Consider the following 112362-nt stretch of genomic DNA (forward strand, 5'->3'; position numbering starts at 1 on the left):
GACCGACTTCAGCGAGTTGTTCTTGACCTGGGCGCTGCCGACCGAGTTGGAGGCCAGCGAGCCGGCGGCGTAGCTGGTGCCGCCGAGCGCGGCGAACAGCGCAACGCCGGCGAGCACGTGCGCCGAGCTGATGCGGCGGCGGCGCGGGACCTCGGTGACCTCGGTCGCCTCGGTGGTGGAGTTGGTGGTGCGGAACATGGTGGACCCCTTCGGTGCTTGGTGGCCGGCGACCCGATGTCGCCTGCTCGATGGATCCAGATTGGCGTCGTGGCGAGGCCGCTTCTCCGGCCTTGGTCACGACGCGAATGCGTCGCTCGTCACGTTCGCGCCGGGGGTGCGTCATCGGTCACGCTCGGGCCCCGCGGCCCGCTCCCCGGGGTCAGGCCCGCAGGCCCTCCACCAGCTGGCCGAGGACGGCCAGCATCTGCTCGCGCGCGCCGTCGGGGTCGTCGGCGTCGGCGACGTAGAGCGCCGCCTCGTCGAGCGCGCCCAGCAGCAGGTGGGCGAGCGGGCGGACCGGCGCCGGTCGCAGCAGGCCGGCGTCGATCGCTCCCTGGAGGACCGCCTCGACCAGGCCCAGCCCGTGGCGCAGGCCGATCGCCCGCCAGCGGGCCCAGCCGAGCACCGGGAGCGCGTCGACGAGCAGGATCTGGCGGACCTCGGGCGTCGTGACCACCCGCAGGAACGCCTCGGCGCCGGCCAGCAGGCCGCTGATCGGGTCGTGCGCGCGGGCGATCGCGCCCTCGGCGATCTGGCGGCTGACCTCGGTCTCCAGCTCCTCGACCACGGCGGCCAGCAGCTCGGCCTTGTCCTCGAACTGGTGGTAGAGCGCGCCGCGGGTGACGCCGGCCGCGCGGACGATCGCCTCGGTGCCGACCTCGGCGTAGCCGTGCTCGGCGAAGAGCGCGCGGCCGGCGGCGACGAGCTTGCGCCGGGTCTCGGCCGAGCGCTGGGCGTGACGGTTCTCACTGGACATTCATACTGCCTGTACGTATTTTACGTACCGCCTGTACGTAAACCATGGACGGTGACCGCATCATGCTCGACGCCACGGACCCGACGACCGGCCGCCCCGGCCCGGCCCCCACCAGCGAGCGGGGGTGGGCGATCCGCCGCCGCCTGCGCCGGTCGGGCGCGCCGCCGCTGCGGGCCGCCGACCTGGAGGCCGCCGGCCATGCGGTTCGCGAGCGCCAGGTCGAGCTGCCGCAGGGGGCGATCCGCGTGCGCGAGGTCGGCAGCGGGCCGACGCTGCTCTTCGTCCACGGGCTGCTCGTCGACGGGCGGCTGTGGAACGCCGTCGCGGCGCAGCTGGCCGACCGCTTCCACTGCGTCCTGCCCGACCTGCCGCTCGGCGCCCACCGGACGCCGCTGCGGTCCGACGCCGACCGCACGCCCGAGGGCCTGGCGCGGCTGCTGACCGCGCTGGTCGAGACGCTCGGGCTCGAGGACGTGACCGTCGTCGCCAACGACTCGGGCGGCGCCGTGACCCAGCTGTGGATGGACCAGGGCGGGCCGATCGCGCGGGTCGTGCTGACTCCCTGCGACATGTTCGACCGCTTCCTGCCGCCCGGCTTCAGCCTCTACCAGCCGCTGGCCCGGATCCCCGGCGGGCTCGGGCTGGTGGCGCTCTCGTCGCGGCTGCGGGCGGTCCGGCGGCTGCCGATCGCGCTCGGGGCGCTGACCCACCGCGAGATCGACGACGCGCTCGGCCGCTCGTGGCTGGCGCCGGTCCAGGGCGACCGGGCGATCCGCGACGACGTGGCGGCGTTCGTGCGCGGGATCTCGTCGCGGCGGCTGACCGCGGCGGCCGAGCGGCTGACCGCCTTCGATCGCCCGGTGCTGCTGCTGTGGGCGCCCGAGCAGCGCTGGTTCCCGCTGGCGTACGCCGAGCGGCTGCGGGCGATCCTGCCCGACGCGCGGCTGCGGCTGATCCACGACAGCGGGGTCTTCTCGCCGCTCGAGCAGCCGCGGGCGGTGGCCGACGCGATCGCCGCCTTCGCCGCGCGGGACGCGGAGGCCGATCAGTAGACGCCGGCGGCGAGCTTGCGGTGGTCCCAGGTCGACCGCCGCTGCTCGACGAACTCCAGCCCGACCCGCTTGACGGCCTGCTTGCGGACCATCGCCAGCAGCTCGTCGGGCAGGTCGCCGTCGCCGACCCCGGGCGTGTAGCGGCCGAAGATCTCGGCGCCGAGGGCGGTCACCGTGTCGACGTCGTGGTGGAGGACGACCTCCGTCTCCAGCATCACCCCGCGCAGCTCCTGGTACTGCTCGCCGGCCTCGACCTGGAGCGTCGCCCGCGGATCGCGCTCCAGGTTCTTGGTCTTCTGCGACTTGGCGAAGGTCCAGGCCCACAGGCGCCCGTCGCGGACGACGTACCAGAGCGGCATCAGGTGCGGCCAGCCGCGCGGCCCCTGGGTGGCGCAGACGACGGTCCGCTCCTCGGCGAGGAAGGCCTGGACCTCGTCCTCGCTCATCGTGATCTGGTCGCGGCGGCTCATGGCGGGCACGCTACCGCGCGCGAACGTGATCGACGACGCATTCCCGCCGTGATCGACGCCGTGGGTCGCGGTCGCGAGCGGCGGCAGGCTGCGGACACAACAGAACGCCACGGCGCGCCGTCGAAGACGGAGGGGGCCGAACCGACGACGCGGCCCTCCCGGTCCGAATCCAGAGCCTCGGCTCTCGGCGACCCGGGTCCGCCGCGCACCGCAGGACGGGGCGGGCCGACGGGCCCGCCCGTCTCCGTTCCGGGGCGAGGTCGGCGATCCGTGCGGGTCGCGGGTTCGGGGTCGGGTCGCTGATCTCGGGGTCGCTCCCGATTGTCGTGCCGCCCCCGGCCCGGTTGAGTGCCGGTCGTCCCGTCCCCGCCGCAGGCCCCGCCGCGACGCACCGGTGCGTCGCGGCGGCCCGGCCACCGATAGCCTGCCCCGCGATGTCGCAGCTCAAGGGCCTGATCCTCTCGGGCGGTCGGGGCACCCGCCTGCGCCCGATCACGCACACCTCGGCGAAGCAGCTGGTCCCGGTCGCCAACCAGCCGGTGCTGTTCTACGGCATCCGCTCGATGGTCGAGGCGGGGGTGACCGACATCGGGATCATCCTCAACCCGGAGACCGGCGGCGAGATCCGCGAGGCCTGCGGCGACGGCTCCCGCTTCGGCGCCCGCCTGACCTTCATCGAGCAGGCGTCGCCGGATGGGCTGGCCCACGCGGTCCTGACCGCCGAGCCGTTCCTCGGCGACTCGCCGTTCGTCATGTACTTGGGCGACAACCTGCTCCAGGGCGGCCTGACCGGGCTGGTCCAGCAGTTCCAGGACAACCGCCCGGACGCGATGATCCTGCTCCAGCCGGTCGACGATCCGCGCCAGTACGGCGTCGCCGAGCTGCACGACGGCCGGGTGACCCGGCTGGTCGAGAAGCCGGCCGAGCCGAAGAGCGACCTGGCGCTGGTCGGGGTCTACCTGTTCACCAAGCGGATCCTCGAGGCGGCGAAGGCGATCCAGCCCTCGGCCCGCGGCGAGCTGGAGATCACCGACGCGATCCAGTGGATCGTCGACCAGGGCGACCGGGTCGAGCCGCACGTCGTCCACGGCTGGTGGAAGGACACCGGCAAGCTGGCCGACATGCTCGAGGCCAACCGCCTGATCCTCGACGTGATCGAGCGTCGCGTCGACGGCGAGGTGGTCGACAGCCAGATCGACGGCCGGGTGGTGGTCGAGGCCGGCGCCCGGCTCGAGCGCGCCGTCGTCCGCGGCCCGGTCGTGATCGGTGCCGACGCGGTGATCACCGACTCCTACATCGGCCCCTACAGCTCGATCGCGGCCGGCGCCGTCGTCGAGCGGTCCGAGGTCGAGCACTCGATCCTGCTCGAACGGGCCCAGCTGATCGGGCTCGAGGGCCGGATCGAGTCCTCGCTGCTCGGCCGCGACGTGGTCGTCCGGCGCGGCGAGCGGACCCCGCGCGCCTTCCGCTTCATGGTCGGCGACAACTCCGAGATCGAGATCCTCTAGGCGGTCGGGGCGATGGGCTTCGTGCGCCAGGGCGAGATCGCCCGCCTGGGACCGAACACGATCATCCGCCCCAACCGCGGGCAGTTCGAGCGCGAGGACTCCGACGCGCCGGCCGCCTCGCCCCAGCGGCGGCGGCTGGTCGTGGTCGGGGCGGGCGGGATGCTCGGGCAGCGGGTGGTCGACGTCGCCCGCGTCCACGGCTGGGACGTGACCGCCGCGCCGCGGGCGGAGATCGACATCACCAACCTCGACCTGACCGTGCGGACGCTCGAGGCGCTGTCGCCGGCGGTGGTGATCAACTGCGCCGCCTTCACCGACGTCGACGGGGCCGAGGAGCGCGAGGCCGAGGCGCTGCGGGTCAACGGCGAGGGGGCCGGCAACCTGGCCAAGGCGACGGCGGCGCTGGGGGCGCGGCTGGTCCACGTCTCGACCGACTACGTCTTCGCCGGCGACGCCACCGCGCCCTACCCCGAGGACGCCCCGACCGCGCCCCAGGGGGCCTACGGCCGCACCAAGCTGGCCGGCGAGCAGCAGGTGGCCGAGCACAACCCGAACCACCTGATCTGCCGCACCGCCTGGGTCTTCGGCAGCGGCGGACGCAACTTCGTCGACACGATGGTCGGCCTGGCCCGCGACCGCGACGAGGTCCAGGTGGTCGACGACCAGATCGGCTCGCCGACCTGGACCGGGCACCTGGCGCCGGCGCTGGTGCGGCTGGCCGCCACCGACGCGACCGGCGTCGCCCACACCGCCGGCGGCGGCCAGGTCAGCTGGTGCGGGCTCGCGGCCGAGGTCTTCGCCGCGATCGGCGGCGGCACCCGCGCCGTGCCCGTCACCACCGACGCCTTCCCGCGGCCGGCGAAGCGACCGGCCTGGAGCGTCCTCGCCACCACCCGCGACGACGTGCCGCCGCTGCCCGACTGGCGCGAGGGCGTCCGCGCGCACCTGCTGGAGACCGGCGCCGCGGCCTGAGCGGCGCTCAGGCCGGCTGGTCGGCGGCCGCGGGCTCGGCCTTCGGGGCCTCCGGCGCGCGCGCATCCGCAGCTCGCCGGCCAGGTCCTGGATCCGGGCCCGCGAGGCGCCCCAGCCGCGCACCTGCTCCTCGCGCACCAGCGTCCAGCGACGGCGGACCTCGATCGTCCACGGCACCGGCGCGAACGCCCGCAGCAGCAGGAACAGCGGCAGCAGCACGACCAGCAGCAGCAGCTCGGCGAGCAGGATCGTCAGCACGATCAGGGCCGGGATCGCCAGGATCAGCAGGAAGATGCCGATGATCGCGCTGATCGGGTCGTCGCCGAGCCCGCCGACGTCGACCGGCATGTCCGGCACGTCGCGCACCCGCCGCCGCCACGGCAGCCATCGGCGGCGCACCCGCCACGTCGTTCCGTCGGGATCCTGGACCTTCATCCGGCCGCGGATTCAACCGCGAACGGCGCCCGATGTCACGTTCCGGTCGCTGACCGACCGGAACGTCACGTGGAGCGCTAGGCGGTGCGGACTAGTCGCGGGGCGCGTAGCGGTGGTGGATGCCCACCGAGTTGCCGTCCGGGTCCTCGAAGTAGGCCTGGAAGCAGACGCCGCTGTCGATCACGTCGGTCTTGAAGGTCACCCCGCGCGCCTCCAGCTCCGCCTTGGCGGCCTCGAAGTCGTCGACGTGGAGCGCGATCGGGTGGCCGTGGGGGCGGAACTCGATCCCGAACGCGGCCGACTCCATCACGGCGATGGTCAGGCTGCCGGTCTCGAACTCGCCGGCGGGCATCTGGCCCCAGCGGGCCGAGCACGGCAGGCCCAGGACCTCGGTGTAGAACTGGTGCGCGCGCTCGAAGTCCTGGGTCGGGATGGCGACGAAGTCGACGCCGTTGACGATCGGGGTGGTGGTGCTCATGGGGACCCTCCTGGTGGCTGACGGACCACGCAAGCAAGACGGCCGGCGCCGCCGCTGTCAAGGGCACGACGATACCCTCAGCGGCGATGCGGATCCTCGTTTGCGGTGGTGCCGGCTTCATCGGCTCGGCGTTCGTGCACCAGCGGGTCGCGGCCGGCGACGACGTGCGGGTGCTCGACGCCCTCACCTACGCCGGTCGCGAGGAGAACCTCGACGGCCTCGGCGTCGACCTGGTGATCGGCCGGATCGAGGACCCGAACGCGGTCGAGCAGGCCGCCGCCGACGTCGACGCGATCGTCAACTTCGCCGCCGAGACCCACGTCGACCGCTCGATCCTCGACGCCCAGGCGTTCGTCACCACCAACGCCGTCGGCACCTTCACGCTGCTGGAGGAGGCCCGCCGGCGCGGCGTCCGCTTCGTCCAGGTCTCGACCGACGAGGTCTACGGCTCGATCGACGACGGCGCCTTCACCGAGCAGCACCCGCTCGAGCCGTCGTCGCCCTACAGCGCCTCGAAGGCCGGCGCCGACCTGATGGTGCTGGCCGCGCACCACACCTACGGCCAGGACGTCGTGATCGCCCGCGGGTCGAACTGCTACGGACCGCGGCAGTTCCCCGAGAAGCTGATCCCGATCATGGTCCTGAACGCGATCCACGGCGGGCCGCTGCCGGTCTACGGCGACGGCCAGCAGGTCCGCACCTGGCTCCACGTCGACGACTTCGCCTCGGGGATCCACGCGGTGCTGGAGCACGGCGCCGCCGGCCAGGCCTACAACGTCGGCGGGGCGAAGGAGAAGGTCAACCTGGACGTCGTCGAGCGGATCGTCGGCCTGACCGAGGCGTCGCCGGCCCAGGTCAAGCACGTCGAGGACCGGCTCGGCCACGACCGCCGCTACGCGCTCGACTCCACGAAGCTCCAGCAGCTGGCCGGCTGGGCGCCGCGGGTCGACTTCGACGAGGGCGGCTTGGAGTCGACCGTCCACTGGTACCGCGACCACGAGTGGTGGTGGCGGCCGCTGGTCCAGACCGCCGAGTACCGCGCCTACTACCGGCGCGTCTACGACCGCGACCCGGACTTCTAGGCCGGAGCCGGCCGGGGCGAACCGCCCCGGCTACTGCTTCTTGGCGTCGCCGCCCTCGACGCGGCCGTGGACGGTGCTGTCGAGCTTCCAGCTGTTGCCGCCCTCGCGGACCAGCGTGATCGTGTCGGTCCGCTTGTCGTCGCCGGAGACCTTCAGCTCGACCGTCGCCTTCGCCTGGTCGCCCTCGATCGTGACGTCCTGGACGCTCATGTCGATCGGGTCGGCGTCGTCGAGCGCCTTGCGGGTGACCTTCTCGCAGCCGCCGCGGGCGTCGAGCTGGGCGACGAGCCGCTTGGACAGCAGCTGGCGGCAGACGGTCCGCGCGCCGTTGTTGTCCTTCTGCTCGTCGTCGTAGGCGTCGTCGAGCGCCTCGACGGTGTTGGCGACCTGCGCCTTGACCCCCGAGAAGTCCTTGCTCTTCGAGGTGTTCGTCGGCGCGCAGCCGACGGCGCCGAGGGCGAGCGAGCCTGCGGCGAGCAGCAGGGCCAGACGGGAGCGGCGGTCGGTCACGGCAGCGAACGGTACCGGAGGGCCTCGCCGCGGGTACCTTCCGGAGGTGGCCACGACCCTCAGCGAGCTCGAGCGGCGCGTCGTCGCCTGCCGGGCCTGCCCGCGACTGGTGGCCTGGCGCGAGGAGGTCGCCCGGACCAAGCGCGCCGCCTTCCGCGACGAGGTCTACTGGGGACGGCCGATCCCCGGCTTCGGCGACCCGGCGGCCTGCGTGCTGCTGCTCGGCCTGGCCCCGGCCGCCCACGGCGCCAACCGCACCGGCCGGATCTTCACCGGCGACCGCTCGGGCGACTTCCTGTTCGCGTCGCTGCACCGGACCGGCTTCGCCAACCAGCCGACCGCCGTCTCGCGCGACGACGGACTGGCGCTGCGCGACTGCTGGATCACCGCGATGGTCCGCTGCGCGCCGCCGGCCAACAAGCCGACGCCGGCCGAGCGCGACGCCTGCCGGCCGTGGACGGTGGCCGAGCTCGACCTGCTGCCGAACGTCCGCACGCTGGTCTGCCTGGGGCAGTTCGCCTGGGACGGGGCGCTGCGGCTGCTGGCCGCGCGCGGGATCGACGTCCCCCGTCCGCGGCCGCGGTTCGGCCACGGGGCGGAGGTGACGATCGGCCCCTACCGGCTGCTCGGCACCTTCCACCCCAGCCAGCAGAACACCTTCACCGGGCGGCTGACCCCGGCGATGCTCGACGCGGTGCTGGCCCGCGCCGCGGCCTGATCAGGCGTCGGGGCAGGTCTTCGGCAGCAGCGGCCAGCGCGACGGCGGCAGCGCCCGCTGCATCGCCCGCGCCATCGCGGTCAGCTTCGGCGTCACCGCCTCGAGCCCGCCGCGGGCGTCGGCGGCGACCGCCACCGCGACCCCCCGCGACCCGCGCCGCAGGACCCCGTACTGGACGGCGACGTAGCGGCCGCCGGCCTCCGGTCCCCAGCCGCCCTTGAAGCCGATCGTGGCGCCCCAGGCGGGAGTGCCGAGGCCCCACCGCTGGTCGCCGGAGACCTGCCGCATCAGCCCCAGCACGAAGCGCGTGTCCTCGGTCGAGAGCACGCAGCTGCCGGCCAGGCCGCCGTAGAAGCGGACGCCGTCGGTCAGCCGCAGGGTGGTCTGGCCGAAGGTGGTGAACGAGCCGCGGCGGCGGCGGTTGACGGCGATCGCGCGGCCGCTGCCGGCGCGCAGCGCCTCCTCGACCTGAGCCGAGGCGCCGTCGACGCCGCCGAACCGCCGCTCCAGCTCGGCGAAGAGCGCGAGCGCGGCGGCGTTGTCGGAGACGGTCAGGGCACGGGTGGCCAGCCGCCGCTCGTCGGCGGTCGGCGTGCGGCCGCCGGAGAGCTGGCCGGCGCGGCGGGCGCGCAGCACCGCGGCCAGCACCGGCACCTTGGCGCTGCTCCAGGCGTGGGTCGCCGCGCGGCCGGCGCGGACGACGACGCCGGGACCGATCGTGCCGACGGCGGCACCGGTCCCGGAACCGCCGGCGCGGACGGCAGCGTCGGCGGCCCGCTGCAGCGGGGCCCGCGGCGACGGGGTCGCGGCCGGCGCCTCGCTGGTGGCCGCGGTCCGGACGCTGGTCGGCTCCTGCTCGACCGGCGGCTCGCTGTCGTCGTGGGCGGTCGGCGGCTCGCCCGACGGGGTCACGGCGGGCGGCATCGCCGAGCTGGTCCGGGCCGCCGCCGGGTCGCGGTCGTCGCCGCCGCAGGCCGCCAGCGGCAGCCCGGCGGCGAGCGTGACGAGCAGGGCGAGCGGGACGGACCGGCCGGACGGGACGCGGCGACCAGGGGCGTCGGGGCGGCGCATGGGTGTCGACCCTACTCGCGGTGCCGCCCGCTCGCGACCACCGGCCGGGGGGTCGCGCTCCCCCGGCGTGATCAGGCCGAGACGACCCGCCGGACCAGGTCGGTCCAGCCGGCGGCGAGCCGCTCGCGCGGCATCCCCAGCACGTGCCGCTGGTGCCAGACCAGGCTGGCGTCGAGGGTGCCGAGGAGGGCGTCGGTCAGCAGCTGCAGGTCGCCGTCGGCGCCGGCGTCGCGGAGCAGCGCGGAGACGTGGGTCGCGTGGACGCCGCGGGTCGGGTGGCTGAAGCGCTTCTCGGCACAGGACTCGGCCGCGCGCAGGATCTCGCCGTGCCGCTCGGCCATCTCCAGCCGCGCGTGGCCGAAGGCGATCAGCCGCTCGACCGGGTCGCCGCCGGGACCGAGCGGGGCAGGCCCGAAGAGGAACGCCTCCTGGAGGTCGGTCTCGGTGTGGTTGATCAGCGCGTGCATCAGGCCCGTGCGGTCGCCGAAGCGGCGGAAGACGGTGCCCTTGCCGACCTCGGCGGCGGCCGCGACCGCCTCCATCGTCACGTTGGCCACGCCCAGCTCGTCGACCAGCCGCGCGGCGGCTTCGAGCAGCCGGCGGCGGTTGCGCGCGGCGTCGGCGCGCTCGTGCTCCGGCGCGTCGGCCATCGGCAGGGCCAGCGTCGGCAGCGAGGTGAGGGGAGCGGTGGGCGTGGCGGCCACCCACCGAGTGTAGCCGAGATCGACGAAGTGGACCACGGTCCGCTTTCTGCTACAACTTCTGGAGCGGACCGCGGTCCGTTTCCTTCCCTCCTCGTCCCGACCCACTCAGGGAGCCCCCATGACCCGCATCATCGGCATCTCCGGCAGCCTCCGTGCCGGCTCGCACAACACCCAGCTGCTGGAGACGGCGGCGCGCAACGCCCCCGAGGGCGTCGAGATCGAGCTCTACACCGGCCTCGCCGACCTGCCGCTCTACAGCGAGGACGTCGACGGCGAGGGCGTGCCGGCGGCCGCCGCGGCCCTCCGCGAGCTGGTCGCCGGCGCCGACGCCGTCCTGATCGCCACGCCCGAGTACAACGGCTCGACCCCCGGCGGGCTCAAGAACGCGATCGACTGGCTCTCGCGCCCCTACGCCGCCGGCGCGATCCAGGACAAGCCGGTCGCCGTCGTCGGCACCGCGCTTGGCCAGTACGGCGGCGTCTGGGCCCACGACGAGACCCGCAAGGCGCTCGGGATCGCCGGCGGTGCCGTGATCGAGGACGCCAAGGTCTCGGTCCCCAACTCGCTCGGCCGCTTCGCCGAGCTGCACCCGGCCGACGACGCCGAGGTCGTCGACCAGGTGGCCCAGGTCGTCCGCCAGCTGGTCGACGCGACCAAGCAGCCGGTCGCGGCCTGAGGGCGGCGCGTCAGGGGGCGGCGACGAAGCGGGCGGTGACGCTCTTGCAGACGAGCGGGTAGTAGCCGCGCCGCTCGACCCGCGAGCTGATCCGCACCGTTCCGCGGGCGAGGCCGTCGCTGCCGATCCGCCCGCGGATCGTGCCGTTGAACCGGTAGCGGTAGCGATTGCGGCCGCGGCCGCCCTGCTCGCGGAGCCGCTCGTTGCCGCGGAAGCTGCCGTCGGGCCGGACCGTGAACGGCGGCGCCAGGTTGCTGGTGTCGGCGTTCCACGCCTTGCGCCCCGACTGGCAGCGGATGCGCGTCGCCCAGACCGCGCCGAGTCGACCGTCGGGGCGGGTCACGATGGCGATCGGCGCGCGGAAGCCGCCGATCCGCTCGCTGGTGATGCCGAAGCGCGAACGGTTGCCGGCCGTTCCCGGTTGGGGGCCGGAGCCGTTCCGGCGCAGGGTGAGCGGGAGCGTCCCGCGGCAGCGCGTTCGGCGCTTGCCGTTGCGCAACGTGCCGACCATGGTCAGGGTGCCGTCCAGCTGATCCGGTCCGGTGCGCAGCAGCTGGACGGTGAGCCGGACGCGGGTCCGCAGCTTGCCACTCTTCCCGCGTACCGTCCGCACCGCATTGAGCGCCGGGAAGCTGGCCGGATCGGCGATCGTCGTCCGCAGCTCGCGCGTCCCGAGCGTGGTGCAGCGACGCGTGATGGCGTACACGTTGATCCGCACGCCGGTGCCGTTGACGTTGACCGTCATCAGCGAGTTGTTGCCGATGTCGTTGTTGCGCTTGTTCTTCGCGACCTGCGCGTAGCCCCCACCGTATATCTCGGCCGACGCGACGGCGGGCAGCGCGGCCGCTCCTCCGAGTCCGGCGACGGCGACGGCGGCCGCGCCCCACAGCGCTGGCCGCGACGGATGACGAGACATTCGGGGTTCCCCTCTGGTGCTGGACGGCGGATCGGCGCGGGGCCCTCGGCCCGGCGCCTCCGGCCACCGTATCGACGCCGTCCACCACCGCACACAGCGCGGGCTGCGAACGGTGGACGGACGTCCGTCCCGTGGTCCGGCGGGCGTGGACCGGCGGGCGGCGTAGTCTCGGACGTCCGTGGCCCTCGACGCCTTCACCCCCCGCGTGCGCGACTGGTTCGTGCGTGCGTTCGACGCCCCGACCGCCGTCCAGGAGCAGGCCTGGCCGCTGATCTCGGCCGGCGAGCACGTGCTGATCTCGGCCCCGACCGGGTCGGGCAAGACGCTGGCCGCCTTCCTCTGGGGCCTCGACCGGCTGGCCGCGGCGCCGCTCGCCGACGGGCAGCGGCGGGTGCGGCTGCTCTACGTCTCGCCGCTGAAGGCGCTCAGCCACGACGTCGAGCGCAACCTCCGCGCGCCGCTGAAGGGGATCGCCACCGCGGCCGGCGCGGACGCGCCCGACATCCGCGTCGGCCTGCGCACCGGCGACACCCCGCAGCGCGAGCGGGCGGCGATGCGGCGCCATCCGCCCGACGTCCTGATCACCACCCCCGAGTCGCTGTTCCTGATGCTGACCTCGGGCGCGCGCGAGATCCTGACCGGGGTCGAGACGGTGATCGTGGACGAGATCCACGCCGTCGCCGGTACCAAGCGCGGCACCCACCTGGCCCTGACCCTGGAGCGGCTGGCCGCCCTCCGCGAGCCCGGCCTGCCCGGGGCCTGGGCCGGCGACGACGTCCAGCGGATCGGCCTCTCCGCCACCCAGAACCCGCTCGAGGAGGTCGGCCGCTTCCTCGTCGGCCCCCAGCGCCGCTGCCGGATCGTCGACACCGGCGAGCGCAAGCGGATGGACCTCCGCATCCAGGTCCCGGTCGAGTCGCTGACCGAGCTCGACGGGGTCGGTGCGGCCCGCCCCTCGGCCGCCGACGACCGCGACGCGGCGGCGCCGGGCTCGGCCGCCTACGAGGACGCCCAGGCCGGGGTGGCGATCGACGACCCGCTCGCCGTGCTGCCGGCCGGCAACGAGGCGACCCGCAACTCGATCTGGCCGGCGATGTACCCGGAGATCCTCGACCTGGTCGAGCAGCACCGCTCGACGATCGTCTTCGTCAACAGCCGCCGCGCCGCCGAGCGGCTGGCGCTGCGGCTGAACGAGCTGGCCGAGCGGCGGGCGCTCGACGCCGAGGCCGCCGCCCTCGCCGGCGACGGCGATCCGAACCGCGATCCCGACGCCCGCTGGGAGCCGGAGCAGGACGGCACCCGTCCCGCGGGCGAGCTGCGGCGGCTGGCCCCCGACCTCGACGCGACCCTCCCCAGCCCCGAGCGTCACGCCCGGATCCATCCGCGCCCGGTCGCCCCGCTGCACGACGCCGCCCCGGCCGGCAGCCACACCGCGGTGGTCGGAACGGCGGGACAGCCTTCCGCCCGCCACCCCACCGGCCCGCACGCGGTCGAGATCGCCCGCGCCCACCACGGTTCGCTCTCGCGCGAGGAGCGCGAGCTGGTCGAGGAGCTGCTGAAGGCCGGCCAGCTGCCTTGCCTGGTCGCCACCAGCTCGCTGGAGCTGGGGATCGACATGGGCGCCGTCGACCTGGTGCTCCAGATCGAGTCGCCGAAGTCGGTCGCGGCCGGGATGCAGCGGATCGGCCGCGCCGGCCACGGCGTCGGCGAGGTCGCGAAGGGCCGGATCTTCCCGAAGTTCCGGGCCGACCTGCTGGAGTGCGCCGTCGTCGCTCGGCGGATGCGCGAGGGCCGGATCGAGCCGATCTCCGTCCCCCGCAACCCGCTCGACGTGCTGGCCCAGCAGATCGTGGCGATCACCGCCTCGACCGACGACGGCGGCGGCCGCTCGCGGGCCGGCGCCCCGCGGACGGTCGACCCGGCCGCTCGCGGGCAGCTGGCGCTGGCCGACGCGGACGCCGACGGCGACGAGCCGGCCGCAGTCGAGGATCCGGGCCTCGGCGACGGGATCGCCGTCGACGAGGTCTTCGCGCTCGTCACCCGCACCCACTCCTACGCCGAGCTGCCGCGCGAGCTGTTCGAGCGGGTCCTCGACATGCTCGACGGCCGCTACCCCTCGCAGGACTTCGCCGAGCTGCGGCCGCGGATCGTCTGGGACCGGATCGGCGGCACGATCCGGCCCCGCCGCGGCGCCGGCCGGCTGGCGATCGCCAACGCCGGCACGATCCCCGACCGCGGCCTCTACCGGGTGACGCTGCCCGACGGCCGCCGGGTCGGCGAGCTCGACGAGGAGATGGTCTACGAGGCCCGGGCCGGCCAGACCTTCCTGCTCGGCGCCTCGACCTGGCGGATCGAGGAGATCCAGCGCGACCGGGTCGTCGTCACCCCGGCCCCCGGGGTGCCCGGCGCCGTCCCCTTCTGGCGCGGCGACCAGCGCGGGCGGCCGAAGTCGCTCGGCCAGGCGATCGGCGCCTTCAGCCGCTGGGCCGTCGACCAGTCCGAGGCGACGCTGGTCGCCGACTACGACCTCGACGAGCGCGCCGCCCGCAACCTGCTCGACTTCCTGCGCGAGCAGCAGGACGCGACCCGCGTGATCCCCTCCGACACGGCGCTGGTCGTCGAGCGGTTCAAGGACGAGATCGGCGACTGGCGGCTGTGCCTGCTGTCGCCCTTCGGCGGCCGCGTCCACGCCGCCTGGGGGCTGGCCGCGTCGCGCCGGATCCGCGACGAGCTGGGGATCGAGGCCGACGCGATCTGGTCGGACGACGGGATCATCGTCCACCTGCCCGACAGCGACGAGCCGCCGGCCGCCGAGCTGCTGCTGCTCGACCCCGACGAGGTCGAGGACCTGATCGTCTCCGAGCTGGGGTCGAGCGCGCTCTTCGGCGCCCGCTTCCGCGAGAACGCCGGCCGCGCGCTGCTGATCCCGCGCGCCCGCCCGGGCCGGCGGACGCCGCTCTGGCAGCAGCGGCTGAAGGCTCAGTCGCTGCTCGAGGTGGCCGAGAAGTTCCCCGACTTCCCGGTGATCCTGGAGACCTACCGCGAGTGCCTGCGCGACGTGCTCGACGTGCCCGGCCTGGTCGAGCTGCTGCAGCAGGTCCAGCGGCGCGAGGTCTCGCTGGTCGAGGTCGAGACCGCGACCGCGTCGCCGATGGCCAGCTCGCTGCTGTTCGACTACGTCGCCACGTACATGTACGAGGGCGACGCGCCGAACGCCGAGCGGCGGGCCGCGGCGCTCTCGCTCGACCGCGACCTGCTGCGCGAGCTGCTGGGCCAGGACGAGCTGCGCGAGCTGCTCGACGAGGGCGCGCTGGCCCAGCTGGAGGCCGACCTCCAGCACCGCTCGGCGCGGACCGTCGCCCGCGCGCCCGACGCCCTGGCCGAGGTGCTGCGGCGGGTCGGCGACCTGACGCTGGAGGAGGTCGCCGCGCGGGTCGCCGCGCCCGACGCGGTGGTGCCCGAGACGGGCGCCCCGGCCGACGACGCCCGCCGCGCGCTGGCCGAGGACTGGCTGCTGGCGCTCGGCCACCAGCGGCGGGCGGTGCGGATGCGGATCGGCGCCGAGGAGCGGTGGATCGCCGCCGACGACGCCGGGCTCTACCGCGACGCGCTCGGCGCCGTCCCGCCCGGCGGCCTGCCCGAGGCGTTCCTGGCCGACGTCGCCGACCCCCAGCGGCGGCTGGTCGTTCGCTACGCCGCCACCCACGGGCCGTTCACCGACCACGAGCTGCGCGACCGCTACGGCCTCGACCTGCGGGCGCCGCTGCGCGAGCTGCTGCGCGAGGACGAGCTGGTCCGGGGCGAGATCCGGCCCGGCGGGACCGAGACCGAGTGGTGCGATCCGGAGGTGCTGCGGCGGCTGCGGCGGATGTCGCTGGCGGCGCTGCGGCAGGAGATCGAGCCCGCCGATCCACGCGCGCTGGTGCCGTTCGCGACCGGCTGGCAGGGGATCGACCGCCACCGGCCGAGCGGCGCCGGGGTCGACCGCCTGCGCGAGATCCTGGTCCCGCTCCAGGGCCTGGCGCTGCCGGTCGAGCTGTGGGAGCGCGACGTGCTGCCGCGGCGGCTGGGGGCCTACTCGCCGGCCTGGCTCGACGGGCTCTGCGCTTCGGGCGAGGTGGTCTGGGTCGGCGCCGGCGCGGTCGGGTCCGGCAGCCAGCCGTCGCGCGGACGGGTGGCGCTCTACTTCCGCGAGGACGCGGCGGCGATCGGGCCGCCGATGGGCCGCGAGCTGCCGCGGGCGTCCGGTCCGGCCGGCGGTCCGTCGGCGGGGCGCTCGGCGCGGGCGCCCGTCGAGAGCGGTCCGAGCGGGCCCCTGCACGACGCGCTGCGGGCCCAGCTCGACCTTCGCCCGGCCTTCTTCCACGAGCTGCTGACGGCGGGTGGGTGGGGCGTCGAGGTCACCCCCGAGGGGCTGCGCGACGCCCTCTGGGACCTGATCTGGGCCGGCGAGGTGACCTGCGACGTGTTCGCCCCGCTGCGGGCCGGGCGGGCGGGGATGAAGGTCCGCCCCGCGGCCCCGGCCGCGCGCCGGCCGACCGCCACCCGTCGCCGCTTCGGCCCCCGTCCGGGCGCCGACGCCCGCCAGGCGACCCAGGGCCGCTTCGCGCTGACCGCGCCGCTCTTCGCGCCGCCCGGGGCGGGGCCGGTCGACCCCGGCGAGCGGCGGCGGACGCTGGCCGAGCTGCTGCTGGAGCGGCACGGGATCGTCACCCGCGAGCACGTCCGGGCCGAGGGCATCAGCGGCGGCTTCTCGACCCTCTACGACAGCTTCGGGGCGCTGGAGACGCTCGGGGTCTGCCGCCGCGGGTACTTCGTCGAGGGCCTCGGCGGGGCCCAGTTCGCGCTGCCGGGGGCGGTCGAGCGGCTGCGGGCGCAGCAGATCGAGCCGCCCGGTCCCGCGCTGGCCCCCTCCGGCGAGCCGCTGCCGGTGCTGGTGCTCGACGCCGCCGATCCGGCCCAGCCCTACGGCACGCTGCTGAGCTGGCCCGACGACGACCACGACGATCGTCCGGCCGACGCCCAGCGGCCGCGGCCGCAGCGCGCCCACGGCGCGAAGGTGGTGCTGGTCGGGCCCGATCCGGTGCTGTTCGTCGACCGCTCGGCGAAGGGCCTGCAGGTGCTGGTGGGCTACGGCGACGAGCGGCTGCCCGGTGCGCTGGCCGCGGTCGCCGAGGCCGCGGCCGCCGGCCGGATCGGCCCCCCGCGCAAGGGCGTCCAGCTGGAGCGGATCGACGGGCTCGAGGTGATCGGCCACCCGCTCGAGCGGCTGCTGGAGCCGGCCGGCTTCCGCCCCGCGCCGACGAAGTACCTGGCGCGCTGACCACCGAACCGGTGCCCTCCCACCCCGGCGACCGCGGCGGGCCGAGCTATCTTGCGCTCGTGGCCGCCCGTGAGCTGCTCGACCACCCGAGCGACCGATGAGCGACCCGCGGCCGCTGGTGCTGGTGCTCGGCGGCACCGCCGAGGGCCGCGCGGCCGCGGCGCTGCTCGACGCCCGCGACGACGTCGCCGTGATCAGCTCGCTGGCCGGCCGGCTGCGCGACCCGTCGGCGGTCGCCGGCGATGTCCGTCACGGCGGCTTCGGCGGCCCCGACGAGCTGGCGGCGTGGCTCGGCGAGCGGCGGGTCGCGGCGGTGATCGACGCCACCCACCCGTTCGCGGCCCGGATCTCGCACGCGGCGGCCGAGGCCTGTCGCGCCGCCGCCGTGCCGCTGGTGGCGCTGCGGCGGCCGGGCTGGACGGCCGGGCCGGGCGACGACTGGCACTGGGTCGACGAGCTGGCGGCGGCCGCGGCGCTCACTCCCTCGCTCGGGCGTCGGGCGCTGCTGGCGATCGGGCGCCAGGAGGCCGCCGCCTTCGCCGCGGTCGCCGACGCCTGGTTCCTGATCCGCAGCATCGAGCCGCCGGACAGGCCGCTGCCGCCGCGGCACGAGCTGCTGCTGGCGCGCGGTCCGTTCGCGCTCGCCGACGAGCGGGCGCTGCTGGAGCGCCACCGGATCGACGTCGTGGTGACCAAGGACAGCGGCGGCGACGCCACCCGCGCGAAGCTCGACGCCGCGCGCGAGCGGGGGATCCCGGTGGTGATCGTCCGCCGGCCGCCGCTGCCGCCCGGCGACGCGACCGCGGCCGATCCGGCGGCGGCGGTCGCCGAGGCGGTCGCCCGGGCCGGCGGCTGAGCCGGACCGACCCGGGCGAGCGGCCGGGCGCTACTTCCGCGGCTCGACTTCGACCAGCGTCTCGCCCAGCCGCCGCGACGGATCGCGGTCGCTGCCGGCGTGCCAGGCGACCATCCCCAGCAGCGGCTCGTCGCCGCCGACGCCGTTCCAGCGCAGCGGGAAGGTCCGCTCGGCCGGGCCGTCGGAGTGCGCGGGGTCGCCGGCCACCGTCAGCCCCGGCTCGGGCTGGGGATCGTTCGGCCGCGGGTCGTGGACGATCCACGTCCGGCGGTCGAAGCGGACGTGCGAGCCGTCCTCCGGGATCGTCGTCTGGGCGATCACCACGTAGCGGCCCGGCGCCGGCCAGCGCAGCTCCGCGTCGTCGTCCAGGTAGACGCCGGCGACGGTCACGTCGGACGCGCTGGCCACCCCGTCGCCGTCGACGTCGCGCACGATCGTGTGCCAGGCCGCGCTCGGGCGGGGTCCGCGCAGGGTGGTGCGGACCCGTACGAAGGCCGTGCCCGGGGGCACCGTCAGCGTGCTCTGGTGCTCCTCGACGCCGGCGTCCGGCACCGAGTAGGTGACCTGGTCGGCGTCGACCTCCGGCGCCGTCAGGCCGTGGGCGACGCCGGCGACCGTGCCCGAGATCCGCGCCGTCAGCGGCCGCTCGCCGCTGCCCGCCGCGTCCTCGATCCGCAGCTGCTCCGGCGGGTCGACGATCCCGGGATTGCGGCCCGCGACCGGGATCCGCAGCTGGCGCCCGCCGTCGGCGTCGCGCAGCACGATCGTGCGGTCGCCGAACGCCCGCGACCCGAGCGGCGCCTCGGCGGCGATCGTCAGCCGCTGCCGCGCGCCCGGGGCGACCGTGAAGCGGCCCGGCGACACCCGCACCGCCGGCGCGCCCGGCCGGCCGTCCGCGACGGTCGCGGTCCAGGTCGTCTCGCGGTCGGCGACGCTGGTCACCGTCCGCGCGACGGTCACCGGCGCGACCAGCCCACCGAGGCTGACCGACGGCAGGTTCAGGTCGCGCGGGGCCAGCGGCGGCGGCTCGCCCTCGATCGCATCGGGATCGAGCGCCTCGCCGACCCGCCGGTACTCCTCGGCGGTCGGCGCCAGCACCAGCCCGGCGTCGACGGCCGCGGTCGGGTCGATCCGCCCGCCGCCGGCCGCGACGTGCGGCGCGGGCCCGTCACCGTCGCTGGCCGTCACCGGCGCCGCGGTGGTGACCAGCGCCGAGCGGATCGCGGCCGGCGACCAGGTCGGCCGGGCCTGCCGCAGCAGCGCGGCGGCGCCCGCCACCGCCGGCGTCGCCATCGAGGTCCCGGAGCGGGCCGCGAACCGCTCGTGCGGCTCCAGCCCGACCTGGGCGGCGTAGGTGTCCGGGGCGTAGGCCGACAGCACCCCGACCCCGGGCGCGGTGACGTCGGGCCGCAGCAGGTCGTCGGTCCCGGGGCTGGGGCCCCACGACGACAGCGCCGCGCTGCGATCGGTCGTCCAGGCGCTGGCACGGGCGGCGGCGAACGAGGCGCTGGCGCCGCCCCCGTGGACGGTCCGGCGCAGCGCGTCCAGGTCCCGCTCCCGCACGTGCAGCGACGGCACCCGGGTGGTGGTGGTCCGGTTCTCGGCGTCGCTCTGCGGCATCGCGAAGACGATTCCGGCGGCGCCGCGGGCGGCGAGCGCCTGGTCGATCTGCTGCGCTCCGTGGATCCGGCTGGTCTCGCAGATCACGATCCGGCCGGCGACGTCCTCGCGCTCGATGCCCTGGACGCAGTGGCGGGCCCGGAAGTACGGGGAATCGCCCGGTCGCTCCAGGTCGCGGGCGTCGACGATCGGCAGGTTGCGGGCCGCGCCGGCGACGCCGCTGGCCGCGGCCGAGGCCCGGCGGCCGTCGCGCCCGCGGACCTCGATCGTGGTCGTGAAGGTGCGCCCGCCGGTGCTGGCGCCGACGCCGATCGCCCACGGGTTCGAGGCCGGGCTCTCGACCCGCCCGTCGCGGCCGATCCCCTGGCTGTCGCCGTTGCCGGCCGCGGCCACCACCACGACGCCGGCCTCGTCGGCGCCGAGCAGCGCGACCGAGAGCGGGTCGATCGGGTGCTCCGGGTCGACGTCGCCGCCGAGCGAGAGGTTGATCACGTCGACCCCGTCGGCGACCGCGCGGTCGACGGCGGCCAGCAGGTCGACGTCGGAGCAGGCGATGTCGCCGAAGATCGGCCAACAGGCCTTGTAGGCGGCCAGATGGGCCGCCGGGGCGATCCCGCTGATCCGCCCGACGCCCAGGTCGTTGCCGGCGATCACCGGATCGACCCCGTGGTTGCCGACCGCGATCGCCGCGACGTGGGTGCCGTGGGCGATGTCGTCGCGGGGCGACTCGTAGGCCTCCTCCGGCAGGTACTTCGGGTAGTCGCCGTGGATGAACGAGCGCGCGCCGACCAGCTTGTTGTTGCAGAGCGACGCCGGGAACGCCTCACCGGATTCGCAGCCGCCGCGCCACGACGGCGGCGGGGCCTTGATGCCGTCGCCGGCGAACGAAGCCGACTCGGGCGTGACGCCGGTGTCGATCACGCCGACGACCGTGCCCGCACCGGCCCGCGACGGGCCGCCGAGCCGCGTCCACAGCCGGCCGGGCAGACCCAGGAAGTCCGGCTCCGAGCCGACCAGGTCGGCGCCGCCGAAGCCCGACCCGGCGGGCAGGGCGCTCGGCCGGAGGTAGCGCTCGCGGGTCACGCGGCGGACGCCGGGGGCGCGCCGCAGCGCGGTCGCCTGGTCGTCGCTGAGGCGGGCCGCGAAGCCGCTGAACGCCACCCGGTACTCGGCGGCCGGACGGACGCCGGGCGCGGCCGCGGCGAGCGCGCGCGACTGCTGGGCGTCGATCGTCGTCCGCTGGGCGTCGGCCGCGGCCGAGCGGATCCGGACGTGGCCGCCCGGCGGCGCCGCGGTCGCCGCGTGGCGGGCCAGCGGCGGCGCGTCGAGCTGGACGATCCAGTGGTCGGTCGGCGGCGGGCCGGCGGGCCGCTCGCCGGCCACCCGCGGCGTGGGCGGCGACGCCGCGTGGGCCGGGACGGCCAGGGCGGCGAGCGCCCCGGTCAACGCCACGGCGGCGACGACGTGCGCGGAACGCGCACGGAGCTGCGACATGAGCTGGTCTCCTGTCGGTGGGGGATCGAGCGGAGGCGCGCGGTCGCCCGCCTCCTGCCCTGCTCCTGCCGCCGAGCGGCCGCCGATTTCAGCGCCGCGGCAAGATCGCCCGCGGCACCTCCCCGACGACGGGGATCAGGTCGTCGCGATCCAGGACTGCGTGCCCGACCCGCAGCGGACGCCCGGCTGGCTGACCGAGAGCGACGCCTCGCCGGTGGCGCTGGGCGTCTCGCGGTCGTAGGCGCCGGCGACGCGGATGTCGTAGACGAAGCGCCCGCCCGTGACCTTCGCCGACTGCCGCTGGCGGCCGGAGAAGCCGCCGCTGCTGCGGAGCGTGAACGGGTAGACGAAGCCCATCGCCTCGGGGCCGGTGCGCGAGTTGCAGCGCAGGCGGCCGCTGGTCAGGGCCTGGACCCGGCCGTCGGGACGGCGGGCGACCACGACCGCGCCGGTCAGCGACCGCGCCAGCTTCTGGTCGGTGGTGCCGTAGACCGCCGGGACCGACTTCGGCTCGGTCGGCAGCACGTCCTGCGGCAGCGCCGCCAGCACGGCGCCCGGGTCGCGCAGCTCCAGGTGCTGGGTCATCCGGCAGTTGGCCTTCGCCTTGCCGACCTTCAGCGTGCCGGTGATCCGCAGCGAGCCGGCCAGCTTGCCGGCGCCGGTCGGCTCCAGCGAGACCGAGCCCTGGAGCCGGAAGCCCTGGCCGCGGAGGTTGCCGCGGAACGAGACCGCGCCGCCGTCGCGGAGGGTCGCCGGGCGGGCCTGGAACTGGATGTCGCGGCAGCGGGGCGAGATCGCGCCGATGCTGATCGAGGCCTTGGTGCCGCTGGTGTGGACCGCGACCGCGGCCCCCTGCACGATCGACTTCGCCTTGGCGTCCTTCGCGAACGTGATCCCTCCACCCCCGTACGAGGCCGCCGAGGCGGCGGTCGGGAGGACGAGCAGTCCGAAGCCGGCGAGGGCGAGGACGGTCGTGGGGGTCCGGGGCACGGGCCTTCCGATCACTGGCGAACGACGCAGAACGGCGCCGACTCTAGCCTCCCGCGGGATCGGTCGCCACCAGCAACCGTCGCGCGACCTGACAGGCTGCGGAGGACGACGATGCCGGAGGGCGACTCGATCCACCACGCGGCCCGCCGCCTGCGCGGCGCGCTGCTCGGCGGCCCGCTCGACCGGGTCCGGACGCCGAGCCCCCGTACACGTCCGCGCGGCTGGGAGCGGCGGCTGGCGGGACGGGCGCTGACGGCGATCGACGCTCGCGGCAAGCACCTGCTGCTGCGGTTCGAGGGCGACCTCGTCCTCCACAGCCACCTGCGGATGAGCGGCCGCTGGACCGTCCGCGACGCCGGCGGCCGCTACGGACCCGGGGCCTGGATCGTGCTCGGCCGCGGCGACCGCGACGGGATCCAGCTCGGCGGCCCGTTCCTGGAGCTGCGGACGGCGGCCCAGGTCGCGGCCGATCCGCGGCTGCGGGCGCTCGGCCCCGACCTCTGCGCCGACGGGCCGCTCGACGTCGACCGGATCCTGCTCCGGCTGCGGCAGGACGATCCGACCCGCGCCGTCGGCGACGCGCTGCTCGACCAGCGGACGGTGGCGGGGATCGGCAACGTCTGGAAGAGCGAGGGCTGCCACGCCGCCGGGATCGACCCCTGGCGACCGCTGGCGGCGGTCTCCGACGAGGAGCTGCGGGCGATCCTCGACGCGATCGTCCCCGGGATCCGCCGCTGCGCGCGCGAGGGCACCCACCTGCGCCCGCGGCGGATCTACGGCCAGGCGGGACGGCCCTGCCCGCGCTGCGGAACCACGATCATGGCCCGTGGCATGGGCGACGACAACCGCACCACCTGGTGGTGCCCGGGGTGCCAGCGGTGACCTGGCCGGGCGTCGCCGCGCGGCAGGAGGGGCGGACGCTGCGGATCGGCCACAAGGGCTGCGCCGCGCTCGTGCCCGGCAACACGATCGCCAGCCTCGAGCGGGCGGCGGCGCTCGGGGTCGACGCGGTCGAGTTCGACGCCCTGCCCGACGGCCGCGGCGGCCTGCGGCTGGCCCACGACCGCACCGACCTGGCCGCCCGGCCCGACGCGCCGACCCTGGAGCAGGCGCTCGACCGGCTCTGCGCGCCCGACCTGGCCCATCTCGGGATCGACCTCGACAGCAAGGTTCCGGGCGACGAGCGGCTGATCGTCGACGCGCTGCGCGAGCGCGAGCTGCTCGACCGGGTGCTCGTCTCGACGATGGAGCCGCCGACCCTCCACGCGCTGCGGCGGCTGGAGCCGCGGCTGCGGCTCGGCTGGTCGGTGCCGCGCGTCCGCCGCGACTACCTGGCCTCGCGCGCGACCCGGCCGCTGGCGGTGGCGGCGGTGCTGGCCGCCCGCCGGCTGCTGCCGCGGACGCTGGTGCCGACCCTGCGCGAGGGCCGGGTCGACGCGGTGATGGCCCACCACTCGCTGGTCACGCCGGGCTTCGCCCGCGCGATCCTGGCCCACGGCGAGCTGCACGTGTGGACGGTCGACGACCGCGAGCGGGCCGCCGCGCTGGTGGCGATCGGGGTCACGAGCGTGATCTCGAACGACCCCCGCGTGGTGCCCGTCGGCTGACCTTCGGACGAATTCCGTGACGGACCGCGGGGTGGCCCGTAGTGTCCCCATGAGCGAGACAGCCACCGCGACGCTCGCCGCACCCGTCACCCGCCCGAGAGCCATGGACGTCGAGGCGCTCTACCGCGCCTGCGCGGACGACCTGTACGCCTACGTGCGGACGGTCGTGCGCGATCCGGTCCTGGCCGAGGAGGTGGTCGCCGTCGCCTTCGAGCGCGCGGTCGCCCGCCAACGACGGTTCGACGCGCGCCGCGGTTCCCCCCGGGCCTGGATCTTCGGGATCGCCCGCAACGCCGCGATCGACGAGCTGCGGCGGAGCGGCCGGACCGCCGAGCTGACCCACGACCCGGTCGACGAGCGCCTGCCCGACCCGGCCGACCGACTGGCGGCCGAGGACGAGGCCGCCCGCCGCCAGGCCGCGGTCGCGCAGGCGATCGCCGCGCTGCCGGGCCGCGACCGCGAGCTGGTCGCCCTGAAGTTCCACGCCGGCCTCTCGAACGCCGAGATCGCGAAGGTCCTGGGGATCTCCGCCAGCAACGCCGGCAGCCGTTTGCACCGTGTCCTGACCCGCCTGAGGGAGGCCTGCCATGTGGGGTCGTGAGTCCCAGCTGGATCCCGAGATCCGCGACGAGCTCGAGGCGCTCGAGGCCGCCCTCGCCGGCGACCCCGACGCCGATCGTGAGCTGGCGGCGCTGGTCGCCGACGTCGCCGCCGCCAAGCCGGCGCTCGACCCGGCGGCCCGCGGTCGCCTCGACGAGCGCGTCGAGCGCGCGCTGCACCCGGCCCCGTCCTCCTCGGAGGGCGGGGCCGGGTCGTCGGCCGTCCGCCGCCGTCCGTCGCGGATGGCCTCCTGGCGGCCGGCGCTGGCCGTGATGGCGGCGACCGCGCTGGTGGTGCCGGTGGCCGTGGTCGCGCTCGGGGGCGGCGACGGCGGGTCGAGCGACACGACCGCGCTCAGCACCCAGGCGATGGATCGCGGCGCCGCGACGGTGCCTGCGCCCGCGCCCGGCAAGTCGCTCGACGGCGAGGGCGGCGCCGCCGGTTCCTCGTCGGCCGGCGAGACCGGCGACGACGCCGGCCGCGGCGGTGCGGCCACCACCGAGGCGAGCCCGACGATCGAGCGCCAGAGCGCGCCGACGACCGTCGCCCCCGACTCCGGCGCGACCAGCGGAGAGCTGGCTCGTGACCGCGTCGTCGTGCGTGACGTCGACCAGGTGGTCCGCGTCGGGCGCGACCAGGTCGGGCGGGCGACCAACCGCGTGACCTCGATCGTCGAGGGCGCGGGCGGCTACCTGGCCGACTCCCAGGTCCGCGAGCGCGGCAGCGACGCCGGCGCCAGCTTCCAGGTGGTGGTCCCGACCGCCCGGCTCGACGCGACGGTCGCCCAGCTGTCGCGGATCGGGCGGCTGGTGCGGCTCGACCGCTCGACCCAGGACGTCACCTCGCAGGCGGTCTCGCTGGCCGACCAGCTGGCCGACGTCCGCGCCGACCGGCAGTCGGTCCGCCGCCAGCTGGCGGCGGCCACGAGCCCGCAGCGGCGGGCGGCCCTGCGGCGCGAGCTGAACCTGCTCAGCTCGCGGATCGCGCGGCTGGAGGGCCGTCAGCGGGTGCTGCGGCGCCAGACCGACACCTCGCGGATCCGGCTGGCGCTGGTCACCAGCGGCGACGACGCGATCGCGCTGCCGGCGGCCGAGGACGGCCGCTGGGGGATCGGCGACGCGCTCGACGACGCCGGCCGGGTGGTCGAGGTCGCCGGCGGCGTGCTGCTGATCGCCGGCGTGATCCTGGTCCCGCTGGGGCTGGTCGCGGGCGCCGCGCTGGCCCTCCGCCGGCGCCGCCGGGCGGCGGCCGCCGACCAGCTGGTCGACGCCGCCTGAGCCGCGCCGCGAGCGTCCGCGGGACGGGGGCCGGGCCGCAGCGGCCCGGCCCCCGGCGCGTCGCGCGGCGGTCGTCCGCCGGCCCTGATCGTCCCCCGACCGACCGGCCGGTGTGGTATTTCCCTCTGGTGGGCGCGGCCGAGCAGGTACGAGATGCTGACCCGACGCTCGAGCTGCTCGCCCGGGTGCCGGTCTTCGAGACGATGGGCGCCGAGGAGCTGCGTCGCGTCGCCGAGGTCGCCGTGCCCCGTCGCTTCCAGCCGCAGCAGGTGATCTTCCGCGAGGGCGACCGCTCGGACACCTGCTACGTCGTCCGCGAGGGCCACTGCCGCGCCGTCCGCCACCACGCCGACGGCCGCGCGATCACGCTCGCCCACTTCGGCTCCGGCGACATCTTCGGCGAGCTGGCGATGTTCGACACCGAGACCCGCTCGGCGACCGTCGAGGCGCTCGACCGGGTCCAGGCGCTGGCGATCCTGGCCACCGACATGCGGCGGCTGATGCGCGAGCACCCGGAGATCTCCGCCAAGCTCGTGATCGCGCTCGGCCGGCGGCTGCGCGAGGCCAACGAGCGGCTCACCCGGCAGTCGTTCCAGACGGTCCAGTCGCGGGTCGCGGGAGTCCTGGCCGAGCTGGTCCGCCAGGCGCAGTCCGAGGGGGCCGGCGAGCAGGACGTCGAGGTGCGGATCACCCAGGCGGACATCGCGCAGCTGGCGGGCAGCTCGCGCGAGTCGGCCAGCCGCTTCCTCGCCGTGCTCGAGCGGGCTCACGTCCTGGCCCAGGGTCGTGGGCGGATCACCGTCCACGATCCGGCGGCGCTGAGCCGCTACGTCTACTAGATGAGCCGCGGACGCGGCCGGGGCAAGGGCAGCCCCGGGAAGCCCGGCGGCAAGGCCGGGTCCAGCCCCGGTGGCGGGTCGCGCTCGGCGCGCCGGCGGCGGCGGGGCCGCGGCGGCGGGCCGGCGGCGGCGCGCAGCCCGACCGAGCGCGAGTTCTCCTGCGGCGGCGTGGTCGTGCGCGACGGCCAGTGCATCGTGATCGAGCCGCTGCGGCCGGACAACCGGCGGGTGGTCGCGCTGCCGAAGGGCCATCCCGAGCTGGGCGAGGACCCACCGACCGCGGCCCTGCGCGAGATCTTCGAGGAGACCGGCGTCACGGCCCGGGTCCGCGAGCGGCTGGGCGAGATCGTCTACTGGTACCAGCGCGACGGCAAGCGGATCCGCAAGACCGTCCGGATCTACCTCTGCAGCCACGAGGACGGCGAGCCGACGCCGGACGGGGTCGAGGTCTCGGACGCCCGCTGGATGCCGCTGCGCGAGGCGCTGGAGGAGCTCAGCTTCCCCGGCGATCGCAAGATGGTGGCCGAGGCATTGGCCCGCACGACGGGCGGCCGTTAGGGTGCATGGGCCGATGCAGGTCTTGAACTTCTACTCCCGGATCTTCGCCGACCAGCTCAAGCGGGGGCGCAAGACGGCCACGATCCGCCTGGGGGACAAGTCGCACAAGTACCGCAAGAACCAGGCGGTGCTGGTGACGATCGGCTACCAGTTCTCCCCCCGCGAGAAGATCTTCGAGGCCGTGATCGACGCGGTCGACGTCAAGCGCGTCCGCGACCTCTCGCCGCGCGACATCGAGCACGACAACCCCGAGTTCCGCCGCCACGACGAGCTGATCCACTTCCTGGAGCAGATCTACGGCCGCACGGTCACCCAGGACGACATCGTCACCGTCGTCCGCTTCAGCCAGATCGTCAGCCAGCCGCCCGGCTACACCGACGCGCGGCTGGGCATCGGCGGGGCGCAGAACTAGCCGCCCGCCGACGGCGTCCACGGGCGCCGCCGCAACTCCAGGGAAGTCGTCGTGTTCTGAGGGCATCGGTCACGTGTGGTGGCCCCGTCGACGAGGAGCGTCGTGCGTTCACGAGCAGCGGGAGCGATCACCGTCATCGCGGCGATCGGGTGGTGCGGCGTCGCAGCGGGGGACGAGGTCGAGACGCCGTGGCGTGGGTGGACGGCGCTCGGCCGGCCGGCGGTCTCCGCCGCCGGCGCCGACCGGGCGCAGGGCTTGGCCGCTCGTGACGACCGCGTCCTGTTCGGCAGCGGGACCTCCTTCGCTGCGACCGATGGGCATCGGACCGTCGTCGGCCAGGCGCCCGTCGCGATCGAGTACGGCTCCTGGGCCCCGCCGCCGCGTCCGTTGATCCTCGCGTCGGGCCGGCTCGTCGTTACGGGAAGGTGCCAGGTCGCGACCTCCGACGACCTCGGCGGCCACTGGACGAGAGCGTCGATTCCGGCTTCCGCCTGCCCGGCCGGCAACACGGCCCCGGCCTTCGTCGACGATCGTCACGGCATCATGCTGACCAGCAGCGCGCCGGTCGCCTACGGGGTAGCGGTCCCGCTGGCCAAGCAGACCGGGCCCGGCGTGATCGCGACCTCCGACGGCGGCCGCACCTGGTCCGTCCTCCAGGCCCCGGAGGACGCGCCGTCATCCCGGACAGCGCCACGGACATCCGATCCGGGCCCGCCGCCGCCGCAGCCGCGTGTCGCTCCCCAGTGGGTGGCGGCAACCGGCGACGGTGCCTACGTCCGAGCGGTGCTGGCCCGCGTCGGAGAGTCGGCCTTCGGGGGCAACACCGTCCTGATCGAGCGGTCGGTCGACGGCGGCGCGACCTGGACGGCGGCGCGACTGCCGGTGACGTCCACCACGTCGTTCCCCCACGACGGTGCGATCACCCCGCCGGAGGAAGGCCCCGGCGGATCGCTGCTCTTCACCGTCGACAAGACACTGGTCATGGCCGACCCGGACCTCGCGAACGCCCGCCGCGTCACGACGCCGGGCAGCGCTCCCCGCGTGGTTTGCGATGCACGACGCCAGTGCCTTGTGGGGTACGACGATCCCGCGCGCGCCGGCGAGCGAGTCGCGGCGACGTTCGATGGGTCGACCTTCGGGGACCCGCGGCCCGGCCTGCCGCTGCAGGCCGTGGCGACCGGCGACGGCACGGTCGTTGGCCTGCGGACGAGCGGTCCAGGCGCCACGGTGCGGTCTCGGGACCTCGGCCGCAGCTACGACGACCTGCCGCTGCTCGACGACGGCGAGTGGCTGCGGGCGCCGCCTCCGCAGCTGGCGCGGCGAGTCGGGGAGCGGATCGACCTGACGGCCGACGGGTTGACGTGGCACAGCGTCTTGCGGCCGCCGTCCCCCAACCCCTTGGTCCTCATGCAGGCGGCACCGGGCGGTGCCATCGGCCTGACCAAGGACGGTCGCGTTTGGCGCCAGCGCGACGGTCGCTGGACCTCCTGGGACGCGTCGACGCTCGAGCCGACGGCGGTCGCGACGAGCGGACCGGCGGAGATCGTCGTCGGATACGGGGGGTTGCTGCGACGGACGCCGGAGGGGACGCGGCGAGTCGTCCGGGTGGGCGACGACGGGAGCGTCCACATCGGTGGGCGGCGAGTGGCGTCGGTGTCGGCGGGGGCGGAATGGTCGCTCGCTGCGCGTGGCCCCTTGGTGCTGGCCTGGGCACCGGTGCGCGATCGCGAGGGGAGCCGAACCAAGGACCTCGGCGGGCTGCTGCGATCGACCGACGGCGGGCGCAGCTTCCGACGGATCGCCAGCGCGCGGTCGACCGACGCGCTGCAGATCGTCGACGCGCGGACGGTCTATCGCACCGACCGTTCGGGGCTCTACGTCTCGCACGACGGCGGCCGCCGGTTCCGTCTGCGGAACCGCCTCGATCTGCTCCAGTCCGGATTCGACGAAGGCGGACTCGCCTTCTCGACGCCGCGGTCCGGGGTCGTCGGGCGGTCGGTGACGCGCGACGGCGGCAGGACGCTCACGCCGGTGCCGTTGGTGCCCGGCGGCGAGCGGCTTCTTGCCGCGCGCGGCGGTGCGGTCCTCGAGTCGGGACCATTCCAAGTGCCGATCGTGGCTCGTCGGCTGCTCGACAGCGCCGCCCGTCCGCGCGTGACGCTGCGGTTGCGGGGCGGAACGCGGTGGGCGCGCGGCGTCAGGTTCGCCGAGATCAGCGGGACCGTCAGCGACGTGCCCGCCGGGACGGTGGTCGACGTGGTCGCGGCGTCGACGCGATTGGGGATCCGCCGGCACCAGGCGGTCGACGCCTTGCGCACCGACGAGCGCGGCCGCTTCTCGGGCTCGATCCTGCTGCGGACCGCGCGCGATCGGCTGCTGCAGGCGCGGACTCCGGGGGTCGTGGGCGATGAGCGGACCGTGCTCGGAGCTCGCAGCCGCTGGCTGGTGGCGTCCCGATGACGGGCGGGTGGCGAACGCCGAGCGTCGTCGCGTTGCTGCTGGCGGCGCTCGCCCCGGCGTCCGTGTCCACGGCCGCGGTCCCGGCAGCAGAGTCGTGGTTTCGCGTCGGACCGCCTCCGGGGATCGGATCGCCGCTCGGGCTGGCGGCGGCGGGGGAGCGGGTCGTCGCGATCTACCGCGACCCGGAGCGGTTGGAGCCCGACCCGAACCGCGAGACCACCGCCGGATTCCTGACCCTCGGGCCGGAGGGGATGACGAGCGGGCGCTTCCCGACGGTGGCGGAAGTCGGTCCCGCGACCTTCTCGGGACCGACGACGGTCGTGGTCCCGATCGAGCCACGCAGGGGGTCGACCGGGGCGCTGCTGCGGTCGACCAACGGCGGTCGCAGCTGGCGTCGGGTCGACCCGACGCCGTGCGGCGACGATTGGGTGGCCGCGGCGCCGGTCGCCTTCGACGAGGACGGCGTCGGCTTGCGGGTGACGTCGACCGACGGCGGTTGCGTCTGGCGGTCGGAGGACCGCGGGCGCCGTTGGTCGGTCGTCGCCCGCGAGCAGCGGCTCGTCGCGCCGGTCGCGGTCGGCGGGCGGCAGTTCCTGGCGATCGGCGCGCAGTCCGGCGATGGAGGACCGCTGCGGCGCTCGGAGGACGCCGGCCAGACGTGGAGCACGATCCCGCTTCCTCCGGCACCGCCGCTCGGCAAGGTGCCGTCGGAGGTGGCGGTGGCGACGCGGGCGCGCGGTCCGGTCTTGGCCGCGCCAGGCGGACGCCACGTCGTCGCCGGGACGACCTCCGGCGCGGCGCTGGTCTCCGCCGATGGTGGGCGCTCGTTCACCCGGGTCCCCCTGGACGCGGCTGCTGGCCGGGACCTCAGCGGCAGCTTCGTCACGGCGATCCGCGCCCAGGCCGACGGCTCGGCGCTGTTCGCGATCGGTGGGACGGCCGAGGCGCAGTGCTTCCTGGTCCGCGACGTCGTCGCTACGCCGTATGCGTGCGGCCCGTCGGCCTTGCACGCAGGCACCGCGCCGGAGTTCCTCTTCGAGGCTGGTGGCGATCGGCCGGTGCTGGTTCGCCGCGACGGGGCGGGCGGCGCACGGCAAGAGCTGATCGGGGGGCGCACGGCGGCCGAGAATCGGGGCGACGGCCGGCTTGCTGCTTACGTGCGGGACGCGGTGCTGTGGGTCGCGCGCCGGCGGGGAGTCTGGACGCGGCTGCCGCTGCCTTCGGGGTTGAACCCACTGCGCGTCGCAGCGGTCGACGGCGCCCTGCTGGTGCTCGGCGACGACGGGCGCCTGTGGCGAGCCTCGCAGGGACGATGGCGGTTCCTCGTGCGCGTCCCCGGCCAGGTGTCGGCGATGGCGGTCGCCGATCGGGCTCCGTTGATCGCAGGAACGGCCGGGATCCGCCGCCTGTCCGGCGATCGGCTGCTTCGCGTCCGCGGGCCCCTCGCCGGGTTTCGACCGCGAGTGCTCGCGGCGAGCGGCCGGATCGCGCTGGCGGGCGACGGGGACGGTCGTCTGCGTCAGTCGCTCGACGGTGGCCGTCGCTGGAGCGCGGTCCGCGGACGCCTGGGCGGCCTCGAGTCGCTGACGGTCGCGGGAGCTCGTTCGGTCGTCGCCGTCGCCCGCCGACGCGTCTGGCGCTCGGCCGGCGCGGGAACGCGCTTCCGGCGAGGGCCGCGGCTGCCGATCTCGCCGAGCGTCGAAGCATCCGAACGGCCCGCGCTGTTGGCGTTCCAGGGCCGCCGGCGGGGCCTGATCGCGGCCTACGGGAACCTCTTCCTGACGACGGACGGCGGGGCCAGCGTGCGGCGGCTTCCCCTGCCCGACGGTGCGGGCCCGTCCGGGGTCTCCTGGTTGCGGGGCGGGCCGGTGGTCCAGGACGACCTGTCCCACGATCTGCTGGCGACGCGCGCCCTGCGCTGATCCGCCCGCCCTGAGCAGGCCCTTTTGGCACTCTTGTTGCGAGAGTGCCAACAACGGCTTGACGGCCGCCCGCCGTGAGCTACACTGCGGTTCCTCGTTGGCACTCTCGGCGTGAGAGTGCCGACAGCAGTCCGAATCGCAAGCAGCTCCCACGGAGGGAACGCATGTCCATCGATCTCAAGCCGCTCGGCGATCGCCTGATCGTCCGTGCCATCGAGGAGGAGCAGACCACCGCCAGCGGCCTGGTCCTGCCCGACACCGCCAAGGAGAAGCCCCAGAAGGGCGAGGTCCTCGCCGCCGGCGACGGCCGTTGGGACGAGGACGGCGAGAAGCGGATCCCGCTCGACGTCGCCGTGGGCGACAAGGTCCTGTACTCGAAGTACGGCGGCACCGAGATCAAGGTGGACGGCGAGGACCTCCTCGTCCTCCGCGAGAGCGACGTCCTGGCCAAGATCGCCGGCTGACGCCGCGAGCTTCCCGAGCTGAGAACAAGGAGCCACTGACATGGCACACAAGGAACTGAAGTTCGACAGCGACGCCCGCAAGGCGCTCGAGGCCGGCGTCGACGCGGTCGCCAACGCCGTCAAGGTCACGCTCGGCCCGAAGGGTCGCTACGTCGTCCTCGACAAGAAGTTCGGCGCTCCGACGATCACGAACGACGGCGTCACCATCGCCCGCGAGATCGAGGTCGAGGACGTCTTCGAGAACCAGGGCGCGCAGCTCGTCCGCGAGGTCGCCACCGCGACCAACGACGTCGCCGGCGACGGCACCACGACCGCCACGGTCCTGGCCCAGGCGATCGTCAAGCAGGGTCTGAAGAACGTCACGGCGGGCGCGAACCCGCTGGCGCTCAAGCGCGGCATCGAGAAGGCCGTCGAGCAGATCGTGGCCGCGATCGCCGACCAGTCGACCGAGATCGCCGGCAAGGACGAGATCGCCCGCGTGGCGACCATCTCCTCGCGCGACCCGGAGATCGGCGACGTCATCGCCGACGCGATCGACAAGGTCGGCAAGGACGGCGTCGTGAACGTCGAGGAGGGCCAGACCTTCGGCATCGACCTCGAGTTCACCGAGGGCATGCAGTTCGACAAGGGCTACGTCTCGCCCTACATGGTCACCGACCAGGACCGCATGGAGGCCGTGCTCGAGGATCCCTACATCCTCATCGCCAACTCCAAGATCGGCGCCGTCCGCGACGTGCTGCCCGTCCTGGAGCAGGTCATCCAGGCCGGCAAGCCGATCCTGATCATCGCCGAGGACGTCGAGGGCGAGGCCCTGGCGACCCTGGTCGTCAACAAGCTCCGCGGCACCTTCACCGGCGTCGCCGTCAAGGCCCCGGGCTTCGGCGACCGCCGCAAGCGGATCCTCGAGGACATCGCCATCCTGACCGGCGGCGAGGTCATCACCGAGGACCTCGGCCTGAAGATCGAGAACACCCAGATCAACCAGCTGGGTCGCGCCCGCCGCGTCGTCGTGGCCAAGGACAACACGACGATCGTCGACGGCGCCGGTGACGGCGAGGCCATCAAGGGCCGCATCAACCAGATCAAGACCGAGGTCGAGAACACCGACTCGGACTTCGACCGCGAGAAGCTCCAGGAGCGGCTGGCGAAGCTGTCCGGCGGCGTCGCCGTCGTCAAGGTCGGCGCCGCCACCGAGACGGAGCTGAAGGAGAAGAAGCACCGGGTCGAGGACGCCCTGCAGGCGACCCGCGCGGCGCTCGAGGAGGGCATCGTCCCGGGCGGCGGCGTGGCGCTGCTGCAGGCCGGCCTGAAGGTCGACGCCTCGGGCCTCGAGGACGATGAGGCGACCGGCGCGAAGATCGTGCTGCGCTCGCTGGAGGAGCCGCTCCGTCAGATCAGCTTCAACGCCGGTCTGGAGCCCTCGGTCGTCGTCAACGACGTCCGCAACGCCAACCCGGGGATCGGCCTCAACGCCGCCACGGGCGAGCTCGAGGACCTGGTCAAGGCCGGCGTCGTCGACCCGGCCAAGGTCACCCGCTCGGCGCTGCAGAACGCGGCCTCGATCGCCAAGAACATCCTCACCACCGAGGCGATCGTCGCCGAGGCCCCCGAGAAGGAGGCCGCCGGCGGTGGCATGCCCGACATGGGCGGCATGGGCGGCATGATGTGATCCAGCCTCACGGCTGAATCACGTCTGCTTCGCGCAGGCGAGAGTTCCACGGCGGCCGCCCCTCGGGGCGGCCGTTGTCGTTGGGGGGCCGGCCTGGTCCCCCGTCGATCCGCGCCAGCTCGTGCGCGGCCTCGCCCGGGATCAACGCGATCCGGAGCGCGCGGAGCAGCTCGCGCGCGAGCTGGCGTCCGGGGCCGTCGGCGGTCTGGACGCCGGTCGCTGCGGTGGTGAATGCGGTGGCTGTGGACATCTGGTTCTCCTCCCGTTGCCCGCGACCGCCGGTTGCGCAGTCGCCGTGAGGAGAGGCTGATCCGGCCCGCCGACGGAATGCAAGATGTCGACCAGAACGGGTGTTCGCCTCGGTGGCGCGCCGCTTGGTGTGCCGGCGGTACCAAACGGCGCGCGACCGCGCGGTCGGGCCGCCGCGACCGGTCCGGCTACCGCGACCCGACGCCGGCGGCCAGCGCGTCGATCGCCCGCTCCGGATCGGGGTAGGGCCGGACCGAGCCGTCGTGGGCCAGCAGCAGGAAGCGGTCGAGCCGGCGCAGGAACGCGCGATCGTGGGAGACGGCCACGATCGTGCCCTCGAACCCCTCCAGCGCCTGCTCCAGCGCCTCGCAGGAGTCGATGTCGAGGTTGTCGGTCGGCTCGTCGAGCAGCAGCAGGTTGCAGCCCTCCAGCTCCAGGCAGAGGATCTCCAGCCGCGCCTTCTGACCACCGGAGAGCGTGTCGTGGGTGCGGTCGGCGGCGTCGACCAGCCCGTAGCGAGCCAGCGAGGCCATCGCCTTCGCGCGGTCGGGCAGCCGCCGCATCACCACCTCGAGCAGCGACCCGTCGGCCAGCTCGGGCCGCACGTTGGTCTGGGTGAAGACGCCCGGGACGACCCGCGGGCCGACCACGATCCGGCCCTCGTAGGGCACCCGCGAACCGCCGTCGGTCGCGGGCTCCGCCGTCGGCGGCACGTCGGCCGGATCGCCGCCGGCCCCGGCGACGGTCGCCGCCGCCTGGCCGAGCAGCCGCAGCAGGTGGGTCTTGCCCGAGCCGTTGGGCCCGATCAGGCCGACCCGCTCGCCGGCGTGCAGCTCGTCGCTGATCGGCCGGGTCAGGTCGGGGATCCGGACCGCCCGCAGGTCGAGCACCCGCCGCGCCGAGTCGCCGCCCCGCAACCGGACCTTGATCGCGTGGTCGACCACCGGGGGCGGCGGCGGGCCGGCGGCCACGAACCGCTCCCAGCGGGCCTCGGCGACCTCGGCCTTGCGGGCCATCACCTCGCTGACGCGGGCCTTGACCTTCAGGTCCTTGAAGTAGCGGAACAGCCGCCGCTCCTCCTCCTGCCAGCGCTTGAGCGCGTCGCCGAGCCGTTCGTTGCGGGCCTCGCGCGCCTCCGGGTAGTCGGCGTAGGAGGAGCCGTGGACCCAGGCCCCGGAGCCCTCCAGCGTCACCACCATGTTCGACGCGCGGGCCAGCAGCTCGCGGTCGTGGCTGACGAAGAGGATCGTCTTGCGGCTGTCGCGGATCGCCTGCTCCAGCCGGTGCTTGGCCGGCAGGTCGAGGAAGTTGTCCGGCTCGTCGAGCAGCAGCGTCGGCGCGTCGCCGGCCAGCAGCAGCTCCAGCACCAGGCCCTTCCGCTCGCCGCCGGAGAGCGTCGCGGCCGACCGCTCGGCGACGTCGCGCAGGCCCAGGCCGAGCACCCGCCGGCAGGCCGCGTCCCAGTCGCCCTCCAGCTGGTAGCCGCCGCCCGACGACCAGGCCTCGATCTCCTCCGCGAACCGCATCCCCGCGGCGGCGGCGCGCTCGGGGTCGGGATCGGTGGTCTCCAGCTCGGCGGCGGCCATCCGCGCCCCGACCGCGGCCAGGGCCGGCGGCGCCACCGACAGCAGCAGCTGGCGGACGGACAGCTCCTCGCCGCGGTCGTCGGCGGTCGCCAGCCCGACGTCCTGCGGCATGTAGGCGATCTCGCCGGTCGCGCGGGCGTCGCCCTCGTCGGCCGGCAGCCGGCCGGCCAGGACCCGCAGCAGGGTGCTCTTGCCGACGCCGTTGGCCCCGACCAGCGCCGCGTGGCGGCCGGCGGGCACGCGGAAGTCGACCTGCGAGAACAGCAGGTCGCCGCCGGGGTGCGCGTAGGCCAGGTCGCTGACGACGATCGTGGACACGACCGTCGAGCCTGACAGAGGGCGGTCCGGCGGGGCCGGGCGCCGTCCCCGCCGTGCGGCGGGCGGGCCCGGTTCGAGCCCTCGGCCGCCGCTTCCTACGGAACAGTAGGCTGCGGCGATGACCGCGACCACGACCCGCCGTCCGGCCCGCGGCTGGCGGACCCCGCTGGTGAACGTCGCGACCCGCGCCGGGGCCAAGGTGCCGGGCGCGCTGTGGCCGCTGACGCCGCGCGGCGCCGGAGCGCTGGCGCGGCTGGCCGACGCCGCCTCGTGGATTCCACGGGTGGCGCGCGGCTCGCGGGTCGAGGTGGTCGCGGCCGGGCCGGGCCAGCCGCGGGCGACCTGGATCCACGGTCCCGGGGTCGACGACGACGCGCGGGCGATCCTCTACCTCCACGGCGGCGGCTTCGTCTTCGGCTCGGCCCGCACCCACCGCGCGCTGGCGGCGGCGATCTCGCGCGAGGCGGGCGCCCCGGTGCTGGCCGTCGACTACACGCTGCTGCCGCTGGCGCCGCTGCCGACCCCGGTCGACGAGAGCCTGGCCGCCTACCGCTGGCTGCAGGAGGAGCGCGGCGTCGCGCCCGAGCGGATCGTGGTGATGGGCGACTCGGCCGGCGGCAACCTGGCCTTCGCGACCGCGCTGCGGGCCGCCGCCGAGGGCCTGGCCGCGCCGGCCGCGGTGGCGGCGCTCTCGCCGTGGCTCGACCTGGCGCTCGACGGGCCGTCGGTGGCCGCCAACCGCTGGCGCGATCCGTTCATGCCGCTCGGGTTCCTGCGCCGCTGCGCCCGTCTCGGCGTCGGCGACGGCGACCCGCGCGATCCGCTGATCTCGCCGCTCCACGCCCCGCTCGCGGGGCTGCCGCCGGCGCTGATCCAGGTCGGCGGGCTGGAGATCCTGCTCAGCGACAGCGAGCGGATGGCCGAGCGGCTGGCGGCGGCCGGGGTGACGGTCGACCTGCAGGTCTGGGAGGGCCAGGGCCACGTCTTCCAGCTCTGGGCCGGCTGGCTGCCCGAGGCGACCGCCGCGGTCGCCGAGCTGGGGGCGTTCGCGCGCCGGGCCCAGTCCTCCGCGGCCGCGCCGCGGGCGGCGTCGGCCACCTCGGCGGCCGCGCGCGGGCGCGGGTAGGGTCGCGCCGATGTCACCCCTCGATTGGTCCCACGTCCTGGCCTGGCGGACGCAGCGCCAGCAGCTCGCCGAGCGGGCCCCGCGGGCGCGGGCGCTCGACGTCGTCGCCCAGGTCTGCGGGCTCCACGCGCAGCTGCTGGGCTCGGCCGAGCTGTCGCTCTGGGCGCGGGTCGACGGGCTCGAGCGGGGCGAGGTCGAGCGGTGGCTGTGGGAGCGGCGGACGCTGGTCAAGACCTGGTCGCAGCGCGGCACCCTGCACCTGCTTCGCGCGGCCGACCTGCCCCGCTGGTGCGCGGCTCAGGCGGCGCTGAAGCCGCGCTACGAGACCGGCGCCTGGCTGCGTCACCACGGCCTCGCCGCCGACGAGGCCGCGGCCCTGATCGCGGCGATCCCGCTGGCGCTCGCCGACGGTCCCCTGACCCGCGAGCAGCTGGCGGCGGCCGTCGCCGAGCGGACCGGGATCGCCGGCCTCGACGGCAAGCTGCGCGGCGGCTTCGGCGACTTGCTGAAGCCGGCCGCCTTCCATGGCGAGCTCTGCTTCGCGCCGAGCGACGGCAACGCGGTCCGCTTCGTCCGCCCGCGTGACTGGCTGGCCGAGCGGGTCGACGACTGGGCCGGCATCGGCGATCCCGACGGCCCGTCGCCGGAGACGGTCGCCGCGGCCAGCGCCTGGGTCGCCCGCGACTACCTGACCCGCTACGGCCCGGCCCCGCGCGAGGCGCTGGCGCGCTGGTTCGGCACCCCCTCGGCGGCCCAGGCGGGGCGCTGGCTGGCCGCGCTCGGCGACGAGGCCGAGCAGGTCGACGTCGCCGGCGAGCCGTGCTGGATCCTGGCCGCCGACCGGCCGGCGCTGGAGGCGGCCGCGCCGACCGGCGCGCTGCGGCTGCTGCCGGCCTTCGACCCGCACGTGATCGCCGGCCCGCGCGACCGGCCCGAGGCGCTCGACCCCGACCGTCGCGGCGCGGTCTTCCGGCCCCAGGGCTGGATCTCGCCGGTGGTGGTGGTCGACGGCCGGATCGTCGGGACCTGGAAGCACGAGCGCGCGGGCGAGCGGCTGGCGGTCGAGATCGTCCCGTTCGCGCCGCTCGCCGGCCCGCTGCGGGCGGCGGCCGAGGGCGAGGCCGAGCGGCTGGCGACGTTCCTCGGCGGCACGCTCGACCTCGACTGGGTCTGACGCGCGCGGGATCGCCCGCCCCACGGTCGACTGGACAAGAGTTCCGAACTCTGGAACAGTTGCCGTGTGGCGCGCGCCGATCTCCTTCCCGACCAGGTCTTCCGCGAGCTCGTCGAGGGGATCCTCGGCGGCCGCTACGCCCCCGGCGAGGCGCTGCCGGGCCAGCGCGCGCTGGCCGAGTCGTTCGGGGTCAACCTGGCCTCGCTGCGGACCGCGATCACGCGGCTCGAGTCGCTGGGGCTGGTCAGCGTCCGCCACGGCGAGGGGACCGTCGTCCGCGACTGGCGCGAGGCCGGGATCGAGGTCCTGGTCCACGCCGCCGTCCGGCCCGAGGGGCCCGATCCGGAGCTGCTGCTGGGCCTGCTCGAAGCCCGCCGGCTGCTGCTGACCGAGGCCGCCCGGCTGGCCGCCGAGCGCGGGGGAGAGGCGGCGATCATGCGGGTCGTCGAGCTGGGTGCGGCGGTCCCGCGCGAGGCCGACGACCGCGAGGCCCAGCGGCTCGACTTCGCGTTCTGGTCGGCGGTGGTCGAGGCCAGCGGCAACCTGGTGCTGGTCCTGATCCTGAACACGATCCGCCAGCTCTACCTGGCCCGCGGCGAGCTGTTCCTGGGGATCGTCGCCGACCGGGTCGCGCAGGAGCCGGCCTACGCCGCGCTCGCCCAGGCGCTGGAGGACGGCGACGGCGACCGGGCCGCGGCCGCCGCCACCACCCTCGCCGTCGCCCAGGAGCAGGGGCTGTGGCGATGAGCCTGCCGATCGCGAGCGTCCTCCGCAGCGCCGCCGCGGCGCTCGTCGGCCGCCGCGAGGGCCCCGCCGGCGCCCGCCCCGCCGGCCTCGGCCGCTGCTCGGGCGCGACCTTCGCCGCGCTGGCCGACAGCTTCGCCGCGCCGGCCGCCCCGCTGCCCGCCGCCACCGGCACCGGCCTCCGCGGCGACGCCCGCCGCTGGCTGGCCGCGACCCCGCCCGGCCAGCGGCTGGCGGTCCGGATCGCGCTCGTCGGGCTCGAGCTGCTGGGCCGGCTGGCCGCCCCGCGGGTCGGCTTCGCCGCCGCCTCGCGGACCGCGCGGCTGGCCCAGATCGACCGCCTCGGCCGGATCGTCCCCCCGCTCGAGGCCGCGCTCGACGCGCTCGGTCGGATGGCGGTCCTGGCCTACTGGAGCGACCCCGCCGTGCGCGCCGCGCTGGCCCGGGTCGATGCCGAGCAGGACGCCGCGAAGGAGCCGACGTGAGCACCACCCTCCGGACCGCCGTCTGCGTGATCGGCACCGGGCCGGGCGGGGCGCCCGTCGCCTGCCGCCTGGCCGAGGCCGGGCTCGACGTGACGATCGTCGAGGAGGGCGCGCGGGTCGACCTGGCCACCGCCGCGCCGCGCGCGATCGACGCCTTCGCCCGGCTCTACCGCGACGGCGGTCAGACGGTCGCGCTCGGCACGCCCTCGATCCCGATCCCGCTCGGGCGGGTGGTCGGCGGCACCAGCGCGATCAACTCCGGCACCTGCCTGCGGCCGCCCGACGCGGTCCTCGACGGCTGGGCCGACGAGCTGGGCCTGGAGCAGCTGCGGCCGGCGGCCCTGGCGCCCTACCTGGACGAGGCGAGCGCCGGCTTCGGCGTCGAGCGGGTCCCGCCCGAGGTCGCCGGCCGCAACGCCCACCTGGCCAAGCGCGGCGCCGACGCGATGGGCTGGCCCGGCGAGTGGCTGCCGCGCAACGCGCCCGGCTGCCAGGGCAGCGGCCGCTGCGTCTTCGGCTGCCCGGTCGGGGCCAAGCGCCACCCCGGTCTGGCCTGGATCGACGACGCGCTCGCCGCCGGCGCGCGGCTGCTCGACCGGACCCGGGTGCTGCGGGTCGAGGCCGGCGCCCCGAACGTCGTCCACGCCCGCGGCGCCGACGGCAGCCGGCTGCGGATCGAGGCCGAGCGGGTGGTGATCGCGACCGGTGCGCTGCTGACCCCCGGCCTGCTGCGGCGCAGCGGCCTGGCCGCCGGCAACCCGCACCTGGGCCGGCACCTGGCGATCCACCCCGCGACCGCCGCCGCGGCCCGCTTCGATGACGAGCTGCCGGACGTCCACCACGGCGTCCCCCAGTCCTACGGCGTCGACTGCTTCGCCGGCCGCGGGGTGATGCTGGAGGGGATCGGCGGCCCGCCCGAGTACCTGGCCTTCACGCTGCCGCTGCGGGGCGACGACCACCGCAGCGCGATGCTCGACCACCGCCGCTGGGCCCAGTTCGGGATGATGATCCGCGACCGTCCGGTCGGCCGCGTGGTCGAGGCCGGGGCCGGTCGCCTGCGCCGCACGGTCGTCCGCTACGACCTCCACCCGGCCGACCGCGAGGCGGTCGCCTTCGGGCTCGAGCGGCTGGTCGAGCTGTGGTTCGCGGCCGGCGCCCGCGAGGTGCTGCTGCCGGTCGCGGGGCTGCCGCCGCTGCGCGACGGCGACCTGCGGCCGCTCCACCGGCACCCGCTGTCGGCGGCCTCGCTGCGGCTGATGGCCTTCCACCCGCACGGCAGCGTGCGGCCGTCCGCCGACCCGCGCGACGGCGTGCTCGACCCCGACCTGCGGGTCCGCGGGACCGGCGGCGTCCACGTCTGCGACGGCAGCGCGCTGCCGGCCACGGTCGGCGTCAACCCGCAGCTGACGATCGTCGCGCTGTCGCTGCGGCTGGCCCGCCACCTGCTCGACCATCCCGTCCCGCCCGGCGCCCGCAGCGCCGCGGTCGCCGCCACCTCCTGAGGAGCCCGGATGTCGTTCCTGATCGACGGACCCGCCCTGTACCTGGCCGGCCGCCGCACCGCCCAGGCGGTCGACGACCCGGCCGCGGCCGAGGTGGTCGCCACCGCCACCGTCGCCGGCTTCCTGGCGGTCAGCGTGCCGCTCTACCTGAACCGGCCCTGGACGCGGCCGATCTGGCGGCTCTGCCGGGCCCGCAGCGGCCGCGACTGGATGATCAACTCCGGCCTGCTGCGGGTCGACGACGGCGCGGTCGGCCCTACCGGACACGTCATCGCGGCGGCCGCCTTCGCCACCTATCCCTTGTGGGCATGGCTGGGACTGCGACACGGGCGGCGGCGATGAGCACGGGGCTCCAGGTCCGCTGGCCGGACGTCGCGCCGCCGCGGGCCTTCTACGAGTCGCTGTTCCTGCGCGCGGTCGACCCGGCGACCGGCGAGGCCGTCTGGCTGCGCCACACCGTCCAGCACCGCCCGGGCGACCGGCCGGGCGCCGAGCAGGGCTCGGCGTGGTGCGTGGTCTGGGACGCCGACGGCACCCCGGAGGCCAGCAAGCGGACCTGGCCGGGACCGCGGCCGGGCGGTCCGGAGGGGCCGTGGATCACCGTCGGCGGCGGGCCGGACGCCGGTCCGGAGGAGGGTGGATCGGCGCTCGGTCCCGAGGGCGCCCGCGGGGCGATCACCGACGCCGCCTGGGACCTCCGGTTCGGCGCCGCCGACCCGGTCGGCCTCCGCCACCTGCCGTTCGAGCGGCTCTACGGGGCGCCGCTGCCGAAGACGAAGGTCACCTCGCCGCTGGTCGGCCTGGCGGTCAGCGGCACGGTCCGGGTCGGCGAGCGCGCGATCGAGCTGCGCGACGCGCCGGCCGTGCTCGGCCACAACTGGGGCAGCGAGCACGCGCACCGCTGGCTGTGGCTCAACGGCCTCGGCTTCCGCGACCGCCCCGACGCGTGGTTCGACGCCGCCGTCGCCCGGATCAAGGTCGGGCCGGTCGTCGTGCCGTGGGCCGGCGTCGGCGCCCTCCAGCTCGACGGCCGCCGGATCCCGCTGGCGCTCTCGGCCCGCCGCGGTCCGGGGCGGGTGCGGGCCCAGTCGCCCGGCCACCTGGTGCTGGAGCTGCCGGCCGCCGACGGGTCGCTGCTGGTCGAGCTCGACTGCCCGCCCGACCGGATGGTGGCGTGGCCCTACGCCCAGCCCGGCGGCGGCGAGCTGCACCACGCGCTGAACTGCTCGCGGGCCGCGGTCCGGCTGACCTGGAGCCCGCGGGCGGGGGCGCCGGTGGTGCTGGAGTCGCCGGTCGGTGGCGTGCTGGAGCAGGGCGTGCCCGAGCACGACCCGCACCCGGTGGCAGTGCTGCCCTTCGCCGATGGCTGAGCGCTGGAGCGGGTCGAAGGTGGAGGTCCGCGACGATCGGCGGCGGGATCGTCCGCGGTATCCTCGTTCCGAGGCCGTCTCCCGTGTCGCTCGCGCCCCCCACCTCGTCCGCGAACGCCGCCTGGCAGCGGATCGCCGAGCTCGTCGAGCTGCAGCGCTGCCGGGCCGCCGCCGTCGCGCGCGAGCTCGACCTGTCGCCGCCGCAGCTGTTCGCGCTCCGCCACCTGGATCCGGCCGTCCCGCGGCCGATGGGCGAGCTGGCCGGCGCGCTCGCCTGCGACAACAGCAACGTGACCGGGATCATCGACCGGCTGGAGCGCCGCGGGCTGGTCGAGCGGCGGCCGTCGCCGGACGACCGCCGGGTGCGGATCCTGGCCCTGACCGCTGAGGGCGAGCGGCTGCGGGCGGCCGTCGCCGAGCGGCTGGCCGCCCCGCCGGCGGCCTTCGACGGGCTCGACCCGGAGGAGCAGCGGCTGCTGGCCGGGCTGCTCGACCGGGTCCTCGCCGGCGTCCGCTCCTGCGGCTAGGCCAGCGCGCCGGCCGCCTCGGCCACCTTCTCGAGCCCGGCGTGGAGCGCGTCGCCGATCCGGGCGATGTCGCGCTCCTCGATCGTCAGCGGCGGCGAGACGGCGACGCCGCGGCCGAGCGGCCGCACCAGCACGCCGGCGTCGCGGCAGCCCATCTGCCAGATCGCCGGGGCGCCGGGCACCGCCTGCAGCACCTCGTCGCTGAGGTCGACGCCGGAGAGCAGGCCGAGGCCGGCGCGGACGTCGCCGACCAGCTCGTGGCCGCGCAGCGGGGCGACGGCGTCGGCCAGCGCGCCCTCCAGCTCGCGACCGCGGGCGATCAGGCCCTCGCCCTCGTAGAGGTCGAAGGCGGCCAGCGCCACGCGGGCCGCGACCGGGTGACCGGCGTAGGTGGCGCCGTGGCGCAGCACCGGGGCGCCGGGCTGGCCGGTGAAGAACGGCTCCGCGACCTCGCCGCGGACGAGCACCGCGCCGAGCGGCACGACGCCGCCGTTGATCCCCTTGGCCATCGTCACCATGTCGGGCACGACCGGCCAGCGGTCGATCCCGAGCCAGGTGCCGAGCCGGCCGAAGGCGCAGATCACGCAGTCGGCGATGAACAGCACGCCGTACTTGCGGCAGACGGCGACCGCGGCCTCGATGTAGCCCTCGGGCGGCAGGTGGACGCCGCCGGCGCCGATCACCGGCTCGCAGAAGAAGGCGGCCACCCGCTCCGGGCCGACCCGCAGGATCTCCTGCTCGAGCGCGTCGACGTCGTCGTGGGGGACGACCGAGGCGTCCGGGGCCTGGGGACCGAAGCCGCCGAGGTTGGCCGGGATCCCGGCGATCGCGGTCCCGAAGCCGTGGGTCCCGTGGTAGCCGTTGCTGCGGCTGATCAGGTGCACGCGCTCGGGCTGGCCGCGGTGGAACCAGGACGCGCGGGCGATCTTGGCGGCGCTGTCGATCGAGTCGCCGCCGCCACTGGTCAGGAACGCCTTCGCGCCGGCCTCGGGGAAGAACCCGGTCAGCCGCTCGGCCAGCTCCATCGCCGGCCGGTTGGCGTAGTCGCCGAAGGTGCTGTAGGCGTCGAGCTTGCCGATCTGGTCGGCGGCGGCCGCGGCCAGCTCGGGACGGCCGTGGCCGAGGTTGGCGAACCACAGCGCGGCGGTCGCGTCGAGGTAGGCGCGCCCGTCCTCGTCCCAGACGGTGACCCCCTCGGCGCGGTCGATCACGAGCGGCGTCGACGCGACGCTGCCCATGTCGGCGAACGGGTGCCAGAGGGCGCTCGTGGTCGGGGTCATCGGGGGGTCCTCCTCGGTCGGGGGTCGCATCGGTGGGGGATTGGGTCGAGCCTGTCGTCCCGGAGCCCGTCGGCACACCGGAGCCGCGACGAAGCTCGGCGTCGAATGTCGTCCGATCCACCACGACGGGTATCGCGTACGCCGTTCCAGCGGCGGAAGCCGGCCCCGCCGCCACGCCGGTTGCACGCGGATTCGCGCGGCGCGGGATGATCGCCGGGTGTCCACCGGCCCCTTCTCGCTGCGCGACCTGCTCGAACACCGCGAGCTGGGGCTGGAGCTGCTCGCCGGCGGACCGGCGGCCAGCGATCGCCGGGTCTCGGGCGCGCACTCGATCGAGCTCGCCCAGCCGGCCCGCTGGCTGGCGCCCGACTGGGTGATGCTGACCTCGGGCCTGCGGCTGGAGGACGACGAGCCGGCCCAGCGCCAGCTCGTCCGCGAGCTGCACCGCCACAGCGCGGCGGCGCTCGGCTTCGGGACCGAGCTGGTCTTCGACGAGGTCCCGCCGGCGATCGTCGACGAGGCCCGCGAGCTGGGCTTCCCGGTCTTCCGCGTGCCGCTGACGACGCCCTTCCGCGAGCTGATCGCGTTCGTCCACCGCTCGCTGCTGTCGAGCGAGATGCGGACCCTCCAGCGGCTCTCGTCGATCCAGCGCTACCTGATCGACGCGCTGCGGACGCCCGAGCCGCAGCCGGTCCTGGTCGAGCGGCTGGCGACCCTGCTCGACGGGTCGGCGGCGATCGTCGAGCCGGGCGGTCACGTGCTCCACGCCAGCGGCGCGCTGCCCGACGACCTGAGCGAGGCGCTCTTCGACCCGGCGGCCGGCGTCCGCGAGTGGCGGCTGGGGGCCTGGAGCGTGGTCGCCGCCCCGCTCGACGCCGACGACGCCGGCTGGGTGGTGCTGGCCAGCCGCACCCGCACGCTGGCCCCGCGGCTGAGCCGGGCGGCGGTCCAGGCGACGGTGCCGCTGGTGGCCGCGGCGGCGCGGCTGGAGGAGACCGTCCGCCAGCAGGACCGGGCGGTGCGGCGCTCGCTGCTGGCGGAGCTGCTGCAGCTGGAGGCGAAGGACGCCGGGGCGCTGGCGGCGCGGGCGGCGGCGCTCGGGGTCGACCTGGCGGTCTCGCACCGGGCGATCGTGGTCCGGGCCGAGGACGATGCGGACGAGGCGGCGCTCGACGCGGTCGAGGCGCTGGTCGAGGCCCGCCGCGGGGTCGGGCTGGTGTCCGTCGACCGCGGGCGGGTGGTGGTGGTGCTGGCGGGCGAGCCGACGGCGCCGTCGGGGATCACCCGCCAGGACGACGAGGCGGGAGCGCTGCCGGCGCCGGCGCCGGTCCTGCGCGAGGACGACCCGGCCGAGCGGCTGGTCGCCGACCTGCTCGAGGCCGACGCCCGGATCGCGGTCGGCCTGGGGCGGGCGTTCAAGGCCCCGTCGGGGGTGGCGGCGAGCGTCGCCGACGCCCACGTCGCGGTCGAGCTGGTGACCCGCGGCGACGAGCGGCGCTGGCGGCGGTTCGACGACCTCGACCTGACGGAGACGGTGCTGGCCCACGTCGACCGCCAGGCGATCGGGCCGAAGCTGGCGGCGCTGGCCGAGATCCTCGACTCGCGCCCCGGCCTGCGGGCGGCGATCCGGGCCTGGTTCGACGCCGAGCTGGACGTGCGCGCCGCGGCCGACGCGCTGCACCTGCACCCGAACTCGCTCCGCTACCGGCTGGGCCGCCTGGCCGAGGCGCTCGACCGTCCGCTGCGGGCGCCCTCGACGATCGCCGACCTGCACCTGCTGCTCGAGGCCGAGCGCCGCCACGCGCTCGACCCCGAGGAGTAGGGGGGGCCGCGGGGGCGGCGGGGCGAACGTCACACACCGCCCCCCGCTCCAGCCGCCGCGACACGTTCACCCCCGCCGGTGACGGGGAACGTTGCACGGCGCGGGAGGGTGGGGCGGGCGTGTGACGTTCGCCCCCCCGCGGCCCCGCCCTCGACCCGCCCCCGCCGCCTCAGGCGGTCACCAGCGCCCCGCGCAGGACGTCGGCCAGCCGCGCCGGGGTCCGGCCGGTCAGCCGCTCGACCACGTCGCTCTCGACGTCCAGGTAGCCCTCGCGGCCGGCGGCGCCGAAGGTCGTCAGCACCCGCACCAGCTCCTCGGGCAGGCCGTGCTGGCGCAGGCCCTCGGCGTAGCCCTCGTCGTCGACCGCGACCGCGGCCACCGGGCGGCCGCCGACCTCGGCGAAGATCGCGGCCCGCTCGGCGGCGGTCAGCCGCTCGGCGACGACGTCGTAGGCCTGGCCGGCGTGGTCGCCCTCGGCCAGGACCGCCGCCGCGACCGCCGCGGCGTCCTCGCGGGTGACGTAGCCGGTGCGGCCGTCGCCCTCGTTGCTGAAGAGCTGGCCGCCGGCCAGCGCGCCCTCGGCGGCGCCGACCTGCATCTCCGTGTAGAGGGCGTTGCGGAGGAACGCGAACGGCACGCCGCTGGCGCGGATCAGGTCCTCGGTCTTGCGGTGGTCGACGACGGCGATCGCCGGGTTGTCGGGCTCCGGCTTCGGGGCCGAGGTGTAGGCCAGCAGCTGGACGCCGGCGTCCTTGGCGGCGTCGATCGCCTCGGCGTGCTGGTGGACCCGGGCGCCGACCGCGTCGGTGCTGATCAGCAGCACCCGCTCGGCGCCGGCGAAGGCCGCGCGCAGCTGCTCGGGGTGGTCGAAGTCGGCCTGGTGGACGGTGGCGCCGCGGGCGGCCAGGTCGGCGAGCGCCTGCGGGCGGCGGGTGACGAGGGCGACGCGCGAGGGGTCGACGCGGTCGAGGAGCAGCTCGGCGGTGCGGCGGCCGAGCTGGCCGGAGGCGCCGGTGATGACGAGGCTCATGGGGGGCTCCTGGGATTCGTAATCGAGTCGGTTGCGGTTGCATGAGCAACTGTAACAGCTCTGATGACGAATTCGCGGTAGGATCGGCAACGTGGCGCGTCCGACCAACACCCGCTTCGCCGTCGGCGTCCACCTGATGACGCTGCTCGCCGCCCAGCCGGACGCGGTCCAGAGCTCGACCGACCTGGCCGGCAGCGTCGGCACCAACCCGGTCCACGTCCGCCGCGTGCTCGGGCTGCTGCGCGACGCCGGCCTGGTCGCCTCGCGGCCCGGGACCACCGGCGGCTGGCGGGTCACGCGCCCCCCGCGCGAGATCGCCCTCGCCGACGTCTGGCGGGCGGTCCACGGCGACGGCCAGGTGCTGGGCCTGCACGAGGCCAACCCCGACTGCGCCGCCGGCCAGCGGATCCAGCGCGCGCTGGTCGAGGTCGACCGCCGCGCGGCCCGCGCGATCGAGGACGAGCTGGGCGCGACGACGCTCGCCGACCTGGCCGCCGGGATCGATCAGCTCGCCGTGGTCGCGCCCTCCGCCTGAGCACGGAAATCCCGCCGATCCGGCCGATTGGACGGATGTCCCAGAGCTCGTGACGGCGGTACAACGGGCCCCGAAACACGCTGTACAACGGGCGATCTGACCGCTCGGGGCGCCCGCGTACGGTGACGCGTCGAGCCCGCCGTCCGCGTCGGGCCGATCCCCCACCGACGAGACCCCTGGAGGTCCCGACCTCATGCTGTCCCTCTCCCGCGGGCGGCCCGCTGCGCCGTTCGCGGCCGCACTCGCCGTGGCCGCGCTCGCGCTCGTTCCGTCGCTCGCATCAGCCGCGCCGCCGCGCGGCCAGGACGCGCTGACGGCCGACCCGATGGCGCGCGGCCCCTACCCCGTCCAGCGCGTGTCCTACGACGTCGGCGACCTGCGCCTGGCCACGAGGCCCGGCATCACGCCCGACGCGACCCTGGTGCCGCTGCGGGGGTCGGTGACCTTTCCCCAGGGCAAGGTCGATCCGTCGCGACTGGTCGTCTACCTGCACGGCAACCACGGGACCTGCCGTGAGTACAAGTCGGCGCCGATCGCGCCGCCGAAGGGCGCGCCGGCCGGCACGCCCTCGACGGACCCCTGTCCGGACTGGTTGAAGATCAATAGCTTCGCCGGCTACGACTACCTGTCCGACAACCTCGCCAGCCACGGCTACGTCGTCGTCAGCCCGGAGGCCAACCTGGCGTCGCTCACGTCCGCCGGACTGCTCGCGGGCGACGGCACCGGCAGCAGCGTGCGCTCGCAGATCCTGCAGGCGACGCTCGAGGCGGTTCGCGACTGGAACGACGGTGGTGCGGTGATGAACACGGCCCAGGCCGTCGACGTCACCAAGCCGCCGTCGCGGACCTCGCTGAAGGGCAAGGTCGACCTCGACGCCGGCATCGGGCTGATGGGCCACTCGCGTGGCGGTGCGGGCGTCGTCGACTTCCTGACCTTCAACCGCAACAACGTCCGCGGCAGGCAGTGGCTGATCGACGCCACGCTGGCGCTGGAGCCGACGACCTACACCGACCACAAGACGCCCGAGGGCACGAACTTCGCGACCCTGCTCGGCGGCTGCGACGGCGACATGACGACGCTCGAGGGCGCCAACTTCTTCGGCCTCGCGAAGTACCGCCCGGCCAACGCCAAGACCGCCGACCTGCAGTTCTACGTCGAGGGGGCCAACCACAACTTCTACAACACGATCTGGGCGGCCGACGGCGACGACGCCGACGGCACCTGCGGTGGCTGGAGCGGCTTCGCCGACGACCAGCACCCCGAGGTGCGCCTGAGCGAGCCCGATCAGCAGAAGACCGGGATCGCGCTGATGAACGCGTTCATGCGCCGCTACGTCGGCGACGAGACGGCGATGGAGCCGCTGATGACCGGCGAGACGACCCTGCCCGCCTCCGCCTGCCCGACGGGCGACAGCGCGAAGGCGGTCGATTGCCGCGACCTGGTGCGGAGCTCGTACATCGGTCCCGACGCCCAGCGGCTGGACCTGATCCGCCCCGACGGCGCCGATCCGACCGGCACGACCGCCACCGGCGGCGCGATCACGGCCAGTGGCCTGAAGCGCTATCAGCTCTGCGATCCGGAGAACTCCAAGCCCAACGCCTGCCCGCAGGCCGATACGACGCCCTCCTGGGGTGACCAGTACACGATCGGCTGGGACGGCCCGGCGTCGCTGACGGCGCAGCTCGCGCCCGGCGGCGCCGCGGCCGACCTGACCGGGACCCGGGCGCTGCAGCTGCGGACCGCGCTCGACGAGGGGGCGGCCGAGAACCCGCGCGGCCAGGCCCAGGACTACGCCGTGACCCTGACCGACGCGACCGGCGCCAGCGCGACGACGAAGATCAGCGACTGGAGCGCGTCGCTGCGGGCGCCGTTCAAGCCGCACACGGTGCTGAACGGGGTCTGGATCCCGCTCTCCGCCTTCGCCGGCGTCGATCCGTCCCGGGTCGTGTCGCTGCGGTTCGACTTCGGCGGCGAGGGGCTGCCGGCGAAGGGCCTGATCCAGCTCTCCGACGTCTCGTTCCTGCGCCGGGCGCCGACCGCGGTGCAGCCGTCGATCCCCGCCCCCGACGGTCCGCCGTCGGCGTTGGGCACGACCCTGGCGACCACGGCCGTCAGCAGCGGCAAGGACTGCCGCGACGTCGCCGGACCGCAGGTGCGCAACGTCTCGCTGAAGCGCGGGAAGCGACGGATCCTGGTCGTCCGGGGCCGCTCGAGCGACCTGACCAACTGCAAGGGTCAGCACGCCGCCGCGGTTCGCGGCACGATGGTCGCGATCCGGCAGCCGGTCCTGGGCAAGAAGAGCAAGGGACAGTGCCGCTACCTCGACGCCCGCGGCCGCTGGACGAGCGCGGTGCCCTGCCGCGCCTCCCGCGTGCGCTACGTCAAGGGCACGGCGAAGTGGTCGCTGCGCGTGCGGCTGCCCAAGAGCGGGCTGCCGAGCCCCGGCGTCACGCGGCGCACCGTGACGGTGATCGTGCGCTCCTACGACCGCAACGGCAACCTCGGCAAGGCCGTCCAGCGGACCCTCCGCTACCCCTAGCCGGGCCGACCAACCGGGCGGCGGCGCCGATGCGGCGTCGTCGCCCGGACTCGACGCGGGGAGCGCGACCCTGTAGTAATGGCTAGATCACTTCGCGTGGCTTTGGCCGATCGAACGGTTGCCCCGGGCCCCGGCGACGCGAGAGTGTCGGACGACCGATCCCCGAGTGGAGAACGATCCATGAGCACCCTGCGCAACTTCATCGACGGCGAGTTCGTCGACGCGGCCAGTGGCGAGACCCTCGCCGTCGTCGACCCCTCCACCGGTCAGGAGTACGCGCGCGCCGCCGCCTCCGGTCGCGAGGACGTCGACCGGGCCGTCGCCGCCGCCACCCGGGCCTTCGAGAGCTGGTCGCGGACCACGCCGGGCGAGCGCGCGCTGGCGCTGCTGAAGCTCGCCGACCGGATCGAGGAGCACGCCGACGAGCTGGCCGCGATCGAGTCGCGCGACGCCGGCAAGCCGCTGCAGGCGGTCAAGGACGACGAGATCGGCGCGATGGCCGACAACCTGCGCTTCTTCGCCGGCGCGGCGCGCTGCATGGAGGGCAAGGCCTCGGGCGAGTACCTGGAGGGCCTGACCTCGATCATCCGCCGCGAGCCGGTCGGCGTCGTCGGCCAGATCGCGCCCTGGAACTACCCGATGATGATGGCGGTCTGGAAGATCGGCCCGGCGCTCGCCACCGGCTGCACGACCGTCCTCAAGCCGGCCCCGTCGACCCCGGCCTCGACCGTCAAGCTGGCCGAGCTGGCCGCCGACCTGTTCCCGGCCGGCGTCCTCAACGTCGTCGTCGGCGGCAACGAGCCCGGCCAGGCGATCGTCGAGCACCCGGACATCGCGCTGGTCTCGCTGACCGGCTCGGTCGCCACCGGCCGCTGGATCGCCGAGCACGCCGGCAAGCAGCTGAAGCGGACCCACCTGGAGCTGGGCGGCAAGGCCCCGGTCGTGGTCTTCGACGACGTCGACCTGGAGACCGCGCTCGAGGGGATCGCCGGCGCCGGCTACTACAACGCCGGCCAGGACTGCACCGCCGCGACCCGCGTGCTTGCCGGCGCCAAGGTCTACGACGAGATCGTCAACGGCCTGGTCGACCAGGCGAAGGGCCTGGTGCTGGGCGACGTGACCGCCGCCGACACCTCGCTCGGCCCGGTCAACAACGCCAACCAGTACGACCGCGTGACCGGCTTCTTCGACCGCGCGCCCTCGCACGCCGAGGTCGTCACCGGCGGTCGCAAGGCCGACCGGCCCGGCTACTACGTCGAGCCGACCGTCGTCGCGAACCTCCAGCAGGACGACGAGATGATCCAGAACGAGATCTTCGGTCCGGCGATCACCGTCCAGCGGTTCACCGACGAGGCCGAGGCGATCGCCTGGGCCAACGGCACTCCCTACGGCCTGGCCTCCTCGGTCTGGACCCGCGACGTCGGCCGCGCGCTCCGCGTCTCGAACGCGCTCCGCTTCGGCACCGTCTGGATCAACACCCACATCCCGCTGGCCTCGGAGATGCCCCACGGTGGTTTCAAGGACTCGGGCCACGGCAAGGACCTGTCGGGCTACGCGCTCGAGGACTACACCGTGGTCAAGCACGTGATGGCGTCGCTCGACTAGCGACCGCGCGCCCGCGGCGCCGCTCCATCCGGTAGAAGCCGGGCGATGGAGCGGCGCAACGTGCTCGGCGGCGAGCTGGTGGTCTGCGGCGAGGACCCGCTGACCGGATGGACCCGCAGCGGCTGCTGCGAGTTCCACCCCGCCGACCTCGGTCAGCACACCGTCTGCGCGGTGATGACCGAGCGGTTCCTCCGCTACACCGCCTACCAGGGCAACGACCTGTCGACGCCGCGACCGGGCTTCGACGGGCTCCGTCCCGGCGACCGCTGGTGCCTCTGCGCCGCCCGCTGGCAGCAGGCGCTGCTCGACGGGATGGCGCCGCCGGTGGTGCTGGAGGCGTGCGACGAGCGGGCGCTCGACGTGGTCGCGCTCGACGACCTGCGGGCCCACGCGGCCTAGCCGGCGAGCGCGTCGGCGAAGATCAGCGCCAGGACCCGGGCGAGCAGGTCGTCGGGGACGCCGTCGGGGTCGATGCCCGACTCGATCCCGAGCCCGTTGGAGAGGCCGAAGATCGTCACCGACAGGTCCTCGGCCGGCATCGGCAGCGCGATCGCGAGCCGTTCGGCGAGCTGGGTCAGGGCCGCCGCGACGGCCTCCTTCGCCTCGCGCCGGTGCTCGCGCAGGCGGGCGCGCAGCTGCTCGTCGTGGGAGGAGAGGGCGAAGTACTCGGCCAGCAGCCGGTGCCAGACGGCGTCGACGCGCAGCTCGCGGACCAGCACCACGCCGGCGTCGCGGAGCGCCGAGGGCAGGTCGGCGGCGGCGTCGACCGCGGCCAGCGCCTGGGCCAGGCGGCCGGCGGCCTGGCGGTCCATGATCGCCAGGATCAGGTCGTCCTTGCCGGCGAAGTTCGAGTAGACGGCGCCCTTGGTGAGCCCGGCCGCGGCGGCGATCTGACTGACCGTCGCCGCCGCGATCCCGCGCTCGGCGAAGACCTCGACCGCCGCGTCGAGCAGCCGCGCGACGGTCTCCTCCCGCGTGGGGCGCGTGCGGACGCGGCTCATCCGGCCGTCGACCCTACTCGACTTGACGTCGTCGACCGCGGTGTGGGACGGTCCGCCTGCAACTCGATACCGCAGAGTATCGAGTTGCACCCGTCCACGGAGGAGTGACATGGTCCATCGCATCATCCGGCGCGCGGCGATCGCCGCCGCCACCTCGCTCGCGTTGATCGTCCCGGCGACGGCCTCGGCCGCGGGCGGCAACAACGACTTCGGCTGCCGCCCCAGCAGCGCCCACCCGAATCCGGTGGTCGTGCTGCACGGGCTCGGCGCGACCTACTACGAGGATCTGAACGTCCTGCAGGCCGACCTCGCGGCCCGCGGCTACTGCACGTTCTCGGAGACCTACGGCGAGTACGACGAGTTCCCGTTCGTCGGCGGGCTGAAGCCGATCGCCACCTCGGCCCAGGAGATCCGCGCCTTCGTCGAGCGCGTCCGGACCGCCACCGGCGCGGCCAAGGTCGACCTCGTCGGCCACTCCGAGGGCGGCTTCCAGTCGCTCTACGTGACCAAGACCCAGGGCATCGCCGACCGGATCGGCCGCGTGGTCGCGATCGCCCCGCCGACCCACGGCACCTCGTTCGCCAACCTCGTCACGCTCGGGCGGCTGTTCATCAGCAACGCCCAGTTCGAGCAGATCACCGGCAGCCTCGGCGTCCCCGCGGTCGGCGACCTGGTGACGGGCGGGGCCGCGATCCGGCGGCTCGACGACGGCCAGCCGATCGCCCAGCCCGGCGTCGACTACACGATCATCACCTCGCGCTACGACGAGATGGTGACCCCGACCTCGACCTCGTTCGTGCGCGAGCCCGGGGTCAAGAACCGCTACGTCCAGGACTCCTGCCCCCTCGACCCGGTCGGCCACCTCGGCGAGGCCTACGACCCGAACGTCTGGCACCTGGTCCGCAACGCCCTCGACCCGGCCAACGCGCAGCCGATCCGGCTCTGCGTCTTCGGGATGCCGGGGTGATGCGGTGAGCGCCCGGGCCGAGCGTCGGCCCGGGCGCCCCGCGAACCTACGCCCCCGGCACGGCCGAGACCGGCCGCGGGCCCTCGCCGACGTACTTCGCCGACGGGCGGATCAGGCGACCCTCGCGCTTCTGCTCCAGGATGTGGGCCGACCAGCCGGCGACCCGCGCGCAGGTGAAGAGCGGGGTGAAGAGGTCGGCCGGGACCTCGGCCGTGTCGAGCACGACCGCCGACCAGAACTCGACGTTGGTGGCCAGCACGCGGTCGGGCTTGCGGGCGTGCAGCTCGGCCAGCGCGGCCTGCTCCAGGGCCTCGGCCACCTCGTAGCGGGCGGCGCCGATCTCCTTCGCCGTCCGCCGCAGGACGCGGGCGCGGGGATCCTCGGCGCGGTAGACGCGGTGGCCGAAGCCCATCAGCCGCTCGCCGCGGTCGAGCGCGTCCTTGACCCAGGTCTCGGCGTTGCCGGACTGCTCGACGCCGTCGAGCATCGCCAGCACCCGCGAGGGCGCCCCGCCGTGGAGCGGGCCCGACAGCGCGCCGACCGCCGACGAGAGCGCCGCCGCCGCGTCGGCGCCGGTCGAGGCGGTCACGCGGGCGGTGAAGGTCGAGGCGTTCATCCCGTGCTCGGCGGCCGAGATCCAGTAGGCGTCGATCGCCTTCGCGTGCTGCGGGTCGAGCTCGCCGCGCCAGCGGATCAGGAACCGCTCGGCGACCGACCGGCCCTCGTCGACCTGCGACTGCGGCACCGGCGGCTGGCCACCGCCGCGGGCCGACTGGGCGACGAACGAGAGCGCCATCACCGACGCCCGGGCCAGCTCGGTGCGGGCCTCGTCGTCGGTGGTGTCGATCAGCGGCTTGAAGCCCCACTCGGGCGCCAGCATCGCCAGCGCCGCCTGGACGTCGACCCGCGGATCGCCGGAGCGGACGCTGAGCGGGTGCGGCTCGGCGAACGGCAGCCCGGGATCGAACGAGCCGTCGACCAACAGGCCCCAGACCTTCTCGTAGGGGACGTGGCCAACCAGGTCCTCGATGTCGACCCCGCGGTAGCGCAGCGCGCCACCCTCCTTGTCGGGCTCGGCGATCGTGGTCGCGAAGGCCACGACCCCCTCGAGCCCGGAACGTACCTCGTCGCTCATCTGCCTCGTCGTCTTCTGCTCGCTGGACGCGTCGACGCACCGGGACCGGTCCCGGTGCGTACCGAACCTAGCAGTGCGGCGCCCGCGGCTCGCGCGGGCGCCGCGACGCTCAGACCTCGACCAGCGTCGACGAGGCCGCCGTCTTGCGGGCCGCGTCGACCGCCTTCTGGGCGCCGCCCTTGGACGCGAACGACTGGCCCGAGGTGGCGACCGTCTGGCCGTTGCTCGACGTCAGCCGCCAGCGGTGCTTGCCGCCGCTGTCGGCGTAGACCTCGTCCTTGAACTCGGTCGCGCGGGCCTGCACGTTCTTGGCCGCGCGCTTGGCGCTCGACTTCGACGAGAACGCCTCGCCGGAGCCGGCGACCGTCTGGCCGTTGGTGGACTTGAGCCGCCAGCGGTAGTTGCCACCGGCGTCGGCGTAGACCTCGAGGTTGGGCATCGATGCTCCGGGATGGTGGGTGGAACGTCCCCTCGCCGCGCGACCCTCTCACACCGGCGTACGCCGTTCCACCCCGGTTCACGCGGACGTCACACGGCCGCCCCGCTACCGTCGGCGCCATGCCCGCCGCCGACCCCGCGCTGCTGCGCCGTCCCGCCGTCGATCTCGCGGAGCTGATCCGCCGCGGCGAGCTGGCGGCGGTCGACCTGGTCCAGGCCGCGCTCGACCGGATCGCCGCCCTCGACGGCCGGGTCAACGCCTTCGTCGAGCTCTGGGCGGAGGAGGCGCTGGAGGCCGCCGCCGCGATCGGCCCCGGCGATCCGCGGCCCTTCGCCGGCGTCCCGACCGCGATCAAGAACAACCGCGGCGTCGCCGGCAAGCGGCTGACGCTCGGCTCGGCCTTCACCGAGGACGACGTCGCGCTGGCCGACCACAACGTCACCCGCCGGCTGCGCGACGCCGGCTTCGTCCTGGTCGGCTCGACCAACCTGCCGGAGTGGGGGATCACGCCGATCACCCGCCCGCGCCGCTTCGGCCCGACCCGCAACCCGTGGGACCTGGAGCGGACGCCGGGCGGCTCCTCCGGCGGCGCCGCCGCGGCGGTCGCGGCGGGGATGCTGCCGATCGCCCACGGCAACGACGGCGGCGGCTCGATCCGGATCCCCGCCGCCTGCTGCGGGCTGGTCGGGCTGAAGGCCCAGCGCGGCCGGGTCTCGCTGGCGCCCGACCTCGGCCACCACCTGCTGGTGACCGACGGGATGCTGACGCGGACGGTCGCCGACGCGGCGGCGACGCTCGACGTGCTGGCCGGTTACGAAACCGGCGACAGCTTCCCGCTGCCGGCGCCCGCCGCGCCGTTCGCCGACCTGGCCCGGCGCGGGCTCGACCCGGGCGGGCTCGGGCGGCCGCTGCGGATCGCCGTCACCACCACGCCGCCGCTCGACGGCGATCCCGACCCGGTCGACCGCGCCGCCGCTCACCGTGCCGGCGAGCTGCTGCGCGGGCTCGGCCACGAGGTCGAGGAGGTCGACGCGCCCTGGCAGCTGCCCGGCCTGCTCGACCTCTTCACCGCCTCGTTCGGTCCCGGCGTCGCGACCCAGATCCGGATCGCCGAGCTGCGTCGCGGCCGCGACGTGACCGCCGACGACGTCGAGGCGCTGTCGTGGGAGCTGTGGCAGCGGGCGACGGCGATGCGCTCGGTCGACTACCTGGTCGCCGACGGGGCGATCCAGGGCGTCGCCCGCCGCTTCGTCGCCTGGGCCGATCCGTGGGACGTCGTCGTCACGCCGGCGCTCGGCCGCGCGCCGGTCGCGATCGACGACCTCGACCCCGATGGCGCCGACCCGATGCGCGGCTTCGAGCTCGGCGGCCACTTCACCCCCTACACCGCGCTGATCAACGTGACCGGGTCGCCGGCGATCAGCCTGCCGCTGTTCGAGCGGCCGGCCGACGACCCGGCGGCGGGGCTGCCGCTCGCCGTCCAGCTGATCGGCCGCCCGGCCGACGAGGGCACGCTGCTGGCGCTGGCGACCCAGCTCGAGGCGGTTGCCCCGGCCGCCGGCCGGGTGGCGCCGCTGGCGCTCGCCGCGGGTTAGCCGGCGAGCGCGTCGACCAGCCCGCGGGGGCGGATCCCGAGCGCTTCCAGGTCGGCGCTGCCGCGGGCGCCGGTGGTGTCGGCGTTGAGCACCGCCAGCTCGTCGCGGTTGGCGATCCCCGGCCGCTCCAGCGCCGCCGCGGCCACCTGCAGCAGGTGGCCGGGGACCGGCACCACCGGCCGCCGGCGCGCCAGCACGTCCTGCAGCGCCGGCAGCAGCTCGGCCACGCGGTAGCTCTCGGGGCCGGCCAGCTCCAGCCGCCGGACCGGCTCGTCCGGCGCGCCGCCCTCGACGACGGCCACGATCGCGTCGGCCACGTCGGCGGCGGCGACCGGCCGCGAGCGGCCCGCCGAGCCGGCCGGCACCGGCGCCAGCGGGAACAGCGACAGGGTCTGCGCCCACCACGCCCAGCGGTGCCCGCGGGCCACGACCAGCGACGGCGAGAGCATCGAGACCGGCATCCCGCCGACGTCGCCGGCGCCGGCGACGACCCGCTCGGCCGCCTCCTTCGCCCGCAGGAAGCGGCAGGACGCGGCCTGCCCGGCCCCGAGCGCCGAGACGTGGACGAAGTGCCCGACCCCGGCCCGCGCGGCGGCGTCGGCCAGCCGCCACGAGGCGGTCACGTTCAGCTCCTCGAGCGTGCCGGAGACCTGGTCGTGCAGTGGTCCGGCCAGGTGGATCACCGTGTCGACGCCGCGCAGCGCGCCGCCGGGCAGGCGGGCGTCGGTCAGCGTCCACAGCGCCAGCTGGACGTCGACGCGGCGGGCGCCCAGGCGGGCCGGGTCGCGGAGCAGGCAGCGGACCTTGTGGCCTCGCTGCAACAGCCGGTCGAGCACGCGCGTCCCGGTCGCCCCCGTCGCTCCGGTCAGCAGGATCATGGCCGGAAGCCTACGGTTCCGCGCGGCCGGTGCGAGCCCACCCGCCGTCACGGCGGCCGCACCCCGCCGGACAGGCTGTCAGGATCTCGGACCGGGCGATCACGGACAGGGCGTCCGGGATATGCTCTCCCCTTCGGTTTCCCGCCCCGACGACCCCGCGAGGACACCCCTCACATGGCCTACGTAATCGCAGAGCCCTGCGTCGGCACCAAGGACAACTCGTGCACCGAGGTCTGTCCGGTCGACTGCATCCATCCGACTCCCGACGAGCCGGACTACGATGCTGCGACGCAGCTCTACATCGATCCGGAGGAGTGCATCGACTGCGACGCCTGCGTCGAGGCGTGCCCGGTCGATGCGATCTTCGCCGAGGACCAGATCCCCGAGGAGTGGTCGGCGTTCGTCGACCTCAACGCGAAGTACTTCCAGAACGCCTGACGACGTTCTCCGCGCCCGGGACCACGTCCCGGGCCTCCGGCGCCCCGTGCGCCGCGCGACGCGCCCCGGTCCCTCCCGGGGCGCGTCGCGTTCCGGGGCTCAGCCCTCGTCGGGCAGGCGGACCTCGCGCAGGGTGCCGGTCTCGACCTCGAAGACGAAGCCGCGGACCAGGTCCTTGTGGGGCAGGAAGGGGCTGGCCAGCACCCGCCGGATCGACTGCCGCAGATCGGCGTCCAGGTCCTGGAAGCTCTCCGGCGACCACGGCGGCTTGTAGCCGGTCTGCTCCAGCAGCTCGTTGCGGAGGTCGTCGTCGGTGTAGGTCAGCTGCCCGCACTGGGTGTGGTGGACGAGCAGGATCTCGCGGGTCCCAAGCTTCCGCTGCGAGATCGCCAGCGAGCGGATCACGTCGTCGGTGACCACGCCGCCGGCGTTGCGGATCAGGTGCGCGTCGCCGATGTCGAGCCCGAACAGCCCGAACAGGTCGAGCCGGGCGTCCATGCACGTCACGACGGCCACGTGGCGGCGCGGCCGCGGCGTGTCGTACGGCGTGTAGCGCTCGGCGAAGCTCTCGGCGTGCTGGATCAGGTCGGGCGTCTGGGCCCGGTGCTGCTCGTCGGTCATCGCGGTCCTCCGGTCGTACGGCCGGGCGAACGATATTGCGCGACCGTCCGTTCGGCGGTCCCGGAGGGAGAAGATCCCCCCGTTCGCACCGAGATGGGTCGGCGCGGACGGGGGGTCTCCTGTTCTCCCCGGTGGTCCGGCAGCGCTCCGGACCCGGCGATCACCACTATATACGTATTTCAGATCGGAAATCAATAGATTCGGGCGCGGCGGCCCGCTGGCGGCGGCGGACGCGGCGCGTCAGCTGGACCGCGGTGAACAACAGCAGCAGCGCGAACAGCACCTGGACCGTCCGCGCCGGCAGCGCGTTGACCAGCGCCACGCCGGCCACCACCCCGGGCAGCGCGCCGAGCCCCAGCAGCAGCCCCGCGGAGACGTCGAGGTTGCCGTAGCGGCGCTGGGCGAGGGCCCCGGCCAGCGACACGGGGACGATCGCCAGCAGTGACGTCGCCGCCGCCTCGACCGGCGCCAGGCCCAGCAGCAGCACCAGCGTCGGGACGAAGATCGAGCCGCCGCCGACCCCGACCAGGCCCGAGAGCGCCCCGGCCAGCACCCCGATCGCGCCCGCCGCCACGTAGGCCGTCGCGCTCGGGCTGCCGCCGGCGGTGGTCGGCTCGGCGCCGGTCAGCAGCCAGACCGCCACCGCCACCAGCAGCCCGGCGAAGGCCAGCGAGATCGCCCGCGTCGGGATCCGCTGCTGGAGCGCGGTGCCGAGCAGCGCGCCGGCGACCGCCGGCACGCCGACCAGCAGCGCCGGGCCGGCCTGCAGGTGCCCGTGGCCGGACTGGAGCGCGGCACCGGCCGCGGCCATCAGCACGATCGCCAGCAGCGAGGCGGCGGTCGCCCGCCGCTCGTCGAAGCCGGGCAGGAGCAGCAGCAGCGGGACCATCACCGTGCCGCCGCCGACCCCGAAGAGGGCCGAGAAGCCGCCCGCGAGGACGCCGATCGCCAGCAGGCGGGTGGACCGACGGGTGAGGATCGGCGCGGGGCTCATCCCGTTCGACGCTAGGCCGCGCGGCTTGATCCGTCCAATGCATCATTTCGCTGGCTATCTTTCGGTTCGAGCATGAGTGATCTGCGGCTGGAGGATCTGCGCTGGTTCGTCGAGGTGGCCGAGCGCGAGCACGTCTCGCAGGCCGCCGCGGCGCTCCACGTCAGCCAGCCGGCGCTGTCGCGGTCGGTCGCGCGGGTCGAGGCCTGGGCCGGCGTCCCGCTGCTCGACCGGGTCGGCCGCGGGGTGCGGCTGAACGCCCAGGGGCAGGCGCTGGTCGAGCACCTGCGGCGGGCGGCGGCCGAGGTCGACGCCGGCCGCGACCGGGTCCGGCAGGCGGCGGGGCTCGACCGCGGGCGGCTGCGGCTGGCCTTCCAGCACACCCTCGGCACCTGGCTGGTGCCGGAGCTGCTGGCCCGCTATCGCGAGCACCACCCGACGGTCGACGTGCGGCTGCGCGAGGACAGCCGCGCGCGGTTGCTGGACGCGCTCGCCGACGGCGAGCTCGACCTGGCGCTGGTCAGCCCGGTGCCCGACGACGACCGGCTGGCCTGGCACCCGCTGCGGGTCGAGCCGCTGCGGCTGCTGCTGCCGCCGGGCCACCCGCTGGAGGGGCGGCCGCGGATCGCGATGGCCGAGCTGGCCGATGAGTCGTTCGCGGCGCTCCACCACGGCTACGGCCTGCGGACGCTCTTCGAGCAGCTCTGCGCCCGGGCCGGCTTCGTGCCCCGGATCGTGCTCGAGACGTCGAGCTTCGCGACCCTCGTCGGCCTGGTCGTGGCCGGCCACGGGCTGGCGGTGCTGCCGCCGCCGGGACCGGGCGAGGCGCCGCCGGGGCGTCCGCCGACGGCGGCGGCGATCGACGATCCCGACGCGACCCGCACGATCGCGCTCGGCTGGCGGGCCGGCGGCTACCGGCCGCCGGCGGTCGAGGCGTTCCGCGAGCTGGCCGCCGCCTGGGCGGACGAGCAGCGGGCGGGCTGAGCCGGGACCGGCCGCGCCCGCGTCCGCGGCCGATCAGGCCATCGGCAGCGAGGCGCCCTGCGGCTCGTGCTGCATCACCGGCAGCTCAGGCAGCTCCTGCAGGATCGGCGGCAGCTCGGGCGTGGCCGCGATCAGGCCGCGGGCGGCCTGGCGGACGGCCTGCGACGCCGGATCGTCGGGATCGGTCGCCACCAGCGGCTCGCCGGCGTCGGCCTGCTCGCGCAGCGGCATCGTCAGCGGCACCTTGCCGAGCAGCGGCAGGTCCAGCTCGCTGGCCAGCTGCTGGCCGCCGCCCTCGCCGAAGATCGCGAACCGCTCGCCGTCCGGGGTGGTGAAGCCGGACATGTTCTCGACCACGCCGAGCAGGTCGAGCTCGACCTTGGTCGCCATCTCGGCGGCGCGGCGGGCGACCTTCTGGGCGGTCGGCTGCGGGGTGGTGACGAGCAGGAAGCGGGCCTGGGGCAGCAGCTGCGCCAGCGTCATCGAGACGTCGCCGGTGCCCGGCGGCAGGTCGATCAGCAGGTAGTCGAGGGCGCCCCAGTCGACGTCCTCGAGGAACTGGGTCAGCGCCTTGTGCAGCATCGGGCCGCGCCAGACGACGGCGCTGTCCTCGGCGACGAAGAAGCCGATCGACATCACCTTCAGGCCGTGGGCCTCGAGCGGCAGGATCTTGCGCTCGGCCGAGACCGGCGGGCGCTCGGCGCCGAGGCCCAGCATCCGCGGGATCGAGTAGCCCCAGACGTCGGCGTCGAGGACCCCGACCGCCTTGCCCTCGGCGGCCAGCGCGGCGGCCAGGTTGACGGTCAGCGTCGACTTGCCGACGCCGCCCTTGCCCGAGCCGACGCAGATCACGTTGGCGACCTGGGCCAGCGACGCCTTCGAGCCGTCGGGGAGCCCGCTCTTCATCCCGAGCCGCTTCTGGAGCGCGGCCTTCTCCTCGGGGGAGAGGACGTCGAAGTCGACCCCGATCTCGTCGACGCCGAGCTCGCGGACGGCCTTGCGGACGGCGACGACGAAGTGGTTGCGCAGCGGGCAGCCGCCGGTCGTCAGCGAGATGGTGACGTCGACGCGGCCGTCGCCGATCGCGACTTCGCGGACCATGCCGAGCTCGACGACGTTCTTGCGGAGCTCGGGGTCGATCACCGACTCGAGCGCCTGGAGGATCTCCTCGCGCGTGGGCATCCATCGATTGTGACAGGACGCCGTCCCCGGCCCGCGCTGGCGGGGAGCGGCCCGGGAACGACGAACGCCCGGTGCGGGTGCACCGGGCGTTCGCGCGATCCCCGCGCGGAGAGAGAGGAGGAGCTACGCGGGGATCCCCCTCGCGAACGAGGGAAGCTGGTGGCGCCGCCGGAGCGGCGCGGGGACGGGACTACGCCAGCGCGCGGACGCGCTTCTGGGCCTTGCCGGCGACCTCGCTGACCCGGGCCTGGGCCTGCGAGACGCGCTTCGGCAGCTCGCTGCGCAGCTCGGCGACCTTCGGCAGCTCGACCTTGCGCAGCTCGAAGTCGCCGACCTTCGGCAGGTCGTTCAGACGCGCCTCGACCTTGGCCCGGCGCTCGCGCAGCTCGCGCTCGACCTGGGTGCGGGTGCGCTTGACGTCGCGCTCGAGGTCCTGGCGGGCCTTGAGGCCGCGCTTCTCGAACGTCTTCAGCTGCGACTCGATCGCCTTGCGACGGTCGGACGCCTGCTTGCGGGCGGCGTCGGCCTGCTTCTTGGCGCTCTCGCGGCGGCTCTCGACCTGCTTGGTGGCGGCGTCGCGGGCCTCGAGCACGGCGCCGACCGGGATCAGGACGGCCTTCTCGGCGAGGGCTTGGGCGCGATCGGCGGCCTGCTCGACCTGCTTGCTCGCGGCGGCGCGGGCCTCGGTGGCGGTCTTGCGGGCGTCGTCGACGTTGCGCGGGGCCTTGTCGACGGCGGCGGTGACGGTCTCGCGGGCCTTGGTGGCCAGCTCCTGGACGCTCTGCGTGGCGGCGGCGACGCGCGACTCGGCCTTGACGGCGACCTTCTCGGTCTTCGTCGCGGCGGTCTTCGCCTTGGTCGCGGCGGCGGTCTTCGCGGCGGCGGGCTTGCGCGTGGTGGTCCGCTTGGCGGCGGGCTTGCGCGCGGTCGTCTTCGCGGCCGGCTTGCGGGCGGTGGTCGCCTTCGCGGCGGCGGGCTTGCGAGCGGCGGGCTTGCGCGTCGTCGCCTTGGCGGTGCCGGTGGCCGGCGTCGCCTTGGGGGTGCTGGGGGTGTCGGCCATCAGATGTCCTTAGAAGTAAGTTCCACTCGAATGTAGCAGCGAACACCTGTTCTTACAAAGCCGGCCGCGAGGGGTTACAGGAGATGGCGGCGGAATCGCGCGCCGCGCCGGTCGCCCACGGTGACGTTCCGGTCGCTGAGCGTCCGGAACGTCACAGCCGGCGGGGTGGTCGGCCGGGCGGGGCGGGCCGCCCGCCCCCTACGCCGCCGGCGGCAGCTCCGCCACGCGCGCCAGGCCGGCGGCGGAGCGGGCGGCGACGACCGGCACGTGCGGCGCCAGGTCGAGCGGGGCGGCGAGCGGGTCGTCGAGCGAGCCGAAGGCGACCAGGCCGCCGGACTCGCGGACGATCAGCTGGCCGGCGGCGACGTCGACGGCGCGGCAGCGGCGCAGCGAGGCCATCCCGTCGACCCGCCCGCCCGCCACCTGGCAGAGGGCGAGCGCGGTGGCGCCGATCGCGCGCAGGCGGTGGACGTGGGCGGTCAGGGCGGGCCCGGCGGCGAGCACGTGGCGGGGGTCCGCCGACTCGATCGCCACCAGCTCGAGCAGGCCGCGGCTGGTGATCCGCTCGCTCTCCGGGGCCACCACCGGCGTGCCGTCGAGCTGGGCGCCGCCGTCGCGGACCGCGGTCCAGCGCTCGCCCCGCAGGCTCCCGACCTCGGCCACCAGGCCGCAGACGACGTCGGCCATCGTGCCCCGCCGGGCGACGTCCTCGCCGACCGCCAGCGCCAGCGAGACCGCGTGCTGGGGCAGGCCGCGCTTGGCGTTGGTCGAGCCGTCGATCGGGTCGATCACCACCAGCGCGTCGGGCGAGCCGTAGTCGACCGTCCCGCGCTCCTCGGAGAGCGCCGTGAAGCGGGCGCCGGCCGCGTGGAGGCCGTCCAGCTCGTCGAAGATCGCGCCCTCGGCGTCGGCGTCGATCACCAGCGTGCGGTCGCCGCCCTCGCCGCGGGTGCCGGTCTCCACCAGCCGCTGGGGGCCGCTGCAGCGCCGCAGGCCCTCGGCCACCCGATCCGTCGCCCGCTGGAACGTGGCCATCCACGTCGCGGGATCGGGCAGGGGAGCGGCGGCCATCTCGTTCCATCGTAGATGGTCGCCGCGCGGGCTCCGGTCGCCCGCTGCAGCGCCGCATCCACCGCCGGGGTCGGTCATGCAGCAGACTGGGGGAGTGGCCGAACCGCTCGAGGGACTCTCCGACGCGCAGGTGCGTGCGGCGACGCTCGACCCGTCGCCCACGGACGCCGATCGCGGCGCGCCGCTGCTGATCCGCGGCGCCGCCGGCACCGGCAAGAGCGTCGCGCTCGCCGCCCGCGCCGCCTGGCTGGCGACCGCCGCCGGGATCGACCCGTCGCGGATCGTGCTGCTGGTGGCGACCCCGGCCGCCGTCGCCCGCAGCCGCCGGCGGCTGCGGGAGCGGCTCGGCCCGGCCGCCGCCGACGTCGTCGTCACGACCCTGCCCGACCTCTGCCACCGGCTGCTGCGCGACGCCGCCGCCGAGGCCGGGATCGACCCCTTCGTCGTCCCCGCCACCCGCACCGAGCGGGTCGCGCTGCTGCTGGAGCACCGCGAGCAGCTGGGGCTGCTGCACCACGACAACGGCCCCGCGCCGATCCCGCTGCTGGCCGCCGCGATCGCCCGCATCGACCGCCTGAAGGAGTCGCTGGCCGACGCCGCCACCGTCAGCGCCTGGGCGGCACGGCTGGCCGACACCGACCCCCGCGCCCCCCGCGAGCGCGAGTTCGCCGCGCTGCTGCGGCTGCACGACCACGTGCTCCGCGAGCGGGGCCTGATCGACCACGGCGACCTGATGCTGCGGCTGCTCGACCTGCTCCAGCGCGACGGCGCCGCCGCACACCGGCTCGCCGGCCAGGTCGGGCACCTGCTGGTCGACGACGTCCAGGACCTGCCGACCGCCGGGATGCGGGTGCTCGACGCGCTCGCCGCCGCCGGCTCGGGGCTGAGCGCGGCCGGCGACGACGACCAGGCGATCCGCCGCGTCCGCGCCGCCGCCAGCCGCAACCTGCGCGACCTCGCGCTCCGCCACGGCGACCTCCACACCGTCACCCTCGAACGCTCGTGGCGCTGCCCCGAGCAGGTGCTGCGGGCCGCCGAGGCGGTCGTCGAGCCGGCCGCCGACCGGCTCGCCCGCCGCTGGCACGCGCCCTCCGGCGGCCAGGTCCGCTTCTGGCGCGCGGCGACCGAGCGGGCCCAGGCCCAGGTCGCCGCCGGCGAGGTCGAGCGGCTGCTGCGCGAGGGCACCGCCCCCGAGCGGATCGCGATCCTCGTCGGCTCGGTCCGGCGCGAGGGCGGGCCGATCGTGGCCGCGCTGGAGGAGCGGGCGATCCCCTGCCGGCTCGGCGGCGAGGGCGCCTTCCTGGAGCGGGTCGAGGTCCGCGACGTGCTCGCCTGGCTGCGGGTGCTGCTCGACCCGGCCGACGCCCCGGCCCTCAGCCGCGCGCTGGCCCGGCCGCCGATCGACCTCCGCTCCGCCGACCTCGCGCGCGGGCTGCAGCTGGCCCGCCGGCGCCGCAACGACCTGGTCGACGGGCTCGCCGCCGCGATCGAGTCGCCGCAGCTGGCGCCCGAGGCCCGCGACCGCGTCGCCGCCTTCCTGCGCCTCTACCGCGCGGCCCAGCGGGCGCTCGACGTCACCCCGCCCGACCAGTTCGTCCACCGCCTGATCGAGCACCTGGGCCTGCGCCGCCAGCAGCTCTTCGGGGCCTCGGGCGACGTCGTCGAGCGGCTCCGCGACCTGGCCCGGATCGGCGAGCTGGCCGAGCGCCACGTGCGGATCGCGCCCCAGGCCAGCGCCCGCGACTTCGCCCGCTGGATGGTCACCCTGGCCGACGCCGGCGGCGACCCCGAGGGCAAGGTCGAGGCGGTCCCGTTCGCGGCCGGCGGCGCCGGTCAGCCCGAGGAGCCGGCGGCCGACGAGCTGGTCGGCGCGGCCGGCGCCGCGGTCCGGGTGCTGCCGCTCGAGGCCGCGCCCGAGCTGGAGCTCGACCACGTGCTGGTGCTCGGCCTCCAGGCCAGCCGCCTGGCCGGCCTCTCCGGTGCCCGCCGGCTGGTCGACCCGCTGCCCGAGGACCTGCTGGCCGCCGACCTCGGGCCGGCGCCCGCCGACCCCGACGGCGGCCGCGACCAGCCGCAGCGGTTCGCGGTCGACGAGGCCCGGCGGGTGCTCCACGTCGCGATCACCCGCGCCCGCCAGGGCGTCGTGCTGGCCTTCCCCGCCCGCGCCCCCAGCGGCGCCGACCGCGAGCCGTCGCCGCTGGTCGAGGAGGCCCGCCGCGCCCTCGACGCCCCCTGGGAGGAGCACGAGGAGCGGCTGTTCGGGCCCGAGGACGCGCTCCACGCCACCTTCCGGACGCTCCGCGACCAGCTGCTGCGCGACGTCGCCACGATCGGCGCCCGGCTCGGCGACCTGCGGATGGACACCGACCTCGACGTCGCCCACGGCGTCACCCGCTACCTGGAGCTGGTCAAGGTCGCGGCGCTGATCAACCGCGCCGAGGGCCAGGAGGCCGCCGACGCGCTGCCGGCGATCGACGCCGCGATCCGCCAGGCGGCGACCGCGCAGCAGAAGGAGATGCTGCTGACCAGCGGCCTCGACGACGAGATCCTGACCGACGCCCGCCACGCCGCCGAGCGTGCCGGCGGCCGCGGCGGCGCCGGCGAGCCGTCGCTGGAGCCGTTCCTGCCGCTGCGGGGCGACGGGGTGGTGCTGTCGGCCGGCGATCTCTCCACCTACCGCGCCTGTCCGCTGCGCTACAAGTTCGCCCGCGTGCTGCGGATCCCGCAGCAGCCGACCGTCGCCCAGCGGTTCGGGATCGTCGTCCACCAGGTGCTGGAGCGGTGGCACGCCCAGGGCGGCACCCAGCTCGGCGAGCTGCAGGGGCTGCTGGCCGCCGGCTGGCGCCGCTCGGGCCTGATCGGGGTCGCCGACGAGCAGCGGCTGTGGGGTCGGGCGCAGGAGGCGATGGTCCGGTACCACGCCCGCAACGAGGCCGAGGCGTCGAGCCCGATCTGGCTCGAGCGCTCGTTCGAGTTCCAGCTCGGCGACCACACGCTGCGCGGCCGGGTCGACCGGGTCGACCGCCACCCCGACGGCGTCTACGAGTTGGTCGACTACAAGACCGGCCGCCCGCGGACCGCCGAGGAGCTGCGGACCGACGTCCAGCTGCAGCTCTACGCCGTCGCCGCCCAGGACGCCTGGGGGCTCGACGCGCCGCGCCAGAGCTACCACTACGTGCTCGACGACGAGAAGGTGCCGCTGGAGACCGAGGGCGCCGAGCGCGACCGGATCGGCGTCACCGTCGCCGAGGTCGCCAGCGGCGTGCTGGCCCAGGAGTTCGAGCCGACGCCCTCCTACGAGACCTGCGCGATGTGCGACTACCGCCTGACCTGCCCGGCGGCGGAGACGTAGCCGCGGGTCAGGTCTCGTCCGACGGGTCCTGCTCGCGCAGGAAGCGCTGGAAGTCGTGGGCGATCGAGTCGCCCGACGGCAGCTCGCCGAGGTCCAGCCGCGGCGGGTCCTCCTGCAGCTCCTCGGCGTCCTCGTCGCTGCCGATCACCTCGCGCAGGTCGGCCATCTGCTCCAGCCGCTGCAGCAGCTCGCGCCGCTCCGGGTCGCGGTCGACCGCCTCGGTCACCTGCTGCTCGTAGCGCTCCGACGCGTCGCGCAGGCGCTTGGTCGGAACCGGCACCGAGGTCAGGTGCTCGACCGCCTCGACCAGCGCCAGCGTCGCCTTCGGGCTCGGCACGCCGGCCACGTAGTGGGGGACGTGGGCCAGCAGCGAGACCGCCGGCAGCCCCTGCCGCTGGGCCTCGACGTGGACCACGCCGGTCAGCCCGGTCGGGCCCTCGTAGTCGGGCAGCATCGCGTCGATCGAGGCCAGCAGCTCGAGGTCGGTGGCGATCCCGGTCAGCGGCACCGGCCGCGTGTGGGGGACGTCCGACAGCAGCCCGCCGAGGGTCACGACGAAGGTCGCCCCGAGGCTGCGCGCGGTCTCGACGATCGTCTCGCAGAGCGACCGCCAGCGCATCGCCGGCTCCGGCCCGCTGACCAGGATCAGGTCGCGGCCGGCGGCCGGCACGACCGCGGTCCGGATCTCGACCGTCGGCCACTCGAGGTCGTCGGCGATCCCGTCGCGGATCGTGATGTGCGGCCGGTAGGACTGCATCGTGTAGAGCAGCTCCGGGTCGACCGTCGCGCAGCGCTGGGCGCCGAGCCGGCGCGCCATCACGCCGACGGCGGAGCTCGCCGCGTCGCCGGCGTCGGTCCACCCGGTGAAGGCGCACACGAGGGCCGGGTCCCGCAGCCCGACCGGACGGTCGTCCCAACGCAGGGGGATCATCCGAGCCACGGTACAAGATGGCTCCTGTGTCATCGGTCGTGGAGCCCACCGTCGCCGCGCTCGGTCCCGGCGACCGGATCGCCGGCGTCTTCGCCTGCGTCCGCAAGGATCGCGCGAGCGGTCGCTCCGGCCCGTACCTGGCGGTCGACCTGCGCGACCGCACCGGGACGATCGCGGCCCGCGTCTTCCGCGACGTCGATCGCTGGGACGGCGCCTTCGAGCGCGGCGACGTGGTCCAGGTCGCCGGCACCGTCGACCGCTACCGCGACGGCCTCGTCGCCGAGCTGACCGCGGTCCGCCGGGTCGACCCGGAGACCGTCGACCCGGCGCGCTTCCTGCCGGTCGCCTACCGCGACCTCGACGAGCTGGACGGCTTCCTGGAGGGCCTGGCCGGCGAGGTCGGCGACCCGCCGTTCGCGGCCCTGCTGCGCGAGCTGCTGGACGACGAGCCGCTGCGGCGGGCGTGGCGCAAGGCGCCCTGCTCGATCGCCGGCCACCACGCCTACCTCGGCGGCCTGCTGGAGCACACGGTCGCGGTCGGCGCGCTGGCCAACGAGGCCTGCGTCCACCACCCGGGCCTCAACCGCGACCTGCTGCTGACCGCGGCGATCGTCCACGACCTCGGCCGCACGCGCGAGTTCCGCTACGGCGCCGAGATCGACCGGACCGAGGTCGGCGAGCTGCTCGGCCACGTCGAGCTGGGGCTGCGGATCCTCTCCGAGCCGGCCCGCCGGGCGGGGCTCGACGAGCAGCGCTGGGCGCACCTGGCCCACTGCGTGCTGACCCACCACGGGGCCGAGCGGGCCGGCGGGCGGTTCCGCTCGGCGGAGGCGGCGGCGCTCTTCCGGCTGAACGCGGTCGACGCCGCGATCAAGGACGCGCTCGAGCACGGGCTCGGCCACGGCTGAGGCGGGACGAGGGCGACGAGCGGCGCCGACGATGGGGGGTGGACCATCGTCGGCGCGCTGAGACGTTCAGTGCGTCAGCAACGCGGGGGGTCAAGCCGCATGCTGCGAGGCGTTAGTTCCCGCGGCGTGGGTCGTCGCCTTGGTGCGGGAGGGATGGGACCGTCTCGCAGCGTGACACTGGGGAACGTCCTGCTCGTCATGGCCGGGGGGGCCGGCCGCGATCGATTCTGGCACGTCGGTCGGGGTTCCCGCAAGCAGATCGACTACGTCGATCGTCCAGACCCGGTCACCCGTCCATGGACGTTCCGTCGGGTCGACCCCCGTCGACCGTCCTCGGCCGACCGCACGGGCCTCCCGGGGCGTCCCTCCGCAGGATGCAGGGGCGAACCGTACGCCGTACCCGTCGCAGCGCCGGCGGTCGCTGCTGGACGAACCGCCGATCCGCGTGCCGGGGAGCGCCTCAACGCGGAGCCGCCTCGGGACCGTCCGGCGACCGCATCCCGCGCCGCGCCAGCTGCGACGAGACGAACAGCAGCAGCGCCGCGAAGCCGATCTGGGCCGCTCGTGACGGGATCGCGTTGACGATCACCACCCCCAGCAGGGCTCCCGGGATCGCCAGCGTCCCGAGCGTCACCGCCACCCGCAGGTCGAGGTTGCCGTAGCGGTGCTGGCGCCACGACCCGACCAGCGACACCGGCACGATCGCCAGCAGCGAGGTCGCCTCGGCGTCGACGTGCGGCAGCCCCAGCAGCAGCGCCAGGCCGGGGACGAAGAGCGAGCCGCCGCCGACCCCGAGCAGGCCGGAGACGACGCCGGCCGCGGCCCCGATCACCAGCGCGCCGCCGACGTGGAGGGCATCGCGCGAGACCGTCTCGCCGTCGCCCGGCTCGACTCCGGCGATCATCAGCAGCGCGACCGCGGCCAGCAGGATCGCGAACAGCAGCGAGACCCGCCGGGCCGGGATCCGCTGCTGGATCCAGGTGCCGGCCAGCACGCCGCCGATCGCCGGCAGCCCGACCAGCAGCCCCTCGAGCACGTGGAGCGTGCCGTAGGCGCCCTGGGTGATCGTGGCGGCCGAGGCGATCAGGACGATCGCGGCCAGCGAGGTGGCCGTCGCGCGCCGCTCGTCCATCCCCAGCAGCAGGATCAGCAGCGGCACCATCACGACCCCGCCGCCGACGCCGAAGAGCCCGCTGAAGAGCCCGGCGGCGGTGCCGATCGCGGCGATCACGAGGGTCCGGCGGCCGGGCACGGCGGAGATCGTAGCCCTGCCGTCGTGCCGGGCCGCGGCCGATTCGAGACACTAGGCGGCGTGACCGACGATCGGCTCGCCGACCTCGTCGCGCCCCTGCGCGCCGCTCCCGAGCGGGCCGCCGTGCTGCTCGACGTCGACGGCACGCTGGCCCCGATCACCCGCCACGCCGGGGCCGCCGAGGTGCCCGCGCCGACCCGCGGGCTGCTGACCGAGGTCGCGGCGCGGTTCGGCCTGGTGGCCTGCGTCAGCGGCCGGCGGGCGACCGACGCGCGGCGGATCGTCGGGATCGGCTCGCTGCTCTACGTCGGCAACCACGGCACCGAGGTCCTGCGGCGCGGCGCCTCGTCGGTCGAGACCAACCCCGCCGTCGCCGCCTGGGAGCCGCGGGTTCGCGAGGTCGCCGCGACGCTGCTCCGCGACCGGCCCGACCTCGACCGGCTCGGGGTCTGGTGCGAGGACAAGGGCCCGATCCAGGCGCTGCACTGGCGCGGCTCCGGCGACGAGTCGCGGGCCGAGGCGCTGGTCGCCGAGCTCGGCGCGCGGGCCGAGGCCGAGGGGCTGGCCCTCCACCACGGGCGGATGGTGCTGGAGCTGCGGCCGCCGGTCGCCTTCGACAAGGGCGTCGCGGTCCGCTGGCTGCTGGCCGGCGGGGGCTACGGCACCGCGCTCTACGCCGGCGACGACCGCACCGACCTCGACGCCTTCGCCGGGCTGCGGGCGCTGGTCGACGAGGACGACCTGGAGCGGGCCGCCTGCGTGGCGGTCAGCGACGGCGAGGCGCCGGCCGAGGTCGCCGCGGCGGCCGACCTGACCGTCGACGGGCAGCGCGGGATCCGCGCCGTCCTCCAGGAGCTGCTCCGCCCATGACCTTCCGCCAGCTGCTGCGCTCGACCGTGCTGCTCTGCACCGGCTCCTCGTCGGTGCTGGCGCTGCTCGTCGTGCTGCGGGGGATGGCGGACGGCGAGGCGGCGGGCGTGGCCGTCTCCGCCACCTGGTGGCTGATCGCGGCGGCGATCGGGATCGGGTTCGGCCGCCACGACGCGGTCAACCCGCAGATCGCCCGGGTCCTGGCCGACGCCCGCGCCGCCAACCAGCTGCCCGAGCACCACCCGGTGCGGACGCTGCTGAACCGGCTCTGGCCGCTGCTGGTGGCGACGCTCGTCTCCGGCCTGGCCGCGCTGCTGCTGCCGCAGGTGACCGGCGTCGCCGCCGGCTTCCTGCTGATCTGGGCGCTGGCCTGGCGGCGGCAGGAGTCGGCCGTGCAGGCGATCGAGGAGCGCGACGGGGTTGAGTTCCACGTCGAGCGGACCGGGCTGGTCGAGCCGCTGAAGCTGGTCCGGATGCCGGGCCTGCGCCGCGACCGCCCCGAGCACAAGCGCCAGGCGTCGAGCGTCTGATCCCGGCCGCCGGCGCCCCGCGCGCCGGCCGACCGGGACCAGGGCTCACGCTCAGGTCGACGGGGCCCCGTCGACCGGTCGCGCCGCGCGCAGGCGGGTCCGCAGCCGCTCGACCGACGGGGCGGCCAGTTGGGCGCGGGCCTGCTCGCAGGCGCCGGCGGCGGCGCCGAGCGCCACGGCCAGCCGGCGGAGCGCCTGCTGCTCGGGGCTGCCGGCGGGGAACTCGCGCGTGAGGAGCGCGGTCCCGTCGTCGAGCGTGCGCATGCTCGCCTCGACCGCGCCGAGCGTCGCCGGCAACGCGAACCGCGTCTCTCCCGCGGCCGCGGCGTCCTGGAGCGCCCGGGCCGCCTGCAACAGGTCGCAGGCGGCGTCGAACAGCTCGTCGCTGGGGTGGTGACGCCGGTGGCGGCCGAGGGCGGACATGCCCCGAAAGCGTGCGTCGTGGCCGATCGCCCTTCCATGGCGGTTCCCGACCATTCGCCGCCGCCGGCGCGCCAAATGGTCGTGTCCCGCCATGGGCGCGGGGCCGGCGGGCCGGGAACCTCCCCGGTCATGTCCGCTCGACCGCACCCGTCGACCGACCAGCTGCCCGTCACCCAGGCGGAGCTGGTCGCGCTGGAGGAGCAGCTGTGGCGCCTGCGCTCGGGGCGGGTCCGGATCGACCCGCTGTCGGAGTCGGGCGGCGACGCCGGCGCCGACGCCGAGCGGCTGACCACCAACCGCCGGATCATGGAGCTGGAGCACGCCCTCGCCCGCGCCGCCGTCGTCCGGCCCGGCGCCGACGGCTTCGCGGTCGCGGCGATCGGGACCGCGGTGCTGGTCGACGACGGCCGCAAGCAGCGCCGCTACCGGCTCTCGCTGGAGCCCGAGCCGGGCCAGACCGGGACCGTCTCGGCGACCTCGCCGGTCGGCGCCGCGCTGCTCGGCCAGGCGATCGGCAGCACCGTCCGGGTGGCGCTGCCCGACGGTCGCGAGCGCGAGCTGCGGGTGGTCGGGATCGGCGACGACGCCTGAGCCTGCGGGCGCCGCCCGGCGCCCTCTGTCACGGTTGCTCGATGACCGCGTTCGTGATCCGGATGTCGCTGGAGCGGCAGCTGTTCCTGCTCGCGGTGGCGGCGGTCGGCCTCGGCACGATCGGGCTGCTGGTGCTGCCGGTGACGGTCAGCGTGCCGGTCACCGGCGGCGAGGCGCTGGTGCTGGTGCTCGGCGCGCTGCTGCTGCTGGTCGCGTTCCGGATCGCGCTGCTGCGGATCCTGCGGCCGCTCCACCGGCTGGCCCGCGCGATGCAGGAGATCGACCCCGTCGACCCGGTGCCCGACCTGCGGCGGATGATCGAGCCCGACGACCGCGACGTCGACCAGCTGCTGATGTCGTTCGAGCAGATGCTGCGCCGCTTCCGCCAGGAGCGGCACGCCAGCGACCGTCGGATGCTGGCCACCCAGGAGGCCGAGCAGCGGCGGATCGCCCGCGAGCTGCACGACGAGCTGGGCCAGACCCTGACCGCGCTCAAGCTCCAGATCGAGCGGGCGGGGATCGACGGCGCCACCCGCGAGCCGATCGCGCGCACCGTCAGCCGCGCGCTCGACGAGGTCCGCGGCATCGCCCTCCGGCTGCGGCCCGAGGCGCTCGACGACCTGGGGCTGGTCAACGCACTGCTGGCGCTGGCCCGGCGGGTCACCGACGAGAGCGGGATCCCGGTCGAGCGCGAGCTGGACGGCCCGCTGCCGCCGCTCGCGCCCGACGCCGAGCTGGCGCTCTACCGGATCGCCCAGGAGGCGCTGACCAACGTCGTCCGCCACGCCGGCGCGACCCGCGCGACGATCGTCCTGCGGGTCGACGGCGGCGACGTCGAGCTGACCGTCCGCGACGACGGCCGCGGGCTCGGCGACGCCCGTGCCGGGGGACGCGGGATCGCCGGCATGCGCGAGCGGGCGCGGCTGGTCGGGGCGCGGATCGCGCTCGCCGACGAGGGCGGCGCGGTCGTCCGCGTGCGGCTCCCGGCGGGCGCCCCGCTGGTGGTGACCGGCGAGGGGGCGGTCGCGTGAGCGTGCCGCTGCGGACCCGGATCCTGCTCGCCGACGACCACGCGCTGGTCCGCGACGGGATCCGGCTGGTGCTGGAGAGCGAGCCCGACCTGCAGGTCGTGGCCGAGGCCGGCGACGGCGTCGAGGCGGTCGCCCAGGCGCTGAGGGAGGAGGTCGACCTGGCCGTGCTCGACGTCTCGATGCCGCGCCGCGGCGGGCTTCAGGCCGCCCGCGAGCTGCACCGCCAGCGGCCCGGGACCCGGATCCTGATGCTCTCGATGCACGAGAGCGAGCAGTACCTGTTCGAGGCGGTCAAGGTCGGCGCCGCCGGCTACGTGCTGAAGTCGGCGGCCAACCGCGACCTGGTCGACGCCTGCCGGGCGGCGATGCGGGGCGAGGCGTTCCTCTACCCGCGGGCCCTGCGGGCGATCGTCCGCGACTACCTGGAGGGCGCCCGCAACGGCGCGCCGCTGCCCGACGACCTGCTGACCCCGCGCGAGCAGGACGTCGTCCAGCTGATCGCCGAGGGCCGCACGACCGACGAGATCGCCCAGGCGCTGACGATCAGCCCCCACACCGTCGAGCGCCACCGCTCGAACGTGCTCGAGAAGCTGGGGCTGCGCAACCGGGTCGAGCTGGCGCGCTACGCGATCCGGCGGGGGCTGGTCGAGCCGTAGCCGTACCCTTGCGGGCGTCGATGTCTCGCCTCCCCGCCGACGTCCTCCTCGTCTCGCTCGGCTCGACCAGCGGCCTGCGGGCGGTCGACGACGCGCTCGCCGGGGCGCTCGAGCGGGCCGGCGCGCGGGTCGCGCTGGTGCGGCCGACGCCGCCGCCGGCGGTGCGGACGATGGCCCTCACCGACCTGGTCTGGGCGGCGGCGGCGCGGCGGGCGGCGCAGGCGGGCCTGCGCGAGCACCGGCCGCGGGCGATCGTCTACGGCAGCGTCGGCGCGGCGCTGCTGTGGCCGCGGCCGGGGGCGATCCGGCTCGACGCCGCGATGGCCGCCAACCGGCCCGGCCGCCACGGCGCCTGGCAGCGCCCGCGCGAGCGGCTGCTGCTGCGCCGCTGCCCGCTGCTGGTGCCGCAGTCGGCCGAGGCGCTGGCCGAGGTCCCGCAGCCGCGGCCGCCCGCGGTGGTGGTGCCGCCGCCGGTCGCCCTCGGTCCGCCGCCGCGACCGTGGACCGAGCGCGACGTGGCCGCGGTCGCCTACGCCGCCGACCCGGCCAAGAAGGGGCTCGACCGGATCCTCGCCGCCTGGGCCCGGGCCCGCCGCCCGGGCGAGGAGCTGGTCGTCTGCGGTGCCCCGCGCGGCGCGCTGGCGGCGGCGCCGGAGGGCGTCCGCGACGCCGGCCGCCTCGACCGCGACGCGTTCGCCGCGCTGCTCGGGCGGGCGCGGACGCTGGTCTGCGCCCCCCGCCGCGAGGACCACGGCCTGGTCCAGCTGGAGGCGCTGGCCGCCGGCTGCCGGGTGGTCACCACCACCGCCCCCGGCGCCTACGTGGCGCTGACGCTGCTGCGGGCCGTCGACCGGGCGGCCGTGGTCGACCGGCCCGACGACCCCGACGCGCTCGCCGCCGCGGTCCGCCGCGCCCTCGACCTGCCGGCGGCGACGGCCGACGCCGACGCCGCCCGATCGCGGGCCCTGCTCGGCGAGCGGTTCGGCGAGCAGGCCGTCGATCGGACGGTCCGCGAGCAGCTGCTGCCCGCGTTGCTGGGCTGATCCGGGGCGATCCGCGGGCCCGCGTACCGCGACGCCCGGCGGCGGCCCGATCTCTAGCGTGTACGGCTCGATGGCGACGGACGCCAACGTTCCCTGGTTGGTGATCCCGACCTACAACGAGGCCGAGAACCTCGAGCGCGTCGTGGGGCTCTCCCGCGAGGTGCTGGCCGCGGCGTGCCCCGAGGGCTTCCGGATCCTGGTCGTCGACGACCGCTCACCGGACGGCACCGGCGAGATCGCCGACCGCCTCGTCGCCGCCCATCCCGGCCAGGTCGAGGTCCTCCACCGCGACGCGCCGCAGGGGCTCGGGCCCGCCTACCTGGCCGGCTTCGGGGTCGCGCTCGACGCCGGCGCCAGCCACGTGATGGAGATGGACGCCGACCTCTCCCACGACCCGCGCGACCTGGCGCGGCTGCTGGGCGCGGTCCGCGACGGGGCCGACCTGGCGCTCGGCTCGCGCTACGTGCCCGGCGGCGGTGTCGCCGAGTGGGGGCTGCTGCGGCGGTTCATCTCGCGCGGGGGGTCGTGGTACGCCCGCCGCACGCTGGGGCTGAAGATCCGCGACCTGACCGGCGGCTTCAAGTGCTTCCGGGCCGAGGTCCTGCGCTCGATCGAGCTGGCCACGGTCCGCTCGCGCGGCTACGCCTTCCAGGTCGAGCTGACCTGGCGGACGGTCCTCTCCGGCTTCTCGGTCGTCGAGGTCCCGATCGTCTTCCGCGACCGCACCGCCGGCGAGTCGAAGATGCACTTCGGGATCGCGCGCGAGGCGGCGGTGCTGGTGCCGGCGCTGCGCCGCTCCGGCTGGCGGCCGCCGGCACGCCCGCTCGACGGTCCCGCCGCCGGCGAGGTGCCGCCGGCCGCGTCGAGCGTCGGCCGCCGTCCCTAGCGGCGCCCGGCACGAGCCCCCGCGGTCCGCGCGACTACCCTTCCCGCCATGACCGCCAAGCCCGCGACCCGTCGCCGCCCCAACGCCCGGGGAGCGATCGTCGAGGCCGCGGCGAACGTGATCGCGCGCAGTGGCGTCCGCGGCCTCCGGGTCGAGCACGTCGCGCGCGAGGCGGGGATCTCGAATGCCCTCCTCTACTACTACTTCGCCGACCGCTCCGCGCTCGTCAACGCGGCGCTCAACCACGCCAACGAGCAGGCCCCGAGCATGCTCGACGAGGCCGACGGCGGGACCGGTGCCGGCGAGGTCCGGCGGCGGCTGATCGCGGCGCTGATGCGCGAGCTGGACCAGGCCGCCGCGGTCCGCGACAACTCGATCGTCTGGAACGAGGTCAGCGCCTCGGCCGTCTTCGAGCCGGCGCTGCGCGACGGGCTCCAGCGGGTGACCGACGCCTGGAACGAGAAGGTGGCGCGGACGATCGCCTCGGCGGTCGCCGCCGGCGAGCTCGCGGCCGACGTCTCCCCGCAGGACACCGCCGAGCTGCTGACCGGCCTGATCGAGGGCCTCAGCCTGCGTTGGCTGGCCGGGACCCTGCCGCTCGACCGCGCCCGCGAGCTGCTGGCGCGGGCGCTCGAGCAGCACCTGCCGGCGCCGTGACGGCGGCCGGCGGCGGTCCCGGAGCGGCGAACCGCCCCGGGACCGGTCGTCGGCTACTCGGCGCTGAGGCCGAGCGGGTTGCCCTCGGCGGCGTAGACGACCTGCCCGGCGAGCAGCGTCGTCAGGACCTTCGTCTCCGAGATCTGCTTGACGGCGGCCTCGCGCGCCGCCTTCTCGCGCGGGTCGAGGTCGGCGATCCGGGCCTCGGCGTCGCTCACCGCCCGCTCGGCCTCGGCGAGGGCGGCGGCGGACGCCGCGGCGCCGCGCTCGGCGGCCTCGACCGCGGCGGCGGCCTTGGCGGCCTCGTCGCGGGCGCTGGCCAGCGCCTGGGCGGCACGCTCGTCGGCCTGCCGCGCCGCGGTCTCGGCGGCGGCGGCCCGCAGCGCGGTTGCGCGGGTGCTGGTGCGCTTGCGGTCGGCCGCCTTGTAGCGGCGGTCGGCCGTCCGCAGCGCCTGGCGGCGGGCGGCGGTGCTGCGGCGCTTGACGGCGGCACGGGCGCTGCGGCGCTTGGCCGACGCGGTCCGCCGGGCCTTCTTCGCCGCCGTGTAGCGGGCCCAGGTCGAGGTCCGCGCCCTGCTCGCCGCGGCCAGCTGCTGGGCGCTGCCGGCGCGGGCCCCGCCGGCGGCCTGCTCGGCGGCGCTCGCCCGTCCGGCGGCGGCCTTCGCCGCGGCCACGGCCCCGTCGGCGGTGGCGCGCTCAGCGGTCGCGTCGGCCACCCGCGCCTTCGCCGCGTCGCGGTCCTGGCGGGCCTGCTGGAGCGCGTCGGTCAGGCCGGCGACGAAGAACGGGTCGGCGTCGACCACGATCAGGTCGGCCGCCTTGCCGACCTCGATCGAGCCGGTGACGTCCTCCAGGTGCAGCTGGTACGCGACGCCGATCGTCGACGCCCGGTAGGCCTGGGCGAGCGCGATCCCGTCCTTGCCGTTGAGCGCGCCGGGGTAGATCGCCTTGGCCGGGTCGACCTGCCCCTCGCGGGTGACGAACTGCTCGATCGCCGCCCACGGCAGCAGGTTGGTGACCGGCCAGTCGCTGCCCTGGGAGACGACGCCCCCGCCGGCGATGATGTCCTTCGACGGGTACATGTTGTCCATCCGGTCGGGCTCGACGTAGCCCTCGATGCCGTCGATCGACCAGCCGTCGCGCTGGTTCCACTGGCCGGTCATGCTGGCCACGACGCCGAGCTGCCCGAACCGCTTCAGGTCGGCGCGGTCGACGAACTCCAGGTGGGTGATCTGGTGGCGGCGGTCCCAGCTGGCGTTGGCCTTCGCCGCGGCCTCGTAGTTGTCGAGCGTGACCCGCGTCGAGCGGTCGCCGAGCGAGTGGACGTGGATGTTCCAGCGGTCGGCGTCGAGCGCCTTGAAGCCGGCGGTGGCGTCCTCGCAGGAGGGCTCCTCGCCGCGGCGGTCGCCGGGCACCCACTGCGGGTTCTCGGCGGTGCCGACGTTGACCCGGTAGGGCCGCAGCATCGCCGCGGTCTGGCCGGGGAACTCGGGCACGCCGTCGCAGAAGACCTTGACCGTGTCGACCTCGATCGCGCCCGGGCTGGCCGGGCTCTCGTAGCCGTTGAAGTCCTTCTTGACGGCGTCGAGCCCGTTGACGAACGACTTCAGCACCGCCGGGTCGTCCTCGCCGCGGACCTGGCCGGCGCTGAGCGCCTGGTTGACGCGCACGGTCAGCTTGCCGTCGTCGGCGATCCGCTTCAGCAGGTCGAGCGAGCTGCGGCTGCCGCCGGGGTGCATCACGTTGGTGATCCCGAGGCTGTTGGCGTAGGCGTAGTTCGCGAGCCTGCCCTTGTAGGCGGCGTCGGGCAGCGACGGCAGCGACGGCCCCCAGTTGGCGCTCCAGTCGGCGAACTGGCCGTTGGGCGTGCCGTCGGGGTCGCGGCCGATGAAGCCGTCGGGCGGGTCGGGCGTGGCGGCGGTGACGTTGCCGTTCTGGAGCGCCTTGGTGTTCGTGTAGGACTTGTGGCCGTCCATGTTGCGGACGACGATCGGGCGGGTGGTGCCGGTGCCGTACGGATCCTCGCTCGGGTCCTTGCTGAGCCGGTCGAGGACGTGGCGGTCGAGCCGGGCGCCGCGCGGCAGCAGCCCGTCGCCCATCAGGTTGCTGGCGGTCAGGCGGTAGTTGCTGTTCGGGTGCGGCGCCTGGTCCTCGCGCTGGAGGCAGTCCTTCAGCTTCTTGAGGACGGTGTCGATCGTGCCGCCCTCGTAGTTCAGGTCGCACTGCGGCGGGTTGCCGCCGTGCAGGTGGCCGTCGCCGAGGCTCGGCATCAGCAGCTTGTTGCGCAGGTCGACGACCTTCGTGTCCGGGCCGATCTGGGCGCGGGCGCCGACGTCCTCGCCGACGTAGCTGATCGTGCCGTCGGTGACCGCGACCGCCTGCGCCCAGTCGAGCGTCGGCGCCATCAGCGAGGCGGGCGAGCCGTCGCCCTTCGGGAACAGCATCACGCGGCCGTTGAGGAAGACCGTGTCGGCCTTCGGCGCGTCGGCCGCCTGCGCGTCGCCGCCAGTGCGGCCGGCGACGACGGCGACGGCAGCCAGCAGCGCCACCAGCAGCAGCGCGGACAGGCGGCCCGGCCGCCATCGCGATCGCTGCGGAGGACGTGGGCGCGGGGGTGCGGACATCGGGGTCACCTCGGGTCTTCGTGCGGCGCGCAGGCGCGGCGCGGGCCAACGGACGACTCCTGAAAACTTTTCAGGAAGTGGTCGGCGAGCCTCCCATCGCGGCCGGGCGAAGTCAAGCGTCGACCCGCCAGGCGTGGGGCTGCGCGCCGGGCGGGCCCGGGGGGGGGCTAGCCGGCCGGGCGCCAGGTCGGCGAGATCTCGCAGACCCCGGGCGAGCGGGTCAGGTTGCGGCTGCGCCCGCCGGCGACGGCGACCACGTGGATGTCGCACCCGCGCGAGAAGGCCAGCCGGCGGCCGTCGGGCGACCAGGTCGGCTCCGAGGCGGAGGGTCCGCCGCCCGGCACCGCGCGCGGGCGTCCGCCGGCGACGGCGACCGTCCAGAGGGCGGGACCGTCTCCGCGGTCCCAGGTGAAGGCGATCGTGCGGCCGTCGGGCGACCAGGCGGGGGCGCCGGCGACGCCGTCGGCGACCAGGGTCCGGTCGCGGCCGCCGTCGGGGCGGCGCAGGACCAGGGTCTGGTCGCAGCGGCGGCTGCGGCAGCGCGGCGTCCCGAGCGCCACCGCCAGCCGGCGGCCGTCGGGCGACCAAGCCGGCTGGTAGGCGGCGCCGCCGGCGGTCACCAGCGTGCGGCGGGCGCTCTCGGTCGGCGCCAGCACGTCGATGTCGCTGGGGCCGTTGATCGACGGCGACTCGCCCGACCCGAGGGCGGCGGCCTGGTAGGCGATCTGGTCGTGGCCGTCGACCCTCCGGAGGGTCGGGTGGGAGGGGATCCGCGAGCCGGTCGGGAAGGTCGCCACCGCCCGCTGCGGGCCGGCCAGCGCGACCGCGGCGATCGTCACCTGGTCGCCCTCGGCCAGACCGTGCTCGTGCGGGTCCTGCTCGCCCTCGTCGTCGTGACCGTGGCTGGCGCCGGGGGCGGCGCCGCGCTGCTCGGTGACGAAGGTCAGCCGCCGGCCGTCGGGGGTCCAGGCGGGGAAGGTCGCCTGCTCGTTGGTCACCCGCAGCGGCTGACCGCCGGCGGGGTCGCTGGCGAAGAGCCGGTACGGCCCCTCGCGGTTGCTGGCGTAGACCAGCGCCGGCAGCCGCTCGACCGCCACCGTCGTCTGCGGGGCGCCCGGGCTCGGCCCGCCGGTCTCGACGTGGGTGGTCGCTCCGCCGTCGTCACCGCCGCAGCCGGCGAGGGCCGTGGCCGCGACCGCGGTCGCGAGGGCGAGGAGGGCGGGGGAACGCATCGGCGAGCCATCGTAGCGTTGGCTGAAGAACTTTCAGCCGTCCGCCCATCGTCCGCCCATCCCCGCCCGCTGTGACGTTCTGGACGTTCGGTGACCGGAACGTGACGGCCGGCGGCGGTGGTTGGGGTAGCCTGGGAGCCAGGTCCCCCGGCGTTTGGCCGTGGGCACTTCATTTTGTATAGTGATGGCACGGCATCGCTTCGGATTCGATGCCGGCAGTGCCTCCACGCACGTCTCTAGGAGCAGCAATGGCGGGTTCCGTCCCCGAGGTCACCGACTCCAACTTCCAGGCCGAGGTCATCGAGCACGAGCAGGCGACGCTCGTCGACTTCTGGGCGCCCTGGTGCGGTCCGTGCCGTGCCGTCAGCCCGGTGCTCGAGGAGATCGACGGCGAGCGCGAAGACGTCCGCGTCGTGAAGCTCAACACCGACGACAACCAGCAGACGGCGGCGAAGTACGGGATCATGTCGATCCCGACGATGATCGTCTTCAAGAACGGTCAGGCCGTCGGCCAGATCGTCGGCGCGATGCCGAAGCCGCGCCTGAACGCCGAGATCGACCGGATCCTCGCCTGATCCCCGACGGGCCGCGGCGCAGCGCCGCGGCCCGTCGTCGTTCACAGCTCGACCGCCGGCTTCAGCTCGTCGATCGTCCAGACCCGCCGGCGCCGCGCCACCAGCGCGGTCAGCGCCAGCGCGGCGATCGCGAACCCGAGCAGCACCACCACCGCGCGGACCGCGTGGCCGGCCTGGCCGCCGGAGATCGTCACCCGCAGCGCGTCGACGACGTAGCTCATCGGCATCAGCGGGTGCAGCACCTGGAAGATCCCGTCGGTCGTCTGCAGCGGGTAGAGGCCGCCGGCCGAGCCGAGCTGCATCATCAGCAGCACCAGCGCCACCAGGTCGCCCGGCGCCCCCAGCCAGGCCCGCAGCAGCTGGACGATCGCCGCGAAGGTGGCGACGGTCAGCACCAGCACCCCGATCGTCGCGAACGGCTTGGCGGCGTCGAGCCCGAGCCCCAGCTGGACGGCGAGGAACAGCACCAGCGCGCCGACCGCGCCGATCGCCGCCGCCGGCAGCCAGCCGACCAGCGCGACCGTCCGCGCCGGCGTTCCCGCCAGCAGCAGCCGCGGGTTCAGCGGTCGCAGCAGGAAGAAGACGAAGATGCTGAAGACCCAGAGGCCGATCGGGAAGAAGAACGGCGCCAGGCCGCGGCCGTAGAGCACCGCCGGGTGGTCCTCGATCGTCCGGATCGTCACCGGCGAGCCGAGGACCTTCGCCGTCCGCGCCCGCTCGCGGGCGTCGGGCGAGGGGATCTGGCGCAGGCTCGCCGCCACCCGCTGCTGGATCGCGGCGACCCCGCGGTCGAGCGAGCGGGTCGCGTCGACCAGCTGCCGGGCCCCCGGCAACGCACCGCCGACCGCCCGCTGGAGCGCGTCGAGACCGCTCGACGCGCCGCGCGCCGCCCGCGCCAGGTCGTCGGCGCCGCCCGCGCCGCGCAGCCGCCGGGCGGTGTCGGTGCCGCCGGCCCGCAGCTCGCGGGCGCGCCGCGACAGCCGGCCGGTGGTCGCGGCCACCTGGCGGACGACGCGGTCGGCGTCGGCGGCGCGGCTCCGCAGCTCGCGGGCCGCGGTCCGCAGGTCGCGGAAGGCGACGCCGTCGGCGATCCGCCCCGGCAGCTCGCGGGCCAGCCGGGTCAGCGCCCGGTCGACGGCGCGGGTGCGGGCGGCGAAGCGCGCGGCGGGCCCGGTCGCCAGTCCGGCGGTCGCGTCGGCGGCGGCCGCGGCGTCGGCCAGCGACGCGGTCAGCGGCCCGATCGCCCCGGCCGCCGCCGAGCCGAGCGCGTCGGCGGTGCGGGCGACCCGGGCCAGGCCGCGCTCGAGGTCGTGGCCGGCCCCGGCCAGCGCCGCCGTCCCCGAGCCGAGCGGCGCCAGCCCGCGCAGCAGCGTGGTCGCGCCGGCGGTCACGTTGGTGGTCCCGCGGCGGACCTCGGTCAGCCCCCGCTGGGCGGCGACGAGCTGGTCGCGCAGGGTCCCGACGTCGCCCAGCACGCCCTCGCTGTAGGTCGTCACCGCGGCGGTGTTGATCTGCCGCTGCAGCTCCTGCTGGGCCGACGACGCCAGCCGGCTGACGATGAAGCCGTTGGCGTCGTCGAGCCGCAGCTCCAGCTGCGCCTGCCGCGGCTGGCCGCCGACCGGGCTCGCCAGGCGGCGGCTGAAGTCGCGCGGGACGGTGATCGAGAACAGGTAGCGGCCCTCGCGGATCCCGTCGGCGGCGTCGGCCGCGTCGGTGAACCGCCAGTCGAAGGCCCGCTTCTGGCGCAGCTGGTCGACGAACCGCTGGCCGCCGTCGACCGTCTGGTCGCGCACCTGCACCGGCCGGTCCTCGTTGACGACCGCGACCGGCACGTCGCCGAGCCGTCCGAACGGATCCCAGCTCGACCACAGGTAGACGCCGCCGTAGAGGACCGGCACCAGCGCGAAGGCCAGCAGCGCCAGCCGCGGCAGGCCGGAGCGGAAGCGGCGCAGCTCCAGCAGCGCCAGCCGCAGGGCGGTCACGCGGCGGGCTCCCGGTCGGCGGAGGCGTCGCGGGCGACCGCGCGGCGGTGCTCGCTCGGGTGGGGGAGCGCGATCGCGACGTGCTCGATCGCCTCCGGCGGCTCGAGCGCGGTGGCGATCACCGTCGGACCGGCGGCGGCCAGCCCGTCGAGCGCCGCCCAGGCGGCCGCGCGGTCGGCGGCGGTCAGGCCGTGGTCGACGTCGTCGACCAGTACCAGCGGCCGGTGCTCGGCGGCGACCAGCGCGACCGCCACCAGCAGCTGGTCGCGCGGGTGGAGGTCGCCGAGCAGCGCGTCGCGCGGCGGATCGAGGTCGAGCAGCGCGTAGGCGTCGGCGATCCGGCGCGGGTCGCAGCGCCCGCCGGTGGCGAGCGTCGCCTGCCGCTCCAGGTCGCGGACGGCCAGCCCCTCGTCCGGCTCGAGGCCGGGGCGGATGCGGGCGACGGCGGCCGCCGCCCGCAGCGGCGCGAGCCCGTCGGCGGCCAGCGCGTCGCCGACCCGCAGCTCGCCCGCCGCCAGCCGCAGCCGTCCGCCGAGCGCCAGCAGCAGCGCGCTGCGGCCGGACCCGCCGGGACCGTGGATCACCGCCACCGCGCCGGCCGGCACGTCGAGGTCGACGCGGGCGAAGACCGGTCCCCGCGGCCCGCGCGCGGCGAGCCCGCGGCCGAGCAGGTCGACCCCGAGCGGCGGGGAACCGTCGCCGGGCAGGACGCCGGGCGCCGCCGCGGCGGTCGCGGGCGGCGCGGCGGTCGCTGGCTCCGGGTCGGCCTCGGGCTCCGGCGCCGGCCCGGCGGGATCTGGGGTCACGACCACACCATCGCGGCCCGCACGCTACCGAGCGGGTGGGAGCGATCGGGTGACCGGCGGCACGCAGCCGCGGCCGTCAGGCCCGCGCGACCCCGACCCGCAGCCGCAGGTCCTCGATCTCGGCGGCGTGGGCGCCGGCGTCGCCGACCGGGCCGTACTCCAGCGCCTCGGTCAGCGTCTCGCCGGTGACGTAGCCCTGGTGGGCGCGGGCCGCGGCCAGCAGCTCCTCGTCGCCGTCGAGCGTCAGGTGGATCCGGTCGGTGACCTCGAGCCCGGCGCCCTTGCGCGCGGCCTGGATCGCGTGGACGACCTCGCGCGCCAGCCCCTCGCGCCGCAGCTCATCGTCGATCGCCAGCTCCAGCGCGACCGCGTGGCTGCCGTCGCGCTCCAGCTGGTAGCCGGCCAGCGGCTCCATCCGCAGCAGCAGGTCGTCCTCGGTCAGCTCGTGCTCGTGGCCGTCGACGTTGATCCCGACGCTGCCGCCGGCGCGGACCGTCGCCGCGGCGTGGGCCGGGTCGAGGGCCGCAATCGCCGCCGCCGCCTGCGGCATCGCCTTGCCGAAGCGGCGGCCGAGCGTGCGGTAATTCGGCTTGATCTCGTACGAGCCGAGGTCGTCGGCGTGCTCGACGAACCGCAGCCGGTGGACGTTCAGCTCGTCGCGGACGATCTCGCCCAGCCGCTCGATCGCCTCGCGCTCGCGGTCGGCGGCCACCACCACCGCCTCGTGCAGCGGCTGGCGGACCTTCAGCTTCGACTGCCCGCGCGCGCCCAGGCCCAGCTGGACGGTCTCGCGGGCGATCGCCATCGCCGCCTCCAGCGGCTCGTCGCGGCCCTCGGCCAGCGGCCAGTCGGTCAGGTGGACCGACGGCTCGCTCCCGTCGAGGTTGTCGTACAGCTCGTCGGCGACGAAGGGAGTGAAGGGCGCCAGCAGCTTGGCCACCGTCACCAGGCACTCGCGCAGGGTCGCCAGCGCGGCCGGGTCGCCGTCCCAGAACCGTCGCCGCGAGCGGCGCACGTACCAGTTGGAGAGATCGTCGACGAAGGTCGCGATCGCGCGCCCGGCGAAGGTCGCGTCGAACGCCTCCAGCCGCTCGCCGACCTCGGTCACCGTGGCCGCCAGCCGCGAGCGGATCCAGCGGTCCATCAGCGCGCCGGGCGACTCCGGATCGGCGTCGGTCGCCGTCGCCGCGCCGGTGGTCGCCGCGGCGTTCTCGTACAGGACCAGGAAGCCGTAGGTGTTCCACAGCGTGCGCAGGAACAGCCGCACGCCCTCGCCGATCGCCTCGGTCGAGAAGCGGTAGCCGTCCCACGGCTGCTTGCTGGTGAAGAAGTACCAGCGGAAGGCGTCGGCGCCGAAGCGGTCGATCACGTCCCACGGCACCACGATGTTGCCGCGCGACTTGCTCATCTTCTGACCCTCGGCGTCGAGGATCAGGCCCAGGCAGACGACGTCCTCGTAGGGCGGCAGCGGAGCCGTGCGGTCGGCCTCCGCCAGGTGCGCGCCGGCGTCGTGGGCGGTCGCCCGGATCGTGCCGTCGCGGGGCGCGTCGGCCGCGGTCGGCTGCTGCAGCAGGACCGCGATCGCCATCAGCGAGTAGAACCAGCCGCGGGTCTGGTCCTGGGCCTCGCAGATGTAGTCGGCCGGCCAGCGGCCCTGCTCGCGGACGGTGGCCAGGTCCTCGCCGTGCTGCGCGAACGGCATCGATCCGGAGTCGAACCAGACGTCGATCACCTCCGGCACGCGCCGCATCGTGCCGTCGCAGCCGGGCCGGTCGCAGGCGAAGGTCAGGTCGTCGACGTAGGGCCGGTGGGGATCCTGCAGCGGCTGCCCGCTGAGCCGCTCCAGCTCGGCGAACGAGCCGACGCAGTGCAGGTGGTCGCAGCCGTCGCCGTCGCAGCGCCACACGGGGAGCGGGGTCCCCCAGTAGCGCTCGCGCGAGAGCGCCCAGTCGACGTTGCCCTCCAGCCACTTGCCGAAGCGGCCCTGCTTGACGTGCTCCGGGTGCCACTCGACCTGGTCGTTGGCCGCCACCAGCTGGTCGCGCAGCTTCGAGGTCGCGATGTACCAGGAGGGCTTGGCGTAGTAGAGCAGCGCGGTGCCGCAGCGCCAGCAGTGGGGGTAGGAGTGCTCGTAGTCGCGGGCCAGCCAGAGCGCGCCCGAGCGGCGCAGGTCCTCGACCAGCTCGCGGTCGGTGTCCTTGACCTGGCGGCCGGCGTAACCCGTGATCCGCTCGTCGTAGGTGCCGTCGAGCCGGACCGGGTTGACGACCGTCAGCCCGGCCGCGATCCCGAGCGCGTAGTCGTCGGCGCCGAACGCGACCGCGGTGTGGACCACGCCGGTGCCGTCGTCGGCGGTGACGAAGTCGGCCTCCAGCACGGTGTTGCCGCGCGGGCCCCACTCCTCGGCGGCGACGAACGGGAACGGCGGCACGTAGTGGGCGCCGGCCAGCTGGGCCCCGGTCAGGGTCTCCAGCACCTCGACCTCGGTGCCGTTGGGGACCGGCTGGTTGTCGCCGCCGATCTTGGTCGTCGGGACCACGCGGTCGAGCAGTGCCTTGGCCAGCACCACGACCTCGCCGCCGTCGACCGGCGCGCTGCCCTTCTCGCCGTCGCGGGGACGGCCGCTGACGCGGGCGCGGACGTACTCCAGCTCGGGGTGGACCGCGAGCGCCGCGTTCGACGGCAGCGTCCAGGGGGTGGTGGTCCAGGCCAGCAGCGCGTCGCCCGGCTGCAGCGCCGAGCCGGCCGGGTCGCTGACCGGGAAGCGGACGAAGGCCGAGGGGTCGACGTCGTCCTGGTAGCCCTGGGCGACCTCGTGGCTGGAGAGCGCCGTGCCGCAGCGCGGGCAGTAGGGGACCACGCGGTGGCCCTCGTAGAGCAGGTCGCGGTCGGCGATCGCCCGGATCGCGCCCCAGACCCGCTCGATGAAGGCGTCGTCGAGGGTCCGGTAGGCGTCGTCGAGGTCGACCCAGTAGCCGATCCGCTCCGTCAGCCGGCTCCAGTCCTCCAGGTACTCGAAGACCGACTCGCGGCAGCGCTGGTTGAACTCGGCGATCCCGTAGGCCTCGATCTCCGCCTTCGAGCTGAGGCCGAGGTCCTTCTCGACCGCGATCTCGACCGGCAGGCCGTGGCAGTCCCAGCCGCCCTTGCGCTCGACCAGCCGGCCGCGCATCGTCTGGAAGCGGGGGTAGATGTCCTTGAACGCGCGGGCCAGGACGTGGTGGCTGCCGGGGCGGCCGTTGGCGGTCGGCGGCCCCTCGTAGAAGACCCACGGCTCGGCGCCGGCGCGGCGGCGGAGCGACTCGCGGAAGACGTCGCGCTCGCGCCACCGCTCCAGGATCGCCTCCTCCAGCGCGGGGAACGACTGGTTCGGATCGACGGGGCGGCGCGACATGGACGATGGATTCTAGGAATCGGCGCTGTCCGGCCGCGGTCCGGGCTCGTGCGCCGGGCGATCGGGGATGATGCGGACCGTGGACCAGCGCTCGCCCTCGGCCGTTCCCCGTGCGATCGCGCTGGTCGCCGCGCTGCTGCTGGTGGCGCTGCTGTTCCTCGACTGGCAGTCCTCCTACGGGGTCGGCCGGGCGGGCTGGAGCGGCGCCGGCTGGATCGCCGGCGGCGCCGCGCTGGTGGTCGTGGTCTGGGAGCTGACCCGGCGGGTCGGGGCGGTCGTCGAGCAGCGCGGCCCGGACCGCTTCGGCGCGGCGGCGGCGCTGGTCGCGGTCATCGCCGTGGTGGTCAAGCTGCTGCGCGACGACGCGGCCCGCACCGGGGTGGCCTGGGTCGGGCTGGTGGTGGCCGCGGTGCTGGCCGTGGCGGCGCTGGCGATCGCCCTCCGGCCGGGCGCCGACCCGGCCCGGATCGAGGATCCGCCTGGCGGCCGGCGACCGCCGAAGCGGCGCAAGGCACCGCCGCTGCGGACCCGCCGCTAGCCGTCGGTCCCCCGTTGCCGGCGGGCCGAACGTCCAGCCGAAACCGGGTCCGGGTTGCCATCCGCCGGTCGCCCGCCGATGATTGCGCCGACCCCGGTACCAGACCGGGGCGGAACGAACGGAGCCCCACCGTGTCCACGCAAGCCGACCTTCAGGCCCTGCCCACATCGCGCAAGCTCGCGCTCGGTGCGGCGGCGCTGCTGATCATCAACAGCTTCCTCTCCTGGTACCACGCGTCCGTGGGCAGCATCTCGGTCAGCCAGAGCGGCTGGCATCAGCTGGGCACGATCGCCTGGATCATCGTGATCGGCTTCGTCGTCTGGGAGGGCCTGCGGGTGGCCAAGCTGGTCGGCACCGAGCCACGGCAGGCCGACCTGATCAGCGCCGGGATCGGCGCCGCGGCCCTGCTCTTCGCGCTGATCTTCGTGATCCAGCGGCTCAGCGACGGCTACCTCGGGTTCGCCTTCTTCCTCGGCGTGATCCTGCTGGTCGTCTTCGCCTACGCGCTGCTGCAGATCTTCAACGCCGCTGGCGGCCAGGAGGCGCTGAAGGCGGCCCAGGAGCAGGCGGCCGCGCGCCGCGCCGCGAACCAGAACGACCAGGATCCGCCGGCGCCGCCGAGCGCCTGAGCGACCCTCGTCCGCGGGCGACCGGGGTGGGCCGGTCGCCCCGGGCTCCGCGCGCGCTCAGCGTCCGCGGCGGACGCGGAACGGGGCGTCGTCGCCCTCGAGCACCTGCAGCAGCCGCGAGCGGGCCACCAGCGGCGCGCCGTCCAGCCGCTCGACGCCGGTCGACCGCCGCTCCAGCAGCGGCCCGTGGAAGTCGAGCACCGGCAGCTCGCCGCCGGCCGCGCGCTGGGCGGCGAAGACCAGCCGCCCGAGCCGGTCGAGCGGCACGCTGCGGCCGCTCAGCACCAGCGCGTGGGGGTCGATCCGCCCCAGCGCCCGCGACAGTTCGCTCGGCTGGAGGTCGGCGCCGACGGTCACCGGCAGCACGCCGGCGCGGCGCAGGGCCAGGTCGAGCGCCTGCACCCGCAGCGCGTCGAGCGATCCCGGCGCCGTCCCGTCGAGCACCACCACCACGTGCGGACGGTGGGCCGGCGGCGCGGTGCGGGTGGCGGCCGCCAGCCAGCGCGAGGCCCAGCGCCAGGCGAACGCGTACTCGACCGATCCCGGGTGCTCGCGGTCGAGCAGGTCGACCGCCGGCAGCAGCACCTCGTCGACCGAGCGCTCGAGCGAGCGCAGGTGCAGCGACTCCTCGACCACGCGGTCGGCGTCCGGCTCGTCGTAGCGGCGCAGCGCCCGCCGCAGCCGGTCGACGGGCGAGGCGTCGACGCGTCCGCGTGGCGCGCCCCGCCAGCCCTCCGGATCGCCGCCGGCGGCGACCCCGCGGCGGGCGACCGCGACCGCGGTGGCGGCGTCGGGCGTCCGGCCGAGCGCGTCGCGGAGGGCGTCGATCTCGTTCAGCTCGTACTGCCGGTGACCGCCGTCGGTGCGCTGCGGGGTCGGGAACCCGTAGCGGCGCTCCCACGACCGCAGGGTGCTGGCGGAGACGCCGAGCAGCTCCGCGGCAGCGGTGGTGCGGATCGCGGTCATGACCGGCCGATCCTCCGCGAAGCGCCTGCACCTGGCAAGAACGGCAACGCGCCGTGCGCCGGCGCAGGTTCCGTGGTTCCACCGATGCGGACCCCGGGGGCGCGGGCCTAGCGTGCGTCGCCCTGCCCGACGGCCGCCCCTGCGCGCCGCCCGGGCGCCCCCCCCCGAACGGCACGAAGAAGGTCTCCGGTGACTGCGATGCGGTGGCTCCGCGCTCTCGTCCTCCTGCTGGCGTCCGTCACCCTGGCGACGGCCCTGGCCGCGCCCGCGACGGCGTCGGTGACGATCTACAACGAACCGACCTACACCAAGACCAGCGGCAACAACGCCTTCTGGTACCGCTGGACCGCCGTCACCGGCAGCGACGAGAACGGCAACACCCGCTACGAGTGGTACCTCTGCTTCAAGACGTACCACACGTATCCGGACGGCAGCCAGGTGCAGGAGGAGACCAGCAACGGCACCAGCGGACCGGGCACGTCCAACTGCACCGGCAGCCTCCGCTCCGGCCCGTCGCCGGCGCTGGCCGACTACGCCGCGATGCCGTACAACGGGACGTCGACCGTCCTGGCCGACGGCCACCGCTACGACCTCTGCGCGTCCGGCTTCTACCGCTGGCCGTACCTGTGGAAGTGGGACGGCTCCTCGGCCTGCCCGTGGACGATCATCGACCGCAACCGCCCGCAGGCGACGGTCGGGCTGGCCGGCGGCGCGCCCTACGCCCGCAGCACCGCGGTGCCGGTCCGGATCAACTACGCCGACGCCACCAGTCCGCCCTGGGCCGGCAGCGGCGGGACGGCGTCGAACTGGGTCTGCATCGGCCAGGCCGCCTGCACGCCGGGCGGCCAGCCGAATGCGGCCTGCAGCCAGCCGGCCGACCCCAGCAGCCGCACCACGAGCTTCGACTGCACGGCCAACGTCGGCGGCGACGGTCGCTGGTACGTCTGCGCGATGGCCGCCGACGGCGCGATCCCGGACAACACCACCGGGCCCAACCAGTTCGCCAACGCGACCTCGAACAACGCCAACCTGTCGACGGTCAGCTGCGACGACGTGGTCGTCGACCGGACCCCGCCGACGGTGACGGCGAGCGCGGGGACGACCGCGATCACCGCCGGCCAGACGGTCGCCTTCACCGCCACCGCGGCCGACCCGACGTCCGGGGTCAGCGGCCAGTACGCCTGGGACTTCGGCGACGGCGGCTCCGGCAGCGGGGCCAGCGCCAGCCACGCCTACAACCAGCCGGGCACTTACGTCGCGCGGGCGACCACCGCCGACGGGGCCGGCAACGAGGGCAGCGCGACGGTCACGATCACCGTCGCGGCAGCGCCCGGTGGTGGCGGGTCGACCGGCGGTGGCGGGTCGACCGGCGGTGGCGGGTCGACCGGTGGCGGCGGGTCGACCGGTGGCGGGTCGACGGGTGGCGGCAGTGGCGGCTCCGGCGGTGGGTCGACCGGTGGCGGCACGGGCGGCTCGGGCGGCGGGTCGACCGGCGGCGGCAGCGGCGGCGGCTCGACCGGCGGCTCCGGCGGCAGCACCGGCGGCGGCATCGCCACCGCGGTCGCCGGCGCGGTCACCGCCACCACGGCGCCCTCGCCGGCGGCGGTCTCGCGCGACAGCGGCGGAGGCGGCAGCCAGCAGCTGCGGGCCGGCGGCCTGCGGCTGGTCGCCCCGAAGCGGTTCACCCTCACCGCCAGCCGCCGCCGGCTGCCGCTGCGGGCGACGCTGACGGCGGCCGGCACGGTCGAGCTGACCCTGCGCCAGGGCCGGCGGCGACTGGCCCGCGGCAGCGCCCGGGTGGCCCGCGCCGGCACCGTCGGCCTGGCCCTGCGGCTGCCCTCGTCGCTGAAGGCGGGCCGGCGGACGCTGACCGTCGTCTTCCGCCCGAGCGGTGGCCGCGCGGTCACGAAGACGGTGACGATCACGATCCGCCGCGCCGCTCGCGGCCGGACGGCGCCGCTGGTCGGGATCCGGGTGGCGCGCTGAGCGGGCCGGGGGCGCCGCCGCTCGCCGGCCGGCGCCCCCGCGTCTACGCTGTCGCCCATGGGCCGCCTGGACGACCTCGACCTGACCCTCAAGCTCTCGCGCAAGGACGAGGCCACGCGGCTGGAGGAGGCCGCGGCACGGCTGGCGCAGCTGCGGCTGGCGCTCGGCGGCCAGGTCGGCAGCGGCGCGCTCGGTCCGCCGCTGCTGGTCGTCTTCGAGGGCTGGGACGCGTCCGGCAAGGGCGGGGCGATCAAGCGGCTGGTCCACCCGCTCGACCCGCGCCACTACCGCGTCGCCCAGTTCGCCGCCCCGACGCCGGACGAGCTGCGCCACCACTGGCTGCAGCGGTTCTGGCTGCCGCTGCCGGGCAAGGGCGGGATGGCCGTCTACGACCGCACCTGGTACGGCCGGGTGCTGGTCGAGCGGGTCGAGGGCCTGACGCCGGAGCGCGACTGGCGCCGCGGCTACGGCGAGATCCGCGAGTTCGAGCGGCAGCTGGTCGACGACGGCACGCTGCTGGTGAAGTTCTGGCTCCACGTCAGCGACGAGGAGCAGCTGCGGCGGTTCGAGCGCCGCCGCGACGATCCGCTGAAGGCCTGGAAGCTGACCGACGAGGACTGGCGCAACCGCGGCAAGCGCGACGCCTACGCCGCCGCCGTCGAGGAGATGGTGGTCGAGACCGACGCCGAGCTGGCGCCCTGGGACCTGGTCGCCGCCGAGAGCAAGCGCTGGGCGCGGGTGTTCGTGATCGAGACCGTGATCCGGCGGATCGAGGACCACTGCCAGCGGATCGGCTTCCCGCTGCCCGACCCGCTGCCGGTCCTCGACGAAGACTGACCGCCCCGGCGCCGCCCCCTCCGCCCCGCCCCCAGCCGCCGCCCCGGCGAACTGCGTTCTCGCGCCCCGCCCGCGCGCGAGTCGGCGATTCGACGTCGCCGGGACGTTCGATCGCGTTCTCGCGGCCGGCGGGGGCGCGAGAACGCGATTCGCCTCGGCCCGCCTCGCGCCCCCTCACCCGCGCCAGGCGCCGGGGCGGGCCCACCGCCGGCCCGCGAAGCGCCACCAGGTGCCGGCCAGCCGGACCCCGATCAGGACCACGATCCCGCCCCAGACGCCCGCGATCCCCCCGCCGGCGTCGCGCATCAGGACCATCGCCGGGATCCCCACCACCGCCGCCGCGACCATCGCCGCGGCCAGGAAGCGAGCGTCGCCGGCGCCGATCAGGATCCCGTCGAAGGCGAAGACCGCGGCCGCGAACGGCAGCATCGCGCAGAGCAGCGGCCACATCGCCGCGGCCCGGTCGCGGACGTCGGCGGCGTCGGTGAAGGCGCTCACGATCGGTCCCCGGAGCAGCAGCAGGACGACCGCCGCCAGCAGCCCGAAGGCGACCGTCCAGCCGACCATCCGGTGGGCCGCCGCGACCGCCTCGTCGACCCGGCCGCCGCCGAGCGCGCGGCCGATCAGCACCTGGCCGGCGATCGCGATCGCGTCCAGCACCAGCGCCAGGAAGAGGAACAGCTGCCAGCCGATCTGGTGGGCGGCCAGCGACGGCTCGCCGATCCGGGCCGCGATCGCCGAGGCGGCGCTGAACGACAGCAGCAGCGCCGCGCTCCGCACCAGCAGCAGCAGGCCGGTGCCGCCGAGGTGCCCCAGCAGCGACGCCGCCGGCCGCCGCGACGTCCCCCGCGAGCCGCGCCAGAGCACCGCCACGAAGCCGGCGCCCATCGCCAGCTGGCCGGTCAGGGTGGCGATCGCGCTGCCGTCCAGCCCCAGGTCCGCCCCGTAGATCAGCAGCGGGTTGAGGACCACGTTGATCGCGTTGCCCAGCAGCACCAGCAGCAGCGGCGTCCGCAGGTCCCCGGTCCCGCGCAGCCAGCCCTGGGCGGCCAGGCCGACGATCGCGCAGGCCAGGCCGGGGGCGGCGATCCGCAGGTAGCGGGCGGCGTCGTCGGCGGTCGCCCCGCGGCCGCCGAGCAGGTCGATCCACGCGGGCCCGGCGACGACCACGATCGCCGCCGCCAGCAGCCCCGCCCCGACCCCCAGCCACAGCGACTGCGCGGCCAGCCGGTGGACCAGCTCGTGACGGCCGCCGCCGTGCAGCCGCGCGACCGCCGCGGTGGTCGCGTAGGTGACGACCACCCCGAGCCCGGCCAGCGTGCCGAGGACCGCCGCCGCCAGCGCCAGCGCGGCCAGCGGCCGGGTCCCCAGGTGGCCGACCATCGCCGTGTCGACCAGCAGGTAGGTCGGCTCGGCGGCGAGCGTCGCCAGCGCCGGCAGGGCCAGGCGCAGGATCTCGCGGTCGTGGGGGGAGCGGGCCGGCATCGGGGGCGGCGAGCGTACCCCGCGCGCCCCCGGGGGCGACCGGGCCACCGGCCCGGCGGTGGCCCCGTCTCAGCCGAGCAGCCCGCCGACGGTCCGCAGCAGCCGCTCGACGGTGCGGCCCGAGGCGATCTCCTGCAGGTCGACCCCCAGCCGGGTCACGACCTCGCGGGCGGCGCGCTCGGCGTCGGTCGACGAGAACGGCTCGGTCCCGAGCGCCAGCTCCAGGTTCGGCCGGCCGCCGTGGTCGCGGGCGTAGGCGACCTCGCGCCGCAGGTCGCCGACGCCGTTGGTGGCCGGCAGCGGCAGCAGCGAGAGGGTGCTCAGCGTCCCCAGCGCGCGGCCGTCCTTCGACAGGAACGCGCTGCCCGAGTCGCCGGGGATCCCGGGCGTCAGCGTCAGCACCGTGTGCGACCAGCCGCCGCCGCTCTGGCCGAGGCTGACGCCGGTCTTCGGCTTCAGCAGCTCGAGCCCGGCCCGCAGCGACGAGTTGCCGTAGGAGTGGACCCCGTCGAGCGGCGCGCTGTCGGCGCCGAGCCCGGTCGGGCCACCCCAGAACGGCACGCTCGGGTTGACGCGGCCGACGTCGGCCGGGTCGATCCGGATCAGGGCCAGGTCGTTGTAGGCGCAGGCGTCCGGGTCCTGCTCGCCGTTGGCCTGCATCGTCGCCCACGAGCTGTAGACGATCGTGCCGGGACGGGTGGCGCCCTCGATCGCGACGCTGGTGCCGACCGGCAGGGTCTTGGCGCTGCAGCCGTTGGTGTCGGTCGCCTCGCCGGTGCTCTGGCAGTGGGCGGCCTGGCCGAGCAGCACGTCGGCGCCGTCGGTGAAGACGAAGTTCGACGTGCACTGGCCGCTGCCGACGGTGCGGGTCTCCGACCCCGGCCGGATCGTGGCCGACGAGGCGGGCGCCCAGGCGGCACCGGCCGCGGCGGGCAGCAGCGCGAGGCCAGAGGCCACGAGCAGGGGGACGAGCAGACGACGACGCATCACGACCTCCGAGGCTGGACCGGGAGGCGCCTCTCCACGCCTCCCACGGCGATCGTACCGCGGGTCGCATCCCGTGTGCGGCGTATCGCCGGACGTCGGGCGAAGGTGCCGGAGTAGGCTCCGCCAGGCCGCTGCCGGCCAGCGACGGCGCCGACCCCGCGCCGGAGGCCGTCCGCGGCCGCCTGGGTGCCCGCCATCCAGGCGTCACCCACGCGACACCTCCGAGGCAGACATGCAGGCGACAGAGATCCTCTACGGCGGCGAGACCCAGAAGGCCGTCGAGAACTTCCCGATCTCCGGGGAGCGGGTGCCGATCCAGGTCGTGAAGTGGCAGGCGCGGATCAAGGGCGCCGCCGCGGCCGTCAACGCCGAGCTGGGCAAGCTCGACGGCGAGATCGCGCAGAAGATCCAGGACGCCGCGAAGTCGATCGTCGCCGGCGAGCACGACGACCAGTTCCCGATCGACGTCTTCCAGACCGGCTCGGGCACCTCGACGAACATGAACGTCAACGAGGTGATCTCCTCGCTGACCGGCGGCGCCGCGCACCGCAACGACCACGTCAACATGGGGCAGTCGTCGAACGACACCTTCCCCTCGGCCGTCCACCTGGCCGCGCTCGACGAGGCGACCAACCGGCTGCTGCCGGCGCTGGAGCAGCTGGAGGCGTCGCTGGCCGCGAAGGCCGAGCAGTTCAAGGACGTCGTCAAGGCCGGCCGCACCCACCTGATGGACGCGGTCCCGGTGACGCTCGGCCAGGAGTTCTCCGGCTACGCCGCCCAGGTCCGGCTCGGCGCCAAGCGGGTCCGCAACGCGCTGCCGCAGGTCGGCCAGATCCCGCTCGGCGGCACCGCCACCGGCACCGGCCTCAACACCCCCGCGAGCTTCGCGCCGAAGGTCCGCGAGCTGCTGAAGGCCGACTCCGGCCTCGACCTGATCGCCGCCCCCGAGGACCCGTTCGAGGCCCAGGGCAACCGCGACGCGCTGGTCGAGCTGTCGGGCGCGCTGAAGACGGTCGCCGTCTCGCTGACGAAGATCGCCAACGACATCGCGCTGATGGGCTCGGGTCCGCGCGCCGGCATCGGCGAGCTGTTCCTGCCCGAGCTGCAGAAGGGCAGCTCGATCATGCCCGGCAAGGTCAACCCGGTCCTGCCCGAGGTCGTGCTCCAGATCTCGGCGCAGGTGATCGGCAACGACACCGCGATCACGATCGGCGGCACCCAGGGCCAGTTCGAGCTCAACGTCCGCGTGCCGCTGATCGCCCGCAACCTGCTGCAGTCGATCCACCTGCTGACGACCGCCTCGACCGCCTTCGCCGAGAAGTGCGTCGACGGGATCGAGGCCAACCGGCGCGGGACCGACGGCTCGGCCGGCGCGACCCTCGCCACCGCGACCGCCCTCAACGAGGCGATCGGCTACGACAAGGCGACCGAGATCGTCAAGACGGCGACCGAGTCGGGCGAGCCGCTGCGCGACGTCGCCCTCGCCGCCGGGGTCGACGCCGACCTCTACGACCGCACGATCGACCTCCGCCGGATCGCCGCCGGCAACCTCGAGGACTGATCGACCGCCGCTCGCCGGCCGTGGTCGCCACGCGCGACCGCGGCCGGCCCGGCAGGATCCGCGGGCGATGGTCAGCTTCTCCCGCGCCGAGCTCGAGGCCTTCCGCGACCAGGAGGTCCCCGACCTGATCCGCACCGACCCCGCCCAGGCGCCGCTGAAGCTCCTGTTCGTCGGGATCAACCCGGGACTCTGGACCGCCGCGGTCCAGACCCACTTCTCGCACCCGGGCAACCGCTTCTACCCGGCGCTCCACCGGGCCGGGATCACCGGCTACGAGCTGTCGCGGACCGACGGGATGCGGCCCGAGGACCGCGCCCACATGATCGAGCGCGGGATCGGGATCACCAACCTCGTGCGGCGGGCGACGGTGCGGGCCTCCGAGCTGACCCGCGACGAGCTGCGCGAGGGCGGCGAGCGGCTGCTGCGGTTCGTCGCCGAGCAGCGGCCGCGGGTCGTGGCGATCGCCGGGATCACCGCCTATCGCGACGCGTTCGGCGAGCGGACCGCCGTCCTCGGCCGCCAGCCGGACCGGATCGGCTCGCCGTTCGGCGACGCCGCGCTGTGGGTGGTGCCGAACCCGAGCGGGCTCAACGCCCACGAGACGGTCGACACGCTGGCCGCCGCCTACCGGGCGGCGGCCGTCGAGGCCGGGGTCGTCGCGGACTGACGCGCTCGGGCGCGCCGGGGGCGCGTCCGGACTACGCTGGAGCGGATGCCGATCGAGCTGCCCCCGGCCAGCGACGCCCCGCCACGGATCCGCTGGGTGACGCTGTCGACCGCGCGGATCGAGGAGGAGCGCGCCTGGTGGGTCGGCCGGCTGGGCCTGACCCGCACCCCCGGCGCGCCGGACGGCGGCTTCGCGGTCGCGGTCGGCGACGGCGTGCTGGCCTTCGCGCCGGTCGCCGACGACCACCCGAGCCTGGCCCACGGCGGGCCCTGCCACCACGTCGCGCTCGAGGTCGCGCCCGACCGGCTGGTCGAGGCCTCGCAGTGGCTGGGCGCGGCGGCGCCGCTGCTAGCCGTCGACGGCGACGAGACGATCGTCGACTTCCCCGCCTGGGCCGCCCACAGCGTCTACGCGACCACGCCGACCGGCCACGTGGTCGAGCTGATCGCCCGCCACCGCCGGCCGTGGGCGCCCGAGGGCGAGGCCCGGCCGAGCGGCCCGCAGCTGGTCCGCGGGCTGAGCGAGGTCGGGGTCGTCGCCCCCGACACGACGGCGCTGGTCGATCGGCTCGGCGGGCTGGGGATCCCGGCCTGGTTCGGCGATCCGCAGACCGGCTTCGCGGCCGTCGGCGACGAGGCCGGGCTGCTGATCTGCGTCCGCGAGTGGCGGCGCTGGTTCCCGACCGACCGGCCGGCGATCCCCGGTCCGGTGGCGATCGCGCTCGAGGGCGTCCCCGGCCTCCACCCGGAGGACCCGGTCCCGGTCGGCAGCGCGACCGAGCTGCGCGCGATGCCCGCCCTCGGCTGAGCGGTCGGGCCTCTCGGGGGCGATCCTCGGGGAACGTTGGGGGCGGCTCCCCGATGGCGCCTAGCCGCTCGCCGCCTACGGTCGGGTGGTGTCCTCCCCAGATCCCTTCCCCCGTCGCGCGCGGATCGCCGTCGCGGCCACGCTCGCGGTCGCCGCGCTGGCGCCGCCGGCCTCGGCCGCGACCGTCCGCTCAGCGGCCGACGGCCTGCCGCTGCTCTCGACCCAGGCGGCCACGACCGCCCTCGACCAGCGCCGCGGCGAGCTCTGCAAGACCCCGCGCTCGAAGGCCCGGACGCCGTCGCTGAAGACCGCCCTGGCCGACGCCCGCAAGCTCGTCCGCAAGGGCCGCGGCGCCGCCGCCGACCGCCAGTTCCGCCGCACCGCGCAGGCCCGCACCGCCGACCGCGCGCTGGCCGCGGCCGGGACCGCGGTCGTCGCCGGCCGTTCGACCGCGGCGCTGGCCGCGCTGCTGCGCGCCCACGAGCTGCGCCCGCGCGACCAGCGGCCGCTGGTCGGCGCCGCCACCGTCCTCGCCCGGCTCGGCCGCGGCCCGGCGGCGCTGGCGCTGCTCGACGCCGCCAAGAAGCGCAAGGCCCCGAAGAACGCGCCGCTCGGCGTCGCGCGGACCGCGCTGCTGGCCAACGCCCGCGGCTTCACGCTGCTGACGCTCGGCCGCTGGGTCGAGGCGGAGAAGGCGCTCGCGTCGGCCGCCCGCAGCCCGCTGCTGCGCGAGGCGCGGGCGAACCTGGCCCACGCCCAGCTCTGCGGCAAGGGCAGCGCGGCGGCGGCCAAGACCGCGGTCGCCGCCAGCCGCCGCGGCGCGCCGCCGGCCGGGACCACCAGCTACCCGCCCGAGGACGGCCCGCTGATCGTGCAGGCCGAGGCGCCGCTCTGGCTCGACGTCGCGCCCGGCGTGCTGCCGACGCTGCCGGACTGGCCGGTCCCGCGCGACGAGGCCGAGGGCAAGGCGCTGTGGGCGGGCCTGCGGGCGATCAACGACGGCGACGTCGCCCGGATCCGCGCCGCGGTCGCCGCCTCGACCGCCGCCGCCCAGGCCGCCAACCCGGTCCGCACGCGGCTGACCGCCGCCGGCCGCAACCACCTGCGGGCGCTCGACGTCGCGTTCAGCCGACCCGAGCTCCAGCCGGGCCTGCGCGACCTCTACCGGCGGATGACCGACGCCCGCAGCGCGGTCGGCCGCCAGCTGACCATGTACGGCTCGGGCCAGGCCGGCCCGACCTGCGGCCACTTCGGCTCCTGGCGCGAGGCCTACCTGGCCTACGAGGACGCCAACCGGACCTGGATCCGCGAGCAGTACCGCTACCACTCCGGGATCGCGGCCAACGTCGGCGATCCGCTGCTGCACGCGGCCTACATGGCGCGGGCGCGGGAGAGCGTGGCCGTCTTCATGGCCAGCCTCCACCAGGCGGTCGCCTACCTGGCCGAGTACGGGCGCAACTGCTACCGCGACCCGGTCTCGTCGGTCGCCGTCGACGAGGGCCAGCTCGACCAGCCCGACTCGCCGCGCTGCCCGACCGGGCTCAACGGCGTCGCCTTCCGCTGGGCGCTGCCGGGCGTCGAGGTCTCCGCCAGCTGCGAGGCGGTCGGCTTCGAGCTGGAGGCGGGCGGCAAGTGGCTGTCCGCGTTCGTCAACGTCTCCCACAACGTCGCCAAGGGCGAGACCACGGTCGTCGTCGGCCCGCGGGCGAAGACGCCCTCCGGCCCGTTCGGCCCCAGCGCCCAGGTCGAGGACGGGCTCTACATCACGGTCGGCAACGACGGCTCGATCCGCGACGTCGGCGGCCGCGTCTCGCAGACCGCGGTGCTCCAGGTCGGCCCGGGCAGCGTCGCGCTCAGCGGCGAGACGATGGACTTCACCCTGATCGGGGTCAGTCCGCTCGGCGACCTGCTGGGGGACTGAGCCCCGCCGCCCGCGCGCCGGTCAGTGGCCGGCGCGCTCGGCGGCGGCGGCCAGCGCCGCCTTCGTCACCGCGACCGACGGCTTCGGCCGTCCGTCGTAGGTGAACAGGCCCTTCTGGTTCAGGCCCCGGACCAGCCGCAGCGGGCCCTTGTAGACGTTGCGGATCGAGCCGCCGAGGAAGGTCGGCGCGACGCCGAAGTCGCGCAGGTTCCAGATCAGCGTGCCCTGGATCCGCGGGTTCGACGAGTAGGCGTCGATCGTCGTCTTGATCAGGTTCGACTGGTAGCCGTAGCCGCCCGGCTTGGCCGAGGCGTTCTCGCCGTTGGCCTCGGCGCCGAACTCGGTCACCACCAGCGCCTTGCCGCGGTAGATCCGGGCGGCCAGCGCGGTGTAGGCCTTGATCCGGCGGGCGATGTAGCTCATCGGCGCGCCGGGCTCGCTGTACCAGCCCTCGTAGTTGGTGATCCCGACCGCGTCGACGTACTGGTAGACGGGGCCCATCCGGTCGGGCAGGCGGGTGTCCCAGACCGCCCGCTGGCCGGCCGGGCAGGAGAGCGCCGGGCCGCGGCGGACGTTCAGGACCACCGCGCCGACCGTGCTGCGGCGGCAGAGCTGCTTCGGCGTGCCCCACAGGTCGAGCGCGACCAGCCGGTTCGGGTCGAGCTGCTTGAGCTTGCGCGACGTCTCGCGGATGTAGGGGATCTGGCCGTTGCGGTTGCCGTTCTTGGCGATCTCGTTGACCAGGTTCCAGACCACCGTCGAGGGGTGGGTCTGCTGCTCGTCGAGCGTCGTCTGCACGCGGTCCTTGGCGCTCTGCACCTGGCGCGGCGTGCGGTTGGTCCAGGAGCCGGGCGAGTCGACCGGGCCGATCCCCTGCCAGACGAGGATGCCGGCGGCGTCCAGCCGCTCCAGCAGCGCCGGGGCCAGCGGGTGCTGGGCGCGGGTGGCGTTGGCGCCGATCGCCTTCAGGTCGTCGATCAGCGAGTCCATCTGCGCGGTCCGCAGGCCGGTGCCGTAGCCGGGGGCGTCCTCGTGGATCGAGGCGCCGCGCAGCTGGATCGGCTTGCCGTTCAGGTACAGCTGGCCGTTGCGCTGCGTCATCTGGCGCAGGCCGGTGCGGGTCTGGTAGGCGCTCTCGCCGGCGATCCCGAGCGTCAGGTCGTAGAGGTTCGGCGAGCCCGGGGCCCACAGCGCCGGGTCCTTGACCGTCACCGTCACCGAGACCCGGCGGGTGCCGGAGCGGGGGACCGACGTCTTCGGGAAGTCGAGCTCGACCTCCTGCCCGTCGCGGCGGAGGACGCCGGCGAGCTGGATGTCGCGGGTGACGCTGCGGTTGGTGATCGCGGCGCTGACCGTCACCCGGGCGCTGCCGCCGCCGGACTGCAGGCGGGTGGTCAGGTAGGGCGCCTTGACCTCGCTCGGCCCGAGCCGGCGGAGGGTGACCTCGCGGTTGATCCCGCCGAAGTTGAACCAGGCGCGGTGCCAGCCCTGGTTCTTCATCTTCTCCGGGTCGCGCCAGTCGGCCCGCACGACGATCGTGTGCTGGCGCCCGGCGGTCAGCTGGGTGCGCGCCTCGAAGGGCAGGAACTCGCCGGTGTGGCTGGTGATCTTGCGGCCGTCGACCCAGACCGTGGCGCGGTGGTTGACCGAGCCGAAGGCGATCGCGTAGGCGCCGGTCTGGTCGACCTGGACCGTCCGCCGGTACCAGGCGATCGAGCCGCGGTGGCTGAGCACGCCGGCGGCGCCGGTGATCCGGTCGGCGTTCGGCACGTAGGGCAGGGTGACCGTGCTGCCGCTGAAGCCGCCCTTGGCCCAGCCGCGAGCCAGCCCGCGGTCGTTGGGGTCGTTGGCGACGGTCCAGTCGCTCGCGATCGCCACCCGTCCGAACGGGCCCCCGAGCGTCATCGGCACGCTCAGGTCGCCGGCCGGTGGATCGGCGGCCCGGATCGCCCCCGGCAGGGCGATGGCGGCCGTGGCGCCGACGGCGGCGGTCAGCGCCACCAGGCGGAGGGCGGCAGGGTGAGCGGAGCGAGCGAACGAGGGCATGGAGCAGCGAGAGCGCGCGCCGCGACCCGCGACGAACGATCGCGCGAGCCTAGCGGAGGAGGCCCCTCCGGCACGCCACCGGCGTCGGCGGCGGGGTCGCGCGCTACCGTCGGGGCCGGTGCGCGCTCCCGGGAATCCCCCCGCCCGGTCGACCTCGGTCGGCCGCCGCCTGGCCGCTGTGGCGCTCGCGGCGCTGCTGGCCGTTCCCGCGTCGGCGGGCGCGTCGGGGTCGTGGCTGGTGGTCACCGGCGCCGGCTTCGGCCACGGGGTCGGGATGAGCCAGTGGGGCGCCCACGGGATGGCGCAGCGGGGCGCCGACGCCCGCGCGATCCTCGCCCACTACTACTCGGGGACGACGCTCGGACGGCTGCCGGACGGCCAGCGGGTGCGGGTGGCGCTGCAGTGGGGCCGGTCGGAGACGACGATCGCGGGTGCCAGCCGGATCGGCGGGCTGGCGGTGCGGCCGGACCGCTCGTACCGGCTACGACGCAGCGGCGGCGGGATCGCGGTGCTGCCGGCCAACGGCCCGCGGGCGCTGGGACGAGCCCCGGGCGGGGTCCGCGCGACCGGGCCGAGCGGCGTGCTGCAGGTGGCCGGCGTCGCCGCCGACGGGGTCCGCGACGGCAGCTTCCGCGGGGCGCTCGACGTGCTGCCCGACGGCGACGGCCTGCTGGTGGTCGACGACCTCGGGCTGGAGGACTACCTGCGTGGGGTGATCACCGGCGAGTCGCCGGCCAACTGGCCGGCGGCGGCGCTGCAGGCCCAGGCGATCGCGGCCCGCACCTACGCGATCACGACGCCGGTCGGGGGGCGGCCGTTCAGCCAGTGGCCCGACGTCCGCTCCCAGGTCTACCGGGGGATCGCGGGCGAGACGGCCAGCGGCGACGCGGCGGTGCGGGCCACGACCGGCCAGGTCGTGACGGTCGACCGGCGGCCGGTGACGACCTACTTCTTCTCCACCAGCGGCGGCCGCACCGAGGCGGTCGAGAACGTCTTCGGCGGCCCGCCGCGCTCGTGGCTGCGGAGCGTCGAGGACCCGGGCGACGACGGCTCGCCGATGCACCGCTGGACCCGCCGCTTCTCCCCGGCCGAGGCCGACCGGCGGACGGCCCGCTTCGGCGTCGGGTCGCTGCGGCGGATCGCGGTCGTCCGGCGCGGCGACTCGCCCCGGATCCGGACGGCGCGGGTGGTCGGCCGTGACGGCGCCCGGACGGTCGACGGCGGCGAGCTGCAGCGGGCCTTCGATCTGCCCGACCGCTGGGCCACGTTCACCGTCGCGTCGATCTCCGGCTGCCTGCGCCCGCGCCCGGTCCGCGGGGTGGCGGCCGCGGCGTCGTCGCGGTCGGGGGACGACGCCCCGCTGGCCGCCGACGATCCGGCGGGCGGGGCGCTGGAACTGCTCGGCCGCGGCCTCCGCGACGTGGCGGCCGCGACCGACCGCGAGCGGGCGGCGGTCCGCCCCGACGGCTGCCGCCTGGTCGGCGGGCTGACCCCGGCGCCCTCCTCCCCGGCGCGGCTCCAGCGTCGCGACGGCGGTCGCTGGCGGACGGTCCGGACGCTGGCCCTCGACGGCGCCGGCCGCTTCGACGCGACGGTCCCCCGCGGTGGTCGCTGGCGGGTCCGGGCGGGTGGGGTGGCGACGGCCGCCACCCGCTCGCGCTGAGCCGGCGCGCCGGCAGGCCGCCGTCTCGCCCGATTCGAGAGTTCGGAACTCTTCGGCTACTGTTCCGAACTCTCGCGCCAAGGAGTCTCCGATGTCCGTCAGCCAGCTCGTCCGCACCACCAACCGCTCGATGATCGCCTTCGACCTGCTGCTCGGCAGCGGGGCGCTGGCCGCGCCCGACCTGACCCTGAAGGCGATCGGGCACGATGCCCCGTCGCCCGACGCGCGGACGCTCTTCCAGCGCTGCGGGCCGATCTGGCTGACCTACGCCGCCGCTCACCTGCTCGCCGACCGCCGCGGCTCGTCGGAGGACTGGGCCGCCGTCGCCTGGCTGCGCGGGACCGAGATCCTGACCGACGTCGTCTGGGCCAGCTCGCCCGCGATCCCCCGCCGCCGCTCGCGGGTGCTGCTGCGGCTGGCCGGCGCCTTCAACCTGGCGCTGGCGGTCGGGGCCTACCGCGAGCGGCGCTGAGGGGGTCGCCTCAGTTGGTGTGCTTGACGGTGATCACGTCGCCGTCCTGCATCACGTAGTCGCGACCCTCGGTCCGCAGCGTGCCCTTGTCGCGGGCCTGGCTGTAGCCGCCGGCGGCCAGCAGCTCCTCCCAGCCGACCACGTCGGCGCGGACGAACCCCTGCTGGATGTCGCTGTGGATCTCGCCCGCCGCGTGCCAGACGGTCAGGCCACGCCGCAGGTGCCACGACTGGCCGCGGACGCCCGAGCCGACGGTGAAGAACGTGATCAGGTCGAGCAGCTCGAAGGCGCCGCGGGCGATCCGCTGGAGGCCCGACTCGGCGTAGCCCATCTCCTCGCGGAGCGCGGCCGCCTCCTCGTCGTCCATCTCGGCCAGCTCGGCCTCGAGCCGCGACGAGATCGCCACCGCGACCGCCCCCATCTCGGCCGCGTGCTCGGCGACCACGGCCGGGACCGCGCCCGTGGCGTCGTTCTCGTCGACGTTGGCCACGAACAGCACCGGCTTGGCCGTCAGCGGCTGGAGGATCTTCACCACCTGCGGGTGGTCCTCCGGCGCCGGCACCGTCCGGGCCGGCTTGCCGTCGTTCAGCGCCGGGATCAGCTCGTCGAGCCAGGCCAGCTCGGCCTTCGCCTCGGCGTCGCCGCCGCGAGCCTGCTTCTGGACCCGCTCGCGCCGCCGCTCGGCCTGCTCGAGGTCGGCCATCAGCAGCTCGGTCTCGATCGTCTGGATGTCGCGCAGCGGGTCGACCGCGCCGTCCGGGTGGATGATGTTGGCGTCGTCGTGGGCCCGGACGACGTGCACGATCGCGTCCGTCTCGCGGATGTTGGCCAGGAACTTGTTCCCCAGCCCCTCGCCCTTGTGGGCCCCGGCCACGAGGCCCGCGATGTCGTGGAAGTCGATGTGGTCGTAGACGATCTCGGACGCGCCCATCTGCTCGGCGATCCGGCGCAGGCGGTCGTCCTCGACCGGGACGACGGCGACGTTCGGCTCGATCGTCGTGAACGGGTAGTTCGCGGCCTCCGCGCCCGACTTGGTGAGGGCGTTGAAGAGCGAGGACTTGCCCGCGTTGGGCATGCCGACGATGCCGATCTTCATCCGGTCGGTCCTTCCGTGGTGGTGGGGTCCCCGGCCGGCGGGGCGATCGGCGCGCTGCTGGCGCCGGGCTCGTGGCGGGGCGCGACGAGCAGTCCGGCGACCCCGCGGACGACCCGGCCGGTCGCGCAGCCGAGCGTCGCGCCGACGAGGATGTCGGTCGGGTAGTGGACGCCCAGGTGGACCCGCGAGAGCGCCATCGCGCCGGCGGTCGCGAACAGCGGGCCGCGCGGCAGCAGGCCGGAGAAGGCCGTCGCGGCCGCGAACGACGAGGCCGCGTGCGAGCTGGGGAAGCTGAGCTGGGTCGGCGTCGGGACCAGCGGCGGCAGGTCGCGCAGCTGCGGCCGCGGCCGGCGGGCGACCTGCTTGATCGTCGTGTTGGCGACGTAGGCGGCGGCGACGGCGGCGACCCCGGTCGCCCAGCGCTCGCGGCGGCGGGCGTCGAGCACCGTCCCGGCCCCGCCGATCGCCAGCCACAGCGCGCCGTGCTCGCCGGCGCGCGAGAAGCGGACGATCGCCTCGGTCGCCCGCGGCGAGCGCGCGGTCGAGCGGATCAGGCGCATCCCCGCCAGGTCGGCGCGGGCGAACGCGCGGCCGAGCGGCCCGTGGAGGGCGCGGGCGGCGAGGCTGCGGCGGGCGTCGATCGCCTCGCGCCGCAGCTCGCGGTCGGACAGCATCGGTCGGGGTCGGCGCGCCACGCGTTGGAGGGTAGGCCCTCGGCGCCCGCGGCCGCCGGCTCGCGTGGCGGATCGCCCCCGAGGGGTGGTGCCGATCCGCCACGCGAGCCGCCGTAAGATGTCGCGGGTGCAGCTCGCGTTGGTCGTCAACTCGCGGTCCGGCGCCGGGCGCTCGGCCGCGCAGGTCGCCGAGCTGCTGGCCGGTCCCGGCCACGAGGTCGAGACCTTCGCGATCGACGAGGCCGACGCGGCCGCCCGCTCGGGCGCCGACCGGGTGGTGCTGGCCGGCGGCGACGGCTCGGTCGGGACGGCGTTCCAGGCCTGCGCCCGCCACCGGGTGCCGCTGGCGGTGCTGCCCGCCGGGACCGCCAACGACTTCGCCCGCGCGCTCGGGATCCCGCCCGGGATCGAGGACGCGGCGCCGATCGCCGCCGACCCCGACGCCGAGCGGCGGACGGTCTGGGGCGGTTCGATCGACGGCCAGCCGTTCGTCAACGTCGCCTCGATCGGCCTCGGCGTCTACGCGGCCGAGCAGGCGGCGCCGCTGAAGCGGGTGCTCGGGCCGGTCGCCTACGGGATCGGCGCGGCGATCGCCACCGTCCGCGGGCGGGTGGCGCGGGCGCGGGTGATCGTCGACGGCGAGGAGCTGTTCGACGGCGACGTCTGGCAGGTGCTGGTGGCGGCCTCGGGCTCGTTCGGCGGCGGCGTCCAGCTGCCGGTCTCCGATCCCGAGACGCCGGAGCTGGAGGCGTTCGTGCTGCCGTCCGGCCCGCGGGTCTCGCTGGTCCGGCGGGCGTGGGGGATGCGCCACGGCGGCAACCGCGGCGGGGTCCAGGTGCTGCAGGGGCACCAGATTGTGGTCGACCTCGATCCCGACCGGGAGTGGAACGTCGACGGCGACCTCCACCCGCTCGGCGACGTGACGGTCACGCCGCTGGGGCCGGTCGAGGTGCTGGTCCCGCGCGACGCGCAGGGGGCGGCGCGATGAGCGAGCAGCGACCGGACGGCGAGCCGCCGATCGACGACGACGCGAACCTGCCGCCGCTGGCCGAGCACCTTCGGGTCGACCTCGACGACCCGCGGGCCCAGAACCGCTCGCGCAACAAGCTGATCCTGCTGCTGATGTTCGGCGCGCTGCCGATGATGGTGGTGTTCGTGGTCGTCCTGACCTCGCTCACCGACGGCCCGCCCGAGCCGACCCGCGGCCAGGCCAGCCGCGGCCTCGGTGAGGTCACCCGCTACTGCACCTACGTCGCCCGCGACGACGCCGACTACCGGCTCTGCCTGGAGCGGACCGACGTGCGGCTGCCGCAGCGCGAGCGCTCGAACGCGGGCCGCTACGCCCGCGGCGAGCTGCTGCGCTGCCTCTCGGACGCGGGCCCGCGCTGCACGCTGCGGTAGCCGCGGGCCGCGCGCAGCGCGTGGATGCGAGGTGCGCGTAGACCAAGCAGGTCGGTGCGCGGGAGCGAGAGCCGTACTCGGTACTGCCGAGCGACCCGGGCGCCGAGATGCGCCGGTATACGCGCGCCTCGCGCCGCGCGCTAGAGGCCGAAGCCGATCTTCTGCTCGTCCTTGTCGACCCGGATGAAGACCACCTTGTCGAGGTTCAGGTGGACCTGGGCGTCCTCGGCTTCGACGTCGGTCCAGCCGCCGCCGGCGAGGGCGTTGCGGAGGGTCTGCAGCTGGGCCTCGGTCAGGCGGATCGCCAGCGGCGGGGCGCTGTCGAGGCCGATGCTGACGCGGAGCTTGTCGTCGGACACGGGGTCTCCTGGGGTCGGGTGACGGTGGAAGCGGTCAGTGCGCCGGCTCGGTGAGCTCGGTCAGCACCTTGCCGGTCGCCTTCGGGTGCAGGAACGCGACCCGGCTGTTGCGGATGCCGACGCGCGGCTGCTCGTCGATCAGGGCGACGCCGCGCTCCTTCAGCGTGGCCAGCGCCGAGACGATGTCCGAGGTCTGGTAGGCGATGTGGTGCATGCCCGGACCGTTCTTGGCCAGGAACTTGGCCACGCCGGTCTCCGGGCCCAGCGGCGAGATCAGCTCGACGTGGTTCTCGCCGACGTCGAAGAGGACCGCCTCGACGCCCTGCGACTCGACCGTCTCGCGGTGGACGAGCTCGAGCCCGAGCACGTCGCGGTGGAAGGCGATCTGGTCCTCGAGGTCCTCGGGGGCCACGGCCACGCCGATGTGGTCGATCCGGTCGAACATCGGCCGCAGTCTATGAGAGCGGCGGGCGCGGCCCCGCGCTGACGCTCACAGCTCGCCGAGCGGCTCCAGCCAGCGACCCTCGCGGGGCAGGCTGGCGAAGGTCAGGCGCGGCAGCGGGGCGTCGAACAGGCCCGGCACGTCCTCCAGGTCGACGACCTCGATCCCGTCGACCTGGACCAGCTGGGTGGCGTGCTCGGGGAAGACCAGCGCCGTGGTCCGGATCCCGCGCGCCAGCAGCACCTTGGCCGCCTCGGCGAACGCCATCCCGTCGTGCGACATCAGGATCGCCTCGCGCAGGCGACCCCCCTCGCGGCGCTCGTGCAGCAGCGCCAGGATGTCCTCGTCGACGTCGGAGTCGTCCGACAGCTTCGGCTTGAGGAACATCCGGAAGCCGGACTGGCGGACGACCTCGGCCCAGCCGACGACGCCGTTGAAGGTCCGCTCGGTGACGTTGGCGAAGACCGCCGCCTCGACGCTCGCGCCGTCCGGCGTCCGCTCTCGCAGCCAGGCCGAGAGCGCGTCGATCCGCGGCCGCTCCTTGCCGGTCGGCTTGCGGCGCAGGATCAGCTGGCCGAGCACCATGTCGATGTTCGGCGAGTCCCACACCAGCAGGACGTGCCCGGCGTCGCTCACCGGCTCATCCTGTCACCCCAGCAGCCGCACGACCACGTCGTGGTAGCAGCGGGTGGCGAAGGCCAGGTCGCGCTCGTCGATCCGCTCGTCCTTGGCGTGCATCAGCCCGGCCTGCTCGCGCAGCTCCAGGTGGCGGTGGGGGAAGAAGCCGTAGGCCACGCAGTCGGGGAAGGCCGTCCGCCAGGTCCGCGAGTCGGTGAAGCCGGGCAGGAAGGTCGGGACGATCGTCGCCTCCGGCACCTGCTCGCCCAGCCACTCCCGCAGCGCGTCCATCAGCGGCCCCTCGGCCGGCGACGCGTTGCCGAGGATCGTCTCCGTCCACTCGATCTCGACGTCGTCGGGCAGCGGGCCGATCTGATCGAGGATCCGCGCCCGCGCCTCGTCCTCGGTCAGCCCCGGCGGGACCCGGCAGTCGACCCGCAGCTCGGCCCGCGACGGGATCACATTGAGCTTGTCGCTGGCCCCGATCATCGTCGGCGAGAGCATGATCCGGCTCATCGGCTCGATCGCCGCGGCCAGCGCCGGGTCCTCGGCCCGCAGCGCCGCGTACGAGCCGGCTGGATCGGCGCCGTCCAGCCCCAGCCCGTCGAGCATCGTCGCGATCGCCGGCTCGAGGTCGTAGGGGAACTCGGCCGCGGCCAGCCGCTGGAGCAGCGGCACCAGCTTCAGCAGCGCGTTGTCGCCGAGCCCCGGGGTCGAGGCGTGCGCCGCCCGCCCGCGGGCCCGCAGCAGGAACCGCACCGGCCCCTTCTCGCCGACGCAGACCCCGTAGTGGAGCCGGTCGCGGAACCGCATCGGCGCGCCGCCGCCCTCGTTCAGCAGCAGGTCGCAGCGGGCCAGGTCGGGGTGCTCGCGGGTCAGCCAGACCGCGCCCTCGTAGCCGCCGACCTCCTCGTCGACGACCACGATCACCTTCAGCGACCCGCGCGCCGGCCGCCAGCCGCTCTCGGCCAGGCCGATCGCCGCGGTCACCTCGGCGGCGGTCTGCGACTTCATGTCGATCGCGCCGCGGCCCCAGATCACCCCGTCGACCAGCTCGCCGCCCCACGGGTCGCGCTGCCACTCGTCGGGGCTGGCGAGGACCGTGTCGACGTGGCTCAGGAGGCCCAGGACCGGTCCGGCCGCGGCGGCCCGCGGGTCGGCGGCGGGCAGCTCGGCGACCAGGTTCGGCCGCTCGGGCGCGTTGCCGACGGTGGTGACCGCGAAGCCGGCCGCCTCCAGCCGCCCGGCCAGCAGCTCGATCGCGGGCCGCTCGTTGCCGGGCGGGTTGACCGTGTTGAGCCGGATCAGCTGCTGGAGCAGCGCGGTCGCCGAGGGGACGGGGGCCATCCCGGCAGGCTAGATGATCGTTCCGTGGCCGCCGGCCGGCCGCCGGTTGGTCCGGCGCGGCGGCGGCGATCCGGTCCTGTCCGCCCCCGGCGCCGGCCTCTACGGTCGACCGCACCGTGACGAAGGAGCATCGATGCAGCTGGCGGTGATCGGCGGGACCGGCACGATCGGGGGACCGGTGGTGGAGGCGCTGGCCGCGCGCGGCGACGAGGTGCGGGTGCTCAGCCGCACCGCGCCGGCGGCGCCGGTCGCCGGCAGCCGCCACCAACGGGTCGACCTGACCGACGGCGCCGGCCTGCGCGAGGCGCTCGACGGAGTGGACGCGGTGGTCGACGCCAGCGACGACCGCAGCATCCGCCAGCGCCACCGCGGCCCCGCCACGGCGCGGGTGCTGGAGGCCGCCGCCGACGCCGGGGTCGGCCACCTGGTCGGGATCTCGATCGTCGGCTGCGACCGTTCGCCGCTCGCCTACCACCGGGCCAACGCGGCCCAGGAGCAGCAGCAGCTGGCGGGACCGGTGCCGGTCTCGATCCAGCGCCTGACCCAGGTCCACCCGCTGCTCGACACCGTCATGGCCTCGTCGGCCCGCTTCGGCCTCTCGCCGCGCGCGCGGTTCCCGCTGCAGCCGATCGACCCGCGCGACGCGGCGGTCGCGGTGGTGGCGGCGATCGACGCCGGACCGTCCGGGCGCCGCCCCGACGTCGGCGGGCCGCTGGTCCAGCCGCTCGCCGAGCTGGCCGAGGAGTGGGCGGCGATCCGCGGCCGGCGGCGGATCACCGTCCCGGTCCCGACCTGGGGCGCCGGCGGCCGGGCGGTCCGCGACGGGCTGCTGTGCGCGCCGGACGGGCCGGTCGACGGGCGAACGTTCGCCGCCTGGCTGGAGGCGGCACGATGAGCGCCGTCCGCGACCTGCGGCTGGCCCGGACGGCGCTGGTGATGCTGGCAATCAGCAGCGCCGCGGTCGGGATCCCGGCCTCGTTCGCGCCCCGCGGCTTCTACGACGGCTTCCCCTTCGTGACCTCGTGGGTCGACAAGCTGGGGCCCTTCAACGAGCACCTGGTGACCGACACCGGCGGGCTCTTCCTGGCCTTCGCGCTGCTCTTCGCGTGGGCGGCCCGGCGGCCGCACCCGGCGCTGGTGCGACCGCTCTGCGCGGCCTTCGCGGTCTCGCAGCTGCTGCACTTCGTCTTCCACGTCCGCCACCTCGACGGCTTCGGGGTCGCCGACGCGATCGGCGAGGTGCTGTCGCTGGCGCTGCTGCTGGTGCTGCCGGCGGTGGCGGTCTGGGCGCTGCCCTCCGAGCGCGGCGCGGAGGGCCGCGCCTGACGCGACCGGGTCCCGTGCCATCCTCGATCGGTGGACCGGCTGTTCGCTCCCGACCCGGACGACGGCGCCCCGATCGACGGCGGCGCGCCGCCCGCCGACGCCCCGCTCGCCGCCCGGCTGCGACCGCGGACGGTCGAGGACGTCGTCGGCCAGGCGGGCCTGCTCGGCGAGGGCCGGCCGCTGCGGGCGGCGATCGACTCCGGGACCCCGCACGCGATGCTGCTGCACGGGCCGCCCGGCTCGGGCAAGACGACGCTGGCGCGGATCGTGGCCGACGCGGCCGGGGCCGCGGTCGAGGCGCTGCAGGCGGTCGACGCGGGCAAGGCCGAGGTCCGCGCGGCGCTCCAGCGGGCCCGCGACCGGCGGGCGGCGGGCGGCCAGGCGACGGTCCTCTTCATCGACGAGATCCACCGCTTCAACCGCACCCAGCAGGACGCGCTGCTGCCGGGCGTGGAGGAGGGGCTGGTGACGCTGATCGCGGCCACCACCGAGCCGCCGTGGGCGGCGGTCAGCCCGGCGCTGCGGTCGCGGCTGCGGATCTACCGGCTGCGCTCGCTCGACGAGCGGGACGTGCTGACGCTGCTGCGGCGGGCGCTCGACCGCGGGCTGCTGGGGGACGGCGTCAGCGCCGACGACGGGGTGCTGGAGCTGCTGGCCGCGCGCAGCGCCGGCGACGCGCGGACGGCGCTCGGCGCGCTCGAGGCGGCGGCGAACCTGGCCCGGGCCCAGGTCGCCCAGCTGCTCGGCGAGGAGGACGAACCGACCGCCGACGCTCCCCGGCGCGAGGTCGTGATCGGCGCCTCGCACGCCTCGGCCGCGCTCGACCGGGCGGTGATCGCGGCCGGGCCGGACCAGCCGCACGACCTGCTCTCGGCCTA

The 112362-nt window shown here is 75.6% G+C and carries 103 protein-coding genes (2 of these 103 only partly in view); 62 read left to right on the plus strand and 41 right to left on the minus strand.

What is annotated here, in order from left to right:
- Together SH587_RS01660 and SH587_RS01665 are read right to left on the minus strand one after the other, a co-directional pair.
- On the minus strand, positions 1 to 198 hold the start of the coding sequence (locus SH587_RS01660; RefSeq protein ID WP_320668807.1) for a hypothetical protein. 516 nt of this gene lie to the left of the window's left edge; only the first 198 of its 714 coding nucleotides appear in the window; its start codon is at positions 196 to 198; its stop codon lies beyond the left edge, outside the window.
- 181 nt (positions 199 to 379) lie between these two features.
- Positions 380 to 976, minus strand: a complete 597-nt coding sequence (locus tag SH587_RS01665) for a TetR/AcrR family transcriptional regulator (protein ID WP_320668808.1) — start codon at positions 974 to 976, stop codon at positions 380 to 382.
- 62 nt (positions 977 to 1038) lie between these two features.
- Here SH587_RS01665 and SH587_RS01670 point away from each other — a divergent pair, with 62 nt between their 5' ends.
- The gene (locus tag SH587_RS01670) at positions 1039 to 2028 is read left to right on the plus strand and encodes an alpha/beta fold hydrolase (RefSeq protein ID WP_320668809.1); all 990 of its coding nucleotides are present in this window, start codon (positions 1039 to 1041) and stop codon (positions 2026 to 2028) included.
- Here SH587_RS01670 and SH587_RS01675 read toward each other — a convergent pair.
- Positions 2022 to 2498, minus strand: a complete 477-nt coding sequence (locus SH587_RS01675; RefSeq protein ID WP_320668810.1) for a pyridoxamine 5'-phosphate oxidase family protein — start codon at positions 2496 to 2498, stop codon at positions 2022 to 2024. The genes SH587_RS01670 and SH587_RS01675 overlap by 7 nt on opposite strands.
- A 434-nt stretch (positions 2499 to 2932) precedes the next feature.
- Here SH587_RS01675 and SH587_RS01680 point away from each other — a divergent pair, with 434 nt between their 5' ends.
- Both SH587_RS01680 and rfbD read left to right on the plus strand, forming a co-directional pair.
- Positions 2933 to 4006, plus strand: coding sequence for a glucose-1-phosphate thymidylyltransferase (locus SH587_RS01680; RefSeq protein ID WP_320668811.1), 1074 nt, complete (start codon positions 2933 to 2935; stop codon positions 4004 to 4006).
- 12 nt (positions 4007 to 4018) lie between these two features.
- Complete coding sequence (gene rfbD, locus SH587_RS01685) at positions 4019 to 4978, plus strand: dTDP-4-dehydrorhamnose reductase (RefSeq protein WP_320668812.1); 960 nt, start codon at positions 4019 to 4021, stop codon at positions 4976 to 4978.
- Between the two features lie 526 nt (positions 4979 to 5504).
- Here the strand turns inward: rfbD and SH587_RS01690 are convergent.
- The gene (locus SH587_RS01690; protein WP_320668813.1) at positions 5505 to 5891 is read right to left on the minus strand and encodes a VOC family protein; all 387 of its coding nucleotides are present in this window, start codon (positions 5889 to 5891) and stop codon (positions 5505 to 5507) included.
- An 86-nt stretch (positions 5892 to 5977) separates the two neighbouring features.
- Between SH587_RS01690 and rfbB the strand changes: the two genes are divergently transcribed.
- Positions 5978 to 6973 carry a dTDP-glucose 4,6-dehydratase gene (gene rfbB, locus SH587_RS01695; protein ID WP_320668814.1) on the plus strand — a complete coding sequence of 332 codons (996 nt, stop codon included), beginning with the start codon at positions 5978 to 5980 and terminating at the stop codon, positions 6971 to 6973.
- 30 nt (positions 6974 to 7003) lie between these two features.
- Here the strand turns inward: rfbB and SH587_RS01700 are convergent, their stop codons facing one another.
- A complete protein-coding gene (locus tag SH587_RS01700) occupies positions 7004 to 7483 on the minus strand; it encodes a hypothetical protein (protein ID WP_320668815.1) in 480 nt (159 codons plus the stop codon).
- Between the two features lie 46 nt (positions 7484 to 7529).
- Between SH587_RS01700 and SH587_RS01705 the strand changes: the two genes are divergently transcribed.
- Positions 7530 to 8201, plus strand: coding sequence for a uracil-DNA glycosylase (locus SH587_RS01705; RefSeq protein WP_320668816.1), 672 nt, complete (start codon positions 7530 to 7532; stop codon positions 8199 to 8201).
- On the opposite strand, the gene SH587_RS01710 is transcribed toward SH587_RS01705, so the two are convergent.
- Together SH587_RS01710 and SH587_RS01715 are read right to left on the minus strand one after the other, a co-directional pair.
- Complete coding sequence (locus SH587_RS01710) at positions 8202 to 9272, minus strand: serine hydrolase (protein WP_320668817.1); 1071 nt, start codon at positions 9270 to 9272, stop codon at positions 8202 to 8204. It lies immediately after the preceding gene.
- Positions 9273 to 9343: 71 nt separating this feature from the next.
- Positions 9344 to 9922, minus strand: coding sequence for a TetR/AcrR family transcriptional regulator (locus SH587_RS01715; RefSeq protein ID WP_375341718.1), 579 nt, complete (start codon positions 9920 to 9922; stop codon positions 9344 to 9346).
- Positions 9923 to 10094: 172 nt separating this feature from the next.
- On the opposite strand from SH587_RS01715, the gene SH587_RS01720 reads away from it, so the two are divergent.
- On the plus strand, positions 10095 to 10652 hold the full coding sequence (locus SH587_RS01720) for an NADPH-dependent FMN reductase (protein WP_320668819.1): 558 nt from the start codon (positions 10095 to 10097) through the stop codon (positions 10650 to 10652).
- 10 nt (positions 10653 to 10662) lie between these two features.
- Here SH587_RS01720 and SH587_RS01725 read toward each other — a convergent pair whose 3' ends face one another.
- Complete coding sequence (locus tag SH587_RS01725; RefSeq protein ID WP_320668820.1) at positions 10663 to 11568, minus strand: hypothetical protein; 906 nt, start codon at positions 11566 to 11568, stop codon at positions 10663 to 10665.
- Between the two features lie 178 nt (positions 11569 to 11746).
- Between SH587_RS01725 and SH587_RS01730 the strand changes: the two genes are divergently transcribed.
- Both SH587_RS01730 and SH587_RS01735 read left to right on the plus strand, forming a co-directional pair.
- Positions 11747 to 16891 (plus strand): DEAD/DEAH box helicase, encoded by a 5145-nt coding sequence (locus tag SH587_RS01730; RefSeq protein ID WP_320668821.1) that lies wholly within the window; start codon positions 11747 to 11749, stop codon positions 16889 to 16891.
- Between the two features lie 97 nt (positions 16892 to 16988).
- Positions 16989 to 17747 (plus strand): cobalt-precorrin-6A reductase, encoded by a 759-nt coding sequence (locus SH587_RS01735; RefSeq protein WP_320668822.1) that lies wholly within the window; start codon positions 16989 to 16991, stop codon positions 17745 to 17747.
- Between the two features lie 30 nt (positions 17748 to 17777).
- Here SH587_RS01735 and SH587_RS01740 read toward each other — a convergent pair whose 3' ends face one another.
- A complete protein-coding gene (locus SH587_RS01740; RefSeq protein WP_320668823.1) occupies positions 17778 to 20861 on the minus strand; it encodes a S8 family serine peptidase in 3084 nt (1027 codons plus the stop codon).
- 135 nt (positions 20862 to 20996) lie between these two features.
- Positions 20997 to 21851 carry a hypothetical protein gene (locus SH587_RS01745; protein ID WP_320668824.1) on the minus strand — a complete coding sequence of 285 codons (855 nt, stop codon included), beginning with the start codon at positions 21849 to 21851 and terminating at the stop codon, positions 20997 to 20999.
- A 111-nt stretch (positions 21852 to 21962) separates the two neighbouring features.
- On the opposite strand from SH587_RS01745, the gene SH587_RS01750 reads away from it, so the two are divergent.
- The 11 genes from SH587_RS01750 to groL all read left to right on the plus strand — a co-directional run bounded on the left by SH587_RS01750 (position 21963) and on the right by groL (position 33659).
- Complete coding sequence (locus tag SH587_RS01750) at positions 21963 to 22733, plus strand: DNA-formamidopyrimidine glycosylase family protein (RefSeq protein WP_320668825.1); 771 nt, start codon at positions 21963 to 21965, stop codon at positions 22731 to 22733.
- Positions 22730 to 23458, plus strand: coding sequence for a glycerophosphodiester phosphodiesterase (locus tag SH587_RS01755; protein ID WP_320668826.1), 729 nt, complete (start codon positions 22730 to 22732; stop codon positions 23456 to 23458). Before SH587_RS01750 ends, SH587_RS01755 begins: the two co-directional genes overlap by 4 nt.
- 49 nt (positions 23459 to 23507) lie before the next feature.
- Entirely contained in the window at positions 23508 to 24059 is a 552-nt protein-coding gene (locus SH587_RS01760) for an RNA polymerase sigma factor (protein ID WP_320668827.1), read from the plus strand.
- Positions 24046 to 25335 (plus strand): DUF4349 domain-containing protein, encoded by a 1290-nt coding sequence (locus SH587_RS01765; RefSeq protein ID WP_320668828.1) that lies wholly within the window; start codon positions 24046 to 24048, stop codon positions 25333 to 25335. The genes SH587_RS01760 and SH587_RS01765 overlap by 14 nt, the downstream gene beginning before the upstream one ends.
- A gap of 128 nt (positions 25336 to 25463) precedes the next feature.
- Positions 25464 to 26174, plus strand: coding sequence for a Crp/Fnr family transcriptional regulator (locus tag SH587_RS01770; protein ID WP_320668829.1), 711 nt, complete (start codon positions 25464 to 25466; stop codon positions 26172 to 26174).
- On the plus strand, positions 26175 to 26732 hold the full coding sequence (locus SH587_RS01775) for an NUDIX hydrolase (protein WP_320668830.1): 558 nt from the start codon (positions 26175 to 26177) through the stop codon (positions 26730 to 26732).
- Between the two features lie 13 nt (positions 26733 to 26745).
- Entirely contained in the window at positions 26746 to 27144 is a 399-nt protein-coding gene (locus SH587_RS01780) for an ASCH domain-containing protein (protein ID WP_320668831.1), read from the plus strand.
- Between the two features lie 783 nt (positions 27145 to 27927).
- The gene (locus SH587_RS01785; protein ID WP_320668832.1) at positions 27928 to 29604 is read left to right on the plus strand and encodes a WD40/YVTN/BNR-like repeat-containing protein; all 1677 of its coding nucleotides are present in this window, start codon (positions 27928 to 27930) and stop codon (positions 29602 to 29604) included.
- Positions 29605 to 30032: 428 nt separating this feature from the next.
- Positions 30033 to 31526 carry a WD40/YVTN/BNR-like repeat-containing protein gene (locus SH587_RS01790; RefSeq protein ID WP_320668833.1) on the plus strand — a complete coding sequence of 498 codons (1494 nt, stop codon included), beginning with the start codon at positions 30033 to 30035 and terminating at the stop codon, positions 31524 to 31526.
- A gap of 164 nt (positions 31527 to 31690) precedes the next feature.
- Positions 31691 to 31990 carry a co-chaperone GroES gene (gene groES / locus SH587_RS01795; protein WP_320668834.1) on the plus strand — a complete coding sequence of 100 codons (300 nt, stop codon included), beginning with the start codon at positions 31691 to 31693 and terminating at the stop codon, positions 31988 to 31990.
- Positions 31991 to 32030: 40 nt separating this feature from the next.
- Entirely contained in the window at positions 32031 to 33659 is a 1629-nt protein-coding gene (gene groL / locus SH587_RS01800; protein WP_320668835.1) for a chaperonin GroEL, read from the plus strand.
- Positions 33660 to 33666: 7 nt separating this feature from the next.
- Here groL and SH587_RS01805 read toward each other — a convergent pair whose 3' ends face one another.
- Together SH587_RS01805 and SH587_RS01810 are read right to left on the minus strand one after the other, a co-directional pair.
- Complete coding sequence (locus tag SH587_RS01805; protein WP_320668836.1) at positions 33667 to 33909, minus strand: hypothetical protein; 243 nt, start codon at positions 33907 to 33909, stop codon at positions 33667 to 33669.
- Positions 33910 to 34096: 187 nt separating this feature from the next.
- Positions 34097 to 35812, minus strand: coding sequence for an ATP-binding cassette domain-containing protein (locus tag SH587_RS01810; protein WP_320668837.1), 1716 nt, complete (start codon positions 35810 to 35812; stop codon positions 34097 to 34099).
- A gap of 118 nt (positions 35813 to 35930) precedes the next feature.
- Here SH587_RS01810 and SH587_RS01815 point away from each other — a divergent pair, with 118 nt between their 5' ends.
- The 8 genes from SH587_RS01815 to SH587_RS01850 all read left to right on the plus strand — a co-directional run bounded on the left by SH587_RS01815 (position 35931) and on the right by SH587_RS01850 (position 42740).
- Positions 35931 to 36938: an alpha/beta hydrolase gene (locus tag SH587_RS01815; protein WP_320668838.1), complete on the plus strand. Its 1008-nt coding sequence runs from the start codon at positions 35931 to 35933 to the stop codon at positions 36936 to 36938.
- Between the two features lie 10 nt (positions 36939 to 36948).
- Positions 36949 to 38112, plus strand: coding sequence for a winged helix DNA-binding domain-containing protein (locus SH587_RS01820; protein WP_320668839.1), 1164 nt, complete (start codon positions 36949 to 36951; stop codon positions 38110 to 38112).
- Between the two features lie 66 nt (positions 38113 to 38178).
- The gene (locus SH587_RS01825) at positions 38179 to 38859 is read left to right on the plus strand and encodes a FadR/GntR family transcriptional regulator (protein WP_320668840.1); all 681 of its coding nucleotides are present in this window, start codon (positions 38179 to 38181) and stop codon (positions 38857 to 38859) included.
- A complete protein-coding gene (locus tag SH587_RS01830; protein ID WP_320668841.1) occupies positions 38856 to 39341 on the plus strand; it encodes a hypothetical protein in 486 nt (161 codons plus the stop codon). Before SH587_RS01825 ends, SH587_RS01830 begins: the two co-directional genes overlap by 4 nt.
- On the plus strand, positions 39338 to 40843 hold the full coding sequence (locus SH587_RS01835; protein ID WP_320668842.1) for a GMC family oxidoreductase N-terminal domain-containing protein: 1506 nt from the start codon (positions 39338 to 39340) through the stop codon (positions 40841 to 40843). The genes SH587_RS01830 and SH587_RS01835 overlap by 4 nt, the downstream gene beginning before the upstream one ends.
- A gap of 9 nt (positions 40844 to 40852) precedes the next feature.
- Positions 40853 to 41185 carry a hypothetical protein gene (locus SH587_RS01840; protein ID WP_320668843.1) on the plus strand — a complete coding sequence of 111 codons (333 nt, stop codon included), beginning with the start codon at positions 40853 to 40855 and terminating at the stop codon, positions 41183 to 41185.
- A complete protein-coding gene (locus SH587_RS01845; RefSeq protein ID WP_320668844.1) occupies positions 41182 to 42213 on the plus strand; it encodes a hypothetical protein in 1032 nt (343 codons plus the stop codon). Before SH587_RS01840 ends, SH587_RS01845 begins: the two co-directional genes overlap by 4 nt.
- Before the next feature lie 83 nt (positions 42214 to 42296).
- Complete coding sequence (locus SH587_RS01850; RefSeq protein ID WP_320668845.1) at positions 42297 to 42740, plus strand: MarR family winged helix-turn-helix transcriptional regulator; 444 nt, start codon at positions 42297 to 42299, stop codon at positions 42738 to 42740.
- Here SH587_RS01850 and SH587_RS01855 read toward each other — a convergent pair.
- Positions 42737 to 44020 carry an aminotransferase family protein gene (locus SH587_RS01855; RefSeq protein WP_320668846.1) on the minus strand — a complete coding sequence of 428 codons (1284 nt, stop codon included), beginning with the start codon at positions 44018 to 44020 and terminating at the stop codon, positions 42737 to 42739. The genes SH587_RS01850 and SH587_RS01855 overlap by 4 nt on opposite strands.
- A gap of 217 nt (positions 44021 to 44237) precedes the next feature.
- Between SH587_RS01855 and SH587_RS01860 the strand changes: the two genes are divergently transcribed.
- A complete protein-coding gene (locus tag SH587_RS01860) occupies positions 44238 to 45842 on the plus strand; it encodes a PucR family transcriptional regulator (RefSeq protein WP_320668847.1) in 1605 nt (534 codons plus the stop codon).
- Between the two features lie 169 nt (positions 45843 to 46011).
- Here the strand turns inward: SH587_RS01860 and SH587_RS01865 are convergent, their stop codons facing one another.
- Positions 46012 to 46872: an NAD(P)H-binding protein gene (locus tag SH587_RS01865; protein WP_320668848.1), complete on the minus strand. Its 861-nt coding sequence runs from the start codon at positions 46870 to 46872 to the stop codon at positions 46012 to 46014.
- Positions 46873 to 46963: 91 nt separating this feature from the next.
- On the opposite strand from SH587_RS01865, the gene SH587_RS01870 reads away from it, so the two are divergent.
- The 4 genes from SH587_RS01870 to SH587_RS01885 all read left to right on the plus strand — a co-directional run bounded on the left by SH587_RS01870 (position 46964) and on the right by SH587_RS01885 (position 51950).
- Positions 46964 to 47407 carry an Rrf2 family transcriptional regulator gene (locus tag SH587_RS01870; protein ID WP_320668849.1) on the plus strand — a complete coding sequence of 148 codons (444 nt, stop codon included), beginning with the start codon at positions 46964 to 46966 and terminating at the stop codon, positions 47405 to 47407.
- Between the two features lie 193 nt (positions 47408 to 47600).
- The gene (locus SH587_RS01875; RefSeq protein ID WP_320668850.1) at positions 47601 to 49946 is read left to right on the plus strand and encodes an alpha/beta hydrolase; all 2346 of its coding nucleotides are present in this window, start codon (positions 47601 to 47603) and stop codon (positions 49944 to 49946) included.
- Positions 49947 to 50126: 180 nt separating this feature from the next.
- Positions 50127 to 51551, plus strand: a complete 1425-nt coding sequence (locus SH587_RS01880; RefSeq protein WP_320668851.1) for a gamma-aminobutyraldehyde dehydrogenase — start codon at positions 50127 to 50129, stop codon at positions 51549 to 51551.
- Positions 51552 to 51596: 45 nt separating this feature from the next.
- A complete protein-coding gene (locus SH587_RS01885) occupies positions 51597 to 51950 on the plus strand; it encodes a DUF2237 family protein (RefSeq protein WP_320668852.1) in 354 nt (117 codons plus the stop codon).
- Here SH587_RS01885 and SH587_RS01890 read toward each other — a convergent pair.
- Positions 51947 to 52552 (minus strand): TetR family transcriptional regulator, encoded by a 606-nt coding sequence (locus tag SH587_RS01890; protein WP_320668853.1) that lies wholly within the window; start codon positions 52550 to 52552, stop codon positions 51947 to 51949. The genes SH587_RS01885 and SH587_RS01890 overlap by 4 nt on opposite strands.
- A 109-nt stretch (positions 52553 to 52661) precedes the next feature.
- Between SH587_RS01890 and SH587_RS01895 the strand changes: the two genes are divergently transcribed.
- Positions 52662 to 53519: an esterase/lipase family protein gene (locus SH587_RS01895; protein WP_320668854.1), complete on the plus strand. Its 858-nt coding sequence runs from the start codon at positions 52662 to 52664 to the stop codon at positions 53517 to 53519.
- Positions 53520 to 53565: 46 nt separating this feature from the next.
- Here the strand turns inward: SH587_RS01895 and SH587_RS01900 are convergent, their stop codons facing one another.
- Both SH587_RS01900 and SH587_RS01905 read right to left on the minus strand, forming a co-directional pair.
- On the minus strand, positions 53566 to 54654 hold the full coding sequence (locus SH587_RS01900) for a citrate synthase 2 (RefSeq protein WP_320668855.1): 1089 nt from the start codon (positions 54652 to 54654) through the stop codon (positions 53566 to 53568).
- 109 nt (positions 54655 to 54763) lie between these two features.
- Entirely contained in the window at positions 54764 to 55093 is a 330-nt protein-coding gene (locus SH587_RS01905) for a YegP family protein (RefSeq protein WP_320668856.1), read from the minus strand.
- Between the two features lie 119 nt (positions 55094 to 55212).
- On the opposite strand from SH587_RS01905, the gene SH587_RS01910 reads away from it, so the two are divergent.
- Positions 55213 to 56688 carry an amidase gene (locus tag SH587_RS01910; RefSeq protein ID WP_320668857.1) on the plus strand — a complete coding sequence of 492 codons (1476 nt, stop codon included), beginning with the start codon at positions 55213 to 55215 and terminating at the stop codon, positions 56686 to 56688.
- Here the strand turns inward: SH587_RS01910 and SH587_RS01915 are convergent.
- A complete protein-coding gene (locus SH587_RS01915; RefSeq protein WP_320668858.1) occupies positions 56685 to 57566 on the minus strand; it encodes an NAD(P)H-binding protein in 882 nt (293 codons plus the stop codon). The two genes, SH587_RS01910 and SH587_RS01915, sit on opposite strands and share 4 nt — an antisense overlap.
- Before the next feature lie 174 nt (positions 57567 to 57740).
- Here SH587_RS01915 and SH587_RS01920 point away from each other — a divergent pair, with 174 nt between their 5' ends.
- On the plus strand, positions 57741 to 58004 hold the full coding sequence (locus SH587_RS01920) for a 4Fe-4S dicluster domain-containing protein (protein WP_320668859.1): 264 nt from the start codon (positions 57741 to 57743) through the stop codon (positions 58002 to 58004).
- Between the two features lie 99 nt (positions 58005 to 58103).
- Here SH587_RS01920 and SH587_RS01925 read toward each other — a convergent pair whose 3' ends face one another.
- Positions 58104 to 58625 (minus strand): beta-class carbonic anhydrase, encoded by a 522-nt coding sequence (locus SH587_RS01925; RefSeq protein WP_320668860.1) that lies wholly within the window; start codon positions 58623 to 58625, stop codon positions 58104 to 58106.
- Positions 58626 to 58791: 166 nt separating this feature from the next.
- Complete coding sequence (locus SH587_RS01930; protein WP_320668861.1) at positions 58792 to 59619, minus strand: sulfite exporter TauE/SafE family protein; 828 nt, start codon at positions 59617 to 59619, stop codon at positions 58792 to 58794.
- A gap of 72 nt (positions 59620 to 59691) precedes the next feature.
- Between SH587_RS01930 and SH587_RS01935 the strand changes: the two genes are divergently transcribed.
- A complete protein-coding gene (locus SH587_RS01935; protein WP_320668862.1) occupies positions 59692 to 60600 on the plus strand; it encodes a LysR family transcriptional regulator in 909 nt (302 codons plus the stop codon).
- A gap of 33 nt (positions 60601 to 60633) precedes the next feature.
- On the opposite strand, the gene SH587_RS01940 is transcribed toward SH587_RS01935, so the two are convergent.
- The 3 genes from SH587_RS01940 to SH587_RS01950 all read right to left on the minus strand — a co-directional run bounded on the left by SH587_RS01940 (position 60634) and on the right by SH587_RS01950 (position 63913).
- A complete protein-coding gene (locus SH587_RS01940; protein ID WP_320668863.1) occupies positions 60634 to 61782 on the minus strand; it encodes an Mrp/NBP35 family ATP-binding protein in 1149 nt (382 codons plus the stop codon).
- A gap of 190 nt (positions 61783 to 61972) precedes the next feature.
- Entirely contained in the window at positions 61973 to 62842 is an 870-nt protein-coding gene (locus SH587_RS01945; RefSeq protein WP_320668864.1) for a hypothetical protein, read from the minus strand.
- 198 nt (positions 62843 to 63040) lie between these two features.
- Positions 63041 to 63913 carry an inositol monophosphatase family protein gene (locus tag SH587_RS01950; RefSeq protein ID WP_320668865.1) on the minus strand — a complete coding sequence of 291 codons (873 nt, stop codon included), beginning with the start codon at positions 63911 to 63913 and terminating at the stop codon, positions 63041 to 63043.
- 94 nt (positions 63914 to 64007) lie between these two features.
- Between SH587_RS01950 and SH587_RS01955 the strand changes: the two genes are divergently transcribed.
- Positions 64008 to 67265 carry a PD-(D/E)XK nuclease family protein gene (locus SH587_RS01955; protein WP_320668866.1) on the plus strand — a complete coding sequence of 1086 codons (3258 nt, stop codon included), beginning with the start codon at positions 64008 to 64010 and terminating at the stop codon, positions 67263 to 67265.
- Positions 67266 to 67272: 7 nt separating this feature from the next.
- Here the strand turns inward: SH587_RS01955 and SH587_RS01960 are convergent, their stop codons facing one another.
- Complete coding sequence (locus SH587_RS01960; RefSeq protein ID WP_320668867.1) at positions 67273 to 68196, minus strand: PAC2 family protein; 924 nt, start codon at positions 68194 to 68196, stop codon at positions 67273 to 67275.
- A gap of 38 nt (positions 68197 to 68234) precedes the next feature.
- Here SH587_RS01960 and SH587_RS01965 point away from each other — a divergent pair, with 38 nt between their 5' ends.
- Positions 68235 to 69104: an HD domain-containing protein gene (locus SH587_RS01965; RefSeq protein WP_320668868.1), complete on the plus strand. Its 870-nt coding sequence runs from the start codon at positions 68235 to 68237 to the stop codon at positions 69102 to 69104.
- A gap of 460 nt (positions 69105 to 69564) precedes the next feature.
- Here the strand turns inward: SH587_RS01965 and SH587_RS01970 are convergent, their stop codons facing one another.
- Entirely contained in the window at positions 69565 to 70356 is a 792-nt protein-coding gene (locus SH587_RS01970; RefSeq protein WP_320668869.1) for a sulfite exporter TauE/SafE family protein, read from the minus strand.
- A 60-nt stretch (positions 70357 to 70416) separates the two neighbouring features.
- Here SH587_RS01970 and otsB point away from each other — a divergent pair, with 60 nt between their 5' ends.
- Complete coding sequence (gene otsB, locus SH587_RS01975) at positions 70417 to 71226, plus strand: trehalose-phosphatase (RefSeq protein WP_320668870.1); 810 nt, start codon at positions 70417 to 70419, stop codon at positions 71224 to 71226.
- Positions 71223 to 71756 (plus strand): hypothetical protein, encoded by a 534-nt coding sequence (locus SH587_RS01980; RefSeq protein WP_320668871.1) that lies wholly within the window; start codon positions 71223 to 71225, stop codon positions 71754 to 71756. Before otsB ends, SH587_RS01980 begins: the two co-directional genes overlap by 4 nt.
- A 51-nt stretch (positions 71757 to 71807) precedes the next feature.
- On the opposite strand, the gene SH587_RS01985 is transcribed toward SH587_RS01980, so the two are convergent.
- Positions 71808 to 72179, minus strand: a complete 372-nt coding sequence (locus tag SH587_RS01985) for a hypothetical protein (RefSeq protein WP_320668872.1) — start codon at positions 72177 to 72179, stop codon at positions 71808 to 71810.
- A 129-nt stretch (positions 72180 to 72308) separates the two neighbouring features.
- Here SH587_RS01985 and SH587_RS01990 point away from each other — a divergent pair, with 129 nt between their 5' ends.
- From SH587_RS01990 to SH587_RS02015, 6 genes are all read left to right on the plus strand, one after another.
- On the plus strand, positions 72309 to 72770 hold the full coding sequence (locus tag SH587_RS01990) for a GreA/GreB family elongation factor (RefSeq protein WP_320668873.1): 462 nt from the start codon (positions 72309 to 72311) through the stop codon (positions 72768 to 72770).
- Positions 72771 to 72811: 41 nt separating this feature from the next.
- Positions 72812 to 73801, plus strand: coding sequence for a HAMP domain-containing sensor histidine kinase (locus SH587_RS01995; RefSeq protein WP_320668874.1), 990 nt, complete (start codon positions 72812 to 72814; stop codon positions 73799 to 73801).
- Positions 73798 to 74457 (plus strand): response regulator, encoded by a 660-nt coding sequence (locus SH587_RS02000; protein ID WP_320668875.1) that lies wholly within the window; start codon positions 73798 to 73800, stop codon positions 74455 to 74457. The genes SH587_RS01995 and SH587_RS02000 overlap by 4 nt, the downstream gene beginning before the upstream one ends.
- 20 nt (positions 74458 to 74477) lie before the next feature.
- A complete protein-coding gene (locus SH587_RS02005) occupies positions 74478 to 75500 on the plus strand; it encodes a glycosyltransferase (RefSeq protein WP_320668876.1) in 1023 nt (340 codons plus the stop codon).
- A gap of 70 nt (positions 75501 to 75570) precedes the next feature.
- The gene (locus SH587_RS02010) at positions 75571 to 76386 is read left to right on the plus strand and encodes a polyprenol monophosphomannose synthase (protein WP_320668877.1); all 816 of its coding nucleotides are present in this window, start codon (positions 75571 to 75573) and stop codon (positions 76384 to 76386) included.
- 48 nt (positions 76387 to 76434) lie between these two features.
- Complete coding sequence (locus tag SH587_RS02015; RefSeq protein ID WP_320668878.1) at positions 76435 to 77043, plus strand: TetR/AcrR family transcriptional regulator; 609 nt, start codon at positions 76435 to 76437, stop codon at positions 77041 to 77043.
- Positions 77044 to 77096: 53 nt separating this feature from the next.
- Here SH587_RS02015 and SH587_RS02020 read toward each other — a convergent pair whose 3' ends face one another.
- A complete protein-coding gene (locus SH587_RS02020) occupies positions 77097 to 79592 on the minus strand; it encodes an amidohydrolase (RefSeq protein ID WP_320668879.1) in 2496 nt (831 codons plus the stop codon).
- Positions 79593 to 79834: 242 nt separating this feature from the next.
- Positions 79835 to 80899 carry a hypothetical protein gene (locus SH587_RS02025; RefSeq protein ID WP_320668880.1) on the minus strand — a complete coding sequence of 355 codons (1065 nt, stop codon included), beginning with the start codon at positions 80897 to 80899 and terminating at the stop codon, positions 79835 to 79837.
- 248 nt (positions 80900 to 81147) lie between these two features.
- Between SH587_RS02025 and trxA the strand changes: the two genes are divergently transcribed.
- Complete coding sequence (trxA, locus tag SH587_RS02030) at positions 81148 to 81474, plus strand: thioredoxin (RefSeq protein WP_320668881.1); 327 nt, start codon at positions 81148 to 81150, stop codon at positions 81472 to 81474.
- A gap of 41 nt (positions 81475 to 81515) precedes the next feature.
- Here the strand turns inward: trxA and SH587_RS02035 are convergent, their stop codons facing one another.
- The 3 genes from SH587_RS02035 to ileS form a co-directional block, all read right to left on the minus strand.
- On the minus strand, positions 81516 to 83456 hold the full coding sequence (locus SH587_RS02035) for a YhgE/Pip family protein (RefSeq protein WP_320668882.1): 1941 nt from the start codon (positions 83454 to 83456) through the stop codon (positions 81516 to 81518).
- A complete protein-coding gene (locus SH587_RS02040; RefSeq protein ID WP_320668883.1) occupies positions 83453 to 84262 on the minus strand; it encodes an ATP-binding cassette domain-containing protein in 810 nt (269 codons plus the stop codon). The genes SH587_RS02035 and SH587_RS02040 overlap by 4 nt, the downstream gene beginning before the upstream one ends.
- A 76-nt stretch (positions 84263 to 84338) precedes the next feature.
- A complete protein-coding gene (ileS, locus tag SH587_RS02045) occupies positions 84339 to 87656 on the minus strand; it encodes an isoleucine--tRNA ligase (protein ID WP_320668884.1) in 3318 nt (1105 codons plus the stop codon).
- A 79-nt stretch (positions 87657 to 87735) separates the two neighbouring features.
- Here ileS and SH587_RS02050 point away from each other — a divergent pair, with 79 nt between their 5' ends.
- The gene (locus SH587_RS02050; protein WP_320668885.1) at positions 87736 to 88194 is read left to right on the plus strand and encodes a hypothetical protein; all 459 of its coding nucleotides are present in this window, start codon (positions 87736 to 87738) and stop codon (positions 88192 to 88194) included.
- A gap of 131 nt (positions 88195 to 88325) precedes the next feature.
- Positions 88326 to 88823: a hypothetical protein gene (locus tag SH587_RS02055; protein WP_320668886.1), complete on the plus strand. Its 498-nt coding sequence runs from the start codon at positions 88326 to 88328 to the stop codon at positions 88821 to 88823.
- 57 nt (positions 88824 to 88880) lie between these two features.
- Here the strand turns inward: SH587_RS02055 and SH587_RS02060 are convergent, their stop codons facing one another.
- Positions 88881 to 89789 (minus strand): MerR family DNA-binding transcriptional regulator, encoded by a 909-nt coding sequence (locus SH587_RS02060; protein WP_320668887.1) that lies wholly within the window; start codon positions 89787 to 89789, stop codon positions 88881 to 88883.
- A 198-nt stretch (positions 89790 to 89987) separates the two neighbouring features.
- Here SH587_RS02060 and SH587_RS02065 point away from each other — a divergent pair, with 198 nt between their 5' ends.
- On the plus strand, positions 89988 to 91775 hold the full coding sequence (locus SH587_RS02065) for a PKD domain-containing protein (RefSeq protein ID WP_320668915.1): 1788 nt from the start codon (positions 89988 to 89990) through the stop codon (positions 91773 to 91775).
- A 57-nt stretch (positions 91776 to 91832) separates the two neighbouring features.
- Complete coding sequence (locus tag SH587_RS02070) at positions 91833 to 92612, plus strand: polyphosphate kinase 2 family protein (protein ID WP_320668888.1); 780 nt, start codon at positions 91833 to 91835, stop codon at positions 92610 to 92612.
- A gap of 174 nt (positions 92613 to 92786) precedes the next feature.
- Here the strand turns inward: SH587_RS02070 and SH587_RS02075 are convergent, their stop codons facing one another.
- Together SH587_RS02075 and SH587_RS02080 are read right to left on the minus strand one after the other, a co-directional pair.
- Complete coding sequence (locus SH587_RS02075; protein ID WP_320668889.1) at positions 92787 to 94097, minus strand: MATE family efflux transporter; 1311 nt, start codon at positions 94095 to 94097, stop codon at positions 92787 to 92789.
- 69 nt (positions 94098 to 94166) lie between these two features.
- Positions 94167 to 95054 (minus strand): serine protease, encoded by an 888-nt coding sequence (locus SH587_RS02080; protein WP_320668890.1) that lies wholly within the window; start codon positions 95052 to 95054, stop codon positions 94167 to 94169.
- Between the two features lie 262 nt (positions 95055 to 95316).
- On the opposite strand from SH587_RS02080, the gene SH587_RS02085 reads away from it, so the two are divergent.
- The 4 genes from SH587_RS02085 (at position 95317) to SH587_RS02100 (ending at position 100040) form a co-directional block, all read left to right on the plus strand.
- Entirely contained in the window at positions 95317 to 96645 is a 1329-nt protein-coding gene (locus SH587_RS02085) for a class II fumarate hydratase (protein ID WP_320668891.1), read from the plus strand.
- 67 nt (positions 96646 to 96712) lie between these two features.
- Positions 96713 to 97312 (plus strand): mismatch-specific DNA-glycosylase, encoded by a 600-nt coding sequence (locus tag SH587_RS02090; protein ID WP_320668892.1) that lies wholly within the window; start codon positions 96713 to 96715, stop codon positions 97310 to 97312.
- A 45-nt stretch (positions 97313 to 97357) separates the two neighbouring features.
- The gene (locus SH587_RS02095; RefSeq protein ID WP_320668893.1) at positions 97358 to 98119 is read left to right on the plus strand and encodes a VOC family protein; all 762 of its coding nucleotides are present in this window, start codon (positions 97358 to 97360) and stop codon (positions 98117 to 98119) included.
- 88 nt (positions 98120 to 98207) lie between these two features.
- A complete protein-coding gene (locus SH587_RS02100; RefSeq protein WP_320668894.1) occupies positions 98208 to 100040 on the plus strand; it encodes a hypothetical protein in 1833 nt (610 codons plus the stop codon).
- A gap of 21 nt (positions 100041 to 100061) precedes the next feature.
- Here the strand turns inward: SH587_RS02100 and SH587_RS02105 are convergent, their stop codons facing one another.
- Entirely contained in the window at positions 100062 to 102086 is a 2025-nt protein-coding gene (locus tag SH587_RS02105; RefSeq protein ID WP_320668895.1) for a glycoside hydrolase family 2 protein, read from the minus strand.
- 118 nt (positions 102087 to 102204) lie between these two features.
- On the opposite strand from SH587_RS02105, the gene SH587_RS02110 reads away from it, so the two are divergent.
- A complete protein-coding gene (locus SH587_RS02110) occupies positions 102205 to 103749 on the plus strand; it encodes a SpoIID/LytB domain-containing protein (RefSeq protein ID WP_320668896.1) in 1545 nt (514 codons plus the stop codon).
- A gap of 91 nt (positions 103750 to 103840) precedes the next feature.
- Positions 103841 to 104221, plus strand: coding sequence for a hypothetical protein (locus SH587_RS02115; protein WP_320668897.1), 381 nt, complete (start codon positions 103841 to 103843; stop codon positions 104219 to 104221).
- A gap of 10 nt (positions 104222 to 104231) precedes the next feature.
- On the opposite strand, the gene ychF is transcribed toward SH587_RS02115, so the two are convergent.
- Both ychF and SH587_RS02125 read right to left on the minus strand, forming a co-directional pair.
- Positions 104232 to 105317: a redox-regulated ATPase YchF gene (gene ychF, locus SH587_RS02120; protein WP_320668898.1), complete on the minus strand. Its 1086-nt coding sequence runs from the start codon at positions 105315 to 105317 to the stop codon at positions 104232 to 104234.
- Positions 105314 to 106012, minus strand: coding sequence for a phosphatase PAP2 family protein (locus tag SH587_RS02125; RefSeq protein ID WP_320668899.1), 699 nt, complete (start codon positions 106010 to 106012; stop codon positions 105314 to 105316). The genes ychF and SH587_RS02125 overlap by 4 nt, the downstream gene beginning before the upstream one ends.
- Before the next feature lie 106 nt (positions 106013 to 106118).
- On the opposite strand from SH587_RS02125, the gene SH587_RS02130 reads away from it, so the two are divergent.
- Both SH587_RS02130 and SH587_RS02135 read left to right on the plus strand, forming a co-directional pair.
- The gene (locus SH587_RS02130; protein WP_320668900.1) at positions 106119 to 106979 is read left to right on the plus strand and encodes a diacylglycerol/lipid kinase family protein; all 861 of its coding nucleotides are present in this window, start codon (positions 106119 to 106121) and stop codon (positions 106977 to 106979) included.
- A complete protein-coding gene (locus tag SH587_RS02135; RefSeq protein WP_320668901.1) occupies positions 106976 to 107392 on the plus strand; it encodes a hypothetical protein in 417 nt (138 codons plus the stop codon). Before SH587_RS02130 ends, SH587_RS02135 begins: the two co-directional genes overlap by 4 nt.
- A 140-nt stretch (positions 107393 to 107532) precedes the next feature.
- Here SH587_RS02135 and SH587_RS02140 read toward each other — a convergent pair whose 3' ends face one another.
- The 4 genes from SH587_RS02140 to SH587_RS02155 are packed head-to-tail and all read right to left on the minus strand — an operon-like array spanning position 107533 to position 110158.
- Positions 107533 to 107751: a hypothetical protein gene (locus tag SH587_RS02140; RefSeq protein ID WP_320668902.1), complete on the minus strand. Its 219-nt coding sequence runs from the start codon at positions 107749 to 107751 to the stop codon at positions 107533 to 107535.
- A 34-nt stretch (positions 107752 to 107785) separates the two neighbouring features.
- The gene (gene mce, locus SH587_RS02145) at positions 107786 to 108196 is read right to left on the minus strand and encodes a methylmalonyl-CoA epimerase (RefSeq protein ID WP_320668903.1); all 411 of its coding nucleotides are present in this window, start codon (positions 108194 to 108196) and stop codon (positions 107786 to 107788) included.
- 45 nt (positions 108197 to 108241) lie between these two features.
- Positions 108242 to 108829, minus strand: a complete 588-nt coding sequence (locus SH587_RS02150) for a PIN domain-containing protein (protein WP_320668904.1) — start codon at positions 108827 to 108829, stop codon at positions 108242 to 108244.
- Between the two features lie 12 nt (positions 108830 to 108841).
- Positions 108842 to 110158: a M20/M25/M40 family metallo-hydrolase gene (locus tag SH587_RS02155; protein WP_320668905.1), complete on the minus strand. Its 1317-nt coding sequence runs from the start codon at positions 110156 to 110158 to the stop codon at positions 108842 to 108844.
- 133 nt (positions 110159 to 110291) lie between these two features.
- Here SH587_RS02155 and SH587_RS02160 point away from each other — a divergent pair, with 133 nt between their 5' ends.
- The 3 genes in view from SH587_RS02160 to SH587_RS02170 are tightly spaced (at most 30 nt apart) and all read left to right on the plus strand, a layout consistent with a single transcriptional unit that may run on beyond the window.
- Entirely contained in the window at positions 110292 to 111053 is a 762-nt protein-coding gene (locus SH587_RS02160; protein WP_320668906.1) for an SDR family oxidoreductase, read from the plus strand.
- Positions 111050 to 111484 (plus strand): hypothetical protein, encoded by a 435-nt coding sequence (locus SH587_RS02165; RefSeq protein WP_320668907.1) that lies wholly within the window; start codon positions 111050 to 111052, stop codon positions 111482 to 111484. Before SH587_RS02160 ends, SH587_RS02165 begins: the two co-directional genes overlap by 4 nt.
- Before the next feature lie 30 nt (positions 111485 to 111514).
- A protein-coding gene (locus tag SH587_RS02170; protein WP_320668908.1) for a replication-associated recombination protein A crosses the window boundary here: on the plus strand, positions 111515 to 112362 show its 5' portion. It continues 523 nt past the right edge of the window; only the first 848 of its 1371 coding nucleotides appear in the window; the start codon lies at positions 111515 to 111517; its stop codon lies beyond the right edge, outside the window.

Origin of the sequence: Patulibacter defluvii (genome assembly GCF_034096925.1) — a bacterium.
Taxonomy (GTDB): Bacteria; Actinomycetota; Thermoleophilia; order Solirubrobacterales; family Solirubrobacteraceae; genus Patulibacter; species Patulibacter defluvii.

What these genes read in the sequence shown, in the direction of transcription:
- SH587_RS01720 (WP_320668819.1), top strand. Translation starts at nt 10,095, where the DNA reads ATGACCCGCATCATCGGCATCTCCGGCAGCCTCCGTGCCGGCTCGCAC.
- SH587_RS01875 (WP_320668850.1), top strand. Translation starts at nt 47,601, where the DNA reads ATGCTGTCCCTCTCCCGCGGGCGGCCCGCTGCGCCGTTCGCGGCCGCA.
- SH587_RS01665 (WP_320668808.1), bottom strand. Translation starts at nt 976, where the DNA reads ATGTCCAGTGAGAACCGTCACGCCCAGCGCTCGGCCGAGACCCGGCGC.
- SH587_RS02060 (WP_320668887.1), bottom strand. Translation starts at nt 89,789, where the DNA reads ATGACCGCGATCCGCACCACCGCTGCCGCGGAGCTGCTCGGCGTCTCC.
- ychF (WP_320668898.1), bottom strand. Translation starts at nt 105,317, where the DNA reads ATGAAGATCGGCATCGTCGGCATGCCCAACGCGGGCAAGTCCTCGCTC.
- SH587_RS02015 (WP_320668878.1), top strand. Translation starts at nt 76,435, where the DNA reads ATGACCGCCAAGCCCGCGACCCGTCGCCGCCCCAACGCCCGGGGAGCG.
- SH587_RS01920 (WP_320668859.1), top strand. Translation starts at nt 57,741, where the DNA reads ATGGCCTACGTAATCGCAGAGCCCTGCGTCGGCACCAAGGACAACTCG.
- SH587_RS02160 (WP_320668906.1), top strand. Translation starts at nt 110,292, where the DNA reads ATGCAGCTGGCGGTGATCGGCGGGACCGGCACGATCGGGGGACCGGTG.
- SH587_RS01910 (WP_320668857.1), top strand. Translation starts at nt 55,213, where the DNA reads ATGCCCGCCGCCGACCCCGCGCTGCTGCGCCGTCCCGCCGTCGATCTC.
- SH587_RS01740 (WP_320668823.1), bottom strand. Translation starts at nt 20,861, where the DNA reads ATGTCGCAGCTCCGTGCGCGTTCCGCGCACGTCGTCGCCGCCGTGGCG.
- SH587_RS02065 (WP_320668915.1), top strand. Translation starts at nt 89,988, where the DNA reads ATGCGGTGGCTCCGCGCTCTCGTCCTCCTGCTGGCGTCCGTCACCCTG.
- SH587_RS01780 (WP_320668831.1), top strand. Translation starts at nt 26,746, where the DNA reads ATGCAGGTCTTGAACTTCTACTCCCGGATCTTCGCCGACCAGCTCAAG.
- SH587_RS01680 (WP_320668811.1), top strand. Translation starts at nt 2,933, where the DNA reads ATGTCGCAGCTCAAGGGCCTGATCCTCTCGGGCGGTCGGGGCACCCGC.
- SH587_RS02155 (WP_320668905.1), bottom strand. Translation starts at nt 110,158, where the DNA reads ATGGCCCCCGTCCCCTCGGCGACCGCGCTGCTCCAGCAGCTGATCCGG.
- SH587_RS01925 (WP_320668860.1), bottom strand. Translation starts at nt 58,625, where the DNA reads ATGACCGACGAGCAGCACCGGGCCCAGACGCCCGACCTGATCCAGCAC.
- SH587_RS02115 (WP_320668897.1), top strand. Translation starts at nt 103,841, where the DNA reads ATGTCCGTCAGCCAGCTCGTCCGCACCACCAACCGCTCGATGATCGCC.
- SH587_RS01890 (WP_320668853.1), bottom strand. Translation starts at nt 52,552, where the DNA reads ATGAGCCGCGTCCGCACGCGCCCCACGCGGGAGGAGACCGTCGCGCGG.
- SH587_RS01735 (WP_320668822.1), top strand. Translation starts at nt 16,989, where the DNA reads ATGAGCGACCCGCGGCCGCTGGTGCTGGTGCTCGGCGGCACCGCCGAG.
- SH587_RS01950 (WP_320668865.1), bottom strand. Translation starts at nt 63,913, where the DNA reads ATGGCCGCCGCTCCCCTGCCCGATCCCGCGACGTGGATGGCCACGTTC.
- rfbB (WP_320668814.1), top strand. Translation starts at nt 5,978, where the DNA reads ATGCGGATCCTCGTTTGCGGTGGTGCCGGCTTCATCGGCTCGGCGTTC.
- SH587_RS01900 (WP_320668855.1), bottom strand. Translation starts at nt 54,654, where the DNA reads ATGAGCGACGAGGTACGTTCCGGGCTCGAGGGGGTCGTGGCCTTCGCG.
- SH587_RS01815 (WP_320668838.1), top strand. Translation starts at nt 35,931, where the DNA reads ATGACCGCGACCACGACCCGCCGTCCGGCCCGCGGCTGGCGGACCCCG.
- SH587_RS01880 (WP_320668851.1), top strand. Translation starts at nt 50,127, where the DNA reads ATGAGCACCCTGCGCAACTTCATCGACGGCGAGTTCGTCGACGCGGCC.
- SH587_RS02165 (WP_320668907.1), top strand. Translation starts at nt 111,050, where the DNA reads ATGAGCGCCGTCCGCGACCTGCGGCTGGCCCGGACGGCGCTGGTGATG.
- SH587_RS01710 (WP_320668817.1), bottom strand. Translation starts at nt 9,272, where the DNA reads ATGCGCCGCCCCGACGCCCCTGGTCGCCGCGTCCCGTCCGGCCGGTCC.
- SH587_RS01670 (WP_320668809.1), top strand. Translation starts at nt 1,039, where the DNA reads ATGCTCGACGCCACGGACCCGACGACCGGCCGCCCCGGCCCGGCCCCC.
- SH587_RS01945 (WP_320668864.1), bottom strand. Translation starts at nt 62,842, where the DNA reads ATGGCCGACACCCCCAGCACCCCCAAGGCGACGCCGGCCACCGGCACC.
- SH587_RS01930 (WP_320668861.1), bottom strand. Translation starts at nt 59,619, where the DNA reads ATGAGCCCCGCGCCGATCCTCACCCGTCGGTCCACCCGCCTGCTGGCG.
- SH587_RS01820 (WP_320668839.1), top strand. Translation starts at nt 36,949, where the DNA reads ATGTCACCCCTCGATTGGTCCCACGTCCTGGCCTGGCGGACGCAGCGC.
- SH587_RS01750 (WP_320668825.1), top strand. Translation starts at nt 21,963, where the DNA reads ATGCCGGAGGGCGACTCGATCCACCACGCGGCCCGCCGCCTGCGCGGC.
- SH587_RS02010 (WP_320668877.1), top strand. Translation starts at nt 75,571, where the DNA reads ATGGCGACGGACGCCAACGTTCCCTGGTTGGTGATCCCGACCTACAAC.
- SH587_RS02005 (WP_320668876.1), top strand. Translation starts at nt 74,478, where the DNA reads ATGTCTCGCCTCCCCGCCGACGTCCTCCTCGTCTCGCTCGGCTCGACC.
- SH587_RS01725 (WP_320668820.1), bottom strand. Translation starts at nt 11,568, where the DNA reads ATGTCTCGTCATCCGTCGCGGCCAGCGCTGTGGGGCGCGGCCGCCGTC.
- trxA (WP_320668881.1), top strand. Translation starts at nt 81,148, where the DNA reads ATGGCGGGTTCCGTCCCCGAGGTCACCGACTCCAACTTCCAGGCCGAG.
- SH587_RS01940 (WP_320668863.1), bottom strand. Translation starts at nt 61,782, where the DNA reads ATGCCCACGCGCGAGGAGATCCTCCAGGCGCTCGAGTCGGTGATCGAC.
- SH587_RS01715 (WP_375341718.1), bottom strand. Translation starts at nt 9,922, where the DNA reads ATGGCCGACGCGCCGGAGCACGAGCGCGCCGACGCCGCGCGCAACCGC.
- SH587_RS02085 (WP_320668891.1), top strand. Translation starts at nt 95,317, where the DNA reads ATGCAGGCGACAGAGATCCTCTACGGCGGCGAGACCCAGAAGGCCGTC.
- SH587_RS01765 (WP_320668828.1), top strand. Translation starts at nt 24,046, where the DNA reads ATGTGGGGTCGTGAGTCCCAGCTGGATCCCGAGATCCGCGACGAGCTC.
- SH587_RS02025 (WP_320668880.1), bottom strand. Translation starts at nt 80,899, where the DNA reads ATGCGTTCCCCCGCCCTCCTCGCCCTCGCGACCGCGGTCGCGGCCACG.
- SH587_RS01865 (WP_320668848.1), bottom strand. Translation starts at nt 46,872, where the DNA reads ATGAGCCTCGTCATCACCGGCGCCTCCGGCCAGCTCGGCCGCCGCACC.
- SH587_RS01840 (WP_320668843.1), top strand. Translation starts at nt 40,853, where the DNA reads ATGTCGTTCCTGATCGACGGACCCGCCCTGTACCTGGCCGGCCGCCGC.
- groL (WP_320668835.1), top strand. Translation starts at nt 32,031, where the DNA reads ATGGCACACAAGGAACTGAAGTTCGACAGCGACGCCCGCAAGGCGCTC.
- SH587_RS01845 (WP_320668844.1), top strand. Translation starts at nt 41,182, where the DNA reads ATGAGCACGGGGCTCCAGGTCCGCTGGCCGGACGTCGCGCCGCCGCGG.
- mce (WP_320668903.1), bottom strand. Translation starts at nt 108,196, where the DNA reads ATGTTCGACCGGATCGACCACATCGGCGTGGCCGTGGCCCCCGAGGAC.
- SH587_RS01775 (WP_320668830.1), top strand. Translation starts at nt 26,175, where the DNA reads ATGAGCCGCGGACGCGGCCGGGGCAAGGGCAGCCCCGGGAAGCCCGGC.
- SH587_RS02090 (WP_320668892.1), top strand. Translation starts at nt 96,713, where the DNA reads ATGGTCAGCTTCTCCCGCGCCGAGCTCGAGGCCTTCCGCGACCAGGAG.
- SH587_RS01805 (WP_320668836.1), bottom strand. Translation starts at nt 33,909, where the DNA reads ATGTCCACAGCCACCGCATTCACCACCGCAGCGACCGGCGTCCAGACC.
- rfbD (WP_320668812.1), top strand. Translation starts at nt 4,019, where the DNA reads ATGGGCTTCGTGCGCCAGGGCGAGATCGCCCGCCTGGGACCGAACACG.
- SH587_RS01980 (WP_320668871.1), top strand. Translation starts at nt 71,223, where the DNA reads ATGACCTTCCGCCAGCTGCTGCGCTCGACCGTGCTGCTCTGCACCGGC.
- SH587_RS01990 (WP_320668873.1), top strand. Translation starts at nt 72,309, where the DNA reads ATGTCCGCTCGACCGCACCCGTCGACCGACCAGCTGCCCGTCACCCAG.
- ileS (WP_320668884.1), bottom strand. Translation starts at nt 87,656, where the DNA reads ATGTCGCGCCGCCCCGTCGATCCGAACCAGTCGTTCCCCGCGCTGGAG.
- SH587_RS02105 (WP_320668895.1), bottom strand. Translation starts at nt 102,086, where the DNA reads ATGCCCTCGTTCGCTCGCTCCGCTCACCCTGCCGCCCTCCGCCTGGTG.
- SH587_RS02135 (WP_320668901.1), top strand. Translation starts at nt 106,976, where the DNA reads ATGAGCGAGCAGCGACCGGACGGCGAGCCGCCGATCGACGACGACGCG.
- SH587_RS02070 (WP_320668888.1), top strand. Translation starts at nt 91,833, where the DNA reads ATGGGCCGCCTGGACGACCTCGACCTGACCCTCAAGCTCTCGCGCAAG.
- SH587_RS01885 (WP_320668852.1), top strand. Translation starts at nt 51,597, where the DNA reads ATGGAGCGGCGCAACGTGCTCGGCGGCGAGCTGGTGGTCTGCGGCGAG.
- SH587_RS01855 (WP_320668846.1), bottom strand. Translation starts at nt 44,020, where the DNA reads ATGACCCCGACCACGAGCGCCCTCTGGCACCCGTTCGCCGACATGGGC.
- SH587_RS02075 (WP_320668889.1), bottom strand. Translation starts at nt 94,097, where the DNA reads ATGCCGGCCCGCTCCCCCCACGACCGCGAGATCCTGCGCCTGGCCCTG.
- SH587_RS01760 (WP_320668827.1), top strand. Translation starts at nt 23,508, where the DNA reads ATGAGCGAGACAGCCACCGCGACGCTCGCCGCACCCGTCACCCGCCCG.
- SH587_RS01985 (WP_320668872.1), bottom strand. Translation starts at nt 72,179, where the DNA reads ATGTCCGCCCTCGGCCGCCACCGGCGTCACCACCCCAGCGACGAGCTG.
- SH587_RS02095 (WP_320668893.1), top strand. Translation starts at nt 97,358, where the DNA reads ATGCCGATCGAGCTGCCCCCGGCCAGCGACGCCCCGCCACGGATCCGC.
- SH587_RS01905 (WP_320668856.1), bottom strand. Translation starts at nt 55,093, where the DNA reads ATGCCCAACCTCGAGGTCTACGCCGACGCCGGTGGCAACTACCGCTGG.
- SH587_RS01690 (WP_320668813.1), bottom strand. Translation starts at nt 5,891, where the DNA reads ATGAGCACCACCACCCCGATCGTCAACGGCGTCGACTTCGTCGCCATC.
- SH587_RS01675 (WP_320668810.1), bottom strand. Translation starts at nt 2,498, where the DNA reads ATGAGCCGCCGCGACCAGATCACGATGAGCGAGGACGAGGTCCAGGCC.
- SH587_RS01895 (WP_320668854.1), top strand. Translation starts at nt 52,662, where the DNA reads ATGGTCCATCGCATCATCCGGCGCGCGGCGATCGCCGCCGCCACCTCG.
- SH587_RS01830 (WP_320668841.1), top strand. Translation starts at nt 38,856, where the DNA reads ATGAGCCTGCCGATCGCGAGCGTCCTCCGCAGCGCCGCCGCGGCGCTC.
- SH587_RS01960 (WP_320668867.1), bottom strand. Translation starts at nt 68,196, where the DNA reads ATGATCCCCCTGCGTTGGGACGACCGTCCGGTCGGGCTGCGGGACCCG.
- groES (WP_320668834.1), top strand. Translation starts at nt 31,691, where the DNA reads ATGTCCATCGATCTCAAGCCGCTCGGCGATCGCCTGATCGTCCGTGCC.
- SH587_RS01995 (WP_320668874.1), top strand. Translation starts at nt 72,812, where the DNA reads ATGACCGCGTTCGTGATCCGGATGTCGCTGGAGCGGCAGCTGTTCCTG.
- SH587_RS01915 (WP_320668858.1), bottom strand. Translation starts at nt 57,566, where the DNA reads ATGATCCTGCTGACCGGAGCGACGGGGGCGACCGGGACGCGCGTGCTC.
- SH587_RS01935 (WP_320668862.1), top strand. Translation starts at nt 59,692, where the DNA reads ATGAGTGATCTGCGGCTGGAGGATCTGCGCTGGTTCGTCGAGGTGGCC.